This window comes from Streptomyces sp. NPDC038213, from assembly GCF_055600495.1.
In genome coordinates, this window is sequence record NZ_JBVJYM010000009.1 from 55,741 (window position 1) to 166,667 (window position 110,927).

Here is a 110,927-nt window from a genome sequence, read left to right on the forward strand (position 1 = left end):
AGACGGAGCTGTCCGACGTCCTCGAGCCCGTCGAAGCAAACGCCGCCCGCACCCCGGCCGGCCACGCCGACCTGAAAGCCCACGACATCGCCCTGCTCCTGGCGATCGGCCAGGGCGCCAAGCTCCGCGAGCACCTGCTCACCCAGCGGCTCTCCGTTGTGACCGCCTCCGGCACCAGGATCGGCCAGCATGACTTCGCCCGGCTGGAGACGGCCGGGCTCGTCGACCGCGACACCAGCCACCCGCTGCACGCCGGACAGCCGGTCGCTCTCACCGACGCAGGCCGCGCCGCGCTGGCCGCTCGCCCGTCCAGCCGTGTCACGAGCCGTCCCGCGCCACGCCCCGGTGCCTGGCCCGACGCCGCCACCCGCACGCGCTGAACCGAAGTCCCAGGAGACCCTTGTCCGCTTCCGGCTACGAACCCGCCTTTCGTCTTCAGGGCTACCGACCGGCCTCAGCAGCGGTGGAGCGGGAGTTCGGCGACCGCATCGCCCTGAGCGAGACCGACCTGACCACGCTGGCTCAGCACCACACCCCCGACGGCCGGCAGAGCTTCTTCGTCTTCCATGACACCTCCGCCATGTACGGGCTGCCCGGCGAACCACAGCTCCTCGCACTGCATCTCACCCGCGACACCGAGGCACGGACCTTCACCTTCGCCGGCGCACGCCTCCCGCTGTACGCACTCGCGCAGTCCTGGCTCATCCAGCGCCACTGCCCGCCCTCCGCCATCAGCCGGTCCGATGACATCGGCACCAGCCCCGCCGACACGATGACCACCGGGCTGGAGCAGCGCTTCCGCGACCACGGCAACCAGTTCTCGATCGTGATGAGTTACACCGGCGAGGGATACCCGACCCAGGAGACCGTCGTCCTCCTGGAAGCCGAAGACCGCACAGGGCCGCAGCCCTACCGGCTCCTGCTGGAAACCACCGACCTGCGGGCCCACACCCACCAGCTGCGCGAGGGCGCCTTCGGCACCGCGGACGCGGCGCTCGCCTGGCTGGACGACCGCAGCACGCCGCTGTCCAGGCCCCGGGCCACCAACTCCCCACGGTCCCCGGCGAAGCCTGCCGGCCCGACGACCGCCCCGGGCCGGAAGCGATGACCACCCGGCGAGAGCGGCGAAAGGTACCAGCAAATCCCCGGTTAGGTGAACCGGGGATTCTCCGGATCCTAGAGATCACCCGCCCGGAGCGACAGCTTCCGGACCTTCCCCCCTGTCCGCGTCAAGGAGAGGAGTCTGCCCGTGACCGACGAACCCGACGATGTCCTGCGCGCCGTCGCCCGCGAGATCGAGGACCGCTTCGGCGTCCCCGTGGACGAACTGCGCGAGGCCGTGGCCGCCGCCCGCGGCACCATCTCGTTCCTGCCCAGCGCGGTCATCCGCTGGTACGACGACCTCGAAGAGGCCCAGCGCCTGCTCACCTCGGCCGAGGACGAGCTGCTCGGCGCTCTGCAGTCCGCCCCCGCCGGCGAGCTGGACGAACAGGTCATGACGCTCGCGCAGCGCGTCGACACCGCGCTGACCATCCGCGACGGCCGGGCGCTGACCGTGCGCCACCTCCTGGAGGACTACCCCCTGCCCGAGCAGCCGGCCACCAGCCGCGCCGCCCGGAGAACCGGACCCGTACTCACCACCACCCCGGTCCCGCAGCCCGCCCCCGTATCCGCAAGGACCCGCCGATGAGCACCACCATCAAGCCGAGCAGCCGGGACGAGCGCTTCGCCGAGGTCTTCGGGGCCCCGCTCGACCAGCTCCTCGCCGCCCCCGAGCACACCCGGCACCTGCGCGAAGCCCTGGAACTGCGAGCGTTCCTCGCGGTGGCCGAGCAGCACGTGGCCAGGGTCCGCGACCGCGTCCACGACCGCAGCGCTCCGGACCGCCCGATGGACGAACTGTCCGAGGACGACCTGCGGATGGACGCCCAGTGGATGGAGGCCGCACTCCAGGCCCGACGCGGCTACCTGACGGTCCTCGACAAGGTCCTGCGATCCGAACCACCGCCGGAGCATCAACGCGCAGTGACGTTCAACCAGCCGACGATCACTGCCCGAGCGGTACCTGCGGAACAGATAACGGTCCAACGGGCGAAGGGACGTTGATTGCACCACCCCGTAGCCGACCAACTCGCCGAGCGGATCGAATCCCTCTACGGCAGACCCCGGGCCGACCTTGAGGCACATTCCGCCACCACCGACCAGCCGACCATGCTGGCCGCCCTCCTTGGGTCGCTGTCCGCCGTTGAACTGGCCGAGAAGAACATCGAGTTCCAGCGCGAGCGGCTTCTTCAGCTCGCCGACCCGGGCCGCGGCATCGGTCCCGCGACTCCCGGCCACCTCCTCGACTGCAGCCGCCGGATCGCCGAGTCCGTCGCCATCCGCGACACTCAGGCCCGCCACGCCAACGCCGTGATGCGGAGCCTTCACCGCGCTCCGGCCCCCGCCGCCACGCCCGTCGCCCAGACGCCCGCCCCGGCCGCGACCACCGCGCGAACCCGCTGAACACCCCACCACCACGCTCAGGAGTATCTCCATGCCCGCATCCGGCCTGCCCGCCCCCGCACCCCGTGACATCGACCTGGTGGTCCAGGCCCTGGAGGCGATCTCGCCGAGGTGGAACGCCTGGGTGCTGATGAGCCTCACAGAGCCCGCCCGCTACTCCGACCTCAAGGCACGGATGCCGTGGATGGCAGACGGACAGCTCCACCCGAAGGTCCGCGATCTGCAGGCCGCCGGCCTGGTACGGCGCACCGAGCACACCCGCCGCCACGTCATCTACACGCTCACCGACCGGGGTGCCGCTCTGCTGCCCGTCCTCGACCACTTCGCCGCGTGGGGGAGCAAGCACCTGGAGCGGCCCACCGTGAAGGACCCCGTCACCAAGAAGAACACGACCCGTCCGGCGGCCAAGGCCGAGGAGGTTGAGGACGCCCTCCACCTGATCTCGCGACGGCACGCCACCACGATCCTGTGGGCGCTCCGCGACCGCGGCGCCACCACCGGCGCGGCCCTCGCCTCTTCCGTACTCGTCGACGCTCACCCCACGGCCGTCTACCACCCGCTCAAGCACCTGTCGGACAAGCGCCTCGTGACGCGGGACCACGAAGGGAAGTTCGTGCTCACCGCCGCCGGCCGGGGCCTGACCCCCGCCTACGAGGCGCTCACCGCCTGGGCAACCGGCCAGCCCCCCGCCCGCCGTGCCCCGGCCCGGCCGGCCGCGGTGCCGACCCAGCACACCTCGAAGACAGTGGTGGCCGGCGCCGTGCTGAGGACGGCCCCTGCGGTGGCCTCGTGGAAGTCCGGCGATCTCTTCTCCCACCCGCCGGTCGCCCGCCCGGTCAAGGCTATGGTGCCTCCGGCGGGAGGCATACGCCGGTGAGCGAGGCCGCCGAGCCGCGGCCAGTGGTGGCCCTGGGCACGAAGACCGTCCGCGACGCCCTTGCCGCCCGCGGCCTCGTCCTCCGCTCCCACCAGCCCGGCACCGCCCTCGCCACCGTCGCTGACCTGATCCGTGAGACCACGGACAACGTCGATGAGGTGCAGCAGACGCTGCTGCAGCGGGCGGACATGGCCATCAGCCAGCTCCAGTCCGTGACGCAGGGCCGCGACCGCTACCGACTCGGCTCCACCGACGGCCTCCTGCAGTCCCTCGGCAGCGAGATCGACGCGCTCGTCGCCCGCAGAGGCGAAGGCATCCAACTCCTGCGGCTGCTCACCAACAGCTACGCCGACTTGAACGGCGCTCCCAAGCCGCCCCCGGCACCTTCCCGCCTTCCGTCGCCCCGCCGCGGCGGACGGTAGCCGCTCCCTCTCCTCCTCCTACTTCGTCTTCGTCTTCCACCCGCTTGCGGCGGGCGCCGCTCCTGATCTCCGACGAAAGCACATGACCGACTTCGTGATCGCCGGACCCCGGCACGCTCTGCCGCCCCAGCTCTCCCTGCTGCGGCGGATCTACCTCCCCCGTACCGCCGACGCCGGCGCCTTCGCGATGTCCACGTACGGCATCCCGCTGATCGTGCTGGCCACCACCCAGTCCGCCACCCTCACCGGCATCGCCTTCGCCCTGGAGTGGCTGCCCAGGCTCGCCGCCTTCTCGCTCGCTGGACAGGTCGTGGACCGGCACGGCACCAAGCGCGTGTTCCGCATCGCCTCGGTCCTGCGCGCCATGGTCGTCGTGGCCGCCGCCTTCATCCTGCCCACCCAGGCAGGTGGCACGGGAGCCACCATCACCGTGATGGCGCTCGCCGCGATCACCGGAGTCGTCACGGAGTTCTCCTACATCGCCGCCGAGACCGCCGGCGCGACCGCGAGCAAAGACGCCGGCGACCGCGCCCACCGGGTGCAGTCCGTCCTCCTCGGCATCGACCAGACCGCCACCCTCGCCGGACCTGCGCTCGCAGGGTTCCTCCTGCACGCCGTCGGCGTCACCGGCACCCTGCTGACAATGGCCGCCTGCTCACTGCTCGGGGCCCTGCTCGCCCCCTGGCACCGCGAATCGCGCCTCGTCCCGCCACCGGCGCCCGCACTCGCCGGACTGCGCACCGGCTGGAAGACCCTCGTCTCCATCCCGGCACTGGCCTGGCTCATCACCGGCCTGACCGTCTCCAACATGGCGACCGGCGTCCTGCAGGCCGCTGCCCCGGTCATCGTCGTCCAGCACCTCGGCCAGTCCAGCGCCGCCGTCGGCCTGATCTGGTCCGCTGCCGCAGCCGCCTCCCTGCTCGCCGTCGCCCTGTGCCGGTTCGCGATCGACCGCCTCGGCCTGTGGCCCGCGGGCGCGGCAAGCGCCGCCGTCGCCGCCCTGGCCGGGCTCGCCGTCTCCCAGGCCGGCGACTACACCTCCTTCCTCGCCCTGACCGCCGTCCTCATGGCCGGCGAAGGCGGCATGACCGTCGTCCTGCGCACCCTGCGCTCCCACCTCATCCCCGAGCCCGTCTTCGGCGCCACCCTCGCCGTCACGATCCTCGTGATGCTCACGCCCTTCCCGCTCGCAGGAATCGTCGTCGCCCTCACCCCCGCCGCCGCACTCGGCCACGTGCTGACCGCATGCGCCGGCCTCCAGGCCGCCGGTCTCGCGTGCGCGTTCTGGCGCCTGCGCCGCGAGCCCGCCATGCGCAGCCCCCGTACCACCCAGCCCGGAGCACCCACCACCCCATGACCACCCCGCACCTGTCGCGATTCAGCGCCGACCAAGCCCTCGCCGCCGCCTCCCTCGTCCGCGGACTCACCGACCGCCTCGCCGCCCTCACCTCCGCCGAGGCGACCACGCTCGCCGGCCACCTCCTGGCCCCCGGCGGCCTCGCCACCGACCTACGCCGCCTCCTCGACGCCGCCACCCGCCACCACCCGACCACCAGCGAAGACAAGGACCTCCCCGTGACCGTCCCCCCGACCTCCCTGACGCAGACCACCAGCCGCCCCACGGTCCTCGTCGTCGCCCCCGGCGACGAGGTGTACCGCGGCTACTGCCTGGGGCAGGTCGCCGCCGCCTACGACGTCGCTGTCATCACCCCGCAGCCCCTCACCTGGGAAGCCGAGCACATCGTCGACCACGAAGTCGCCGACCCGTACCAGCGCGACCAACTCCTCGCCGCCGGACAGGCGATCAGTGCCCGCCGAACCATCGCGGGCGTCCTGACCTGGAACGAGAACCTGCTCGTCCACACCGCGCAGCTCGCCGAGGACCTCGGCCTGCGCACCAATCCGCCGGCCGTGATGGAGAACTGCCGCGACAAGCACGCCACCCGCCGGCTCCTCGCCGCCCACCAGGTTCCCTCGGCACGCTCCGGCCGCGTCCGCGACCTGCTGGAGGCCACCATCCTGGCCGAGGACATCGGATACCCGATCGTCCTCAAGCCCGCCGGCCAGGCCGGAAGCGTCGGCGTCATCCGCGTCGACACCAGCGAAGACCTCGCCGCCGCCTTCGACTTCGCCGCGGCCGGCGCTGCCCTGGCCGGAGGCCAGAACACCGACGTCCTGGTCGAGGAGTACCTCGACGGCCCCGAGATCAGCGTCGAGTGCGTCACGCGGAACGGCCACACCCACGCGGTCGCCGTCACCCGCAAGAAGCTCGGCTTCGAGCCGTACTTCGAAGAGGTCGGCCACACCGTCGACGCCACCGACACGTTGCTCGACGAGGTCGCCCCGATCGCCGCCGCAGCGGTCCGCGCGCTCGGCATCGACCACGGCATTCAGCACGTCGAGATGCGCCTCACAGCCACCGGCCCGCGGATCATCGAGGTCAACGCGAGGATCGGCGGCGACCTCATCGGCCACCTCGTCCGCCTCGCCACCGGCCTCGACCTGCCCCGCATAGCCGCCGACCTCGCCTGCGGCGCCACCCCGAACCTGGAGCACTCCCGCCTGCGCGCCGCCGGGGTCACCCTGCTCTACCCGGAGACCTCCGGCATCCTCACCCACCGCTCCATCGACCGCGCCTTCGCCGACCGCAGTCGCTGGCTCGACGTCGTCCAGTGGATCGGCGCCGTCGGCGATCGGATCGTCCTGCCCCCGGAAGGCGACGTCGACGTCGCCCGCGCCGGCCTCTACGTCGTCACCGGCTATGACGCCGCCAAGGTCGAGGAACGCCTGGCCGAGACCGCGCAGCACATCACCCTCACCGTCCAGCCCGGCGGCCCTGGGACGGAAGGCGCCGCATGACGTACACGCCGGAAGGCGACGTCTACGTCTCCCCGCGCTACCTCGCAGGGGCCGACTGGTGCGGCGACGCGGGCTTCGTCCCCGTGAAGCACTGGCCCACCGTCCACCTGGAGGACGGCCCCTGCCAGATGCTGATCACTTCGCCCGACCAGCGCATCCGCATCGGCTGGTACGGCGACGACTTCGACGTCTACAAGATCTCCGCCAGCGAGGACGCCTCGTCCCCGACCCGCTGGTCGGCGACCTTCAACAACGAGTTCCCCGCCGAGATCGTCGCCGCCTTCACCACCGCCCTCGAACGCGACTGGGACGCGCGCAAGGACCAGGACCCCTTCATCGAAACCCCCTCCCCGTACTGGGCAGCACGAGTGCAGCCGCTGCTCGACGCGGGCTGGCAGACCCAGCGGCTTCCGGGCTCGACATCCCTCGGGGCTGGGGGCCGACCCAGCAGTGTCCGCGGCCCGTACGTCGAGATCACGGCCCCGGACGGCACCGCGGGGGTGTCCATCGACGTCGGCAGCGATGACCTCGACGAGGAGACGGTCCTGCTGTGGGCCGGACCCTCCGGATGGCACCGAGCCGAAGCCCGCTTCACCTCCCGCACACCCGCCCACCTGATCGCGGCCACCGCGCAGGCCCTGCTCGACCCGACACCGGTCCTGCGCTACCGCGAACAGCTCGCCCCCGAACTTGCCGCCCTGGCGAACCTCACCCCGCTCACCCCGCCGAAGACCCCCGTACCGACCCCGCTCGACGTCCAGCGTGTCCAGCGCCAGCCCCCGGCGATCACCACGCGCAGCGTCCCGCGCTGGAGCACCGGCACCCGGCCGCTGGCGACCGCCTCACCGCCCGCCGGCCGCTCGGCCAGCCGCTGACCCAAGGAGTCCCTTGCCCCTGTACGCGCAGGAATTCTTCGACCGGCTCGACCTTCCTCTCCCGTTCGGCACCGTCGTCGGCGACGTCTACTACGCGAACCCGACGGACTCGTCGATCCGCCTGCGTATCGAGTTCGCCCGCACGATCATGGACCGTCAGTACGACGGCCTGCGCCTGGCCGTCATCGACGCCGAGCGCGGCACCCTGGACACCGCACACCTCCGATTCAGCGAGCACGGCACGTTCACCCGCCGCGACGCCGAACGAAGGTCCGGTGACGGACGTGGCGTCATACGCGACTGGCACCAGGACGGCCTACCTCCCTGGGCCGGAGCCGACCTCACCGGCCTGCGGACCGCGATCGTCACCTTCGTTCAGGTCGCCTGCCCCGTCATCACCGCACCCCGGAGCTTCGCCGAACCCGGCCCGTGGACCGATCGCTGGCACGCGACGCTCTGGGCGACCGACACGGTCGTGCTCACCCGCCTCCACGAAGCGACCCAGGCCGTCCTCGACCTCGCCGAGAGCGGCACCCACGACGACCTGCCCATCACCCGGACCCTGCGCAACGCCCGCTACTACGTCATGGACATGCTCGGACTCCCGCTGGACCAGGGCATGCTCGCCGAAGCCGCGGCTGTCACCCAGCTCACCGGCCGCCGCCTCGGCCCCGACACCGCCGAAGCCCTCGAACGCATCGCCAGCCTGCCGATGGACCGGCAGCGCTCCCTCGTCCAGGCCGCCGCCCGACGGCACGCGGCCACCTCCACACCACTGCGGACGAGCCCACCAGCCGTACGAGCAGTCCGAGCCCCCGGCCCGACGCCGGCTGCCCGCTCCCACTGACCTCCACGTCCGACGCGACCCCCACCACACACCTGACCGAGGAGACCCCCTTCTTCATGCGTGCCACCCGCCGTACCGCGGCCACCCTCGCCGCGACCACCCTGGCGACCAGCTCCCTGATCTGGGCCCCGACCGCCTTCGCCAACGCACCCGAGATCCCCCCGGGCGCCGTCGAGATCACCAAGAAGGACCCGGACGGCACCCTCCTCGCCGGTGCCGTGTTCTCCCTCCTCGACACCCTCAACGGCACCAAGGCCCTGACCGGCAAGACGAACGCCGACGGCATCCTGCGCTTCGAGAACGTCCACCCCGGCACCTACCGTCTCAAGGAGACCGACTCCGGCAGCCCCCTCCACGACCTGGCCCCCGACCAGGACGTCATCGTCACCCCCGAGCACACCGCGAAGCTCACGATCATCGACGCCTTCAAGCCCGCCGAGTTGCTGGTGAAGAAGACCGACAAGAAGACCGGCACCCCCCTGGCCGGCGCCGTCATCAACATCACCCCCTCCACCGGCACCGGCAAGGCGATCGCCCTGACCACCGGCAAGGACGGCACAGCCACGGCGAAGCTCCCCGTCTCCTCCCGCAACGGCACCGCCTACACCGGCACCGAAATCACGGCCCCCACCGGCTACGAGCTCGACACCACCCCGGTCAAGATCACAGCCAAGCCCGGTGAGAAGACCACCGCCACCTTCGCCAACAGCAAGAAGGACAAGCCGACCCAGCCGCCCACCACCCCGCCGACCACGCCCCCGACGACCCCGCCGACCACGCCGCCGGTCACCCCTCCCACCACTCCGGCGACCACCCCGCCGGCCACCCCGACCCCGAGCCAGTCCACCTCCACCGCACCGGTGCCCCCGACCGACACCCCGAGCACCCCGCCCGCAAAGGGCTCCCTCGCACACACCGGCGCTGACTCCAACGCGTGGCTCCTCGTCGGCGGCGGCCTCCTGATCGCTGCCGGCGGCGGTGCCCTGATCGCCGCACGGCGCAAGAAGACGGAAGACGAGGAGGAGACCCCGGCCACCAACTGACCAGGGACACAGTCCCCCGGCCGGCACTCCAGTAGGAGACGCCCAGCCCGAAGGGCCCCGGGAACCATCATGGTTCCCGGGGCCCTCGACGTATTGGCGACGGCCGCGCCGAAGCGCGCCAGCGGGAGTCAGACCCGCATGACCGCCACCGAAGCGAGGAAGCCGGCCGCCCAGGCGAGCAGGAGGCCCTGTTCCCTGCTCAGGCCATTCGCGTTGGCCCACCGCTTCGCGAGTACACGAACCGCCATTCCGGTCACGGCCGCTACCTGAATCCTGGACATAGAACAGTCCTTTCGAGAGGGAGGAAAGACGCCTGAGTCGGCGCCGCCCACTCACAGAAGCAGCGCGAACCCGCTGGTGACAACGGCCGAAGACCCGTTTGCAAGTTAGAGGGGCCCGGCGCGGGAGTACATGGCTCGCCCGGCGGCCGATCGCCCCCCTACGCTGCCCCGCATGGCAGTTGAACCCCGTGTCCTGCAGCGCGATGACCTTCTTCGTGCCGCCACATCCGCCGGCTTCAGCACGATGAACGAGAGACGGTTGGAGGACTTCCGGCGCGACGGCCTGATGCCCCGTCCCGTCCGCGTCGGCAACGACGGTCGCCGCCCGGTCTGGGTCTACCCGCCGGGCAGCGACCGCCAGCTCGTCCGCCTCCTACAGTGGCGGGAGTGCACCTCGAACGTGGACGTGCTGCGCGTCGTGCTGTGGGTCGAGGACTTCCCCTTGGCCCTCGCCGCGGTCCGCGCCTCCGCAGCCGTCGTGATCGACGGGCTGTCGCACGAGCTGCAGCAGCTCCTGCGGACCGAGACGCGCCGCCGGAACCTCGGCCCCGGTGACAGCCTGGACACCGTCGTGGGCGCCGTCGCCGCGACCATGGCCGCGAAGCGAGGCGGGAACGCTCTGCCCCGCCCGATCCGCGTCCCGGCAGGCGAACGGGCCGCCGCAGTCTCGCACCTGCTGCAGATCTTCGCCCTCGGCACGCAGCCGGACGTGACGGAAGACGAGGCGGAGACGATCGAGAAGGTCCTCGGCGTCTCCCCGGGAAGACGCCAACGCATGGAGAACGCCGCCCCCTGGCTCACCGGTCCGGCCAGCGTCCTCGTCGGCGCTGCCGACTTCGTCTCCCTGCCGCGCATGGCCGAGGCACTCAGCCAAGCAACCGATACCGAATGGGAGGAAGCCCGACCGGCCGCGGCGGCGCTCTTCCTCCAGCTCCCCGTCTTCACTCGGGCTGTTGTGGCCATGACCGGCAAGGAGAACCCGGCCGGTCTGGGCGGACACTCCGCCCTCGACAGCGAGCCCCTCATGGCCGTTCTCCTGGTCGCCTTCGTCCTGGGAGCACGCCGGGCAGACTGGTCCGCCAACGTGGACGAACTGACTGACTCGCTGGCAGGCTGGCCCGCCCTGATCGGCGAGATGAAACAGGTACTCGACATGCCGCAGAGCGAACTCGCCCAGAACCTCGACGGCCACGGACCCGAGATGACGGCACGAACGGAGAGGATCGTCCGAGCACTCCTGGACGGCGAGCTGGACCCTGGCCCCAGTGCTGCGCACTGACGGCCGAAAACACCAGGGAAACCGGACCGTAGTCTTCTCCTATGAGTAGGGTCCGCGCCCGAGTGTGGCGCTTCACCGTTGAGAAGGGGAAGACCGGCGCGGAGGCCGTCGAAGCCCACGAGATCGGGCAGGGCCCGCTCCCGGTCTCCCTGGCCGCCATGGTCAACGTGAACGCCCTCGCCTGCGACCTGCGCAAGAAGGTCGACAAGAGCGTGCGCACCCACGAGATCAGCTTGCTGCTCAGCTACATCACCGGCGACCAGACCAAGGACCCGCTCGGGGTCAAGTGCTCTGCTTTGGACTCCAGCGCAGGACACATCCAGCGCTTCGTCAGCGAATGTACCGGGCTCGGCGTGATGAGTGCCGCAAGCGAGGTTCTGTTCGACTGGACTCACACCACCGACCGGCTCAGTAGTTTCGACGTGCTCCCCGGCAAGCTCCAGGGCGTATACGGCAAGTCGGGCGTACGGCCCGATCTCCTGTACGACCTGGCCGATGGGCCGATTGCGGGGGAAGCGCGCGGGCGGCGGAGGCGTGCCAAGCAGATGTTCCCGGCCGGCAAGGGCACTAAGGAACAGAAGGAGCGCCTGGAGACGCTGGCCCGCTGGTCTGCCAAGTTCCAAGATCACGCCTACTTCATGAGCTGGGTGTGGCTCGGTGAAGGCGGCGTCTACGTCGACATCTTCCTTCCGGATGGCTCCGCCGCCTTGTCGGACCTCAAGACCGGGTGGATCGAGGTGCCCGGATCCACCAAGCCTTGGCACTTCCGAGTTCCGCCGCCCGACCGCCGCCGGGTGATGGAACCGCCCCTTGCCGAGGACCTTGTCGTGACGCTTCCTGGGGTCGGCGGGCAGGCCGCGACCAAGGAGGCCATCCGAAGGGTGGGGCCGGCCGCCGAGGCCGCGATGAACCGGGCTTTCGAGCGTGAGGAGACCCAGCTCGGCACGCTCGCCGGCGTTCCCGTCCGAGGGCAGTGGATCCGCGGAGACGTCCTTGGACCGGCGCGTTACGAGGTACTACTGGGAGTCCTTGGCGAGCGGGTCGAGGTGGACCGCCGCGCACAGCGCGACCGACTGGCCTCCTTGACGGGAGACCGACTCGATGCCTTCCTCGACGGCCGCCTGCTCACAGTCGTACGCCCGGTCGACGGCCCTAAGCCGAGTTGGGACCGGATCAGCGCAGAGCTGCTGGAGCAACCCTGACGCCGAGACCTCGCGCGGCGAGAATCCAGTCGGTAAGCGGAACCCCGCCTCGACTGCCGCGCCGTCTGCCCGAGCGTCTCGCTAGGCTGCAGCGGTGAAAGCACCGTCCCTGCTCCCCGGCGATCCCTCCGAGCTGAGTCTGCGTCTCTGCTACACCGACGAACTCACCGACAGCCCGCAGGCCGACACCATGGAGCGGTGGGACGTGGCCGTCCTGCACGAGGAGACGACGGCGGGGTCGATCACCTTCTACCGGGTGAACCTCGATCGGGGCCTGAACGCGTTCCGGGTCATGGAGCAGGAATCCGACGAACTCGACGAGATCGCCCAGGCCCTGCTGGATCCGGACACGGGGAACTTCACCGAGGACGCCAGCGGTCAGCTCCCGTACGTGGGCTCCTCGTTGCTCGTCATGGACAAGGTGACCCTGGACGAGCCGTGGCGCGGGTACGGACTCGGCGCCATCCTCGCCATCGAAGCGATCCACCGGCTCATGGCCGGCTGCCGTGGCATCGCGTGCTCGCCGGGTGTCACCGACCTCAGCAGCGACTGTCTGAGAGATCAAACGGAGTGGGACCGGGTGAACGACAAGATCGCCCGGGGCTGGGAGCGCATCGGCTTCCGTCTCCACCAAGGCAACGTCTACCTGCTCTCGCCGGTCTCCACGCAACTGGAGGAGCAGCGGGGAGCAATGCGACGGCGGCTCGCAGAACTTGGCACCTCTTGGAGAACCGCCCAGGACGAGAGTCCGGCGCCCTGACCCACGGCCCGTCCTGTCGCGTCGGGACGCGTCCAAGGGCCCAATCCGAGAGTTCGCCCCAGGCAGACAGGAAGAAGCGGGGAAGGACTGGTGGACAGGGGCGAAGGGATGTCAACGTGGACCCCTTCCCGAAAATGTCCAGGTCAGAGAGGTGTATGCCCATGACCGTCGATGCCGCGAGGCCAGGTTTCTCCACCACTGTCGCCGACCTGAGGCTGCGGACGTGGCTGCTCGGCCCAGGGCAGCCGGTGGACGTCATCGACCTGTTCACCGACGCCGACTTCAAGGTCGTCGTCGACGACCGCGCCGATGTCCACATCAACTCCCGGGACGGGCGGCTCTACCTCGGCTGGTTTCCCGACGGCCGGCCCGGCACCGACGGAGAGGGCTGGAAGCTCGCCGTCACCGGCACCGCAGATGTGCCCGGCTACTGCGTCTCCTTCCGCAAGGAGACCCCCGCCGCCGTTGTCGCCGCCGCAGTCCGCAGCGTGCTGGCCACGTCCGCCCCCGCTGCCCCTTGCTGACCTAGGGACCCTGTTCCGCTCGATTCTCCAGGAGCTGCTGTTGTCCTCCACCCTCACCGCTCAGGACCTCATCGACCGGCTGTCCGCGGTCGACCCCGACACCCCGGTGTGCCTCGCCATCAACCCCCTCTTCCCGTTCCGCCACGGCATCGCCGACGTGATCGCCGTACAGGACGCGCTCGGCCGTACGACGGTCTACGTGACGGAGAACGGGGATCAGCAGGGCCCCGTCCCGCCGGAGGTCACCGTCGCCGCTGGCTGGCACGAGCCGACCGAAGCACCCCGCCGCTCGCGCACCGGCATCGCCGCGCAGTAGCCCCACCCCCATCACCTGGAGGCGCCCCTGAACCCGAACCACCCCTTCCGCTCCTCCCGCCCGGCCTACTGGGTGCGCCCGCGCCACCTGGCCGGAGACGACGACGAACTCGCCGACCGGGTGGCCGTGCCTCTCGTGGACGCCGGCTGGTCGACCTGGACGACGGCCCGCTCCACCCTGCTGCACCTCAGTCCTCGCGGACTCGCCGGGGCCGAGTGGGTGCGCGGCTCTCATGACTTCCTCCTCGGCGACCTTCAGGTCGCCTGGCACGTCTCGGCCCGTCAGCACCCGGCCAGTGCCGTGATGGAGTGGACCGCCTGTTTCACCACCGGTACACCTCCCGAAGCCATCGCCGACTTCCTCCTCGCCGTCGAGGCGCGCACCGACCCGGCCGTCAACTACGACGGCCGTGAGCGCGTCCTCGACGCGCTGTGTGCGCAAGGCTGGGCCCGGGACATCGACACCCCCGACACCCGGGCCTGGGATCCCGGCATGTCCGCGGGCTTCGCCTGGGCCGAACTGCCGGAACTGGTTCGCGATGGCGACCCGCGCCCTGGTCTGCCCGGCTGGCAGGCGTGGGCCGAGCCGGTGATCGGCGATCCGTACCAGTGGACTGCGGTCTTCAGCGCCAGCGCCCCGCACGACCTCGTCGCGGCCTTCGCGACATCGCTCGCCTCGCCCGCCCCAGTGTGGCGCCGCAACCCACCGGAGAGCGCCGCCGGCCGACTCTTCACCACCCCGGCAACCTGACCGGGCCCCGCGACGCCGATCGCGCATCCCCAAGGAGGCTCTCGTGCCACGTCGTCTTCCTCGTCTCACCGCCCACCACCCGGACGGCACCCTCTGCCCGACCACCGGGCCGACGCGACACCTGGTGTCCACGAGCGGCGTGCCCCGCACACCGCAGTGCACTGGTCGTGCTCGATGGCGCGCTGTCTGCGCGTGCGGGTGGACTCACACCGCCACGGCGAAGGTGATCACTGACGGCGAGCGCCGTCGCCGCACCTGCGGCTGAGATCCCCGACGGAAACGATGACGGCCCCTGGGCTCCGAATGCGGAGCCCAGGGGCCGTCATCGTTTCGGCTCGGTCAGCCTCGAGCCTTGTCGACCGCCCGGGTCAGATGCGTATCGACCAGGGCGGGGGACCCGGACAGGACCACGAGGACGGAACCGGAGCGCACGGCGGTCTGCTTCATCACGGTGTCGCGCCCGCCCGCGGTGAAGGTGAGCAGCTGGCTCCAGGCTTCGTCGCCGAGAGCGGGAGCGGGCAGCTTCTGGGTCGCGACGGCGATCGGGGCGTCGCCCACGACGACCTGGTACAGCGGGCATCCCGTCATGGCCTCGAACACGGTCCTGGTGTTCGGGCCCAGCTTGTCGACGGTGTCGCTGTAGAGCTCCTCGGCCACCTCGGAGCCCGAGCCACGTGCGTAGGAGAACGTGACCTCCGCGCTGTTGGGGAAGTCCAGCTCTCCGCCGGCGGCGCCGGTGCCGCCGAGCTTCTCCAGCGCCGGGCAGCCGATCACGGTGACATCGTCACGTTCGCTGTTGTCGGACTTCGCCTGGCGCGTGTAGCCCTGGCCGAGGTCGGATTCGTCGAGCAGCCGCGCAGTGAGAGCCGCCGAGGTGAGCGGGCCTGCGGCAGGTTCCGTGGTGGGAGTCGGCTTCGCTGTGGCGGCCGGTGCTGCATCGGAGGGAGCGGATGTGGAGCTGTCGTTCCCGCAGCCCGTGACGGCGAGGGTGACGAGGGCGGTGAGGGACAGAGCAGCGGAGGCACGACGGTGCACGGTGGGTCCTTCCGTGGTCGGGGGTCTGACGGCGCCGGGCCCGAAGCGGGCTCTCCTCCGGCGGGATCGTACGGGGGTGGGTTAGTGGCCGAGGTCCCGCAGGCCGTCGTTGTAGGTGTCGTGCCGCTGGGTGACGGGCCCGCTGTGCCGGTCGTACCAGGCGGTGTCGAGGCCGGGTTCGTGCTGCTCGTGGCCGGCGGGGCAGCGCAGCCACACCTCGTCGCGGATGCTGATCACGACCCAGCCGCGGTAGGACCCGCACGTCCCGCAGGCCCGCACGTCACCGTCGACGACCAAGGGGTGGGGGTGCGTCATCAGGAGCCCTTCCACCTCCCGGCGCACTACAGCAGGTGCGTTGAGTGGGGGGTCGACGTGCGTCGTGCTCACGTCCTCCGCCCACTTCCACGCTCCTCGCTGCTGACGAGTCACACGTCTGCGTCCGAACATGTCTCCCCCTCCTACGGCGTTCGTCGGACGGCGATAGTGCCGCGCAGCGCCAGGCTGCTTCAACTCTTGGATATGCCAATGTCATGTCCGCGCGGTGTTCCTTGCTTGCTGCTCGCCGTGGTGGAGGGCTGACCATCTACCGGCGCCGACGGTCGCGCCGTTCCCTGTCCGGAGCCGTTCCTTTGAACGGCGTCTTGCCCAGCCGGCCAGTGCCTGGCATGCCGGTCGCGTCGGCGGGGAGCCCTGCAGTGCGGCGCAGGCGCCAGACGAGGACATCGCTGACCGACTCGGCTGTGCCCAGCTCGCGGCGGCCGGCAGCGTCGGCGAGCAGGGCACCGGGGTCATGGCCCGCGGCCTCGGCCTCGGCGAGCGTGGCCGCCAGGGCGTACCAGCCCTCCTCGGTGAGGACGTGCTCGGCGAGGTGGGGGACCGCCTCGCGCAGGACGGCGGTCTGCCGCAGGAGCAGGGGACGGGAGAGGCGTCGGCCTCGCTGATGGAGCACGGCGAGCGGGTGGCCAGCGGCGGCGCGGTAGGCGGCGCGAAGGTGCTCGGCGGCCTGCTGGGCGGCGTCGGCCTGCTGCGCGTGGCCCTTCCTTGAGTGCCAGTGTGCAGCAGCGGTGACCAGGAAGAACAGCATGTCGATCGCCATGGCCGTACTCGCGCCGTCTTCGCCGCGTCCGAGGGCCGGCCCGCCGCGAACGAGATCGCGGGCGGCCTGACGCAGGGCGCGGTCGTGGCCTCGTACGGCGCGGATGTGTGAGCGGGAAGCACGCTCGAACACTGAGGCCGCTTCGTGCAGTTCGCGGCGCGTGTGGGCGGCGGACGTCTTCGCGAGGGCGTCGAGGACTTCGCCGGCCGCGGCGATGTGTGCGGCGGCGAGGCCGTCGTCGCCGTGCTCGACGACCAGGACGGCCTGCCAGGCGACGGTCGCCGTGTCCCGCCGGGCCGTGGCCGGGGCAGCAGGAGTCGGACGCAGCGGCTGGACCGAGCCTCCGTCCTGGGCGGCGGTGTCCGCGGACCAGCGCTCACGGATGCGGGGCAGGGAGAGGTCGGGAGCGAGGCGGGCGCCGGGGTAGTACACGGGCTCACCGTCCTTGTTGCGGTCGTCGGGCAGCGCGACCTTGTAGCCCAGGAGGTCACCGGAAGGGGCCACGCGTGTCTTCACCAGGAGGCCGGCGGCGGCCAGGCGGCCGAAGAACTCGTCCTCGCTGACCGCACCGGCCACGGCTCGGCGTACGGTCTCGCGCAGCTCCTCGCGGGCAGTACGCTCGCGGCCCTGGCGCACGGCCTTGTGCCGCTCGGCGCTGGTGGGACGCTGGGCGGCCGTGCCGTCACCTGGCTTGAGTCGGCGCAGCCCGAGTTCCTGTTCCAGGAGGCGGGCCTCGGCCTGGACTCGGACGGCGTCGCGGTCGAGGTCGGGCCGGTAGCCGTCCTCGCGGGCGAGGGTGGCGAGGATGTGGATGTGGTCGTCGGCGTGCCGGACGGCGATCCAGCGGCAGCCCGCGCCCTGGTCGGGGTCGTCGATGCCGGCGGCGGCGACCATGCGCCGGGCGATGTCGCCCCACTCCTCGTCGGAAAGGATCCGGTCGGTGGGGCCGTTGCGGACGGACAGGTGCCACACGTGCGGTCGTGCCCGCTGGGCCTCGGTGAGGAGGGCGAGGGGCTGGTCGAGGAGCTGCTGGAGTTCCTTGTACGTGGACTCGCCGTCGCGGCCGGGGTCAGGAGCGGCGTGGTCCCAGGAGGCCACGACGTGCGGGTCGACGTGTTCCTCGGCCTTGCCCGGTCCGTACAGGTAGTAGAGCAGGCCGATGGTGCGCTTCCCGCGCTTGTGGATCTTCGGGACCATGTTCCTAGCGGCTTTCGAGGAGCTTGTCGGTGGCGGCCTGGACGCGCTCGGTCGCCCGGCGGACGGCGTTGAGCACCGCGTCGAGCTGAGCGTCCGCCGGGCGGTCGCCCAGGTTGATGGCCCTCGCTATCTGGTTGACGTTGTTGCCGACCTGCCCAAGGTGCCGGCGGGCCGCGAAGACTTCCGCGATCAACTCGCGCTCGCCTGCGATCGACGCGGCGGCGGACTCCGGATTGCGGGCGGCGGCGAGGCCGGCACGGGCGAGGAAAGCGGGAAGGCTCGTACGAGCGGCAGCGGCGGCGTCGGCAAGCTGCTGCTTCTCGACGTCGTTGAGACGGACGCTGCATACGTAGGCGCGCTTGTCAGGGGTGGTCTTGGGTGAGCGCTTGCGCGAAGTGGTCTTCGTGGCACGGCGCTTGCGGCGAGGCTCGAGCTTCTCCGGCTGCGATCCGCCCTCGGTCGCCGCCCCGTGGTCCAGCACCCCCCGGTGCTGGACCACCCCCGCCCCCTCCGGGGCGGGCATGGCCAAGACGCGCTTCCCCGACGGGGAAGAGTGTCTTGGCCGATAACTTGCTTCGTCTGATGACGAGTTGGTCCTCGGCTGGCTGACCGAGGGGAGGGGCGGTTCCTGCGAGTCCGGCATGATCTCTGCGTTCTTGAGTCAGGGAGGAAGCGGGACCGCTCCGGACAGAATCCGGAGCGGTGGGGGTCACTGGCAGTCCTGCCGGCGCGGGACTACCCGCATTCGAGGCACCGGGCGACGTGCCCGGACAGGTCCCGTGCCATTCGGTGCTTGCTGCTCTTGGCCAGCCCCGCGCTGCCCCTGGTGGTCGAGCGAGCAGCGTGGTTGAGCAGGTAGGTGGTCTCCTGCTCGTACTTGGCCCGGATGCGGGCGAACTTCGGGCATGTATTCATCGGGTGCTCCTAGCAGCGGCGGGCTGTGGTGTCCTCAGGCGGGCCAGAATCGGGGTCAGCCGCTCGTTTCGGATCGGGATCGCGTGTTCCCGCATGATTCCCCGGAGCTGTACGCGGGTGACCGCTTCATTGCCGTCCCGCGCCAGGGCGTCCGGGACGTGGGGCCGGATCAGGTCGACGATCTCGTCGTCGGTCAGCTTGGGGCGTCGACCTCCCGGTCCCGGTGACGCCCCCTGGCCGCCCCCCGTCCCGGCGTCGGTCCCGTCCCCGTCCCCGCTCTCGGCGTCGGTCCCGGTCCCGTCCCCGGTGTCGGAGTCGGTCCCCGTGCCCGTGTCGGCGTCGGTCCCCGTCCCGGTCTTGGCCTCGGCTCCCGTCCCGTCCCCGTCCCCGGTCCCGGTCCCGTCCCCGTCCCCGGTCCCGTCCCCGGTCCCGTCCCCGTCCCCGGTCCCGGTCCCGGTCCCCGTCCCGGAGTCGGTGTCGGTCGCGGTCCCGTCCCCGGTGTCGGAGTCGGTCCCCGTCCCGGTCCCGTCCTCGTCCCCGCTCTCGGCGTCGGTCCCGGTCCCGTCCCCGGTGTCGGAGTCGGTCCCTGTCCCGGTCCCGGTCCCGGTGTCGGAGTCGGTCCCGGTCCCCGTCCCGGTCGCGGAGTGGGTCCCGGTCCCCGTCCCGGAGTCGGTCCCGGTGTCGGTCCCGGTCTCCGAGGCCGCCCCGCCATTACCGCTGTCCGGCGGCGCGACGAGTTGGTGGATCTGCCGCATGAGGACTCCGAAGGCCAGTAGGGCAGCGGTCGGCGGGACAGCGGCGACGATGTAGTCGAGCACCGGGATCGCCCCCTCGCTGCCACCGCGGACGCCGGCCACATTAAGGGCGATGGAGCCCACAGACCCGGTGACCGTGAGGCCGATGGCCCACCAGTCCGTGACCCGTCTCAGCCCTGCCCGCAGCATGAGCAGCTCGCCGGTCACGATGAAGGCATCCACCGTCCCCGGCCACGCCCACTGCCGAGCACGGGCGTTGCCCAGTCCGTGCTGGCCGGCGACTTCGGCCAGGTGAGCGTAGGACAGCCAGAAGGATGCGATCGTCAGGGCCAGGATGACGGCGCCTGCGGCGATCAGGACGTACCGCTCAGCCGCCCTCTGCGCGGGGCGGCCGACCGGGTCGTGAGGGTGAGTCATGCTGCCTTTCGGAAGGTGTCGAGGATGACGGGGGCGTGGACGTGCCGGTCCACCGGGACCACTTCGTCGCTGGGGCGACCGGTGTCGGGGCTGTCGGCGTCCTGGACGCTGGTCAGGGGCGGTTCCGCCGCGCTCGACTCGTCTCCCTGGGCGTCGGCGACCGGGGCAGGGTCAGCGTGCACGTTGTGCCGGTCGCGGTCCTCGATGGCGCGGGCTTCCTCGCTCATCACGTCGCGGGCCCACTCGACCGTGACGCCCAGGACGTGGGCCAGGCGGGTCGTGCTCCAGCCCCGGGCGCAGGCATACCGAACGACCGCCTTGCGCTCCACGCTGCTGAGATGGACATCCCGCCCGTTGATCGCGGCGCGCACCCGGGCGTAGTCGAGGCGGTTGTCCAGCTTCTTACGCCACGCGGCGCGTTCCTTGAGGGTCAGGCCGCCCCACATGCCGTGCTCGACCTTGTTCTCCAGCGAAAAGTTGAGGCAGTCCCGCTGCACGGGGCAGGCCGCGCAGACCTGCTTGGCCTGCTGGCGGTCGCGGAAGTTGCGGGGGCCGTGGAAGAACAGCCGGTCGGCTTCCTTGGGGTTGATCCCGTAGCAGGCGGCGCGGGAGTGCCAGCTGTGGTCGGCGATCGAGCGGATGGTCGGCTGCGGACCGGTGTTGGTGGTGATGTAGCGCATCAGGGTGTCTTTCGGGTGCGCCTCGGCCTCCCTCGACGCCGCGTGGCGGCGGAGGGGCAGGGGTGAGGCGGAGGGATGGGCCCGGCTGCGGCGGCGGGCCGAGGAGAGGAGGCGCGTGTCAGCGCCGGAAGCGGCGGTCGGGGCCGGTGAAGCGGACCGGGGTGCACATGCCGGACATACGGCTCAGCACGCGGTCGCCGACCAGGTCACGCAGGACCGGCTGGCTGGGCGAGTCGGCCAGGTCGCGGACCGGCGGCAGGTTCGTGGTGAAGATCGTCGGCAGCTGGTTCTGGCAGCGCCAGTTCACCAGCCGGAAGAGGACCTCCTCGGTCCACGCCGAGGTCTTCGCCGCGCCGACGTCGTCCAGGAGTAGCAGCGGCACCCGGACGATCCGGCGGAGCTGGTGCTCCAGGTCCACGCCAGCCTGCGGGCGGGTATCGCCGTACAGGTCGGCGGCGGTCGTCGCGTGCCAGGAAACCCCGCACCCAGAGGCGGTCAGGGCCCGGATCGCGGCGTACGCCTGGTGCGTCTTGCCGGTTCCGACGTTCCCCCAGAGCAGCAGCGACGGCCCGTGCATGATCCGTCGGCGTCCGGCAGTGCCGAACTGCGGGTTCAGTCCGCCGGCGGAAGGGGCGATCGCGCTCTCGGAGACCTTCCTCGCCCAGGCTGCGACATCGGGGTGCTCCACCAGGGCTTCGCGGTAGGCGATCGGGATGCGCAGCTGGGCGGCCTCCAGGGCCGGGATCGACTCCGGGGTGTCCGGCAGCTCCGCGGCGGGGTTGATCCCGCGCTCGGCGAGCTTGGCCTCCAGGCGGGCTCGCAGGCGCTCAGGCACCGGCGGCTGCGGGTCGTCGAGGCGGTAGCGGGTCACAGTCGGCCTCCGAATCCGGTCGGCTCGGACGTGGGGTCGAGGTAGGGCAGGTGGCTGGCGGTGGCCCAGGGCCCCGCGCCGGAGGCGCCGACTGCGGCCGGAGACCGCGCGGCGTTCAGTGCCTCGTTGACCAGGCTCGGCAGCACGCTCCCGTGCAGGCCCTTCAGGCGCAGCCGCTTCAGGGCGCTCCGGATGACCTCCGGGTCGAAGCCCTCGTCCAGCAGGAGCTTCACCTGGCGACCGACCAGCCCCACGACGTCCCTCGGAGGCTTGTGTGCGGACTCCCGCACATACTCGGCCACCAGGACCTTGGCCGAGGTGCCCGCCGGGCTGGTCCGCGGTGCGGGGGCCTCGCCCCCCTTGGGGAAGGATCCAGGATCCAGGATCCTAGATCCAGCCGCTTCACCCTCGCGAGGCTTCGCCGAATCGTTCACGAATCCCTCCTGACCTGCGGGTTCGTCGGACGGTGCCGAGTCGGCCCGGGCAGGCTGCCCGCTGCTGCTCACCCGCACCTGCCCGCCGCTCACGGCCTCCTCCGAGATGGCCGTGAGCGGCGTGGGCGTGGCGGAATCCTGCGTATCGAGCATTCGACGAGGTTGCGGAGAAGTGCGCGGGAGGGTGGTGAGCGTGCTGTGGGTGGGCCCGGCCGTCGGGCAGGCGTCCTTCGTGCAGGCGCCGCACTTCTGATGGCCCTGGTGAGCCGGGCACCGCGGGCGTCGCGAGGCGGAGGGTCGGTCGATCTTCTGGTGCTTCTCCCACGTCACCACATGGAGGTAGGAGTGCCCGTCACAGCCGGTGTAGCGGCAGATCAGGCCGGCCTCGGCGAGCTGCTCAAGGTCGATGGCCACGTTCGCCGGTGTGTGGTCGGCGCGCAGGGCCCAGAGCCGTCCCGCGATGATCGCGGGGTGGTCGCGGAAGCGGCCGGAGTCGTCCGCCTGGGTGAGCAGGCCGAAGAAGGTGACCATCGCGGTGACACCGACCGCGGCGAGGTCCTCGGACTCGAACGCCTCGGGCTTGATGGTGCGGATGCGGGCCATCAGGCAGCACCCCCGCGGGCGGGGTTGCGAGTGGGGGCCGTTGCCTCGCGGGCCGAGGGACTTGGTCTTTTGCGCTGGGCAGCAGACATGCGACAATCTCCTGTGCAGTGAAGCCGCACCGGCGGTCCCGTGAGAAGGATCGGTGCGGATGAAGGTGATCTCCGCCCTTGCCTGGGCGGGAGCATCGTGAGCGTCCGGCGTCTGAGAGTTGCCTCTCTCAGGCGCCGTCGCTGTTTCTGCCGTCTATCCGGTGCTGTGGCTGCCGCTGTTCATCAGGTCCCCCTCCATTCCCCCTGGGCCGGGCGGGCTGCCCGGCGAGCGACGACGAACATACGAGGACGTTGCCGAAAGGTCTAGACATAGCTCTACAACCTCGTACAAGTTCCCGTGAGGCCCCGCCAACCAGCTGGCGTCCATGGAGCGCCGGATCGGCGACCCCACCTTCAGCAACGACTTCATATCGGTGCCGATGGCGCGTTGCGCACGCGGCGACGCAGAAGCAACATGCATGGAGGGTCCTCCCCGGGGCTGGCACCATGAAAGGGCGAGGCCCGGCCACCAGGTGCGATACGGAAACTTACGTTAGTTTCCCAGATGCATCAAGCCTGGCTTACAGTAGCCCCAGAGGCCGCACCCACCGGCCGTATCGCGACCCTGCAGGAGACCACGTGCCCCCTCGTCAGTTCGACGGCAGACGCTTCCGTGCTGCCCGGCGGGCCAAAGAGCTCAGCCAGGCGGAAGTGGGCGCGGTGGTAGGCGTCCAGGCGCCGGCTGTCTCGCGGTGGGAGGACAACCGGGAATTCCCCAAGGGCGAGAAGCTCCCTGCGCTTGCCAAAGCTCTCGGCGGGCAGCTTGACGATCTCTTCCCTCTCGACGGTCCCGCGGACCTTGCGCTCCTTCGCTGCGACGCCGGCCTCACCATCGCGCAGGCTTCTGAGATCGCCGGCGCGAGCAGGGGTCCGGTGGGCAACGCCGAGAGAGGCCAGCGCCGGCTGAAAGATGTCTACGTGCAGCCGCTCGCGCAGGCGTACGGCGTGACCGAGGAGGAGCTGCTCGCGGCCCAGGACGTGACTTTCGGGCTGCGCCCGGGCACGGCCGCGCCTCGGACGGTTGGGGAAAAGATCAACTATCTCGTGCAGCGCGGCTACATTGGGCAGGAAGCGCCCTCCGACGAGGAGATCGCGCGACGGGTCAACGAGTACGCCGGGACAGCTGTCACGACGACCGAAGACATCATCGGTCTTCGCGCAGGTGCGACGACAGAGGCTTCCGACACGGTGCGCGCCGGCCTTGCCCACGCCCTCCAGGTCCCTCTGCGCCTCTTCCGCGACGATGCCGAGATCGGCCCCGACGAGCGCCAGACCCTGGAGTCGCTGGTGTTTCTCGGCTCGATCAGCCGAGGTCAGATCCTGGGCCTGGCCGCACGCGGCAACGGCGAGGGCCTGTCCTACGAGATGATCGCCAAGATCAACGAAGTGGTCGGAGAACTGCGGCACAAGCTGCCAGAGGCCCCGGAAGGGGAGTAAGGCCGCCCTAGAGCTGGGTCTCCCTCTTGGAGCTGGGTCTCCCGCGCTCTGGGCCGAGGCGCCCTGAAACGCGAAGGACTCTGGCGCCCCTACAGGGGCGCCAGAGTCCTTCGCGTTTCAGGCTATGTCAGGCAGGCCGGTGGATCAGGCCGTGGCGAGGTCCACGCCGAACAGCGTGGAAAGGGCGGCCACCGTCTGCTTGGGGTCCTGGTTGTGCACGCCCGTAATGCCCAGCTTCTCGGCTGCCTCGGTGTAGGCGACCGTGTCGTCAACGAAGACACACTCGTCGGCCGGCAGGTCCATCAGCTTGAGGGTGATCTCGAACAGCTCGGGATCGGGCTTGCGCAGAAGGTGGTGCTCGGAGATCACCACGACGTCGTACAGCCGCTCAAGCTCGTAGCCGCTGTACAGGTCCCACGGCGTCAAGCCCACCGAGTTGGACAGGATGCCGACCCTGATCCCGGCTCGCCGTGCCGCGGCAGCCGCGTTGATGATCAGGGGCTCGGGGCGGAGGTCTCCGAAAATCCGGCCCATGAGCCCCTCGGGGGAGACGCCGAGCATCTTGCCAGCGAACTCGTTCCACTCGGCCTGGGAGACCGCTCCGCGCTCCAGGTCACTGGTGATCCGGACGCCTTCGTCGTCCTTGTAGAGCGCTGTGAGGCAGGCGCCCTGCGGCAGGCCCTCGCGCCGCTCGAAAGCGAGCACTGCGGGCAGCAGCGGGGTGGTGAGAACGCCTCCGAAGTCGAGGATGAGGCCCTTGGGGCGGTTGGCGGACATGCGAGAACTCCAGGGTTGCTGAGATTTCGGACGCCCATCCGGACCGGATAGGGTCGCGGCCCGGCCACGGGTGGCGACGGGAACAGGAGAGCGTCGCAGGCCGGAGTGCATTTGCAGGGTGGAGGAAGGACCTTCCAGTCCACATCGACCACGGTACCAGTCGTGTTCACAAGGCATGGGTGCGAAATATCACCCGCCAGGGCGGGAATTCGGATGCCCCCATGATCGCCATTGTCTACGCAGAGTAGTCCTGCGGTCGCCTGCGGGCGGGATTTATGGGTGAGGATCCGCTTCAGTCGTGATCGACCGCTGGAGAAGATCTTGTGCTTGTTCCAGGGTGACGTGTGAATAGGCCGTGCTGACTCGTGCCAGCCACGCCGCTTCGCCGTCGGTATCCACGAACGGTTTTTCTCTCAGGGGAGCAGCCGCGTGAGTATTTGCCGGCGTCGACTCGGCAGCCTGCAAGGCGGCCTTGATCCAGTAAGCCTCCGCTGCCAGCTCGGGGTCTGGATGCGCGGCGGTGGAATCCTCTGCGGCGAACATCAGATCGGGCGGTGCGTAGTAGCGCAGTTTCTCGCAGGCGTCGGCAATATCCTGCGTCCACCGGTCCAAGCGGACTTCGATGGGAACTCGAACGTGCCTGAGTTCTGAGAGGCGGCGACCTGGCGGGTAGAGGCTGGTCCCCGGAAATGCCTCCACAAGGTCAAACCACAACGGATAGATCCTGTACAGGGTTCGCCAGGTTTCCCAACGTGCCACCGCTGCCCGCGTTGTTGGAATGCTCGCCCCGACGGCGACGATCAGGAAGAGAAGGTTCATCCACATCGACGTCGCGTCAACGAGCAGCCGCATTGTGGAAGGGCTCAGCGGAAACGCCACATCTGCCCACAGCATCGTTATCCGGGCCATTGTGTGGGCCAGCCCCATCCACATGGCCACACCCATCAAGCACAGCCCGACTCGCATGCTGGTGCTCTCGGCCTGCCGTGCTGCCCTCGTCCACTGGTAGCCACAAACAGCCGTTGTGACGAGAGGGAAGAAATAGAACACGGTCATGTAGACGGCCGTGCCCCATTGTCCAGAGTGATCGATCAGGAAGTTGTCGCTCGGCTTGTCGCGCTCCACGACGGTGAAGAAGAGCACCGTCAGCAGTGTGACTCCCACCGCCCCCGCCCTGTAGGAGGCCCGTGCGATCCAACGGGAGACGGCTACGTGCCGCGGCACCACCGCCTCCGCGCTCTTACCGTAGCTGGTAGCGACGTACGTGAGGGCGGCGATGATCGCCGCCGTGCTGGCGAAGTGCCTGAGCAACGCGCTCAGATCCACCACCGGGATGCGATCCACCGCATCCATCGCCGCCGGCGTGTACAGCCACAGGGCCACAGCGAATCCCGCGTAACCGCCCCAGAGGGCTCGTCGGTGCGCGTCTCCGTATCGCACCGCGGGGAATCGCCACACGGCGATGATGGTCATCACGGCCGCAGTCAGGTATTTGAAGTAGTCGAACACGGAACCAGGGGGGTCTGCAGGTCGAGCCTTGAGCCGATCAAGCCGGCCCATCTCGGCCTTGTTTCCGACAGGTGGAGTGGGTGGTCTTGTGGAGTTCCTGGAGCTGGCGGAGCTGGGAACTCGAAAGAGACTAGTGTCGACGCCGCGGTGGAGCGACTGGGTGGGCGAGTGAATGCTCAAGAAGGCTCACCATGTCGTCTCCCGTGACCGACAGCCTCCGCCCCAGGCGCTTGATCAAAGAGGCCGAAAGCTCGGCCTGCTTTTCCTCGATGCTGTCGAAATCTACGCGCCCCTGGACCAGTGCCCCGGGGAAACGGCGGAGTACTTCCTCGCGGATCCGCTTAGGGACGTACTTCTTGATCTGCTCATCAGTCAAGGATGTGCCATGGTCCATCCATTCATGTGAGAGCTCGTGAAGGATGATGTGCACAGTCTGATTTCGGCTTGAGCGGCGGCGGTAAATGATCAGGGTGAAACCAGGTGCCTTGACCCGAAGGCCGCAAGCCGTACCCAGGCCGCCATCCCGATCGTCCATCGGGATGAGCCGAATCTGACGCCCAAGCGCCTCCTCCATGTTTCGTACCAGCGCCTCAACGCTGAACGGAGAGGGGATGGGGAGATCGGCGAGTAGTCGCTCGCATTCCTTTACGAGGGCGCGCCGCGAGGGGTCTCTGCGCCAAGCGAGCAGCCCCTTGCGTTCCCCCACGAGGGCGCGTCGCCAAAAGTCCCTACGCCAACGCATGGTTGCTCCATCGATGCCACTGAGGTGATTTCTGCCAGCCTCGTCCCGCTTACTTCCACACGAGGCGCTAGTAGCCAGGAGCCTATGAGGGTGGGCGGTGGTCGGCCGCCGCACCTTGGCTGCCCTGATCGTACAAGCAGGTAAGCGTGATCTATACGGGGGCAGCGTGTTGTGAAGGTCACCTAAGGGTTAGAGTCTCACAATCCGGAATTTCCAAGATCGAATTCCAGTGCGGAGTGCGCCAATTGATCTTTGGGTTGTTTTGATTTCAAGGGTTTGCCCGCAGTGGCGGTGAAGAGAGGGCTACGGTGAAGACGCCCCCCACCCTGGCGGAGGGCGAGGTGGGGGGCGATAGCGAGGAGTGCTGGCGTGATCGGTGGCGGCTGAGAACGAACGCGACCGTTCAGTGAAGGGCTCGAGGCCCGTACAGGGCCGCTGGCTGGTTGGTCACCAGGGCCCAGTAGCGGTCGCCGTAGCTCCAGTGCCACCACTCGGTTGGGTAGTTGATCAGTCCGGCGGTGGACAGGGCGTCGGACAGCAGCGTGCGGTTTGTGCGGGCCTGGGGGCTGATCGAGGCGGCGTCCGTGTAGCAGGAGCCGTGGCTCTCCTCGGGGCTGGCGTTGACCCGCGTGCCCATGTCGAGTTCGTTGCCGTCGGCGTCCACGAGGGTGAAGTCGACGGCGGCGCCGGCGCTGTGCGGGGCGATCTCCGGCGGGGACACGTACCGGCTGGCGGCCTGGTGGACCTGGTCGTGGGGCCAGGCCGGGTTGGCCGCGCGGAGCTCTTCCGTGTACTCCTCGAAGTAGCGCCGTTGCAGGTCGGGCGGGCGGTAGCCCTCGACGTAGAGCAGCCGGATCCCGTCGGGCAGGAGCGACTGGGCGTGGATGAGCCGCTCCAGGACGCCGCGGCGCAGATGCGCGTAGGAGCCAGTGGTGTCGGCTCGGCGATCGTCGACCAGCAGGCTTCCGTGCACCTCGACGAGCGGCTCGCCGCAGTCGGCGACGGGGATGGCCGCGACGCGAGGGTCGGACATCAGGACGATCGGACCGGGCGCGAGGGTGATACGCATCCAGGGCGCGGCGTTCTCGCGGTAGGAGTGACCGAGGGGCGCGATGTCGCTCTGGTCGGTAAGGCTGAAGCCGGTCACCATGACCGCGGTGGAGCCGTCAGCGACGGACACCAGGTGCGTCCCGCAGTTTATCTCGGCATGATGAGGTGTCTCAGAGATCGCGGAGTTATGCGGTCTCTCTACGTGTCTCATCAGAGGTCAGGAGAGCGGCTTGTCCCACGCCGTGGAGGAAGCAGTCGCCGAGGCGGTGGTTGACAGGCATCGCACCGTCGTGGGTCTGGCAGCCGTGGACCGCGCCGACGCCGCCGGGGTCCTGCGCCGGGCCGGTGTGGAGGAGGGGCAGCGGTTCATCCTCGGGCCGGACGGCTCCTACGACTTGGATCTGAATCGGATGATCCGAGACCTGCCGAGTTGGGGTGTGCGTTCGGCCAACGGCCAACAGGCGTACTGCTCGGACCTGACGCTCGTCTGCCGATTCCTCCATGAAGGCAGGGGCGGCAAGACGATCTGGGAGATGACCGGAGCGGATCTGCGTGCTCTCAAGCAGGCGCGACTCTTCGCGGCGGACCCCGACGAACGGATCGAGGTCGTCACCTGGAACCGGATGCTGGCCTCGCTCGACAAGTGGGTGGCGTGGTCCCTGGACGCGGAGCTCTTGGCCGAGGAGCCGTTCCGGTACGTCGACAAGGTGGTGATGACGCCGCAGGGTCCCATCCAGGTTCGGGTGAACGCCGAGGCGGAGCCGGGCCAGAGCGACCGGCCGATCACCTTCCTGCCGTACGAGGACTACCTGCTGTGGCGAGACGTTGGGCTGCGCGGCTTCCTCCCGGACGGCGGGCGTGATCCGAAATGGCGAGGGCGTAACGGCGAGCGCAACGCGCTGTTCGCGGACCTGCTGGTGTGTACGGGGATGCGGCTGACAGAGGCGTCGTGCCTGTTGGTGCCCGAGGTTCCGTCGCTGGCCCACGGCCAGGGTGCCTTCCATCTGTCCAAATCGGCGACCAAGCGGGAGAAGGCCCGCAAGGTGTACGCGCGCCGCCGTGTGGTGCGCGATCTGCATCACTACCTCGCCATCGAGCGTGACGAGCTGGTCCAGCGCACGCGCCAGGCCGGCGGCTACACCTGGGCAGGCAGGCACAGGGTTGTGGGTTCGACCCGGCAGGCGATGCTAGTTGAGGGCCGCAAGCGAGCCTGGACCTACGAGGGCATCGGATACGAGGACCGCTTGCGGCTGGTGTCGGTGGACGCGCGCGGTCGCGAGCTGGGCCCGCTGTGGCTGTGGCTGGGGGAGGGCGGGCAGCCGCTGAGGAGCTCGACGTGGCAGTCCGCGTTCCGGCGGGCGAATGAACGGTGCGCGAGCTTCGGCCTCGACTTCGACGTGCACCCGCACACCCTGCGGCACACGTTCGCCGTGCACATGTTGGGGCTGCTGCTGCGTCAGACGATCCGGGCGATGGGGATGGCCGAGGACCGCCGCTTCACGTTGGCGCAGATCAAGCGGATGCTGATCGGCAATCCGATGCGCAAGCTGCAGCTGCTGCTCGGGCACAGTCGCGAGAAGACGGTCTACCTCTACCTGGACGTCCTGGACGAGGCCCAGGAGATCGTCCTGGCGGCGCTGGCCGAATGGGACGAGCAGGCAGCCGTCCTGGACAGCCTGGAGATCCCGGAGGCTGACCTGTGAGCCCGAAGCGCGTACGGTTCGCGGCGACCGCCACCCCGCCGCCTGCGGAGCCGGTGCCAAGCGTCGGGCCGCTGGTGTTCTCCGTGCCGGTGCTGGTGCTGGGCACGGAAGAGGTGGTGGACCTGTCCGATCTTGGCCACCCTCGACTGGTCCGCCCCCTGGCGAGTGCCCTGATCGAGGAACTCGGTACCCGGGGCGGGGTGAGACAGCGAACCCGGCTACAGCAAGCCGTGCAGACGGTCCGCGACTTCGTCCGCTTCACCGCGGCCGCCCTGGAGGGGCATGGAGAGCTGGCGCTGGACGACCTGGAACCGGGCCTGATCGACGCCTTCGAGGAGGCCCTGACGCGGCGGTACGCCGCCGGCAGCAAGGGGCCCAGAGCGGAGGTGCTGCTGCTGCTCCGGATGCTTCGCAGGGTCGATGAGTCCCATCCGGGCCAGTTCGAGCTGGAGTTCGCCCATCGGATCAACGCCAAGCACACGTCGGAGGAGAGCGTCGCGGCCAGGCCGCTGAACGCCTACCCGTTCCCGGTGTTCGAAGCGTTGGAGGCTGCGGCTCTGTCGGATCTCGGCACGATCCGGGACCGGATTCTGGAAGGCGAGCGGCTCGCTGAGAGGGGCCACGACCCCGAGGGGCACGGGTGGGACCGGCTGGAGAACATCTGCTGGTACCTGGCGAACCGCGGCCCGCTCACGCCAGCCCACCTCGCCATCCGCGGTGTCAGGGACCACGGCGGCATGAAGGCGCTGAACTCCCGCCTGTTTCTCACCCCTGGGGACTTGGTCCGCTTCCAGGTCCTCCTGGCCTGCCAGACCGGCCTGGAGCCTGAGGCCATCAGGGAACTGCGGGCCGACTGCCTGGTCAGTCCAGCTCGCGGCTACGTCACCGTGAGCTACCTCAAGCGCCGTTCCCGAGGCGCTCAGAACAAGTCGCTGCGGGCGCGCGACGGCGGCACGCTCCGCAGCCCGGGCGGTGTCATCCGTCTCGCTCTGCGGCTGACCCAGCGAGCGCGGGACATGATCGGAGCCGAGGAACTGTGGGTGGCTCCCTCTGGAACCACGGGGGAACTGGCCCCCAGATTCACCCGAACCGTCGCGGTGGACACGTTTCCGCGGCGGGCGTTCTTGGCAGCGCACAAGATCGATGCGATGAAGGATCACGACGGCGGAAGCGTCTCGCTGGACCTTCGTCGGGTGCGTAAGACGTTCAAATCCCGGCAGTACCTTCGCGCGGGAGGGATCCTGCCCGACTTCGTCAGCGGGCACACGCCCAAAGTCGCGGCCAGGCACTACGCGGACATCGCCGCCCACGACGAGATCCACGACCAGGCCGTGGAGGCGGGGCTCGCTGAGGCCCTGGCCGTCGCGCTGCCGCCGCCGGTGGTGCTGGACGAGGACGGCAGCCGGCTGGACGACGGCGAGGAAGAACTGCCGCCCCAAGTCGTGCAGGAGACGTTGTCCGGCGCAACGGACGTGTGGCTGTCGTCTTGCAGAGACTTCTTCGCCTCGCCGTACGCGGCGAAGAAGGGGGCTGCCTGCCCCGTCCCGCCGTGGGTGTGCCTGGAGTGCCCGAATGCGGTGTTCACCAGCCGCCACCTGCCGGCCGTGCTGTCGGTGCTTGACACTCTCGAGCGCCAGCGCGAGGAGTTCTCGGTCCCCGAGTGGCAGGCCCGGTTCGGCCTGGCCCACGAGCGCATCACCACCGGGGTCCTGAACCGCTTCAGCACCCGCCAGATCACCACCGCTCGCGCGATCGCCGAGGCCGGCGGTCCACGGCTTGCCCTGCCCACCTCCTTCTTGGAGACGATCCGGTGACCCTCACGTTCGAGACCTCGCTCCCGGTTCAGCCCGGCCCGGCCCCGGATGACTTCGTCCTGCCGAAGAAGTACACGAAGGGCAAGGCGAGCCGAGGGCCCCGGCTCGGTGACGACGTGTGGGATCTGCGGCCCTTTCTGCCACGGACCACGCGGCGCGGACGGGTGAACTTCCTCGTCTTCGACGAGGGACTGCAGCGGCGCACCGCCCAGCAGTACGGATTCGCGGTTCTGCGGGAAACACCCGGCAACCAGCGTTGGCCCGTCAAGCCCACCTATCTTCCCCAGGAGATCCACACTCTCAGACGCGTCTGGGCCAACCTGCGCACGGTGGGGATTGAGCGGCTGCAGGACGTGCGCCGCGAACACCTGGAGGCCCTGCTCCCGCTCATGCGACGCTCGGGCCCGAACATGGTCGAGGACCAGGTCACCACGCTCAAGCGGCTGGCCGAGTTCGGCCCCTTCCTGTCCTACGACCGCCTTACCCTCAGGCCCTGGCCCTACCGCACCGCCAGGCAGATCTCGGGCCTCGCGAACCACCGCGAGAACAGCACGCCCCGCATCCCCGAAGAGATCATGCGGCCCTTCCTGGCCGCGGCTGTGTTCTACGTGCGGTACGCCAGCGGTGACATCCTGGCTGCCCGCGACGACCTTGCCCGCATGGCGGAGGCGACGAAGGCCGAGCCGGTGCCGGCGCCGTTCGGCCGAGATGGCAGCCCCACCCGCGCGAAGATCGAGCGATTCATCGCCCAGCGGAGGGCCGAGGGACGCGGCCTGCCCGCCCTCCCTCTGGAGCATGTTCACACCGTGCCCGGCGCGACAGTGATCGACGGAGTAGTCCAAGCCCCGAACCTGGCTGTGATCAGGCACTTGACCGGCACCCGACACATCCACCACCTGCGGCACCTCCTCAAGGGGGCCGGGAACGAGTTGGGCTGGGAACAAGGCGGCCTTCCCACTCCGCGGACGCCGTGGCCGGCCACGGGCCAGCCCTGGCGAGCCGAGTTCAGCCCCACCTCAGTGAACGCGGAGACCGTGCACCTGCGTGTCGCCTGCTGGATCGTCATCGCCTACCTCTCCGGCATGCGCGACATGGAGGTGCGTGAGCTGGGACGAGACTGCGCGATCACGGAGATCGGTGCCGACGGGCGAACCCGATACAAGATCCGCGGGCGCGTCTACAAGAACCGCAAGATGTCCGGCGATGAAGCCGACTGGGTGGTCTTGGACATCGTCCACGAGGCCGTCGAGGTCCTGAAGCTCATCAACGACGACCCCACCCACCTCTTCGGATACCGACTGCCCTCGGACTACGTCCTGTTGTCCAACATGCCGCGACGACTCAAGAACTTCCGCGATCACCTGAACGCTCTGTTCAGCACCCCAGAGGAGTCCTACATCCCGGCCCTGGCCGCGGAGGATCTGGGTCTGGACACCGAATCAGAGCCCGCCAACAGTGATGAGAGCGACGAAGAACAGAACGAGGACCCACTGGCCTGGGCCTTCGATACACGCCAGTTCCGCCGCACGCTCGCCTGGCACATCGCCAACCAGCCGTTCGGCCTCGTCGCGGGAACCCGGCAGTACAAGCACGCCAGCCACGCGATCTTCGAGGGATACGCCGGAACATCAGCCTCCGGCTTCGCCGACGAGGTCGCAGCGGACAAGGCCGTCGCCCTCTTGGACTACGTCGAGGATCTCTACCACGACTGGAACGAGGGCGGCCGGTCAGCCGGCGGCGCCGTCAAACGGGTCGAGGCCGAGTTCGACCGGATCCGGGCCGAGCTCGGCGACCTGCCAGGGGCCGTCGCAAGCTCAGAGCGCTTGCGGACGATGCTGCGGCACCTGACCCGCACCCTCCACCCAGGCGCGCTCAACGACTGCTTCCACCACGCGGAGACCGCCGTGTGTGGCAAGCGGGCCAAGAACGTCCGGCAGCCGCTGCCGATGCTGAACATGTGCTTGAGTTGCCCGAACTCGCGCCGGTCGGCAGTCCATATTCCGCGGATGCGGCTCACCCGCGATCTGGCTCACGAGGAGTTCAAGGACATCCGAGGCGTCCCGGTGCTGCAGGAAGCCGCCATCCGAGAGTTCGAAACCACCCTCGATGCCATGATCGCCGAGTTGCACGCCGAGGAAGGCAGCCCTCTGTGACCGGTCCCCGCACCACCCAGACCGTCTTCGCCCGGCTCTCTCGCGAGCATGAGCTGTCCGACAAGGACCGCGCCATCATGCGGGCCTTCGAGCAGCTGCTGGATGGCCGCCCAGAGATCACCGACGGCTCCGTCAACGTGGTCAACATCGCCACCGAGGCGGGCGTCTCCCGAGCGTCCTACTACCGGTCCCCGGTCGCCGGCGCCATCAAGGAAGTCCTCGCCGCCCCCAGTACCAAGCGGCCAGAGGTTGACGAGCTCAAGGCCGAGGTCATTCGGCTGCGGAAGGAGCTCCGCGATTTCCGTCGGGAGAAGGCCGAGGAGGTCCGTGAGCTGAAGGCCACCGTCGCCACCTATGCGAATCAGATCCAGGTCCTGGCCCTACGCAATGCCGAGCTGGAGGGGGACGCGGCCACCCTCCGCGGCCAGATCGCCGATGCGACCAGCGGCACAGTCCGGCCGATTCGGAAGCCGTGAGCTTCATCGGGTTGCAGATCCGTGGCGATGGTGTCGCTTGCCGTCTGGCGCGGTCGCTGCGTCGTGCCGGACCGGAGAGGCGAGTCTGTGGCGGTCCGTGGCCGGGAGTGACAGGTTTCGCACAGGGCGATTAGCCAGGTGTGGTGCTGGTCCCCGTGGAAGCGCGGTCGTCCGGGCTGGCCGCACAGCTCGCAGGTCTGTACGGCGGCGAACTCGGCGGCGTGGGTGAGGGCTGTGGCTCGGTCGGCAAACTCCCCGTCGAATTCGCCGCCGTCGAAACGATCGGCGACGGTGATGCGCAGGCCGCCGAACCTCGGGCTGAAATCCTCGATCCGGTAGGCAGGGTCGAGGGTGGACAGCTCGTCGCGGAGGTGGTTGAGCAGGTCGGCCCAGCCGGGTCCAACGGTGGCGGTCCAGACGGGAATCTGCCGTTCGCTGTTTGGGGCGGGATCCATCGTCATGGCCGCCATGGTCGCGCAGGGCGCTGACAGTCGGCCCTTGGATTCCGCGAGCCTCGTCGGGCGGAAACCGGTGTTCGACGCGCTGTACGTCACTGCTGTGGTGCGCTACGGGGTGGGCGCCCTCGGTTCGAGGGGGATGGTTGGCTTCCTTGCTCTGAGCTGGCCCCACAAGGACCCCGCCCTGTTGGGCCGGGGTCCTTCCGCTGGCGCGTGTGGCGGGGGTCAGTGGCTGCCGGCGAGTTCGCCGGTGAGCTTGCCGTGGAGGTCGGCGCTGGGGTCGTTCAGCCCGGTGATCTCGACGGTCTTGCCGCGCTGCTTGTACTTGGTCTCGATGGCGTCCAGGGCGGCGACGGAGGACGCGTCCCAGACGTGGGCGGCCGACAGGTCGATGACGACCTTCTTCGGGTCGCCGGCGTAGTCGAACTGGCCGACGAGGTCGTTGGAGGAGGCGAAGAACAGTTCGCCGGTCACGCGGTAGACGACTGTGGTGCCGTCGGGGTCGGTGACGGCGGTAACCTCCGCGAGGTGGGCGACTCGCTTGGCGAAGATGACCATGGCGGTGATGGAGCCGACGACGACGCCGATGGCGAGGTTGTGGGTGGCCACCACGGCGACCACGGTGATGACCATGACGCTGATCTCGCCCGCGGGCATCCGCTTGAGCGTCTTGGGCGCGATGGAGTGCCAGTCGAAGGTCGCGAACGACACCATGATCATGACGGCGACGAGTGCGGCCATGGGGATGTCGGAGACGACGGGGCCGAAGGCGATGCACAGCACCATCAGGAAGGCGCCGGCGAGGAAGGTGGAGAGGCGGGTGCGGGCGCCGGAGACCTTCACGTTGATCATCGTCTGGCCGATCATGGCGCAGCCGCCCATGCCGCCGAAGAAGCCGGTGACGATGTTGGCGATGCCCTGGCCGATGGACTCGCGGGTCTTGTTGGAGTGGGTGTCGGTGATGTCGTCGACCAGCTTGGCGGTCATCAGCGACTCCATCAGGCCGACGAGCGCCATGGCGAACGCGTAGGGGGCGATCGTCGTCAGCGTGTCGAGCGTGAACGGTACGTCGGGCAGGCCCGGCACGGGGAGGGACGAGGGCAGCGCACCCTTGTCGCCCACGGTCGGCACCGCGATGGCCGCGCCGACGGTGATGACGGTCAGGATGACGATGGAGATGAGCGGGGCGGGGATCACGGTGGTGATCTTCGGGAAGAACACCATCAGTGCCAGCCCGCCGATGATCAGCGGGTACACCGCCCAGGGGGCGTCGGTCATCTCCGGGACCTGGGCCATGAAGATCAGGATCGCGAGCGCGTTGACGAAGCCGACCATCACCGAGCGCGGGATGAACCGCATCAGCTTCGCCACCCCGACCGCGCCCAAGATCACCTGGAAGACGCCGGCCAGGATGACGGCGGCGACCAGGTAGCCCAGGCCGTGCTCACGGTTGAGCGGGGCGATGACGAGGGCGATGGCGCCGGTCGCGGCGGAGATCATCGCCCGACGTCCGCCGACGATCGAGATGACCACGGCCATGGTGAACGAGGCGAACAGGCCGACCGCCGGGTCCACGCCCGCGATGATCGAGAACGAGATCGCCTCGGGGATCAGCGCGAGCGCGACGACCAGGCCAGCCAGGACCTCGGTGCGCCAGACCTTCGGGTCGGAAATCCAGTGGGGCTTCAGGCCGCGCAGGCGCGCGGCCGGGGACACAGCAGTAGCAGCAGAAGACAAGGGAGACGGAACCTGTCGTGCTCGGGCACACCCCTACGGCAGGCCGAGGCGTGCGGGAGGACGCGGAGGGGCCGGGCCGGCACCCCGCGGACGGCCCCGTGGATACGGAGCCGGAAGTCGAGGACGGACGGGTCGGGCCTGCTCAAGGGCGCGGCCGTGCCTTACGTCCGGGGGCGAAGCCTCACGGCGGGCAGGCGGCGGCGACGGGCATCATGGGCTCGCGCACGCGTCTCTCCTGCAACAATCGGATCTTCGCCGGGGGCACCATCGGCCCCGACACGGCAACGGCGGGGCGGCGACGCCGCCCTCACCACCAGCAACTCTACCTTAACGTTAGAGTAGAGATCGGCGGGGTAGCACGGGACGCGGCCAGCCACGAGGAGAAGGGCCAGGGACACGGGCGTGGATGACAAGCACATGCAGATCGGCGAGGTCGCCGCGCGCACGGAGCTGTCCCTGCGCACCATCCGGCACTACGAGGAGACCGGCCTGGTCACCCCCTCCGCCCGCTCCCAGGGCGGCTTCCGCCTCTACACCGAGACCGATGTCGCCCGGCTCATGGTCATCCGCCGCATGAAGCCCCTCGGCTTCACCCTGGAGCAGATGCGCGACCTCCTGGACGCCACCGACCGCCTCGACGCCGGCACCGGCCTCGACGCCGGCGAGCGCGAAGCCCTCCTGGAACGCGTACGGACCTACCAGCAAGCCGCCGCCGAACAGGTGGAGAAGCTGCGCGTGCAGCTGGCTCGCGCTGAGGACTTCGCTGACACCCTGGGCGCCCGCCTGGAGCAGAACGCCCCGGTCGCCTCCGTCCAGAGCTGAGACAAGGGACGTGGCCTGATCCGGCGGCCCGCGTTCACCGGGGTTGACGGTCCGCTGATGTGGCTGGCTGCTCACGGCTCCGCCTCTTCGGTCAGGCCGCTTCGGTGAAGCCGGTGCTGGTCAGATCCTGCTCCTGCAGGGGAGCGAAGTCGACGTCGAGTTTCGGGTCGTATGCCTCCGGCTCGATGCCGAGTTCGTGCGTGGAGTACTCGCCGAACCGGTCATCCGTGAGACACAACGTGCCTGGACACGTGTTCCGCTTGCATAACGCAGTTCGGGCAGAAGCCGCGCTTCGCCTCCCCTGGGAAGGTCTCGTACCAGGTCGGTTCGCCACCCTCACCGGTCCAGGTGATCGTCTTGAAGCCCACCCACCACATCACGGGGGTGCCGCCGAGTTTCTGGCAATGATCGCATTCACAGGTGTGGGGGAAGACTGCCGGGCCCTGGGCGGTGAAGCGGATGCGGCCGCACAGGCAGCCGCCGGTGCGTACCTCGGCTTCTTTGGCTCTCTGGGTGTCGGCGGCGGGGGTTGCGTTCATCAGGTGATCTCCCAGGTGGAGTGGGCAAGTTGAACCCATCAGTGCGCCATCGCTTCCATGATCGCCAGGACGCTGTTGGTGGCTCTGGCGTGGCCCCGGCCATGTGCGCCGATCGCGGAGGCGTGACGTGTTCGGGCGACGAACCCGCGCTCAGGGGTGTCCCAAGGCGCACACGGCCCATCGGGCATCGCGCCAGGGCACAGTGCCTGTCTGAACCGCCGGGTGGTGTGCCGAACCCGACGAAGCGCCACTCGCCACTGCGGTGACCGACCTCGCCCCTCCCGATCTTGGCTGCAACACGTACGGAAGCGCGCGGGTTCGTGGATGCCTCGAGGGGCAACCGCTGAACCCTCCCGTCGTTGCCGGGTTAAGCACGGGGACGAGGGCGGGTTCGGCTCTGCCGGGGATGACGCGCAAGTCAGAACGGCGGGAGGCGGCGGCGTACGGCGGCGGTGTCTGTCCATGGTGCGATGAGCGCGGCGGCCACGGAGACTACGGCCAGGAGGAAGAACAGTGGCGCGTAACCGCCGAGCGGCGCGGCCAGGGCCGCGCCAGCGAACGGCGCGAGGGCTGCCGCCGTGGTGGTCGGTGCCGCGAGGAGTCCGGAGAGTCGGCCGTAGTGCGTGGCGCCCCAGCGGTCGGTGATGGCGGTGGCCTGGAGCAGGGTGAGCTTGCCGCGGACCATGCCAGCCACGACCGACACGGCTATGAGAAGGGCGTATGGGCCGGGTGCGGCGGCGAAGGCGGCGGTGGTCAGCCCGCCGAGCGCGATCAGGATCGTTGTGCGGGCCGTTGCTGTGGTGCGGCGTGCAAGGGCTGCATACATGGTGCGACCGAGGGTCTGTCCGGCGCCGCCGATGCCGAGGGCCCAGGCGGCCTGGCTCGTGGTGTACCCGCGTTCCAACAGGAGCGGGACGAGGGCGACGACGACGGCGTACATCGCGAAGCCGGACAGGGTGAAGGCGACGGCGAGCAGCAGGAACGGCAGGGCCAGGGCGTGGGCGGGGATGGTGACGACGGCGAGGATGGCGGCGAGCACGAGGTAGGTGTGGCGCCAGGACAGGTGGTCGGCGAGGGCTGCGGTCAGGGGTGCGAAGACGGTGGAGGCGAGGCCGCCGGCGAGGGTGACGATCGTCAGGGCGCGCACGTGGTCGGGGACCCACCAGCGGGTGAGAGCGGCGAAGGCGGGCTGGTAGAAGGTGGATGCCATCGCCAGTCCGGCCAGCGCCCAACCGGCGAAGAACACGGGGAGGCTGGGGGCCGTAGCCACGATCAGCAGGCTGACCACGCCGAGCGCACTGCCGACGGACATGACGGCGCGGGGACCGCGCCGGTCAAGGATGCGGCCGACGCGGATTCCGGCGAGGGCGGAGACGACCAGGCCGAGCGAGAACGCCGCAGTGGTCGCCCCGGTCGGCCATCCCGTTGCGGCGGTGATCTGGGGGTTGAGGACGGGGAACGCGTAGTAGACGATGCCCCAGCTCACGATCTGCGTGGCGCAGAGGGCGGGCAGGGCGGCGTGGGGCCGCGGCCGGTCTCCTGTTCCGGTCGCGGCCCCACGCGCGGGGGTGCCCAGGTCGGTCACGAGCCGCAGCAGCCGCCCGCCGGGGCCTGCTCGGCAGCCGCCGCACCGACCGTGGCGGGGGCGCCGAGCTGGACGAGCTGCGGCGCGGGCGCGCAGCAGCCACCACTGTCGGCCTCAGCGGCGTCGGGGGTGTCGAACAGGCCGGCTCCGCCACAGACTCCGGTCTCCGGCAGGGTCAGTTCCACGCGGTCGGCCGCGTCGAGGTTGCCGGCGATCGCGGCGGCGACGGAGCGGACCTGCTCGTAGCCGGTCATCGCCAGGAACGTCGGAGCGCGGCCGTAGGACTTCATACCGACCAGGTATACGCCCTGTTCGGGGTGGGAGAGTTCGCGGTGGCCGTGGGGGTAGACGGTGCCGCAGGAGTGCTGGTTGGGGTCGATCAGCGGTGCGAGCTCGACCGGGGCCTGGAGGCGTTCGTCGAGGCCGAGGCGGAGTTCGTCGAGGAAGGACAGGTCGGGGCGGAAGCCGGTCAGCACGATGACCTCGTCGACCGGGTCCAGGCGGCGGCCGTCCTCGCCGACCAGCACCAGGCGGCCGTCGGTGTCGCGTTCGATCGCCTCGGTGCGGAAGCCGGTGACTGCGTCCGCGTGGCCCTCGTCGACGGCGGCCTTGGCGGCCAGGCCCAGGGCGCCGCGTGCGGGGAGCTGGTCGGCTTCTCCGCCGCCGAAGGTGGAGCCGGAGATGCCGCGGCGCAGGATCCACACGCCCTTCGTGCCCGAGCCGTCGTCGGACTTGGCGAGGTCGGCGAGGTAGGCGAGAGCGGTGAAGGCGGAGGCGCCGGAGCCGATGACGGCGGTGCGCTTGCCCGCGTACCGGGCCCGGACGTCCGGGTTCTTCAGATCCGGGACGCGGTAGGTGATCCGGTCCGCGGCGGCCTTCTCGCCGAGCGCGGGCAGGCCGCTGCCGCCGGCCGGGGACGGCGTGGCCCAGGTGCCGGAGGCGTCGATGACGGCGCGGGCGAAGACGCGCTCCTCACGGCCGTCGGTGTGGGCGACGTGCACGACGAACGGCTGGGCCTCGCGGTCGGCGTCCACGATCCGGTCCCGGCCGGTCCGGGAGACGCCGGTGACGGTGGCGCCTGTGCAGACGCGGTCGCCGAGGACATCGGCGAGCGGCTGCAGGTAGGACTCGGCCCAGTCGCCGCCGGAGGGGTAGGCGGCCGGGTCCGGCCTTGTCCAGCCGGTGGGAGCCAGCAGCTTCTCGGCGGCCGGGTCGATGACCTCGCCCCAGGCGGAGAACAGCCGCACGTGCGACCACTCGCGCACCGCAGCGCCGGCAGTAGGCCCGGCCTCCAGGACCAGCGGCTCGATGCCCTGGTCGATGAGGTGGGCGGCGGCGGCCAGGCCGGCGGGTCCGGCTCCGATCACGACGACGGACAGCTCGGTGGTGGCGGGCGCGTTCACGGCGACTCCTTGCGTGTTTCGACATCTGTCGATGGCTTGCGCGGCCCAGCATGACACCTGTATTGATGGACGTCAACATAGACACTTATCGAACCCAGGGGGATTCGCCGATGGAGCACATCGACGTCGCCGTGATCGGCGGCGGCCAGTCCGGCCTCGCCACCGCCCACGCACTGCTGCGCCGCGGGCTGCGGCCGGTAGTGCTGGAGGCGTCCGACCGTGCGGCCGGGTCGTGGCCGCACTGCTACGACAGCCTCACGCTGTTCTCGCCCGCCCGGTACAGCTCCCTGCCCGGGATGCCGTTCCCCGGCGCCGACCGCGACCGCTACCCGCACCGCGACGAGGTCGTCGCCTTCCTCACCGCCTACGCCGGCCGCCTGGACGCCGAGATCCGCACCGGCTGCCGCGTCACCGCGGTCCGCCGCACCGGCAACGGCTTCACCGTGGAGCTGGAGGGCGGCGGCCGGCTGTCCGCGCGGGCCGTCGTGGCGGCATCCGGGACGTTCGGACACCCGCACCGGCCCGCGCTGCCGGGCCTTCACGAGTTCACGGGACAGGTGCTGCACGCCGCCGACTACCGCAGCCCGGCCCCCTTGGCCGGCCGCCGGGTGGTAGTGGTCGGGGCCGGGAACTCCGCGGTGCAGATCGCCGCCGAGCTCGCCAAGACCGCACGCGTCACGCTCACCACCCGCGCTTCGGTGAAGTTCGCAGCCCAGCGCATCCTCGGCCGCGACCTGCACTTCTGGACGGCCCACAGCGGCCTGGACACCGCGCCCCTCGGCCGGTTCCTCGCTCGCCCGTCGGCACAGCCGGTCCTCGACGACGGCCGCTACCGGGCCGCCCTGGCCGCAGGTCGGCCCGACCGGCGAGAGATGTTCACCGGCGTCGACGGGGCCAAGCTCGTCTGGCCGGACGGGCAGCGGGAGGAGGTCGACGCGATCGTGCTCGCCACCGGCTACCGCCCCGACCTGCCCTACCTCGCCGGCCTCGACGGCGCTCTCGACAACGAGGGGAACCCCCGGCGCCGCGAAGGGATCGCCACCGGTGTGCCGGGGCCGGCGTTTGTCGGACTGGAATGGCAGCGCAGCCTGTCGTCGAACTCGCTGCGCGGCGTCGGACGGGACGCCGAACGGATCGCCCGGCGCCTGGCCGCCCACCTCGCGCGCCGGTGACGGACCTCCCCCACTGGTTTGACATGTGTCAACATAGACGCATGTCGAATGCCAAGGTGCTGCCGCTGCTCGAACCCGACGGTCAGGGCGTGGTGCCGTGCTGCCCGCCACTGACAGAGCGCCCGATGACCGCGGAGGAGGCCGAGACTGCTGCGCGGATGTTCAAGGCCCTCGGCGACCCGGTCCGCCTCCGCCTATTCTCCGCGGTCGCCTCGCATGAGGGTGGCGAGGCGTGTGTATGCGACATCTCCGACGTCGGCGTCTCCCAGCCCACCGTGTCCCACCACCTGAAGAAGCTGAAGGAGGCCGGGCTGCTCACCTCCGAGCGGCGCGGCACCTGGGTCTACTACCGGGTCGAGCCGTCCGTACTGGCGGCGATGGGCAAGCTGCTGACCCTGCCGGCCGCGGCCTGACCGGACCTGGACCAGGGTGATGGGGCTCGTTGAAAGCGACCATCCCCTGCACTCTTGGCCCCAGACATGGTCGGTGGATCTCGCCACCCGACCTCCGCCAAGGCTTGCATCCGGTACCCAGGTACAGGTTTACCGTCGGAGGTGTCCCCACCCTCTGGGATGCGACGACGGGAGTGAGTGCGATGAGCGATCTTGCATGGGTTCCGCAGTCCTGCACCTTGCCGAGCGAGGAACGGCCCCTGCGGGTTGCGAAGTGGGACGGGCTGTTCGCCGAGCGGCTGACCAGCCAGTTGCGGCCTGAGCCGCTTCGACTGCGCCTGGCCCTGGCCGCCGGGCCGGGCGTCGAGGACCGGGTCCGGGATCTGGCGGAGCGCGAGAGCGGGTGCTGCTCGTTCTTCACCTTCACCACCACGGTCGGCGAGGACATGATCGCTCTGGACATCGTCGTGGACCACGCGCACGAAGCCGTGCTGAACGCGCTGGCCACGCGTACCTCCGCGGCTGGGGAGCAGCGGTGAGCACGGGTCTGCGCAGCGGTCAGGTCGCGCAGGCGGCCGGGGTGAACATCCAGACGCTGCGCTATTACGAGCGGCGCGGCCTGCTGGCCGCGCCGGAACGCAGCAACGGTGGCCACCGCCTCTACGGCGAGGACGCGGTGACCGTACTGCGGGTGATCAAGGCCGCCCAGCGGCTCGGGTTCACACTGGAGGAGGTCGCCGAGCTGCTGGAGGCCGGGCGCCACCGGCATGGCCGTCCCGCAGCCGGGCTCCAGGAGCGGGCCGCGGCCAAGCTCGCCGAAGTCGACGCAAGGATCGCCGACCTCACCACCATCCGCACCGCCTTGGCCGCAGCCGTGCAGGCAGGCTGTGACGACCTGACCGTCTGCGCCTCCAGCGCCTGCTGCCCCATCCCCTTCACCGACCTTGCCGAGGAGAACCGCCATGCCGGCCCCTGCTGCTGACTCCCGTCCCGGACGTGCCCCGAAGGCGCTCGGCGGCCTGGCCGCGCTGGCCTGTGTGGCGTGCTGTGCGCTGCCCGTCCTGATCACCGCCGGGGTCGTCGGGGCTGGGGCCGGGGTGGCGGTGGGCTGGTTGCCCGCCCTCGCCGTCGGCCTGGCCGTACTCGCCGCCGGGACCTGGTGGTTCGGGCAGCGCCGCCGCTCGTGCACCTGCGCGCCGAAGGCCGCAGGTGATGGCGGGTGCGGCTGCAAGACGTCCACCGACCCGCTGGTGATCGGCGGCACGAGCCGCCGATAGGGTCCGGGGATATGACCGTCGCTCGTTCCGTTGCCCTGTTCGTCGTCGCCGCCCTGTTCGAGATCGGCGGTGCCTGGCTGGTGTGGCAGGGCCTTCGCGAACACAAGGGCTGGACCTGGATCGGCGCCGGCGTCATTGCCCTCGGCCTCTACGGGGTGGTGGCCACCTTCCAGTCCGACGACAACTTCGGCCGCATCCTCGCCGCGTACGGCGGCGTCTTCGTGGCCGGGTCGATCGCCTGGGGCATGGTCGCCGACGGCTACCGCCCCGACCGCTACGACGTCATCGGAGCCCTGGTCTGCCTCGCGGGCATGGCCGTGATCATGTATGCGCCCCGTAGCTCGTAACCCGCGCCTCGCTTTGAGCCGCGACCACCTGGCCGCGCTGGTCGCTGACTCTCCACCCGGTGGAACACCATATCTACTGGGGTGGCGAGCAGCCCCGGCAGTCTTCAGGAACCAGCATTTAGGGGGAACGTCGTGGTGAGCGGATCTGTGAGTGCGGTGATCGTGCCGCTGGTGCCGGAGCACGCCGGGCAGGTACTGGCCATCTACCAGGCGGGGATCGACGAGGGGAACGCCACCTTCGAGACCGGCGCGCCGGCCTGGGAGGCGTTCGATGCGGCCAGGCTGCCCGAGCACCGCTTCGCCGCGCTTGATGCGGACGGGACCGTGCTGGGCTGGGTGGCCGCGAGCAGGGTCTCCGACCGTTGCGCCTACGCGGGCGTGGTCGAGCACTCCGTCTACGTCCACCCGGGCGCCCGCGGCCGCGGTGTCGCCTCCGCCCTGCTGAAGGCTCTGGTGGATTCCACCGAGCGGGCCGGGATCTGGACGATCCAGTCGGGGGTCTTCCCTGAGAACACCGCCAGCCTCGCTGTTCACCAGCGGGCCGGCTTCCGTGTCATCGGCACGCGGGAGCGGATCGGGCGCCATCATGGCGTCTGGCGCAACGTCGTCCTCGTCGAGCGCCGCAGCCCCGCCATCACCTGACCCGTCACGAAAGCTGGGCGACCGCCCGGGCGGCATCGCGGGCGGTGCGGCCGACGCCGATGAGGGTCGCGGAGGCCGGGCCGGTCCAGTCGCCATAGCCGAGCAGGTGCAGCCGCGGCTCGCCCAGGGCACGCGTGCCGTCGGTGGGGATGTGCCCGCGGGGGCCGCGCAGGTTCAGCGGGGCGAGGTGGGCCAGTGCGGGGCGGAAGCCGGTGCACCAGATCACCGCATCCGCGTCGCTCCAGCTGCCGTCAGCCCACCGGACACCGGTTGCCGTCAGCTGGGCGAACATCGGCTTCGCGGTGAGCAGTCCGGCGTCGCGGGCGGCGCGGACCGGTGGTACGGCCACGATGTCGCCGAGCGAGGCGACCCCGCCGGTGTCACTGCGGCCGGCGTCCAGGGCGCGGCGCCGGGCGGTGGCGACGTCGAACAGGGCCCGGCCGTCGATGTCGTCGGCCAGGAACCGCGGCTCGCGCTGGGTTACCCACGTCACCTCGACACGGCCGTCCAGGGCGAGGTCGACGGCGATCTGTGCGCCGGAGTTCCCACCGCCAACCACTACGACCCGCTGCCCGGCGAAGTCGGCCGGCGAACGGTAGTTCACCGTGTGCAGCTGCCGACCGGTGAAGACCGATCGGCCGGGGACAGCGGGGAGGAAGGGCCGCGACCAGCTGCCGGTGGCGCTGATGACCGCACGGGCCAGCCAGGTGCCGGATTCCGATTCGACCAGGAGCCGGTCCGCGTCGCGGCGTACGGCGTCCACGCGGGTGCCGTGCTGCAGGGGCAGGTCGTAGCGCTTCTCGTAGTCGGTGAGGTAGTCCACCACGTGCCCGGCGTCCGGGTAGGTTTCGCCTGCCTGGGCGGGCATGAGGCGGCCGGGCAGCGAGGAGTGCTCCGCCGGGGAGAACAGGTGCAGCGATTCCCACATGTGCTGCCATGCCCCGCCCGGCGCCGCCTCCGCGTCCAGGATCACGAAGTCGAGACCCTGGCGGCGCAGGTGGTAGCCGGCGGCGAGTCCTGCCTGGCCGCCGCCGACCACCACCACATCCGTCTGCTGCGTCACGGGGCGGTCGTCACCGCGCCCGGGGCGAACTTCCGTCGCCAGGCGAGCGCGACGTAGACCAGGCCGATCAGGACCGGGACTTCGATGAGCGGGCCGACGACGCCGGACAGGGCCTGGCCGGAGGTGACGCCGAAGGTGGCGATGGCGACCGCGATGGCCAGCTCGAAGTTGTTGCCCGCCGCGGTGAACGCCAGGGTCGTGGTGCGGTCGTAGGCCAGGCCCAGGCCCTTGCCGAGGAGGAACGTGCCGAAGAACATCACCGCGAAGTACACCAGCAGCGGCAGCGCGATCCGCACGACGTCCAGCGGCTGCGAGGTGATGGTCTTCCCCTGGAGGGCGAAGAGGATGACGATCGTGAACAGCAGCCCGTAAAGGGCCCACGGGCCGATCTTCGGCAGGAACTTCGCCTCGTAATCGGCGCGGCCCATCCTCTGCTCGCCGATGCGCCGGGTCAGGAAGCCGGCCAGCAGCGGGATGCCGAGGAAGATGACGACGTTCAAGGCGATGTGCCACACGGGCACGTCCAGGCCCTGGCCGTCGCCCAGGTTCATCCACCGGGGCAGCAGGTCTAGGTAGAACCAGCCCAACAGGCCGAACGCGATCACCTGGAAGACGCTGTTGAGGGCGACCAGGACGGCCGCGGCCTCACGGTCGCCGCACGCGAGGTCGTTCCAGATGATCACCATGGCGATGCAGCGGGCCAGGCCGACGATGATCAGACCGGTGCGGTACTCGGGCAGGTCCGGCAGGAAGATCCACGCCGACGCGAACATCACCGCCGGTCCCACGATCCAGTTGATGACCAGCGAAGAGATCAGCAGCTTACGGTCGCTGGTCACCCGGTCGAGCCGGTCGTAGCGAACCTTCGCCAGGACCGGGTACATCATCACGAGCAGGCCGAGGGCGATCGGCAGGGAGATCCCGCCGATCTCGATCTTCGCGAGCGCGTCGTTCATCCCCGGGACGAGACGGCCCAGACCCAGGCCGACGGCCATGGCGAGCAGGATCCACACCGCGAGGTAGCGGTCGAGGGTGGAGAGCTTCTTGACGATCGAGTCGTCCGCACCGCCAGTCGGAGCAGCGGCGGTGGTGGGCTCGGTGGAGGTCACGGGCAAGCCCTCTTGTTCTCGGCGGCGGTGCGGGCGGAGGCGGCGAGTTCGGCGAACTGTTCGGACAGGCTGGCCAGAACCTCGGGCTTGAGCTTGTAGTAGGTGAAACGGCCGCACGGCTCGGTCTCCACGATCCCGGCCTCGCGCAGCACTTTCATATGGTTGGACAGGTTGGTCTGCTTGGCTCCGGTCTCCTCGACCAGGTGCGTCGTGCAGAGCGTCTCGCGCGCGAGCAGGGTCACGACCTGAAGGCGGAGCGGATCGCCCAGCACCCGGATCACATCAGGATCGGCTGAAGTCAGCATGCACTGATACTCTCACATCATCGCTCGCTGATACCAGCGAGGGCTGAAGTCATTGGCGGCCGGGTTCCGCCATGCGACGAGAGAGAACGATCACCATGGCCGACAAGCCGTCCGTCCTGTTCGTCTGCGTCCACAACGCCGGCCGCTCCCAGATGGCCGCCGCGTGGCTGACCCACCTGGCCGGCGACCGCGTCGAGGTCCGCTCCGCCGGCTCCAACCCCGGCGACCAGGTCAACCCGGCCGCCGTCGAGGCCATGGCCGAGGTCGGCATCGACATCTCCGCCGAGACGCCGAAGATCCTCACCATCGACGCGGTCCGCGAGTCGGACGTGTGCATCACCATGGGCTGCGGCGACACCTGCCCCGTCTTCCCCGGCAAGCGCTACCTGGACTGGAAGCTGGAGGACCCGGCCGGACAGGGCGTCGAGGCCGTGCGCCCGATCCGCGACGAGATCAAGACCCTGGTGGAGGGCCTGATCGCCGAGATCGCCCCGGCGAATCCGGAGGCGACGGCGTGAGCGAGATACGCGAGGTCGTCATCATCGGCTCCGGCCCCGCCGGATACACCGCCGCCCTCTATACCGCCCGCGCCCAGCTGAGGCCCCTGCTGTTCGGCAGCTCCATCTTCGTCGGCGGATCGCTGACGACCACGACCGAGGTGGAGAACTTCCCCGGCTTCCCCGAGGGCGTCGACGGGCCGGTGCTGATGGAGAACATGCGGGCGCAGGCCGAGAAGTTCGGCGCCGAGATAATCGACGACGACATCGTCGAGGTCGACCTCACCGGCGACATCAAGCTGCTCACCGACTCCGCCGGCACCGTCCACCGCGCGAAGACGGTGATCATCGCCACCGGTTCCGGCTACCGCAAGCTCGGGCTGCCCCAGGAGGACGCGCTGTCCGGCCGCGGCGTGTCCTGGTGCGCGACCTGCGACGGGTTCTTCTTCCGCGACCGCGACATCGTCGTGGTCGGCGGCGGCGACACCGCGATGGAGGAGGCCACCTTCCTCACCCGCTTCGCCCGCTCGGTCACCCTCGTCCACCGACGCTCCACCCTGCGCGCCTCCAAGGTCATGCAGGACCGGGCGTTCGCCGACGACAAGATCTCCTTCGCGTTCGACAGCGAGATCGCCGAGATCAAGGAGACGAACGGCATGCTCGGCGGCGTCGTCCTGCGCGACGTCTTCACCGGCGCCACCCGCGAACTGGACGTGACGGGCCTGTTCATCGCCATCGGCCACAACCCGCGCACCGAGCTGTTCACCGGCCAGCTCGAGCTGGACAGCGAGGGCTACATCCAGGTGGACTCCCCGTCGACGCGTACGAGCCTGCCCGGGGTGTTCGCCGCCGGCGACGTCGTCGACCACACCTACCGCCAGGCCATCACCGCAGCCGGCACCGGCGCGGCCGCGGCCCTCGACGCCGAGCGCTACCTCGCCGCCCGCAGCACCACCCAAGTCGAGCAGGAGCCGGCCCCGGCCCCGGCCTGACCACCCGAACCGCAACGCAGACCGCCAGATCCTCGTCGTCCATGCCAGCGCTCCCCGTCGTCCGTCCATGGCCAGCAGCAGCGTAGATGTCGTTGCCGGCAGCCCTGAACCTCGTGGGACGGGGGCCTTTACCTCGCTCGCAGAAACTCAGATATCGTCTTCCGATATCGGGCACCGTTAGGTGCGGCTGTGGTTGAGGGAGTGGTCCATGAGTAATCCGGTAACCGTCACCGGCACCTCCGGTGAGCTGCGGCGGCACCTTGGGGTGACGGACGCGGTCGTGATCGGTCTGGGGTCGATGATCGGGGCCGGGATCTTCGCCGCGCTCGCCCCCGCTGCCGGTGCGGCCGGCTCCGGGCTGCTGATCGGTCTGGCCCTGGCGGCCGTGGTGGCCTACTGCAACGCGACCTCCTCGGCCCGTCTCGCGGCCCGCTATCCGGCCTCCGGCGGCACCTACGTCTACGGGCGTGAGCGTCTGGGCGAGTTCTGGGGCTATCTGGCAGGGTGGGGCTTCATCGTCGGCAAGACCGCCTCGTGTGCGGCGATGGCGCTCACGGTCGGCACCTACGTGTGGCCGGGCCAGGCCCATGCGGTCGCGGTCGCCGCGGTCGTGGCGCTGACGGCGGTGAATTACACCGGGGTGCAGAAGTCCGCGCTGCTGACCCGGGTGATCGTGGCCGTGGTGCTGGCGGTGCTTGCCGCCGTCGTGGTCGCCGCCCTCACCTCGTCCGTAGCGGACGCGGCCCGGCTGAGTGTCGGCTCCGATGCCACCGCCGGCGGGATACTCCAAGCGGCGGGTCTGCTGTTCTTCGCCTTCGCCGGGTACGCGCGCATCGCCACCCTCGGCGAGGAGGTCCGCGACCCCGCGCGCACGATCCCGCAGGCGATCCCGCTCGCGCTGGGCATCACCCTCGTCGTCTACGCGGCCGTCGCCGTCTGCGTCCTGATGGTGCTGGGCTCGGACGGGCTCGCTGCGGCGGCGGCTCCTGTGTCGGACGCCGCCCGGGCCGCGGGTGCCGGCTGGCTCGTCCCCGTGGTTCGCGTCGGTGCCGCCGTCGCCGCGCTGGGCTCGCTGCTCGCGCTGATCCTCGGTGTCTCGCGCACCACTTTGGCCATGGCCCGCGACCGGCACCTGCCGCACGCCCTGGCGGCGGTCCACCCGAAGTTCAAGGTGCCCCACCGCGCCGAACTGGTGGTCGGCGCCGTGGTGGCGGTGGTCGCCGCGACCGTAGACGTGCGCGGAGCGATCGGCTTCTCTTCGTTCGGGGTACTGGCGTACTACGCCGTCGCGAACGCCTCTGCATGGACGCTCTCACCTAATGAGGGGCGTCTGGCGCGGGTCATCCCGGCCGTCGGGCTGGCCGGCTGCATCGTGCTGGCCTTCGCCCTGCCCGTGTCATCCGTGATCTGGGGTGCTGCGGTCCTGGTGCTCGGCGCCGCCGCCTACGGAGTGCGCCGCATGATGCCCACGCGCAGTTCCTAGGCGACGCGCCCTCGTCGACTGGCCGGAATACCGCTGCTGCCCCTCTGCCTCGCGGGACGATACCGAGACCCGATACGCCTTGCGATGGGAGAGGGGCACCGCATGACGCAGCTCAGCACCTGGCAGGCGAAGCTGACCGCCACCAGCGCGCCGGCGGCCACGGTCCTCATCCGCCTCTACGTCGGCGCCGTCTTCCTCTCCGAGGGCATCCTGAAGTTCCTCCGCCCCGACGCGCAGGGCACCGGCCGGTTCGACAAGGCCGGCATCCCCGCCCCCGGCTTCTTCGCGCCCCTCGACGGCGTCTTCGAGATCATCTGCGGCCTGCTGATTCTGGCGGGGCTGCTCACCCGGCTCGCCGCCGCCCCGATGATCGTGGACATGGTCGGCGCGCTACTGATCACCAAGCTGCCCATCCTGTGGGGCGACGCCCCGCTGTTCGCGGGCAAGGCCGGCTGGTGGGACTTAGCCCACGAATCCCGTACCGACCTCGCTCAGCTGTGCGGCAGCCTCTTCCTGCTGCTCGTCGGCGCCGGCGCCCTCTCGCTCGACGCCCGCCGCCAGCACACCGGCGCGAGCAAGAGGTCGCCGCAGCCGGCCTTGCACTGACCCGCACCCCACAAGCGCTACGTTGCCGGTCCCCAGATCGTTTGACAGGTCATGACAACAGAAGAAGCACGCAACCTTCTGATGCGGCTGCTGGTGGGCGATCCACGATGCGTCAGTGTGGGTCCGCATCCCGACCTCGTGGGCCGCCCGGGGGGCAATCCGCGTAACCCTCGCAGCCCCCTGGAGCAGGACTTTCTGATCGAGATCACGTCCTGCGACACCTCGCTGGCACGGCAGTCAGCCCTCGACGCGCGTGAAGAGCCGCGGGCGCGGGCAGCGTACTGACGGGTCGTGGGTGTCACCCGAAGACATCCGCGGCCCCGCCGGGCCAGCGAGACGGAATTAAACCGGTCCGTTGTGCAAGCCTCGTGTCCGCCGCCGACCGGACAACGGGGTATGCACATCCCATCGAACCACTCCGGCTTCAGCGCCCAACCGTGAATCAGGCCGGTTCCTCACCAAGGACTTCCCGCGCCAGTTCCTTGAGTGCCTGACGGTCCTCCGCGAGGGCCTTCTTCCCGGCCTCGGTTGCCTTGTAGACGCGCCGGGTACGGCCGTCGACCACCCGCTGCTCTGAGGTCAGCAGTCCGTCCGCCTCCAGCCGGTGCAGCGTCGGATACAGAGTGCCGGGACTGATCTGATAGCCGTGGGAGGCCAGCTCCTCGGTCATCCACGCACCGTGGATCTCCTCCTCGGCCGCGTGATGCAAAATGTGCAGCCGCACCGCAGCCCGCTGGAACTCCCGCACCCCGCACCCGCCTCCGACAGTGACGAAACCGATATCGGCTTCCGATTCTAAAGTGACGACCAGACCGCCCCGCACCGTCCGGACCGGCCCCGCTCCCGCGCACGGCGGGCCGAGGGTACGGGGCGGGGCCGGACGCGCTGGCGGGCGCGCCGCGGCCCGGCTGCTGGAGACGGCCGTCGCCGCACCGGCCTTGCACGCCGAACAGGTCTGCGGTCATCACGCCGACACTCCGGTTACCCCTCCTCCCCCCGGGGTCAGGGTGTCGCAGGCTCCTGCCGGCACCGTCGGCCGGAGAGGGTTCCGTGTGTGTGGCGGTCGCGCCTCGTGGTCGGATGCCCGCGCCGATGGTGTGGGTCCTGGCGGCTCTGGTCTTCATGGTGGGGCTGTCGCGGGACGGGCCGGCAGGCGCGGTCCGCCGGGGGGGGGCGGGCGGGGAGTGCTGCTGCGCCGCCGCCGTCATCGCCGGGTACATCCTGGAGTTCACCTTCGGCGCCCTGGGGCTCATCCCCGACCAGGCCGCCGCCACGATCCCGACGGAGGGGATCTCCTGGAACTACACGACGTTCCTCAACATCGCCTTCCTCCTGCTGGCCGCCGCGTTCCTCATCCGGTTCCTCCGCACCGGCGGCCGGCAGATGCTCGCCATGATGGGCGGCGCCCCCGGCAGCGAGGAACATGGCGGAGAAGGCCGCCACGACGGCTGAGGAGCTCAGCCAGCTGGCCGGTGGACTCTGCCCGGACCGGCCTGCCGGTGAAGCCCCGGTGGTGCCCACTCATGACCGCGTTCAGTGCGTGTGGGCGAGCTCGAGGAACTGATGGAGGTCGTGGGCGGCCTCGATGGCGCACAGGCTGGTAACCGCCAGGAGCGCCGCAGCGGCGGCGAGGAGCAGAGGCGGGCTCTGCGGCGGGGGTGCGAGGAGGGCTGCGACCCGGCGGGGTACGACGCCGGGCCGGGGCCTGCGGCGGCCGAGGATGCCGAGAGCGGCGGCGGGAACGAGACGCCGGGTGCGGCTGCGTTTGGTGGCGACGGCGGCACGGGCGACGGTCTCGGCGACGGCGCGGCGGTCGCCGGTATGGCGGGCGGCATGCTCGTCGGCCCAGCGTTCGACCGTGTAGGCGACCGCGGTGGCCAGGGGACGCAGCAGCGGGTTGGCCGCGGCCGCGATCTGAGTGAGGGCCACGAACGCGTAGTGGTGGTTTCGCAGATGGGCGCGTTCGTGGGCGAGGAGGATCTCGTGCCCGGCGGCGTCGAGGGCGTCGAGCATGCCGTGGGAGATGACGATGCGGCCCGGCAGCCCCGGCATCGTGTAGGCGTCGGCGCCGGGATCGTCGGTGACGACGACCGGATCGGAGCCGGGCAGGCAGGCGGCGTCCAGCGCGGCCGACCACAGTGCCCCGGCCCGCCGGACGGTCAGCCGGACGGCGGCGAGGACGGCGAGGGCGAGCAGGACGGCGCCCGCGAGGGCAGCCGGCCAGGAGGCGGGGTCCTGGCGGGCGATCACCTCGGGCGAGTAGCCCTTGAGGGCGGCCACGAGCGGGATGCGGACGAGTCCGGCCAGGGCGAGCAGGCCCAGGACCAGGGTGCTGGAGGCGGCCAGCAGCAGGCCGGCGCCGGTCAGCAGCCAGGTCGCCAGGCGCGGCTCCAGGCGGCGGGCCAGGGACCCGGCGCTCAGGGCGGCGAGGGCGGGAAAGAGGAGCGGCAGGTAGACGGCCAGGTGCATCGCTGACAGGCGCCCTCTACTCGTCGGTGCCCAGCAGGCGGCGCAGCAGGTCCTCGTCGTCGTCGGACAGCTCGTCGACGAAGCGGGTCAGGACCGAGGCGCGGTCGCTGCCGCTCTCCATGACCTGGTGCATGTGCCGGGCAGTCAGCCCGGACTCGTCGGTGACCGGGGTGTACGCGTAACTGCGCCCGGCCGGGGTGCGTTCCAGTACGCCGCGGGTGTGCAGGCGCCCGAGCGTCGTGGCCACCGTGGTGTGGGCAAGACCGCTCGCCAGCTGCTCGGCGACCTCGCCCGGGGTCAGCGCCCGGCCGGCGGTGTGCAGCAGGGCGAGGATCTCGTTCTCCAGGCCCCCGTTCGCCCTGCGTCCGCCGCCTGTGCCCGGCGCCTGTTCCTGCGCGCCCACGGTCGTCCCCCTTCGCTTCGTCGTCTACAGTCCACAGTAACTTCTATTCGCGAATAGAAGTTACTGTGTTCGTCCGAGCCCGAGCCGTGCCCTGCCCGTGCCGTTGTTCCGGCCTGCCCAGACAGGATGCCCGATGCCCCGTTCCCCGGCCGCTCCGCCCCGCGCCGTCAGCGTGCGGTGGTGGCCGGCCGCCGTGCCGGCAGTCGTGTGCTCGGTGCTGCTGGCGGCGCTCGTCGCGGCGAGCGCCTCGGCCCACGGGGCGCCGTTCGGGGTGGACCGTGCGCTGCACGGCTGGGTGGTGGAGCACCGGACCTCCTGGGCGGTCGGGATGGCGGTGGCGGTCACGGTGACGGGCAGTGGAGTGCCCGCCTACCTGCTGGCGGCGTTCGCCGGGACGATGGCCTGGCCCGCGGTCCGGTGGTGTGGGGCGCTCGCGGGTGCTCTGGCGCTGGTGTCGGTGCAGCTACCGCGCATCGCCCTGGCGTCGTGGCTCGCCCGGCCGCGTCCGCCGGTCGCCGACTGGGCGTGGTCGGCGAGCGGGTACGCGATGCCCTCGGGGCACACCACCACCTCCGCGGCCGTAGCGGTCCTCTTCACCGCCGGCGTGTACCGCTCGGTGCGGGGAGGGGCACGGCACCTGCTGCTGGTGCTGCCCGCCCTGTGGGCTGCCGCTGTTGGAGTCAGCCGTATCTACCTCGGCGTGCACTGGCCCACCGACGTCCTGGCGGGCTGGCTGCTGGCCGCCGTCTGGACCGGACTGCTCGGGACGTTCCTGGTTCTCCTGCGGCGCCGGAAGGCCGGCGCCGCCCCGTCAAGCGAAGGTGAAGGCTCGTGAGCGCGATCAGTGTGGGACAGGCAGTGGTCCTGGGTGTAGTGGAGGGGGTGACGGAGTTCCTGCCGGTCTCCTCCACCGGCCACCTCAAGATCACCGAAGGGCTGATGGGCATCCCCGTCGACGACAAGTCCGTCGTCGCGTTCACCGCCGTCATCCAGGTCGGGGCCATCGCGGCGGTCCTCGTCTACTTCTTCAAGGACATCGTGCGGATCGTCTCCGCCTGGGGCCGGGGACTGGCGGACAAGGAGGAGCGCTACCACCACGACTACGAGTTCGCCTGGTGGGTCATCTACGCCACCATCCCGATCGTCGTCGTGGGTCTCGCGGCCAAACCGCTGATCGAGGGCCCGCTGGCCTCCCTGTGGGTCGTGGCCGGCTCGCTCATCGTCGGCAGCGGCCTGATGTGGGCGGCCGACCAGATGGGACGCCACAAGCGCGGCGAGGACGACACCTCCCTCAAGGACGCCATGCTGGTCGGCTCCTCGCAGATCCTCGCCCTGCTCTTCCCCGGCTTCTCCCGCTCCGGCGCCACCATGTCCACCGGCCTCATCCTCGATCTCGAGCGCGTCGCTGCCACCCGCCTGTCCTTCTTCCTCGGCATCCCCGCCCTGACCGGCGCGGGCCTGTACGAGCTGAAGGACGCCCTGGGCGCCGGCGTCGACACGCTGCCGCTGGTCGTCGGCACGGCGGTCTCCTTCGCCGTCGCCTACGCCTCGATCGCCTGGCTGCTGAAGTTCGTCGCCAAGCACTCCTTCAACGCCTTCGTCGCCTACCGCGTCGCCGTCGGCGCCCTCCTGTTCGGCCTGCTCGGCACCGGCATCCTGCACGCCTGATCCCCCGACCGCACCGCCGCCTCCACCCGCCCGGACAGGAGCCCTCTCCCATGACCGCCCTCGCGCTCGGCCCGCAGTGGCTCGACCCCGACCACCTGATCTCCGCCTTCGGCCTGATCGGCATCCTCGCCGTCGTCTTCGCCGAATCGGGCCTGCTCATCGGCTTCTTCCTGCCCGGTGATTCCCTGCTGTTCACTGCCGGGCTGCTCGTCGCCTCGCACCGCTACCTCACGCAGCCGCTGTGGCTGGTGTGCCTGCTCGTCGTCATCGCGGCCGCCGCAGGCGACCAGGCCGGATACCTCTTCGGCCGCAAGGCCGGCCCCGCCCTCTTCCGCCGCCCCGACTCCCGCCTGTTCAAACAGGAGAACGCCGCCAGGGCCGCCGCGTTCTTCGCCGAGCACGGGCCGCGTTCCCTCGTCCTGGCCCGCTTCGTGCCCGTCGTACGCACCTTCACCCCGATCGTGGCCGGCATCAGCGCCATGCACTACCGCACCTTCATCCGGTTCAACCTCATCGGAGCCGCCCTGTGGGGAACCGGCGTGATCCTCCTGGGCTACTTCCTCGGGCAGATCACCTTCGTCACCGCCCACATCGAGCTCATCCTGATCGCCCTGGTCGCCGTCTCCGTCCTGCCACTGGCCCTGGAATACCTGCGGGCCCGACGCCGCCCGGCTTCCTGACCAGCCGCCCGCCAGAGCCGCCGGACACGCCGGCCACCGGGCGGCAGGCCGCAGCACGCCGCCCGGTAGTCTGGGAGGCGCAGCAGCCTGCGGGCTGCCGCGCGGCGGTGGGGCCCGCCGTACCCGAACCGCGGCACACGCCGCCAACGGTCCCTACTCGTGACCCGTCCTGCCCGCACCCGCGGACAGGAGACCACGTGTAGGGAGAGGTATGCGTTCCGAAGAGTCCCGGTCCCGGCAGGCCACAGCAGCCCAGCCTGTCGACCCAGACGTCGACCTGAACGACCCTGGGCAGCGACGAGAGCTGAGGCGTTCCCACTACGGCGTCCTCGCAGTCATCGCGGCCGGCGGCGCACTCGGGGCACTCGCCCGCTTCGAAGCCTCCCGGCTATGGCCCACACCCGCGGGCGCCTTCCCCTGGACGACTCTGCTAATCAACGCCGCGGGTTGTCTGGCAATCGGGATCTTCCTCGTCGCCGTCACCGAGTTCTTCACCGCCCACCACCTGCTGCGCCCGTTCCTCGCGACCGGCGTCCTCGGCGGGTTCACCACCTTCTCCACCTACTGCGTGGACATCGAACGTCTCGTCAACGCCGGCCATGCCGCCACCGCACTCGCCTACCTCACCGCGACCGCGGCCGCCGCGATGACCGCGGTCGGCATCGGCGCCTTCAGCACCCGCCGTCTCCTTGCCGATCGGAGCCAGCCATGACCTTCCGTACACACCCGGCGGTGCGCCTGACCATCGTGGTCGACGACACCGACACCTGGCACCACAAGCCGGTCTGCAGCGAGATCGTCCACCGCGCCCACCGCGCCGGACTGCGAGGCGCCTCGATCTTCCACGGCGTAGAGGGCTTCGGCGGCCGGCAGATCGTCCACACCACCCGACTGCTGTCCCTGGCCGACGACCTCCCCGTTGCCGTGGTCATCGTCGACGCCGACGAACGCATCCACTCCTTCCTGCCCCAGCTGGAGGAACTCGGCATCGAAGGACTGATCACCCTGGAAGACGTCCGCACCATCCACTTCGGCGACGACACCCCGGTGGGCCGGCCGTGAACGACTTCCTCCTCGTCGCCCTCGGCGGCGCAGTCGGCGCACCGTTGCGCTACCTCACCGACCGGGCCGTCCAGGCCCGCCACGACACCGTCTTCCCCTGGGGCACCTTCAGCGCCAACGTCACCGGCTCCCTGATCCTCGGCATGATCACCGGAGCCGCCCTGTCCGGCGCCGCCGGCCACACCGTGCAACTGCTGCTGGGAACCGGGCTGTGCGGCGCACTGACGACGTACTCGACGTTCTCCTACGAGACGCTGCGCCTGGCCGAATCCGGTGCGAAGTTCTTCGCCGCCGCCAACATCATCGCCTCGCTCGCCGCCGGACTCGGCGCCGTCTTCCTCGGCCTCACCCTCGCCCAGGCACTCTTCCCGTGATCCACCACCGGGCTGACACGACCGAGGGTGCCCGGAACGAGCCGGGGCCGGCGCAGAACGGCATGCTCGGCGGCGTCGTCCCGAGGGACGTCTTCACCGGCGCCACTCGCGATCTGGTCGTGACGGGCCCGTTTTTCGACATCTGCCGCGACCCGCGCACCGAACTCTTCAAGAGCCAGCTCAACCTCGACGGCGAGGGCTCCATCACCGTCGCCTCCCCGACGACACGTACGAGCCTGTCCGGGGTGTTCGACGCTGGCGACGTCGTCGACCGCACCTACCGCCAGGCCATCACCGCAGCCGGCACTGGTCCGGCTGCGGCCCCCTGGACGCCGAGCGCTACCTCGCAGCCCGCAGCACGGCCGAAGCCGAGTCGGCAACCGCTGCCATCCCGGCCTGAGCGACACTCCCAAGCGGGGCCGTCCGGAAGCTCCGGGCGGCCCCTCAAGCTCGGCAACTGGTCCGGCGACATCCTCGCCCGCGTCCAGTCGAGCCAGGCCAAGGACCACGTCCGCGAGTTCAATGACACCCAAGCCCACGGGCGGCGCGAGCCAGCCGTCCGCGAGTCCATCCCCCGCGAAGGGCTAGGCGTTTCGCAGCTTGACGGCCCGCTCTCTGCAATCGCTGGAGGAGCGGAGTGGGATGACGTTGTCGGGGGCAGGCCGGTCCTGGCTGTCGGGACCCCGGAGGATGAGGACGGCTACTGCGAGGGCCATCCGCTCCGCTCGATGCCGGGAGGCGGCCTCAGCAGCCCGGGAGTCCTTGAGGGCTTCCTTCAGGCGGACGACCTCTATGCGAAGCCGCATTTCGACTTCCGGCGTTTGATGATCGTTGTCGACATCGACAACAGCGCTATGAACTGCAGTGAAATAAGGCATGGAGGGGTGAGGCAGGACGGCGAGGACGACCTTTAAGCGCCGCTGCGGCTCGTCTGCCCGCCGGGCGGGACCGGGCCGGCCTTCTCCGCGGCCCGGTCCCGCGGGTTCGTCTTCAGGCGGTGGCTGGCTGGAGGGCCGGTTGGATGAGGCGGCCGCTGCGGGCCAGCGTGGCTACCGCGGCCGCGCATCCGGCTCCGGTGGCTGCCAGGGCGGTCCACACCACCCAGGTCGCTCCCCGGGCGTGGGCGAAGTCCCACAGTGCGCCGCACGCCAGGTTGCCCAGGGTGATGCCCAGTCCGGAGACGGTGTTGTAGAAGCCGTAGTGGGTGGCGACCAGCTTTTCCCCGGACAGGGCGACGACGGTGTCCATCTCGAAGGGGTAGACGATCGCGCCGGCGGCGGCCAGCACCGCCACAGCCACCACCAGCGCTGCCAGAACAGCGGGGGCCGATGAGGACGGCGTCAGGGCCAGGGGGACGAAGGCGGCGCCCATGGCGGCGAGACCGGTGATGAGGGCCTGGTGCCCGGTGAAGCGGCGCTTGGCCCAGCCGGTCAGCCGCAGTTGCCCGGCCACCGCCACCGCCGCGGAGACGACGAACAGGGCGCTGGTGGCCTTCGTGCCGTCGGCTCCCAGCGCGGCGTCGGCGGCCAGCGGCAGCGCGAGGTAGACCTGGAAGGTCAGCACGTAGGAGCCGATCATCGCGGCGGAGAACAGCAGAAACGGCCGGTTGCCGGCCACCTGCCGCCACTGCGCCCACACTCCCGCCGCCGCACCGGCCGCGGCCTCGCCGGTGCCGCGCCGTTGAGGCAGAGCCCGGGCCTGCAGCACGCTCAGGGCGGCGAAAATACCGGCCGCGACCGTGCACACCAGCCGGAAGTCGGCGGCCAGCAGGGCCAGGCCGACCAGGGGGCCGAGGAGCATTCCGGCCTGGTAGTAGACGTTGAACGTTGCGAACGCGTCCACTCGGCGCTCGCCGGCCCCGGCCGCGAGGTAGGCGCGTACGGCGGGGTTGAACAAGGCGCCGGCGAACCCGGTCACCGCGGAGGCGGCGATCAGGGCGGGCAGGGAGTCCGCCCAGCCCAGCAGCGCGAAGCCGCCCGTCCTGAGTACGCACCCGGCCAGGATCGGCGCCTTGTAGCCGAAGCGGTCGGCGAGGGTGCCGCCGATGAGGAACATGCCCTGCTGGGACAGGTTGCGCACGCCGAGCACGAGGCCGACCGTCCACGCCGCCAGGCCCAGGTCGTCGGAGAGGTGAGCCGCGAGGTAGGGCATCAGCATGTAGAAGGCGAGGTTGATGGCGAACTGGTTCACCATCAACAGCCGGACCGCCGGGGTGAAGGACAGCGTCTGGCGCAGCAGGTTCGTCACCGGTCTGCTCCCGTCAGGCTGTGGCCGTCCGCACCGGTGCCGGAGGCGGGCCGCGGGTTCTCCACCGTGCGGCAGCGGGTCCAGCGCTCCACCACCATCTCGGCCGAGCGTGTGATCTCCTCCGGGTCGTCGGCCGGGACGTGTCCGAGGAGTTCGTGGGCGCGGCACCAGTCGTCGTCGAAGACCGTGCCGACGTAGCGGTGGGGGCCGTCGGGGAAGACGGCCGCGATCCGCTGCTCGGCGGGTGAGACGCGTGCGATCCAGCGCGCGACCAGGGCGACGGCGCCCACGCTCCACCCGCCGGTGGCGTACCGGGTCCGTGCCAAGGCTCGGGCGGCCCATACGGCTTCCGGGGCGGCGACCCAGTGGATCTCGTCGAACAGCTCGTAGGCGACATTGCCGGGGAAGATGGACGAGCCCAGCCCGCGCATGAGCCGGGTTCCGGCGGGCTGTCCGAAGATGGTCGAAGCGCAGGTGTCCACGCCCACCACCCGCAGGTGGGGGAAGAAGGAGCGCAGGACCCGGGCGATGCCGGCGGAGTGCCCGCCGGTGCCGACGCTGACGACCAGGGTGTCGATGCGGCCGAGTTGGCCGATGAGCTCGTGCGCCAGTGGACGGTAGGCGGCGACGTTGTCGGGGTTGTGGTATTGATCCGGGCACCACGCGTCCGGGTGCACCGCCAAGAGCTCGGCCACCCGTTCGCGGCGGGCCTGCTGCCAGCCGCCGACCGGATGCGGCTCGGTGACGGTGTGCACCTCGGCGCCGTAGGCGCGCAGCAGGCCGGAGACCTGCGCCTCCATGCCGGTGTCGGTGACCACCGACACCGGATGGCCGTAGGTCACGCCGGCTAGGGCCAGGCCGAGTCCCAGCGTGCCGGAGGTGGACTCCACGATCCGCCCGCCCGGTACCAGTTCACCGCGCTCGCGCGCGGCCCGGACCATGTACAGCGCGGTGCGGTCTTTGATCCCCCCGGGGTTGTGGCCCTCCAGTTTGGCCCAGAATCCCCGGCCCGGGTCGGTGAACGGCTCGCCGATCCACAGCACCGGGGTATCGCCCACCAAGGCGGCCGGGCTGGGCGCCGAGCGGGCACCGGCGGCCAGCAGCTGCGCGGGCGAGGAAGGACTGACGTCGAGGACAGCAGAAGGATGGTTCATCAAGCACGGCTCTCCCACCATCCGGACACGGCAGCGGGCCGCACCGGGCGGTGTTCAGGTCGATGACGGACTGGACGGCTGCAGCCGCGCTGGCCCGGCTGCCCGCGGCTCATGGCCGTTCGGCACCCGACCAGGACGGCCAAGGCCCGTCAGTTCCGCCACACCTGCAACACCGCTCGCGCCCGGCCCGCGTCATCGTCCGGGGCTTTTACCGGCGGCCCCCGCACCGACACTGCCTGTGGAGTTCCGCAGGCAGCCAGGAGGGCGGGCTGCGGCGCAGCCCCGCTCCCCGAGCCGGGTTGCGCCACAGCAGGCTCGTCCACCCCAGTGCACTGCTGCGGCCCGTCGTGATGCCCCTCGCACGGATCCGAATGGACCGTTGCCGCACCTGGCCCCGCAAGGACCGGATCAGGCGCGGCAGCCGTGAATCCCACCGTGTCAACCCGCAAGGCGCCGACCGGCTGCGGGCCATGGGCGCAGCACGCGACATGGACCAGGACGAGCAGCACGAGCAGCGCGAGCACCGCCCAGGGCGTCCGCCCGGGAGCCCGCAGTCCGCTCGGTACCGCCCCAATAGCCACGGACACAAAGTAACCGAATGGGCACGTAAAGTTCTCATCAGTCCGCGGCGGTGCGGCCGATTCGGGCCCGCGCCCGCACGCCCTCTCGGCGGCGACCCGTGCGACTGTCCCACTGTCGGACCGCAAGCAGACCGGCGAGGACGGCGGGGACCGCCCGATCGCGCCCGCTTACCCCCAGGGGGTAAGATCCGATGGCCGGCCCTCGGCGCACACGGCAACGGGTGGAGTTCATGGAGCGACGGGCAACTCGCAGCAGCGGTGGCATGGCCCTCCGCTGGGCGTACGGGGTGCTGGGCACCCTGTGCGTTGTGCTGGCCGTGCTCGTCCATCACGAAACCTACGCCACCGCCATGCCCCCCATGCCGGCTGCGGGCATGATGTCCATGCCGTCCACGGGCCATGACGCTCATGTCATGGCGGGCCAGCCGGCGGCGTCCGTGCACGGAGTCGCCTCCGAGGGTTGCGGCATGTCCGGCGGGCAGCATTGCACCGCCGCGGGCGTCGGTTCCGTCCAGCTCGCCGTGCCGGGGCAAAGCCCCTTGGTCACTCCGGCGGACCTTCGAGCGACGGTGCCGGGGATCGCCCCCGCCGGTGCGGTCGGCCGAGCTCCACCCGACCTGTCCGTCCTGTCTCAGCTGCGCATTTAGGCCGCGCCGGACGGCGCGCGATGTGCCGTCCTCTGCGACCGCATCGGCAGTTTCGAGACTCAAGGATCCAACACGATGAAGAGCATCAACCGGCGTTCCGTCCTGCTCGCGGGCCTGGGAGCCGCCGGGACCGGCGCGCTCGCCGCCTGCGGCGGCTCCGGCGGCAGTGGTTCCGGTGACAAGGTACTGGTCAGCCCCTCGGGCGCGGCGGTGGCCGCCGCCGAGAAGAAGCGCACCAGTACCGGACGTACGCACAAGCTCACCCTGACCGCGGCGCCCGCCCGGATCGACCTGGGCGGTGGCGTCATGCCCCGCACGTGGGCTTTTGACGGACGTACTCCCGGCAAGGAGGTCCGGTTGTCCGTCGGGGACACCCTGGCCGCCGAGCTGTCGAACCAGCTTCCTGGCAGGACCGCCACGTCGATCCACTGGCACGGCCTCGCGCTGCGCAACGACATGGACGGCGTGCCGCCCCTGACCCAGGCCGCTGTGCGGGCCGGCTCGACCTTCACCTACCGGTTCACCGCCGACGCGCCAGGAACGTACTTCTTCCACCCGCATGTCGGTGTCCAGCTCGACCGGGGGCTGTACGCCCCGCTGATCGTCGAGGACCTCAGGGAGCCCCTCGCCTACGACGACGAGTGGGTGGTGCTCCTGGACGACTGGGTCGACGGTGTCACCGGCACCCCGGACGAGGTCTTCGCCGAGCTCCGGCATGGCATGGGCGGCATGAGCGGCCACATGGACACGGCCGGCACCCCCAGCGCTTCCAGCGGCATGGACGGCCACGACATGGGAGACATGGGCGGGATGGACATGGGCGAGGCGTCGTCCCCGCCCGCTTCAGCCGTCGCCCCGTCGGGCGGTATGGCGATGAAGTTCATGCTCATGGGCGCCACCAGCAAGCTGCTGGGAGGCGACGCCGGCGACGTGAAGTACCCGCACCATCTGGTCAACGGCAAGGTGGCCACGGACCCGGACGTCTATCGGGGTAAGCCCGGCCGGAAGGTGCGGCTGCGGATCATCAACGCCGGTTCCGACACCGCCTACCGGGTCGCCCTCGGGGACCACAAGCTGACCGTCACCCACACCGACGGTTACCCCGTCCAGCACCAGGAGGTGGACGCCCTGCTGGTCGGCATGGGCGAGCGCTATGACGTTCTGGTCACCCTCGGCGACGGCGTCTTCCCGCTCGTCGCGCTGGCCGAGGGTAAGAACGCGAGCGGCTTGGCCCTGGTGCGGACAGGCTCGGGCAGTGCGCCGTCGGCGAGCGTCCGGCCCAGGGAACTCGACGGGATGATCATGACCGCGTCCCAGCTGCGGGCGGCCGACGACGTCCGGCTCGCCTCGGCCAAGACCGACGTCACCCATCAGGTCAAGCTGACCGGTGGCATGGAGAAGTACAACTGGGCCATCAACGGGCGGCCGTTCGACATGGCCGATCCGCAGGCGAACCCGATCCTCGTCCAGGAGGGTCAGCGCGTGCGGCTCGACTTCGTCAACGGCACCGACATGTGGCACCCGATGCACCTGCACGGCCACACGTACCAGCTCGGCAGCAGCGGCCCGCGCAAGGACACCACCATCGTCCTGCCCCGGACGAAGACATCCGTCTTCCTCGATGCCGACAATCCGGGCCAGTGGATGCTGCACTGCCACAACGCCTACCACGGCGAAGCCGGGATGATGGCGAACGTCGCCTACCGAGCCTGATCCCCCAAAGGGCTGTGTCGGCAGGCCCCGGCCTGCCGGCACAGCCCCGGGCGCAGGGTGCACTGGGCGAAACATCCGCACGCCCACAGGCGGAAACCTTCCCCGGCGCGGCGCGCCACGCCCCATTTCGCAGCCCGCAGCCGGAATCCTCACGAGGGAGCGTCCGGCTGGCGCTTGATTACGCATGCCCCCGGGGGGTACGCGACCGACTCCGGTCGACTTCCGAGAGGAGCACAGAGATGGCCGCCCAGGCCGCCACCATCGACGATGCGGTCCACCCCGTCCTTGTGACTGGGCAAGGCCACGGGCACCTTCCGGCTACCCGCCGAGGCGGTGAGGCGGGATGAGCGGCATCACAGCGACGCTGTCGCTGCTGGGCGTGGCCGCGTTGGCTGTTGCCGGCGTCTACGGGGCGGCCTGGGCGGCGCGGTTGTCCGCTGATCCGGTGGCCGCCGCGCCGTTCGGGTCGGGCCTGGAGCCTGCCGAACATGCGGTGAGCCGGTTTCACGTGCGCTGGTACACCGTGACGATGCTGTTCCTGGCCTTCGACATGGAGATGGTGTTCATGTACCCGTGGACGCTGGTCATCTCCGCGATGGGGCCCAGTGCGGTGATCGAGATGTTCGTCTTCTTGGGAGTTCTGCTGCCCGGGGTCGTCTATGCCTGGAGGGAGGGTGCACTGCGATGGACCTGACCGGCCTTGCCCTGCGCGCCGCCGCCGGCCGGCCTCATGTGCTGCTGGCCACCCTCCCGGGCGGAACGGCTGCCCGGCTGGAAGCCGAGCGTGCGCTGCGACTGCGGGACTGGCCGCTGGCCGCCACCCCGGCGCAGGCGGACGTGCTGCTCGTCGTCGGGCCGGACCGTCCGGACCTGCACGCGGCTGTGGCCCGGCTGTGGCAGGACCTGCCCGCGCCCCGCGCCCGCGTCCACGCGCGTGGCGCCGAGGACGTCGAGGCGGCGCTGGGGACCGGACAGGCCCGGCTCAGCTCCTTGGCCGGTCAGCAGGCCGAAGCGCCCGGTGGGGCCACCCAAGGCGGCGATACCGGCAGTCCGCACCACCAGGATTCGCGCTGTGGTGAGGAACAAGGCGAGACAAACGGCGACGCCGACGGTTCGCACGATGAACACGACGGCGGGGGCGGCGGCCATCACCATGATGCGGATGCGCAGCACGGGGACGAACAGGCTGGTTCCCATGAGCGCCACGAAGGGCACGAAGGGCACGACGGCGAGGACGATCACAGCAAGGGCCACGGCGGCCACGGCGGTCATGGCGGCGGGGATATGGAAATGCCGGGCGGGCTTCCGATGGCCGAGCAGGGCGAGGACCGCGACGGCCTGATGCTCGACCAGCTGCACGTGCCGTTGGGGCCGTTGCTTGCCGACTGGCCGGCAGGACTGACTATCCATGTGACGTTGCAGGGCGATCTCGTACAGGAAGCCGAGGTCGAGGAACCGTTGCGACACGACACTGCGGCGGCGGAAGCATTCTGGGTGCAGCCGTGGCTGCGTGCTGCGGGGGGCGAGCCGGTGGTTGTGGGCGAGGCGGCCCGGCGGCGAGCGGCGGCACACCTGGACAGTCTGGCCCGACTGCTGTCGGTGGCCGGCTGGCCTGCCGAGGCGATCGTGGCGAGACGGCTGCGCGACGACCTGCTCGACGGTGCGCCCGGCGTGGCGGTCGCGCCTCGGCTGGCGCGCCTCGACCGCCGGGTCAGCCGGTCGCGGACGCTGGCCTGGCTGACGCGCGGAATCGGCCAGGTGAGCGCGGAAGTAGCGCGGGAGACCGGGGTGAGCGGGCCGGCGGCACGGGCCGACGGCGACGTGACCGACCGCTACCGGCAGTGGCTTGCAGACATCCGCCGCGACGTGGGGCAGATGGAGCAACCGTCTCCGATGCGGCTGGCGGTGGACGAGAGCCCCCGCGGCTGGTGGAGGAACGATCGCCCGCCGTCGTCGGCACTGATCGCGCTGCTGCCGGGTCTGCTGAACGGTGTGGAACTGGCTGCCGCCCGCCTCATCGTGGCCAGCCTCGACCCGGACCTGGACGAACTCCCTGTGGTGCGAAGCGAGGTGGGGGCCTGTGGTTGAGGCAGGCGCGTGGTGGACCCTCCTGGCGGCGCCCGCGATGCTGGTCGCGCTGGCCTCGCTGGCGGTGGCCGGCCACGCCGTACTCGAGGCCCGGGACGCGGGCCGGTCTGTCAGCCCGGCCGCGCTGGTGCGGCCGTTTCTCGGCGTGCCGCGGGCGCTGCTTGCGCAGCCGCGGCGTTTGCCGGCCCCGGATGTGCTGCTGTGGCGTGCCGGTGTGGTCATCGTGCCGGTGGCGGCGGTGCTGTCCACGCTGGTGATCCCGTTCGGCGGCGTGGCGGTGGCCGACCTGTCGGTCGGGGTCGTGTGGTTCAACGCCATGGAGGTGCTGACCTGGGCCGGGCTGTGGCTGGCCGGGTGGGGTCCCAACGCGGCCTTCTCCCTGGCCGGCGGTTACCGGTTCCTGGCCCAGGGCTTGGCCTATGAACTGCCGCTGATGTTCGCGCTGATCTCGGCCGCGACGGGTGCGCAGTCCCTGCGGGTGGGCGACATCGCCGCCGCCCAGCACGGCCTGTGGTACGCCGTGTGGATGCCGGTGGCCTTCATCGTCTACCTGGCCGGCGTGCTCGCCTTCAGCTTTCTGGGTCCGTTCGCCTACCCGGCCGGCCGGGACCTCGCCGACGGGGTGTTGAGCGAGACCTCCGGGGCGGACCGGCTGCTGCTCGAGGCCGGGCGGTGGCTGTGGCTGGCCGCGGGATCGGCGATGGCGGTGCCGCTGTTCCTGGGCGGTGGCGCCGGCCCGGGGCTGCCGCCGTGGGGGTGGTCGCTGCTCAAGACGCTGCTGGTGCTCGGTGCGCTGGTGTGGGTGCTGCGGCGGCTGCCGGTGATCCGGGCCGACCGTTATGTGGAGTTCGCCTGGGTGGTGCTCATTCCGCTGACGATCGTGCAGGTACTCGTCCCGGCCCTGGTGGACCTGAACCGATGACGAGCGAGGGGATCACACCATGAATGCGACGGACTTGGTGCTGCTGGGCGTGCTGGGCGTGCTCGCCCTGGCCGGCGGCGTGCTGGTATTCACCCTCAACTCGATGGCCCGCGTCACCTTCTCGCTGCTGGCATCGCTGTGCTGCGTGGGTGGCGTGGTGACAGTTCTAGGGCTGCCGTATCTGGGGGTGGTGATCGTGCTGATGATGGTCATGGAGATGGTCATCATGGCGGTGTTCATGATCGCTTACATGATGAATCCGGCCGGTCTGATGCCGATGTCGATGCTGCACAACCGGCGCGGCTCACTGACCATCAGCGCCGTGGTGTTCGCCGCTCTGGTCGCCGGGATCTTCGCGGTGCCCTGGCCGAAGCGGATGGGCGTCCGGCCGAAGGACACCACTTTCCAGGTCGGCATGTCGCTGATGGGCGGTCAGATGCTGACGATGGTGACGCTGGGGTTCGTGCTGCTGGCCACCATGGTCGGCGCCACGGTTCTGGCCACCCACCGGGGCCGCTACGACCGCTTCGGCGACGACCTCGACCAGCGGCCGGCGAATGACCCGGCCGGCGGAGGGGTGGGCCGGTGACCTTCGAGCTGATCCTGGTGCTGGCCGCCGGCCTGTTCTGCATCGGCCTGTTCGGCGCGCTGTCCCAGCAGTCCATCGTCATGATCATGATGGGGATCGAGCTGATGATCGGCGGGGTCATCGTGGCCGCCGCCGGCTTCTGGCACTTCCTCGCCCCGGCCGCGGCGAGCGGGCAGGTGGTGGTCGTGGCGGCGGTGGTGGCGATGGCGGTGGAGATGGCCATGGGCTTCGCCGTCACCACAGCGATCTACCGGGCCCGGCAGGTCGACATGACCGACATGGCCGAGGACCTGAAGGGATGAGCGTGCTGCTCTGGCTGCTGATCTGCGTGCCCCTGGGCATGGGGGCCGTCCTGGGCCTGGCGGGCCGCAGCGTCAACCGGCTCGCACCCCTCCTCGCAGTGGCGGCCGCCCTGGCGACACTCGGTCTGGCCGTGGCCACCGCGGTCACACGGCCGGAGGCGAGCGCGCCGCTGTTCACCGGGATGCGGGCTGGGCTCGCTGTGGACGGCCTGTCCGCCGTCATGGTGATCACCGTCGCCGCGGTCCTCCTGGCGGTGCTGGCGTTCTCCGCCGGGGAGTTCGGCCCCAAGGAGAACCGTGGCCGGTTCTTCGGTCTGATGCTGCTGTTCGCCGGGGCCATGCTCGTCACCGTCACGGCGACCACGCTGCCGCTGCTGCTGATGGCCTGGGAGGTCATGGGCGCCACCAGCTGGGCGTTGATCGGCTACTGGTGGCAGCAACCGGAACGGGTCCGGGCCGCGGACACCGCGTTCCTCACCACCCGCTCCGCCGACCTCGGCCTGTATCTGGCGGCCGGGGCCGCGCTCGCGGGCGGCGTCGGGTCGCTGCGCCTGGATGCGTTGCCGCACGCTGCCTCGCCGTGGTTGCACGTGGTCACGGCGGGAGTCGTGGCCGCGGCACTGGGCAAGTCCGCACAGTTGCCGTTCTCCTTCTGGCTGTCCAAGGCGATGCGGGGCCCGAGTCCGGTTTCGGCGTTGCTGCACTCGGCGACGATGGTCGCCGCCGGCGCCTACCTGCTGCTGCGGTTGCACCCGCTGCTGGCCGCCACCACGTGGGCCGGCCCGCTGGTGGCCTGGACCGGCGCACTCACCGCTCTCGCCCTGGGGATCGTGGCCGTCGCCCAGAGCGACCTGAAGCAGCTGCTCGCGGCCTCCACTTCGGCGCAGATCGGGTTCATGGTCCTGGCGGCCGGAAGCGGCGGCGTGGCCGGCGGCCTCACCCAGCTCGTCGCGCACGCCGCCACCAAGTCGGCGCTGTTCCTGGCCGCCGGGGCGTGGCTGACCGCGCTGGGCACCAAGCAGCTGCCCGCCCTGTACGGGGCCGCGCGCCGCTACCGGCTGGTCGGCGCTTCTTTCGCCGTCGGCAGCCTGACGCTGGCGGGGCTGCCGCCGCTGTCGCTGTGGGCGGCCAAGGACGAAGTCCTTGCCGCCGCCCGCGCTGAGAACATCGGTCTGTACGTTGTCGGGCTGGCCGCTGCCGCGGTGTCGGCCGTCTACAGCGTCAAGGCCCTGTGGTACGTCACCCGGCCCCAGCCCACGGATGCGGAAGCGGGGTACGACACCGAGCAGCACGGTACCCGCCGCATCTCGGGCGCCGCGCCCTTCCCGCTGTGGGCGCTGACCGCTCTCGCGGCGGTGCTGGGCATCCTGTCTCTTCCCGGCCCCGCGGCCTGGCTCAGGCAGCTGGTCGGCGCCCCGGCCGAGCCCTCGCCGACAGCGTGGGAGCTGGGTCTGTCGGCCGGTGTGGCGCTCGCCGCTGCCGCGTGGGCCTGGTGGTACTCCTCCCGCCCCGCCCCCGTCCCCCTGGCCGTTGCGGGCTGGATGGAGGGATGGCTCGGCCTGGAGCGGGCCGCACAGCTGCTCGTCGCCGGGCCGGTGATGGCCCTGGCCCGTGCCCTGGCGGTCTTCGACGACCGGGTCGTGGACGGCGCGGTCCGGCAGACGGCCCGAGCGGGACTGGCCACCGCCCGCCTTGCCCGCCGGATGGACGACGGCGGCATCGACGCGGCCGTCGGCGCGGTCGCCTCCGGTGCGCGCCGTCTCGGGCGGTGGGCGCGCCGTCCGCAGACCGGGCTGCTGCACCAGTACTACGCGCAAGCCGCCGTCGGCTTCTGCGTGCTCATCCTGATCGTGCTGTTGGTGAGGTAACCCCCTGTGCTGAGTGTCATCACCTTCCTCCCGCTGGCCGTGTGTGCGGTCCTGCTGCTCCTGCCGTCACGCGCGCTGTCGGACCGCGCCTGCGGCTGGGTGTGGATCACTACCGCTGCGGCCGACCTGGCCCTGGTGATCGCCCTGTGGGCGGACTTCGATCCCCGCGGCGGCCTGCAGTACGAGCAGCGGGTGCGCTGGATTCCCAGCGCCGGGGTGGGCTACCACGTCGGCGTGGACGGCCTGTCCCTGCCCCTGGTCGCGCTGACCTGTCTGCTGTTCCTCGCCGTCGCCGTGTACTCGCTGCACGAGACCAAGCGCGTGCGCTCGTACGTCTGCCTGTTCCTGTTCCTGCAGACCGTCAGCCTGGGCCTGTTCGTCGCCCTGGACCTGATCCTCTTCTTCGTCTTCTTCGACCTGTCCATCGTCGGCATGTTCTTCGTCATCGCCGGCTGGGGCCACGGCGAACGCGCCCGCGCGGCAGCGCTGAAGTTCTTCCTCTACACCTTCATCGGATCCCTCGCCCTGCTGCTCGGCTTCATCGGCCTCTACCTGGCCGCCACCCCGCACACCTTCGACATCGTCGACCTCACCCGCGCCAACCCGCTCGCCGGGCGCGGCCTGTACGCCGGTATGGTGCTGCTCGCGATCGGCGTGGGGCTCGCGGTCAAGACGCCGACCGTGCCCTTCCACACCTGGTTGCCCCCGGCTCACACCGACGCCCCCGCCGCCGGCTCGGCGATCCTGGCCGGCGTCCTGCTGAAGATGGGCACCTACGGCTTCGTCCGCATCGCCATGCCCCTGCTGCCCGGCTCCTGGCGCCACTACGCCCTGGCCATCGTGATCGTCGGCGCCGTCTCCGTCGTCTACGGGGCACTGGTCGCCCTCGCCCAGACCGACTTCAAACGCATGATCGCCTACACCTCGGTCAACCACATGGGCTACATCATCCTCGCCGTCGGCGCCGCCGGAACCCTCGCCGGCAGCGACGCCCAAGCACGCTCCCTCGCGGTGACCGGCGCCGTCACCCAGATGGTCAGCCACGGCCTGATCACCGGTGCCCTCTTCCTGCTCACCGGCGTCCTGTACGACCGGGGCCGCACCTACGCCATCGACGCCTACTCCGGCCTGGCCGCCCACACCCCGCGCTTCGCCGCCGCCACAGCGGTGGCCGCGTTCGCCTCCCTCGGCATCCCCGGCTTCTCCGGATTCATCGCCGAATTCCAGATCTTCACCGGCTCCCTCGCCTCCCAGACCGTGGCCACCGCCATCGCGGTAGCCGGCATCCTGATCACCGCCGCCCTGTTCCTGCGCGCGTTGCGCGGCATGTTCCTCGGCGTGCCCCGGCTGCCACAGACCATCACCACCAGCGGCATCGCTGACCTGAAGAGCAGCGAAGCGCTGTCGACCGTGGCGCTGCTGGCCGTCGCACTGGTCATCGGCGTCGCACCGCGCTGGCTGCTGGACGTCATCGAACCCGCCAGCCACACCGTCACCACGCTGGTGGCCCGGTGAACGAGAACCTCGCCGCCCTCATCCCCGAACTGTCCCTTGTCGGTGCCGCCGTGATCGGCTTGCTCGCCGGTTCCTGGCTGCCGCGCCGCCGTCAGTGGCTGATCGCTGTTCTGGCCGCCGCGGCCTGCACCACGGGTCTGGTCGCCACAGCGGTCACCATGGCCACCGGAGGCGAACAGACCATTTTCGCCCACACCTTCGCAGTCGACAGTGCCACGAATGCGGGACGCCTCATCGTTCTCGGCGCGCTGCTGCTGGTCATCGGCATGTCGGTGGAGACCGTGCGCGGCCACAAACGCGAAACCGAGTACTGGGTCCTGCTCCTGCTGACCGGCGCAGGCACCCTGGCCCTTCTCGGCGCGAACGATCTGCTGATGCTGTTCGCCGCCTACCTGCTCGCCTCCATCCCCGCCTACGCCCTGGCCGCTTTCGACAAGGACACCCGCGGCACCGAAGCAGCTCTGAAGTACTACCTGATGGGCGCCCTGCTCGGCACCACCATGCTCGCCGGCACCGCACTGCTCTACGGCGCCGGCCACGCCACCCTCTACCGCGACCTGCGCACCACCCTGCCCACGGCACCGTACGGCCTGGTCGCCGTCGGCCTGGTCGCCGTACTGGCCGGGCTGCTGTTCAAAGCCGGCGCCGTCCCCGCACACTTCTGGGTCCCCGACGTCACCGAAGGCGCACACACCGCCGTCGCCGCCTACGTCACCACCCTGCCCAAGATCGGCGCGCTCATCGCCGGATACCGACTCCTCCACCAGGCACTACCTCACAGCGACGTCAACTGGCCGCTGCTCCTGGCCATCCTGGCCGCCGCCACCATGACCCTGGGCAACCTCGCCGCGTTCTTCCAGACCTCCGTCACACGCCTGCTCGCCTACTCCACCATCAGCCAGGTCGGCTACCTCCTCATGGCCCTGGCCGTCGCCACCCGAACCGACCTGTCCCAGAAGAGCCTGCTGTTCTACCTAGCCGCCTACGCCGCCACCAACCTCGGCGCCTTCGCCGTCATCACCGAACTCCCGCACGCCCGCACCATCGACGACTACCGCGGCCTCGCCCGCCGCCGCCCCGCTCTCACCGCCGTCCTACTCATCTGCCTCCTCGGCCTCGTCGGCACCCCACCCACCGGCATCTTCCTCGGCAAACTGGAAATCTTCAGCGCCGCCATCGACGGCGGCTACACCTGGCTCGCCGCCCTCGCCGTCGCCAACACCGTCGCCTCCCTCTTCTACTACCTCCGCTGGCTCACCCCCCTCTTCACCACGACCGCCCCCGCACCCGCCGACACCCAGACCGTCCTCGGCCGCTGGGCCGCCGCCACCGCCTACACCGCAGCCACGTTCTCGCTCGCCCTGGGCATCGCCGGCGGAGCCGTCCTCCCCCTCGCCACCGGCAGCCTTCCGCCATGACAGTGCGCTCCGCCTGTGCAAGAGATGGCACCGGGCCGGATCGGCCCTGCGCCACCGTCAGCCAGCATGCCCCACTGCGTTTCCCTTACGAAGTGCTGCTCCACCTCGGCTGTCCTGACGGGTACACACCGTGGTGCACAACCTGATTCACAAAGAATTCTCCGACGCCGCCACCCGCCGGGCCTGGCTCGCCCGCGACCAGCCATCAGGGCCGACGCCGACCCCCTCCTACGCAACTGCATCAAGACGACCGCGCCCGACTACCCGCACGACCACTCCCACCCAGCGCTCGACCTGGCCGACACCGCCCACCAGAGCGACGGCGCGACCATGCACGGGACTCCTCGACCAGCCCGAAGGGCTTCGGCACCGTCAGCTCTCAACGCATGGCCGATCGGTTCGAATCCCTGTCGTCGCCGCTGCGAGATCGCGGTGGGAGGGAGATCGGGTGGGCCAACCTCGACGAACTGCGGCGCGAGCCGGTCACCCGTTCGTCCACTGGGCCCGCCAGGTGCTCAGCGTCGCCGCGTGATCGCCGGCCCTCTTCAATCGGTGGATGGGCGCAGCGGGATGACGTTGTCGGGGGCAGGTTGGTCCTGGCTGTCGGGTTGCCGGAGGATGAGGACGGCCGCCGCGAGGGCCATCTGCTCCGCTCGATGCCGGGACTCGGCTTCGGCAGCGCGGGAGTCCTTGAGAGCTTCCTTCAGGCGGACGACCTCTTTGCGAAGTCGCTTCTCGACTTCAGGCGTCTGGTGCGTCTCCGTGCGCACCCGCGCGTAGAACTCCTCCTTCAGGTCGGCATGGCGCTTCTGCAGTGCCATGCGGTGGACGCCGGCCTCCGCGGCGAGCGCGGCGGCCGTGAGGCTGCCATTGGAGCTGGTGGGCTGGCCAGTCAGAAGGCGGTCCATGGCCGCGCGGATGCGGGAACGTTCGTCCTCGTGCTGGTGGTTCATGCGATGGCCTCCTCGGCGGGCTGGGCGGCGGCCTTGTGGGCGTCGGCGAGAGCGCGGAAGCGGTCGGCCGTCCTGCGAAACCGGTCGCCCAGGGGTTGGGGCACCAGGGCCGCCTTCGCATCGAGCCGATCAGCGTGCTCCCGTGCTGCCCGCGCGTGGCTGTCGGTGCGGACCGCGTTGCCGCAGCCGAGCTGGCAGGCGAACTGGTTGGGTGCCGTCGCCCCGGGGTCCGGGTCGCACAGGGCTGTGTCCCGCTTGAAGGCGCAGATGAGGAACGCGTCCGGATTGTCGAAGAGGACGAGGCCGTCGCGCGCGAGGAACTTGGCGGCGGCCTTCGGGGTGGTCAGAGCGCCTTCGAAGCCGGGGATCGAAGCGGCTCCGATGAGAGCCCGTCGAGCGGCGGGACCGGAGATCTTCTCGCCGGCCGCCGTGGCGTCGCGCAGCCGTGCTGCGGTCTGCGCGGCGGCGAGCGCGGTCTCGACGTCGAGCTCCCCGTGGAACCCCCGGCGCTCGCGGCTGCCGTAGCCGGTGGAGGTGCGGGCGTCCAGGGCGGTGCGCATATGTCCGTATTGGATGGCAAGCGCGACCAGGCCGCCGGGGCGGCGGGCGATGTGCCAGGCCAGGGTTCTGCGCAGACGACTCAGTCCCAGATTGCCGTGTGGGTCCTCCGGCACCGCCTGGGCAGGCAGGCCCTGGGCGGTGGCCTCCTGGTTGATCCATGCCACGAGATTCTCGACGCGGCGGCCCAGGCTGGCGCGCTTCAGCGCGCCGTGGTGCTTGCGCTGGCCGATGATGTCGTGGTGGGTGGAGCTGAGCAACAGCTCGCCCTTGGGGACGATGCGTTCCAGGACCCGGATGGCGTTCACGACCGGGGTGATCGCAACCCAGGGGACGGCACGCTCCTCACCAGCTGAGACGTGGTGGCCGTCGGAGTCGCGGACGTTCTTGTAGTGGTGGGCTCGGATCAGGTGCCGCGGCGTGGAGCCGTCCTCGTTGGGTTCCGGATCGGGGCAGCAGCCGGACCGCAGCGATTGGGCTTCTTGGGGGCGCATCCCGGTCAAGTACAGGATCACGATGGCGGCGGCCGTGGCCAGGTGCCGTACCAGGATCGGTGTCTCCTCGTAGTCCATGAACTCGCGCCAGGGCCGCCCCTCGATCCGGCCCGTCACCGGCACCTGCATCGGGCTGGGGCCGGGCCGCCGGGCCACGAGAGCACGCAGCCCGCGTCGAAAGGCGAAGTCGTGGACCTGGTTCCAGCTGGCTCCCGTGACCGCGGCGACGTAGTGGTGGGCCAAGGTGATGCCGTGCTTTCGGCTCACGGTGGCGGGTAGGAGGGCCCCGGAGTCGAGCAGTGGTTGCAGATAGTCCTTGACGGCTGCCAGGCCCCCTCGGGTGCTCGGGGTGGCCTTCACGCGGGCGTGCATGCGGCGGCGCTCGTCCCAGGCGGCCAGGATGTCGTCGGAGAAGTCCTCGACCAGGCGGATCGACCAGGTCAGCAAAGGGCCGATCACGGTCGGGTCCAGCGGCTCGGTCTTGTTCTCCCCGCCCGCCTCCCCGGTGGCGGCTGGCAGGTAGTCGTCGATGCCCTCGCTCTCCCAGGGCGGCTGCGTGATGCCGCAGGGGCTGAGGGACAGCCGGTCGAAGGCCCACAGGTCCGAGAGCCAGCGCAGAATCGTCTGGGCGTGATCGCGCGTGCAGCCGCTGGTGCACTTTGCGGCGTACGCCTTCCACTGCTCCACGGTGCAGTCGCTGAGCCGGGACACCTCTTGCCGATCGAGCCAGCGCGCGAACTTCAACCACTGCAGGATGTTGTCGCGCATGTTGGTCACGCCGTCGCGTCCCCGGTTCTGAAAGCCCCGTTCCTGTACGTAGGTGGGGCGCAGCTCGCCGTTGATCAGGATCCAGATGAGGAGCCTGAGCTCGCTGCGTAGGGAGGCGGGGCACCTCCTCAGATTGATCTTGTGGATGCTGTCCCCGGGGTTGTCGATCAGCGGTCCCATCGACCAGACGTCGTCGCTGTAGCGGGAGTTGGGGTGGGTGTTGCCGGCGCTGATCCAGCGGTCCAGGACCACCGGGCTTTCCGGCCCCGGCAGGGGAAGGATGTAGGGATCGGCCTCGCGGGTCAGAGCTGTTGTCACGGGGCGAGGTCTCCCTTGAGCAGGTGGTCGACGATCATTTGGTCGCGGTCGGTGATCCGGGCCAGAGCGGCGTCCCAGGTGCTCTCGTTGACCTTCGTCCGCAGGTCATCGAGCCGCTGGAGGTGCTCGTCCCATCGCTTTCGCCAGAGCTTCTCCGGCCAGCTGGAGCGGAGCGATATCAGCTGCCGGCGCAGGAGCGCGAGGCGCGGGTGGTGGCCGGTGTGGACCCGGGAGTTCTCGCAGGACAGGCAGAGCAGGAAGTCGGCGCCGCAGCCCCCGCTCGGGTCCGGCCAAGGGCTGGTCTCCTCGTCCACGCAGTCCGCGGTCGCGGTCTCCTGGTGGGTCGCATCGGCCGCGTCCGTGAACCGCCCCCTGAAGGTGTAATCGCGGGCCTGTTCGAGGGCTTCCTCGGCGCCGGCAGCGATCACGTCGACCGCGGCCTCCTGGACGTTCTCGTCGGGCAGGACGTAGATGCTCTCGTGGGTGCCGCGTTTGTGCTGCAGTGGCTTGCCCGTGGTGGTGATGGTGGTCCTGCGGGCGCGCTGGAAGGGCGAGCCGATCTTGTGACTTCTCGCCCATACTCGCGCGTCGGCCTTGGACACCCCGAAGCACAGCGGGCCGACGTTCCGGGGCCGGTCCAGGTTGGAGTCCACGTCGGTGCGGCGCCGGTTGCGCGCGACCATCAGCAGGTCGTGGCGAGGTGACAGGGCAGCGGCCAGGGCTCGCCCGTGCTGCGTGGCTTCCAGGGCCTGGGTGATGAGCCGACCGGGCGAGTCCGCGCCGGAGTCGGTGTAGTTCTCCGTGTCGAACCAGCGGCCCTCGCCCGAGCGGCGCTTCTCCACCAGCACCTCGTAGGTGACCGTGGCCCTCTCTCCTGCGGACGGGGTCATGACGGGCACGTGCAGACGGTCGTAGACCGACAGATTCCAGCCATAGCGGTCCGTCATCATCACGGCCAAGGCCGTCAGCTCCGCCCGGCTCAGGAACAGCCGGCCGGTCGTCTTCCCGCCGTTCTTTCCGCGCAGCAGCCCTTCGGCCCGGGTGTAGACCTTCCCCTCTTTGTTCGGATACCCGGGCAGTTCGCCCGTGGTGGCGACGCACTCGAGGATCGCCCCGATCCTCCAGTCACGGCTGTTCGGATCCAGTGCGCCCGACCGGTAGCGGTCCAGCAGCGCGGTGTTCTCCCGTATCCGCAGCAGCGCGGCACGGAACTGCCGTTCGGCGGCCAGCAGCACCTGGCCGCGCTCCGACGGCCGGTAGGACTGCTTGGACGGCTTGCCCTTCTTCGGAACCGGGCGGGCCAGCTCTTCAGCGGCCAGACCCTGCGCCAGCCGTGGCTCGCGCTTCAGCAGCGTACGGATCTTGGCCAGGGCCTCGCGCCCGCCGGGGGTGTCCTTGTGGTTGTTGCGCCAGAGCCGGAGCGTGGCCGAGGTGAGGTCGCCGAGATCGTCGGCCGGGTGGCCCTGCGCCTTGAGGAACCGGGCGAAGATCTCGATGGACCGCCAGTACGACTCACCGCTCGCGTGGCTGTTCCACCCCATCGACTGCGCAGCGAACGCTCGCGCGAGGGAGGAGCGCATCGGCTGGGGCACGGTGATCGCGGCGAAGTCGAAGACGCGCTTGAAGCCTTCCTTGTTCAGCATGGTGACCTGCAGCCCGTCGGCGGCTATCCGCTCGGTTGCCTGGAAGCCCGGCGGCGGCAGGACCGCCCGGCGGCCCCGCCCGCTCACGATGCCGCCGCGGCGGGCCGGGCCTCGACCAGCCGCTCGATGTCCTGGATGCCGGAGGTCTCCCGGGCCAGCCGGGCGAACAGACCGTTCAGGTCTTTCCTCTCGTCCATCTCACCGTGCTCGTCCTCGGTGTCGAAAGCGAGGATCGACTCCAGCTGCAGATGCAGGACCGGGCGAAGGTAGTGCTCCTTCGTCGTCTCAACGTCCCTGTGCCCCAGCAGAGTCTTGACCAGCCACCACGGGTCGCCATAGAGCTGGGCGAAGTCGCGCCGGTCCACGGCGGTCAGCCCGTACTTCTTATCCATCAACTCGTTGAGCAGGATCAACATGTAGAGCGCCATCGAGTGCCGCATGGAGTGGGGTGTCGCGTACGGGACCTTCCCGCGGATCTCCGCGACCCGGAGCAGCCGGGGCGTCTCTCGTTCTTCCGGGGGCAGCAGAGCCTGTTCGCAGCGTTGGTTGGCCTGCCGGAACACGGTGTTCCAGCGGTCCGGCAGCATGGGCATGCCCTGCTCGGTCAGCCACAGCCACGCCGGCTCCGGGCCCTGCGGTCCCTCGACGAACAGCCACTGCCGCTCGCGCCAGTCGAGCAGGCTCAGGTCATGTCGCCCTGGAACGCCATCGCGGTCGACCCAGTGGACCGTCGGGGTACGGCCCGTCGTGACCTTCGTGATCAGCCGCATCAGCGGCAACTTCTCGTAACGCCCCTGGGCTTGCGCCCGTGCGACCGCCCAGGCCCTCTCCGACTCCGCATAGGCGCTGACCTGGCGCAGTGAGTCGACTGACGCGTAGAAGGTCCGGTCTCGCTTCGACCGTGACAGCGCTCGGGCCATCTGCCCGTGGCAGTAGCGGCCGGAGCGCAGTGGGCGGGACGGCACCTCGAATGTCAAGATGGCGCCGGATTCCTGCCGCCGCAGTCCCGAGCTGAGTGTGAACCCGACGAACGAGGTGTTCCGCAGCTCGGTCCGCCCGTCCCAGCCCGGCACCGGTGTCCCGTCGGGACCGAGGCCGCGAAGACCCACGTCCTGCCAGAGGCCCCAGGTGCGCGGTGTCAGCCACGACACTCGCGAGCTTCGGGCGTCCGCTGCGCGGTCCGCCCGGCGCTTGCTGTCCACCGGCAGCGGCGTGACCTTCGCCCACCGGTAGAGCCGTGTGAAAGCCGACGCTTCCCGATCCCACTTCGTGCCGCTGATTCGGCTCGGGTTGAGTGGCGAGTCGCACCGAAATTCCCGGTACGCGCGCAAGTCGCTCTCGGTCGCCTGCCGCCACGGGATCCCGCGCCGCCACAACCAAGTCAGCAACAGCCGGATATCCAGCGCGTAATTCCGCCGAGTCTCCCGCTCCAGCGGATGAAATTCTACAGAGAGCACGAAATCCAGCAGCTCGCGATCGACCACGAAATCAGGCCGTACAAAAACCGGATCGCCCGGCTGAAGCCCCACCGCGGCCACAGCTGCCGGCAAGTCACGGACCCCCAGCACCCCCTCCTCCGACAGCGGCCCCCACCGCTCCGGATCCGGCACGAACACCAGCCACCACTCGTCCATCTGCCACCCCTGTGAGTCCCTTGAACTCACTCAATCATCAGGGAAACACAAATGCGGATCATCCGGCACGCCAGTGACCTGGTATGAGATTCGACCGCACTGGCAGTGCCCCGTTCGGACCGGCGCTGGAGCATCCGATCCGGCTCTGGTGGCCGGCAGCGGCCGAGTGGGCACAGGCGGCGTGCCGAGGGCGGGTGGCGTGTTGCTCATGCGAGTCCTCGCTTCGAAGTCAGAGGAGGGCTAGACGATGGTGAGGTCGGTGGCGTCTGGCTGTTCGGTGACGGGCTGCCGTGGCGGCCCGGGGATCCCGAACTCCGTTCGGGTCCGGTGGACGGCGGTGGGCTGGCCGGCTGCCGGAACACGCGAGGGAGGAACGGGGGCAGGGAAGCGAGTCCTTCCCTTGTGGGACAGGGGGAAGAAATGATCGCGGGACTAGGCGTGATCAGGGACGTCGTAGGGCTGGAAGTGCGCGGGTGGGTGGTCGAGCGGTAGGGCCGGGTCCCATACGGTCAGGCACTGCGCGGACGGAACGAACAGAGGCTGGGGCAGGGCATCCTGGGGCCAGAAGCGCCAGGAGCCGATGGTGTTCTCCCGCTGTTGCGGGGCGCCCGACCAGCGGGTGACCAGGACAGGCACCGTCACCCGGATGACGTCGCCGACGCGGTCGAGGAGCGTGCCCAGCACCCGTGTGCCGGTGGGGTCGGCGATGAGGCCGGCTTCCTCGGCGAGTTCCCGTGCGGCGGCCTCGGCGAAGGTCTCGCCCGGCTCCACGGAGCCGCCGGGGAGTTCCCAGGTGCCGCGGCGGTGCTTCCCCAGGAGGAGTCCGTCTGGGCCGTGCACGATCACTCCCACTCCTACGGCGGCGTGGGGTGAGGGCGGGTTGTTCGAGCGGGGCCGGCTCGGCACCCGGTCCGGGCGGCGAGCCGTGTAGAGCCGGTACGACAGCGGCTGGCCGGCCTGTGGGGAGTCGATCGTCGTGACTGTCTCCACGACGAGGCCGTGGTCGACGAGAAGGTCCTCCCACAACTGGGGTTCGAGGACCCACATGTGCATCTGGTGCTCGATGTCCGTGCCGGGCAGCCGAAGGACCTCGGGACGGGCGGTGACGGAGTCGGACGGCCCGGCGCCGGCCGAGTTGGTGTGCAGGGCGGTGAACAGCAGTCTGCCGCTCGGCTTGAGGCCGGTGGCCAGGGCGGGCAGAAGGCGGTGCGGATCCAGGAAGGGGACGCCGCTGACGGAGTAGATGAGGTCGTACGGGGCGGCTTGCCGCAGGTGCTCGACCGCGTCGGCGCAGACCAGGCGCAGGCCGGGGACGTCGGGGTAGCGGTCGAGGGCGCGCTGGTGCTGCGTGGGGGAGGCGTCGACGGCGGTGACTTCGGCGCCGAGGGCAGCGAGACGGGCGGCGTGCCTGCCGACCCCGGCTCCCAGGTCCAGGACGCGCAGACCGGCAACGTCTCCGAGGGTGTCGATGCCGGGCCCGGCCTGAGGGATGTCCCAGGCCCAACCGTCGAGCTCGGGCAGGTCGAAGGTGCGGCCGAGCTGGTGGCGGCCGTAGAGAGTCCAGATCTCGCCGGCGTGCGACTCCGAGGAATTGCATCCGATGCGCGAATCTGGGGCGTCTGAGCTGGGGACCTGTGGCATCAACGTACCTCCTGGTGGTGAGCAAGGCAGGCTGTTGACCTGCACTCTTGCTGGGGGTCGTTCACCTGATGCATGATTCGCGCACTCTGTGGAAGAGGGTGCGTGACGACTACGGACTTGAGTGAGGGCTCCGCCCGGCTGGTGCTGCTGAACGGCGTGACGCTGCTGCATCCCGAGGACGCCGTGTTCGAGGCGATGCTGGAAGGCTGGACGCGACAGCAGCGCGGAGGCCGGCGCCTGCGGCCGAAGACGATCAGCGATCGGCTGCGCGTCGTGCGGCAGTTCAACGACTTCGCCCAGGCGTACCCGTGGAAGTGGTCGGCCGCCGCCATGGACGAGTGGACAACGCATCTGATCGCCGAGCTCCACCGCGCGGAGTCGACGATCCGCGGCTACCAGACTGCCGTGCGCCTGTTCTGCGACTACATCACCTCGCCGCACTACCAGTGGCCCCTGGAGTGCGAACGGCGCTTCGGTACGCACCCGGTGCAGATCTGCCACGAGTGGAACACCGCCGCACACCTCGTCGACTACGAGGGCGAACCGGGCCGACGGCCCATGACCCGGGAGGAGATCCAGCTCTTCCTCGACTACGCCGACGACCAAGTCGACCGGGCCATCAGAATCGGCCGGAAGGGCGCGTTGGCCGCCTACCGGGACGCCACCGTGTTCAAGGTCATCTACGGCTGGGGGCTGCGGTGCACGGAAACGTCGAAGCTCGATCTCACCGACTGGTACCGCAACCCCAAGGCCCCGGAGCTGGGCCGGTACGGATCCCTGCACGTCCGGTACGGAAAGCGGTCCAAGGGCTCGCCGCCCCGGCGCCGCAACGTCCTGAGCGTGATGCCCTGGGCCGTGGACGCGGTCGACGACTACGTCACGAACATCCGGCCCCGCTACCGGACCTCGGCCGGGCCGGCGTTGTGGCTCACCGAGCGCGGCGGCCGGCTGCAGGGCCGCGAGATCGAGGACCGTTTCGCCGAGTACCGCGATGCGCTGGGTCTGGACTCCGACCTGGTGCCGCACTGCCTGCGGCACAGCTACGTCACCCATCAGATCGAGGACGGCGCCGATCCGGCGTTCGTCCAGCGGCAGGTGGGCCACCGTTATGCCTCGACGACCGCGCTCTACACCGGTGTGAGCGGTGACTTCATGAACACGATGATGCGCAAGGTCCTGGACAAGGCCCTGGACCGCGGCGAGTAGGGAGACGACGTGACAGCGAAACTGGACTACCGGTGGCATCTGCGGGAGGTCATGGCCACCCGCGGGATGTTCTCCACCACCGACCTGCGTCCGCTGCTGGCTGAGCGGGGCATCGACCTGTCGGCCAGCCAGGTCTACCGACTGGTCGTCGAGCGGCCCGAACGGCTGAGCCTGACCACGCTGATGGCGCTGCTCGACATCCTCCAGTGCCACATGGACGACCTGATCGAGCCGGTGGCCGCTCGCGCCGCGCGGAAGAAGACGGCGGCGGCCGGCGAGGACGGGACGGCTGCCGGCCCGGTGGCCGGAGTCGGCGAGTTCCGTCCGAAGCGAGCTCGCATCGTGCCCTCGGGGGAGTAGAGCGTGGACGCCTTCGCACTGCCGCGCCATGCCCTCGAACCCGAGGTTGTGATCGCGGAAGCCGTCGGCGCCGTCGAACCGGCGCTGGATCCCGCGCTCGTCCGGGAGGTGGTGACCGCCACCTTCCCGGTCGGCACCCAGCGCCGGCGGCTCGCCGAGCTCCTCCAGCAGGACCCTTCGTGGCTCACGCAAGGACGAGCTGAGTCGCCCTCCATCGTCGAACGGTTCATCGGTGCGCTGGTCAAGCATGGCGCCACCCAGGTCCAGCCGCTTCGCTGCGGCATCTGCGGGCAGGCCCGTCGTCTGGTCGGCATGCTTCCGGACAGCGAGGTCCGCTTCTGCGCCAAGTGCGAGAGGGTGCGCCGCAACAAGGCGAATCCGTGCGCCGTCTGCGGCCGTGCCCGGTTCGTCACCCGGGACCGCGAAGGACGGCCGCGCTGCCCGGCTCACCCGCCGGACGACGGCGCCGACCCGCTGGAGGGGCTGTGCCGGCTGGTCCAGCGGCTCTGCCCGGCCCTCACCGAGGAAGCGATCGTCGAGGCGGTCCGCGCCGTCGAACCGGTCACGGCCCGCCAGCGCAAGCTGCTGTGGGCCCTGGAGGACCGCCCCGACCTGCTGACCGGCCAGGGGGCTCACGGCCCGCCCAAGACCCTCGCCCTGATCACCGCCCTCCAGGAACGTGGAGCCGTGGGCCTGGTGGTCCCGCCGTGCCCGCTCTGCGGCCGGGACACACCGCTTTCGCGTACGCGGGACGGGGTGCGCTGCTGTGCCGAGTGCCGGTCCGCCTCGCGTACGGAGCCGTGCACCCGGTGCGGACGCGAGAAGCCGGTGATGGGCCGCACTCACGACGGCCAGCCCCTGTGCCAGGCATGCCGGTACCACAACCCCGTCGCCCACCAGGTCTGCGCGCAGTGCGGACAGCGCCGCTACATCCAGGCCCGCGAAGGCGACCGCCCCCTGTGCCAGCGGTGCAGAGCCGCTCCGACCGCTACCTGCAGCGAATGCGGCCAGGAACGCCCGTGCTTCTACATCTCCACCAGCACCCCGGTCTGTATCCCGTGCACCCGGAAAAGGCGCCCGCGCGAGATCTGCGTGGGCTGCCGCCGCGAGAACATGGTCAGCTACCGCACAGCCGACGGCGAACCGCTCTGCTCCTACTGCGGAGCCACCCACCGTCCCTGCACCGACTGCGGACGGACCCTGCGGATCCACGCCGTCACCGCGGACGGGGACGAGCTGTGCCCGACCTGCTGGCTCAAGCACCCGGCGCACCAGCAGCCCTGCCGCGCCTGCGGCACGACCACCCACCTCCACCACCGCGGCCTGTGCCCCGACTGTGCCGCCCACGAACATCTGAGCGAGATCCTCAGCATGGACGGTTCCATGCGCCCGGACATCGAGCCGGTCTTCCGCGCGCTCATGCGCCGGCCGGGCACGAGCGTGCTGGACTGGCTCAAGCGGCGCCCGGCCCGCCGCGACATCCTTCGGGCGCTGGCCCAGGGGCACGGGCCGGTCACCCACCGGACCCTGGACGCGCTCAGCCCCGTCAAGATCGTCGACAACCTCCGCCAGCACCTGGTCGACGGCGGTGTTCTGCCCGCGCGTGACGAGCGGCTCGCCTCCCTGGAACGCTGGCTGCCCGGAAAATCCGACGAGGTCCAGGCGCCCGAGAGCCGCAAGGTTCTCCGCGCCTACATCACCTGGCACCTGCTGCGCCGGCTGCGTGCCGCCTCCCGCCGCCGGCCCGTCACCCAAGCCCAGGTGCACGGCGTCCGCGCGTACATCATCCAAGTGGTCCGGCTGCTCAACTGGCTCCACGCCCAGGGCTTTGAGCTCGGCTCGTGCACCCAGGACCTTCTGGACGTCTGGCTGGACGACCATCCGGCCCGCGGCCCACGTGTCCACGGCTTCCTCGCCTGGACCGGCCGCAAGGGCCACAGCCCGACGCTGACCGTCGACATCTCCGCCTCGGCGTTCACCGGGCAGCTCATCGCCCAGGACGCCCGATGGCGCCTCGTCGACCGGCTCATCCACGACGAGGACGTCACCATCGCCGACAAGACGGCCGGACTCCTCGCCCTGCTGTTCGCCCAGGGACCCTTCCGGATCACCGTCCTCACCGCCGCCGACACGGAGTTCCGCGGCGATGAGGTCACCCTGCGACTCGGGAAGATCCCGGTCCAGATGCCCCCGCCCCTGGACGGCTACCTCCGAACGCTCCACGCCGAGGCGATGGCCAGGGACACCGCCGCGGAGCGCTGGCTGTTCCCCGGCCGATTCCCCGCCCAGCACCTCAGCTCCGGCCGGCTGACCCGCCGCCTCCGGCTGCTCGGCATCCGCCCGCGGATGGCCCGCAACACCGCCCTGATCGAACTGGCCTCCGAGCTGCCCGCAGTCGTCGTCAGCCGTCTCCTCGGCATCCACCAGAACACCGCCGACACCTGGCAGCGCCTCGCCCGCCACGATCACACCTACGCCGCCGACGTCACCCGACGCCAATAATCCACGCTTCTCTGAATTCAGGATTCGCTGTACTGTCGTGGCGTGCTCACACTCGCCGCCGACATCGAGGTGCTGGCGCGGTTCGGCCGCGCCCTCGCCGACCCCATCCGCTGCCGCATCCTGCTCACCCTGCGCGAGGCACCGGCCTACCCGGCCGACCTCGCCGACACCCTGGAGATCTCCCGGACCCGGCTGTCGAACCACCTGGCCTGCCTGCGCGACTGTGGCCTGGTCGTGGCCGTTCCCGACGGCCGGCGCACCCGCTACGAACTCGCCGACGAACGCCTCGGCCACGCTCTCGACGATCTGCGGGCGGCCGTGGTCGCCGTCGAGGCCGACAAGACCTGCCCGGACGCCGCCGAGAAGGGCTGCTGCTGAATGACCGCGATATCCCTCGGCCCCAGCCCCGCCCGCCGCGATGCCCTCACCCGGCGCATACGCCTGCTCGTCGCCGCGACCATCACCTACAACGTCATCGAAGCAATCGTCGCGATCACCGCCGGCACCCTGGCCTCCTCCACCGCACTGATCGGCTTCGGCCTCGACTCGGTCATCGAAGTCTCCTCCGCCGCAGCCGTCGCCTGGCAGTTCTCCGCCCGCGACCACGCCGTCCGCGAAGCCCGCGAACAGCGCACCCTGCGGATCATCGCCATCTCGTTCTTCGCGCTCGCCGCCTACGTCAGCGTCGACTCCGTCCGAGCTCTGACCGGCACCGGCGAAGCCGACCACTCGATCCCCGGCATCGTCCTCGCCGCGCTCTCCCTGGCGATCATGCCGTTCCTCTCCGCGGCCCAGCGCAAGGCCGGCCGCGAACTCGGCTCCGCCTCCGCCGTCGCCGACTCCAAGCAGACCCTGCTGTGCACCTACCTCTCCGCCGTGCTCCTGGTCGGCCTCCTGGCCAACCTGCTCCTCGGATGGTCCTGGGCCGACCCGATCGCCGCCCTCGTCATCGCCGCCATCGCCGTCAAGGAAGGCCGCGACGCCTGGCAGGGCAAGGGCTGCTGCGCACCCACCAAGACCCCCGCGGCGCCGACCGCCGTCGCGGAGACCGACTCCTGCGGCTGCCGCCCCGGCTGCGACTGCTGCAGCTGAGCCACCCCAGGACTCAACATGCCCAAGGACGCCATGAAGATCGAACTGCTGATCGTCCCCGGCTGCCCGAACGCCGAGCCCGCAGCCGACCGGCTCCGCCAGGTGCTCGACGAACTCGGACTGCATGAGATGCCGATCCAGACCCGCGCCATCACCGACCACGCCGCCGCCGAGGCCGCACGCTTCACCGGCTCGCCGACGATCCTGATCGACGGCCATGACCCCTTCGCAGAACCCGGCCGGGCACCGGGCCTGACCTGCCGCCTCTACCGGACCCCCGGCGGACTGGCCGGCGTACCCACGGCCGACCAAGTCCGACAGGCCCTGACCAGCGCCCTCTAGGCTGTCCGACAGATCCGGCAAGGGAAACGAGCAGACATGAGCGACGACGCCAAGGACCTGGCCGAGGCACAGCGGCAGCACTGGCAGAACACCTACACCGCCCACCCCGGCATGTACGGCGAGGAGCCCTCCGCCCCCGCCGTGCACGCTGCCCAGGTCTTCCGCACGGCCGGCGCTGCCGACGTGCTGGAACTGGGTGCCGGCCACGGCCGCGACGCTCTGCACTTCGCCCGCGAGGGCTTCACCGTCCAGGCCACCGACTTCAGCCCCACCGGCCTGGCACAGCTCCAGCAGGCAGCCCAGGACCAGGGCGTGGCCGAGCGGGTGACCACCGCGGTCCACGACGTACGCGAACCGCTGCCCCTGCCGGACGCCTCCGTCGACGCCGTCTTCGCGCACATGCTCCTGTGCATGGCCCTGTCCACCGAGGAAATCCGCGCTCTGGTCGGCGAGATCCGCCGCGTACTGCGCCCCGGCGGGACCTTCGTCTACACCGTCCGCCACACCGGCGACGCCCACTACGGCGCCGGAACCGCCCACGGCGACGACATCTACGAACACGGCGGCTTCGCCGTGCACTTCTTCCCCCGTCACCTCGTCGACTCCCTCGCCGACGAATGGACCCTCGACGAGGTCCACGCCTTCGAGGAAGGCGACCTGCCCCGCCGCCTCTGGCGCGTCACCCAGACCCTGCCTCGATGAACACCGACCCGATACCCGCCGCCGACATCACCGTCGACGGCACCGGACTCCTGTGCGTCACGCTCCTGCTGCGCCTGCGCAAGCAGATCGAAGACGCGCCACCAGGCACCGTCGTCCACGTCATCGCGACGGACCCCGCGGCTCCGCTCGACCTGCCGGCCTGGTGCCACATGGTCGGCCACGACTACCTCGGCCCCCTGCCCGGCAGCCGGCTGGTGTACGGGATCCGGCTGGCCGCAGAGGCCCGCTCCGTGCGCGCTGACGCCCCCTGGCACCCTGCGCCAACTACGTGCCCCCGGGACTGACTCGCACCATCCGGCGATCAGTCCGCGGCGCGGGAAGGCGAAGATATTCCGCAGCTTCTGATAGCCGGAACTACCAGCACTTTCGATGTCGAGCACGAGGTGGTTCCTTTCGTTCGCGAGGGCGGATGGTCAGGGGCGTAGGGCGCAGGGGCGCAGGGGCGCAGGACGTCGGTGTCGGCGGTGCGTACGACGGACCAGCCGGTCGTGAGCAGCTCGGCGTCGGCAGGCGAGATGCCGAGTCCGAGGAGTGCCGGGCCGGTGGAGCGCCAGGACGCCGCCTGGTGTCGGACGGGCAGGATCCGCCCGTCCCCGGGATGCTGGAGCAGCACCATGGCGTTCCCCATGCTCCGGTGTGCGGCGCTCACGGCCGGACCTCCCTCATGAGCCGGTCCAGGGTCCGCCGGCCCCGGGCCGTGACCTCGTCGTCATCGTTGTCCGGCCCCCAGGCCAGGCAGTTGACCGCGTCCAGAGCGGTCAGGAAGCGCAGTGCCTGCTGCTCGGCGTCGGACAGCTTCCGCCCGTAGGAGAGGAGGAACGCCTTCTCTCGGTCCGGATGGTCGGCCCACTGGGTGGTGGCGAGGATGACGAAGTCCTGGACGCGGGCAGCCGGACGGGTGCGCTCGAAGTCGACGAGGGCGAGACCTTGCTCTGACCACAGCCAGTTCCGAGGCTGGTTGTCGCCGTGGATGAAGCCGACGGGCACGGGCCCGACGCGGCGGAGCCGCGCGGCGTGGTCTCGGATCAGCCGCTGCTCGTCCTCGGTGAGCCGGTCCCCGGTACGAGCCAGGTACTTCTCCGCTCCGTCGGCGGCGGTATTCAAGGAGGCTTCGGCCTCCGCCCGGTCGCCGCGTTCGAGTTCGCCCGCCTCGTGGAGGCGGGCGCACAGCACTCCAGCCTGCTGGTGTACGGCCCGCCACTCGGCGCCGCCCAAGCCGAGCTGCTTCGCCGGGGTGCCGGGGACCGCGGTGAGGAGCATGGCCAGGTCCTGGGCGCGGCTGTCGATGAGGTGGGGGGCCCGCGTGTGGCCGAGGGCGGGGACGACGTGGCGGTATGCCCGGCTCTCACGGGTGAAGAACTTCTGACTGGGGGAGACCTTCAGATAGTGGTGCACCCCGCGTTCGCCTTCCAGGTTCCAGACCCGGGAGCGGTCCCAGTCGTGCGAGGCGTCGCGGACGGACACGACGGGGCCGATCTGTTGTTCCGCCCAGCGCAGCAGAGCCGCAGGCAGTGGCTTTGGCCGGCTCATCCTGCAGACCTCGTGCCCGGGCGGGGGAGGGCGGTTCGGCAAGGTACGCCGCCCTCGGGTTCGGTGCGGTTGGAGAACCGGGCCATCATCAGCGACCGCCGCACCAATACAGGCAGGCGCCAGGCCATCGTCGCCGCCCCCAGCCGAGACTCGTCCCGGTACTGGAACTCCTCCTCCTGGCCCCCGCCAGCTTTGTCCGGACGAGTTCCCTCAGCTTCGTCTGCGCGCGCCTGTTTGGATGTGTCTTCCACCGTCAAGCTGTCCCCCTCGTGGTCGAAGCAGGTTCGCGGGACTCAACGAGCCAGCCGCGATATCGAACGTGTGTATTTCGGTCGGACGTGAAACCCCGGGATGGTGCGGATATGAGAGCGTGGGCGGTGCATCGATCCTTGCCGCGCAACAGGTCGGCAGAGAAAGGTGATTGGCCGAAACGCCGACGGTGCCGCGTGGAAGTGGTGATAGGCGAGTTGGTGCGAAGCGAACTCGGTTCGGCTTGTAGGCTGCGGACTTCCCTGTACGCCGCGCACCTTCGCTGGAGCTGACTGTGCACGTGCTTGTTGCCCGCATTCGGGCAGTTGCCCATCGGGAGCGTCGCTCCCAGGTTGTTGCGGAGGTGCCCAATGGCCATCACTGACGCCGATATCTCGGGCGCCCTTCACGCCTACCTGGAGCGCTTCCCGGACGAGGCCGCGCAGCTGGCGGAGCCCCTGGACCTCTTGGCGCGGGGGAAGGGTCTTGCCTCCAGGCACAGCTTCCCGATGCATGTGACCGTCGGGGCCCTGCTCGTGCGCGACGATGCCGAGATCCTGCTCATCGAGCACCTCGCCTACGGGATCACCCTCCAGCCCGGCGGCCATCTCGAGCCGACCGATACCACGTTGGTCGAGGCGGCGGTGCGTGAGCTGACGGAGGAGACCGGCATCGACGCCAGCCAGGTCTCCGTCGTCTCGCCCACGCCCGTCTACGTCGAGTACGGCAAGGTGCCTGCCCGACCCCAGAAGAACGAGCCGGAGCACTACCACCTGGACCTCGGGTACGCCTGCAGCACGGTCTGCGGTGACGTCGGGCGAATCCAGGAGTCCGAGGTGACCGGCGCCGGCTGGTATCCGTTGGACGTGGCCGAGCGCCTGGTCGGGCGCCGCATCAGGCGAGCAGTCACCACCCCGGCCTAGCCCGGCGGCCTTGAAACGTCCGCGGCCCGGAGCATTGGTGCCCCGGACACACCAGTTGGGAGGTTGGCGTTCAGGCAGATCCTGCTGCCGCGCCATGATGTCTGCCTCTGTGGTCAGGAGCGGTCGGGTGATTACTCAGAGCGGGAGGCGGATTCGCTCATCCGAAGGACGGTTTGGCGTCCCGGCTTCGCTTGATTTCGTAGAACCCGTCCGTCGTGGCGAGATGGAGCAGGCCGTCCCAGAGCTGCCCGGCAGCGTCGCCACGGGGGGCCTGTCGCAGCACCGGCCCGAACAAGACGGTCCCGGCCACGCGCAGCAGGGGCGTGCCGACATCGAGCCCGACTTCCTTGAAGGCTTCGTTATGCGAGTCCTTGACTACCTGGTCGAACTGCGTGCTCGCAGCGGCGGACGCGAGGGACGCGGGCAGGCCAGTCTCGGCGAGAGCCTCCGTAATCACGGTCGGGTCCTCGCGGCGTCGCTGGTTGTGTAGCCGGGTACCGATGGCGGTGTACAGCGGGCCGAGGATGCCCTGGCCGGCGTGCTCGGCCGCGGCTGCGCAGACTCGTACGGAGCCCCAGGCCGTCTCCATCAGCGCTCGGTACTCATCGCTGAGTCCCTTGCCGCCGCGCTGTTCGAGGTTGAGGTAGGCCAGCGACATGATTCGCCAGTCCGCGCGCACGGCCCGGACCTTCTCGACTTCCAGGAGCCAGCGCGATGTGACCCAGGCCCACGGGCACAGGGGGTCGAACCAGAAGGGAACGGGTGTGAGGTTCATGGTCATCGAGCAGTCACCTTGGTTTCTCGGGTCGGGAGTGGCTGGGCGCTGGAGGGCTAGACATCGAACAGCTCCACCTGGAATGGCTTGTTGGCCTTCGCTGTGCGACCTGCGATCTTGACCAGCGCGGCGAGGCCGTCGATGCGAGAGTCTTCGTCGGCCGCACTGATGAGCCGGAGGAAGACCTTCGCGGTGACGTCGACGTCGTCGGGAGCCCGGTGGCGCTGGGCGGGCTGTGGGATGTTGAAGTGGTGCAGGAGGGTGTCGAGCTTGTAGTTCGGCAGGTTCGGGATGAGGCGCTTGGCCAGCGGGATGGTGTCGAGCAGGTTGGTACCGGCGAGGGTGGGGCAGTGCTTGGCCTGGTGGTGGATAACTCCGGCTTCGGTGGCCGCATGCTGCGCCACCAACAGGTACGGAGTGCCCGGCGTGAGCCGCTGGTCCAGCGCCCCCAGTGCTTCGGCCGGCGTGGGGGCTTGTCGGAGCTGCTCCGCGGTCAGGCCCGTCTGTGCAGTGTCCGCCGGGGTTACCGGAGCGAAGGCGGGAGGCCGGATCAGCGACGTGCTTCGGCCGCTCTCCCGCCACCCGCCGCCTTGGAAGCGCAGGGCGAGCGCGGCGACCTCAATGGGCTGGGCCGGGTAGCCGGTGGGAGTCGTCGTCTCGAAGTCGATGACCACGAACGTCGTCGCGGCGAAGGCCGGGTCACGGGTCAAGGTACCCATGAAGTCTCCGTTCTCGTGCAGTCGTTGCGCTCGGTCCGGACCCGCCTCTCCGGTGCGGCGAGACGGGTCGGGAATCAGGGGCTGTGCGGCATGGTCAACGGCCGACGAGGTCGGCTATGGCACGGGTCGCAGCCTGCAGATCCGGTGCCCCCCAGCGATGCTCACCCGTCCAGGTCTCGCTCAGGGACCGGTACAGGTCAGCCATCACGGCCACGTACGCGGGTGGCAGCGGGGCCGGCCGGGGCCAGCGGTCCCGGGGGACGCCTTCGACGAGGAGCTTGCCGACCGGGATCTCGTTGCCCGTCCTGACGTACCAGTCCCGCAGTACCTGCTTGCCGCAGTGGACGCCGTCGAACATCAGACGGCTCTCGTCCGGCGTGCCGGGACTGTCGGCGAGCATCAGCTGCCCGTCGCTCGTCATCAGGTACTCGGCCTTGCCGTCGCAGTGACTCAGCCCGATCTGGTCGGCGTGGCCGGTCAGGACGGTGTTGACCTTGCAGGTGATCTCACGCAGGGTCGCGAGCTGTTCCTCGTCCAGGCCCGCCAGGTGCTGGGCGTCGCCGGGAGTGATGAACCGGTTGACGTCGTCCCGCGTCGTTGCGTACTCGATGACCGGCTGCCTCAGCTTCGCACCGAGTGCGGGGACGGCGTCGAGGCCGACATCGGCAGGGGTGATGTCCCCGGCGGCGAGGCGCCGGTGGACGGAGCTGCCGGGCGGGAGCTCGTTGCGGAAGAGGACCTGAAGGGGCAGGAGGTAGTTGCCGGCCCTCGCCGTGAGGGGCTGGCTGAGCTGCTCCGGCAGGCGTGCGAGGGTGAACTCGATCCGGTTTGGGGCGATCAGACGCCGGAAGTGCGTACGTACGCCGGCCTCCTCCAGCAGACCGAAGTTGAAGGCGGCCATCTGGCAGGTCGCTTCCCCCTTGCCGGGGATCGGATCCGGCATCCGGCCGTAGTGGAAGACGCTGAAGTGGTTGGTGTACTCGAAGACTCCGACGCCTTCGCGTTCCGTGGTCGGCGGTTCCACGATGTGCAGGTTCTTGGTCGAGTGCAGGACGGGCATCATGCTCCTGGGGTCGGACAGCGTCGTGCCGTCATCGGATGGACTCGGAGGGCCCGAGTGGCACAGCGTCTTGGTCGGCTTGGGCCAGGTGGCCGCCGACCACCGTGATCACGTGCATGCCGGCAGCACGGGCGGAGGCGATGCCGTCCGGCGCATCGTCAACGGCGAGACAGTGCTCGGGCGGGATGCCCAAGCGGCGGGCGGCGGTGAGGAACAGCTCAGGGTCCGGCTTGCCGCGGCCGACATCCTCACGCCGGACCACAGCCGTGAACATGTCGGTCAGGCCCAGGGCGTCGAGCCCCGGGTCGACGAGCAGCCGGCTGGCCCCTGACGCCACGGCGCAGGGCAGGCCCGCGCGTCGGGCCTGCCGCAGCAGCTCGACGACGCACGGGATCGGACCGAGCGTGTGGACCGAGGCGAGCAGGTGGCTTCGGCTGCGCTGGACGATCTCGTCGTGCGGCAGCGACAGGCCGCCGGGCAGCGCGGCTAGGAGGTCGTGGATGGACAGGCCGACGTGCTGGCGGTACCAGCCGGTGTCCAGGGTGGCACCATACGGTCGAAGAGCGGCGCGCAGCGCGTCCTCATGCTGGCCGACCGTGTCGGCGAGGACACCGTCGAAGTCGAGGACCAACGCCCGAACTGTCCTGGGGACCGACGGTGCACAAATCCTTCCCGCGCCGCGACCGGCTGAGCAGAGCGGGAGGTCGGCGGCCGTGCTCATGCCGCCGCGAGGGTGGGCCGTCCGCAGCACATGCAGGCCGCTCCGGGGCCCTGCCACGGTTCCACCAGACAGTCCAGGTCACTGCCGGCGCCCTGGATCCACTGCCTGATCAGGTTGGCGGCCTCGAACTCGTCGACGTCGCGCCGGTCCACGACCCGGTAGCGGACTGGGTCGGTGGCGGCGAGAGACTCGAAGAGCTCGCACGCCTCCCGCATGAACTGCGCCTGCTCGTCGGTGAAGACACACCGGTCTCGCCGCTGCGCCCGTTCCAGGGCCTTGGGGGCGTCGTCGGTGACGAGGATCGTCAGGTCGGGCAGCGGCCGGTAGGAAGCGGCGAGAGCGAGCAGGTCGACTGCCCCCTGCAGGGCGGCGTCCCGGTCGCCCGGATGAAGGAGTAGCGCCTGGCACACGGCGGTGGTGTCCACGCTGCGGCCCTCGACGACGGCCTCCCCGCGGGCCAGGTCCGGCACAACGGTGTCGAGGTCGTGACGCTTGATCGCCATCAGGAGCAGGGCTTCGGCCATCGGGGTGCCGCCCCGCAGGAACGGGTCTCCGGTGCTGGCCGCGCGTAGCGCATCCAGGAGCGCCTCGCCCAGGCCAGGGCGTCCGTTGACGCGCTCGGAGAACTCGTCCAGCATCACGGGCTTGGTGGTCAGGGCATCGACGGCGCGGTTGGTCAGGTAGGTCTTGCCGACTCCGTTGAGGCCCTCGGCGGAAATGAGGGGGCCACGGCTGCATGGAGGACGGGCCGGTGCGGTGGTCATGGAGATTCCGTTCGCAGATGAGGGTGGTGTGCCGCCGACGGGAGTGCGGGAGGCTCGGTTCGGGCCGCCGGTCATGCGCTCCATGCGGCGGCCTCTCGGGTGATTGTGGCGGCGTAGCGGTCGAGGACCGCTTCGTCGTCGCCTTCGGTGAGAACCAGGGCGAAGGTGCGGTCGAGGATCTCGGCGGCTCCTCGGCACGGAGCGGCATGGGCGGTCGTGGCGAAGGGCGGTCGGGTGTCGCATGGGATGAGCCGGAAGCTTCCGGTGGAGCTGGGCACGCCCTGGTGGGCGAGGTGCTCGGCGAATGCCCGGGGGCGAGGCAGGCTGATGTGCAGGAGCGGGGCGTAGTGGTTCCACTTCTCGTCCGGTGCCGGACTGAGCGGCGTCAGCCCGCGGGTACCGGCCAGGGCCCGCAGTACTCGCCCCGTTTGCGCGTGCCGGCGTTCCAGCAGGGCGGGGAGTCTGCGGAGGTTGGCCTGGGCGAGCGCGGCGAGGGGTGCGGCAAGGCGCCCGTTCACGGCCAGACGTTCCTGGGGGTGGCTGCCGGGCGGGGGTGTCAGCCAGTGACTGCGGAAGGCCCGGGCATGGGCGGCGAGAGCAGGGGCCCTGGTAAGGAGGAAGCCGCCCTCACCGCTCCAGAGGATCTTGCCGTCCTTCATGCTGAAGCACCCGACCGCGCCGGCCGTACCGGCGAGGACACCGGCGCGCGAGGATCCCACGGCCTGGGCCGCGTCCTCGACGACGGCAAGCCCTCTGCCATCGGCGAAGGCGCGCAGAGTGTGCGGGTCGCCCATTCGGCCCCACAGGTGCACCGGGACGATTGCTTTGGTCCGCGCCGTGACCTTGGCGGCGGCGTCGCTGTAGTCCACGTCGAGGGTGTCGGGGTCGCTGTCGATGAACACTGGGGTGGCGCCGAGCTGCACGATCGGTGCAGCGGTCATGACCACGGTCAGCGCGGGTACTAGGACCTCGTCGCCGGCCCCGACACCGGCAGCGGACAGTGCCGCTTGGAGCGCCGTTGTGCCGGAGGACACGGCGACTGCGGCCAGCCCGTCGAAGTGCGCGGCGAGGTCCTGCTCGAACCGGTCGGTGAATGCGGTGCCAGCAGGGTCGGGCATGCTGGCCAGCACTGCCAGCATGCCCTCGCCGAGGGCCCGATCGGCGGGCCGTGGTGACAGGCCGGTCATGTCGTCTCCCTGGCGAGGAGGCGCGGCATACCGAGTACGAGCGGGCCCATGTTCACGCAGTCCCGGGAGAAGTGGGAGCAGTCCGTGCACGTCGGACGTCCCTCGAAGAGGGTCCGCGCGTCGGCGCCGACGATACTGCGCTGCGCGGAGGCAGGCGTCGTGGCGATCCTCCGGTCGGAGGGGCAGTCCCATAGCGAGCCGTCGGGCTGGACGAAGAACAACTGGGCCCCGCCGAAACAGTCCGGGACCCTGCCGCTGTCCTGGGTCGTGATCGAGGCGACGAACTGCCTCATGTAGGCGGGGTCGGGGAGAGTGAGCCCGTGGGGGTCCGCCTGGAGTTGGCGCAACTGCTCCTCGACTGCGGGGGCGTCCTCGGGGGTGTGGCAGCGTTCGGCGAAGAGTTTGTGGTCGGGCGGGAGAGAGATGGGCTGTGGAACGTAGTAGTCGACGCCGAGGTCGCTGGCGAGTCGAGCGACATCGGAGATCTCCTGCGGCCGGTTGCGCATGACCACGGTGTAGATGCCGACCCGGGGGCCCGGCCCGGAGCCGCGCGCGGCGAGCAGGGTGCGGATGCCGGTGAGTACTTCGTTGTACCCGACCCGGCCGGATCGGGAGGGACGAAGCTGATCGTTGATGATCGCGTCGGCGCTGTCGAGGGACACCGAGACTCCGTCGACGCCATAGTCGACGAGCCGCTCGGCGATACCGGCCCGGGTGAGCGGGACGCCGTTGGTCGCGATGACGACCTGGCACCCGGCCTGTTTGATCTTCCTGATCAGCGGCAGGGTGGGCATCCAGTCCAGCGGTTCCCCGCCGGCGATGATCACCCGCTCGACCGGTGAGTCGGCCAAGGTGCCTGCGAACGCGGACATAACCTCGTAGTCAAGGTCGTGGACAGGGATGTGGGACAGGACGCCCAAGCCCAAGCCTTCGGGAAGCGCCTTCTTGTGCTCCTCCAACTCTCCGAAGTAGCAGTGCGGGCACTTGAACGAGCAGGGAGACCGCAGGGCCCACAGCAGGGTGATGTCACGACGCACGTTCGACCTCCTTGTGGTCGACGATCGCGCGGATAGCGTTCTCGACGGCACTGCTGGTCTCCTGCGGGCCGTAGCCGGTCACGTCGATCACCGTGTACCGCTCGGGCTCCGCGGCGGCAAGATCTTGGTAGAGCTGCTCGGTGCACTTGATGATCTCCACGGCGTCCGCCGGGAGGGCACGGCCGATCCGGGCGGCGAACCGGCTCAGGCACACCTCGCGGTCCCCGGTCAGCAGCAGGGTCGCGTCCGGCATCGGCCGCCACCGGCGTGCGGTGACCAGGATCTGGCCAGCCACCACCTGCGCGGAAGTAGCCGGGTGCTCGGCGTGCAGGATCGCTCCCTGGCACACGGCCACGCTGTCGACGCCCCGGTCCTCGAGGATCACGTCGACACCGTCCAACAGCGTCGGAGCAGGGTGAAGGCGTTCGACCTCGCGAAACTTCAGCGCGAGCAATGCAAGTGTCTCCACCACCGGGTGTCCGGTGCGCAGGCAGACGTCGTCCTTGGCGGAGAGAGCGGCGATCACCCGCCCGGGCAGTGTGTCCGTGGCCTGATCGGTCAGCTCGGCCAGCGGGAGGCACCGTGAACCGAGTGCGGCGGCCGTGGCGCGGACGGCAGTGGTCTTCCCGACACCGTTGATCCCCTCCACGCTCACCCACAGCGGCCTGTCCCGTTCCCCGCCGGGTGCGTGGCGGGGCCGGGGAACCCTCGGGGCGGTCATGCCGGCCTCCTGCACACGAAGAGCAGCTCCGTCGCCCGGTCGGGCACCATGACCGACGACACCGTGTCCAGCAGCGCCTGCGGCACCCGGGCGGCCAGGTCGTGGTACCAGTCCACCGCCCCCGCCCCGTACCGTTCGGCCAGCTCGGTGGCCACATCCTCCGGCTCGGGCGGCAACAACCCCATGACATCCTCCACGACCAGGCCGGCCGCCTCGACCGCACTCACGACCTCGTCGCGGGACCACTCGTAGACGTGGACCCGGTACTGGAGCGGGCGCGGCGGCGGGCCGAACGCCTGCGGCGTCGACAGGAACAACACACCGCCCGGCGCGAGCGCGGCGCCGGTGGACGCCAGGCTCTTCACACCGAGTTCGTAGGGCAGGTGCTCCAGGGCGGAGGTGTAGATGGCGACGTCGAACAGCGGCAGCTCGGGCCACGGGCCGGATACGTCGCACTCGACAAAGTCGACGGGGAACTGGCTGCCGTACTCCATGCGCAGTCCGGTCAGGCGCGCGCGGGCTTCGGCGAGGTTGTCCGGGCTCACGTCGAGGCCGACGTAGCGGCCGGTCTTCGGCGCGTAGCGGTGCAGGAGGGGGAGGGCCAGGCCGCGTCCGCAGCACACGTCGAGCACGTTCGCGCCTTCCGCGGATCGCTCGGCGGCGATCAGGTGCTGCATCAGGTTCATCAGGCCGGACGGCTTCGCCTCACCGCGGGCGAGCGCGGCGTAGAAGTCGTCCATTTGGTTGGTGCTGTAGGGGCCGATCATCGGCGTGCCCGGCCTCGTGAGGTACTGCTCGTCGAGTTCAGCGCTGGTCATGCTGTTCCTCCCAGGGGAAGACGACCCAGGTGGCCGTCTGGCGAGCGATGTGGTCGATCCGGCGGTGAGGCTCGGAGCCTGCGGGCCAGTTGGCCCGGTTCACGGCGATCACCGCGGTGCGCACCCGGGATGGCCCGAGTCCGCGAACCATCTGAGCCGTGTGGGCGAGGGTCGTTCCGCTGCCGGCGATGTCGTCGACGAGCAGCACGTCCAAGCCGGTGAGGTCGCCGAGTGACGCCGGGTTACGGACGGTCGGCAGCGGGCTCTTCGCGGCGTTGATGTCGTCGCTGGTGGTGCGGGTGACCTCGATCGTCCGTACGTCGTGGACGCCGAGGCGGTGGGCGATCCACACCGCGGGGATCAGGCCGCCGCGCACAATGCCCACCACCGCCTGTGGTACACCGGCGGCTGCGGCCTGCTGTGCGAGCGTGCCCGTAGCGAGGCGGACCTCTTCCCAGGACAGGTAGAGGGGCTCGGCCGGGCCGGCGTCGACCGGCGGCGAAGGGGGAGCGGTCATCGCTTCGGTCTCCTTCGAGATCTGTTCGTTGGACTCACGCCGCCGGGGCGAACTGGCCGGAGGCGAGGAGGAGGAACTGCTGGGCGAGGGCCGGATCCGTGGCGAACCGGCCGCCGGTGCGGAGGGTGGTGGTGACGGCGTCCTCCATCCGAACGCCGCGCATGCTCATGCACAGGTGCGTACCTCGCACGACGACGGCGACGTCCTCGCGACCGATCACACCGGCGAGGTGCGCGGCGACTTCCTGGGTGTAGCGCTCCTGGACCTGAAGGCGCCCGGCGTAGTGCTGCGCGACGCGGCCGAACTTCGAAAGCCCGACCACCTGGTGCTCCGCCAGGTATCCGGCCGTGACCTGCAGGTTCATGGGGAGCATGTGGTGCTCGCAGAGCGACCAGACGCTCATCTGGCCCACCACGACCAGCTGGCCGTCCATGTGGGGCTCGGTGAAGCACGTGGCCGCCGGCGGGCTGTCCGGCGCGAGGAACTCCCGCCACCAGGACGCGACCCGCTTGGGGGTCTCGGCCAGGCCCTCGCGCTGAGGGTCCTCACCGAGGGCGGCCAGCAACTGGCCGATGATGTCGGCGATCCGTTCGGTGTCAATGCCGGTGTCGGGCGGTCGGGGTACGGCCGCGGCGACGGTGGTGGTCGTCATGAGGGACCTTTCGTCTTCGCTATCTGGGGAAGGTGGCTGGTCAGCGGCCCTTGAGGTTGGCGAAGGCCAGCACATGGAGCCGGGTGGTCAGGTGCCAGCGCTTGGCCGCGACCGCATCCGCGAGTTCACGGGTCGTCGATGTAATGGCCTCTGCGGTCGTGCCTTCCGGCATTACCCACACAGGGGCGAGACCGTGTTGGTCCGCCAGCTCGGCGATTCGGTTGAGGTCGGCGGTGGAAGTGGCGACGAACTTGAACACCGCTCGCCCGGAGTCGGCGAACACTCGGAGCACCGAGGGCGCGATGCTCTTCGCCTCGTCCATACCGAAGCTCATCAGCTTGGGCGATACGTTGAAACGGACGCCGTCGATAAGCAGGTCGGAAGCGGGCATGACCGTGCCATTGGTCTCGAACTCGATGCGCCGGCCTTCCGCCAACAGCCGTCGCACCAGGGGGATCAGGTCTCGCTGCTGGAGCAGCGGCTCGCCGCCCGTGATGACGACCAGCTCGACCGAGGACGATAGGACCCACGTCACGAGGTCCGCCACGGACTGTCTCGTCGACACCTCTCGTGGGTTGAACTGCGTCCAATCCCACGTTTCCTTCGTGTCGCATCCCCTGCAGCTGAGGTTGCAGCGAGACAGGCGGATGAAGACGGCCGGGTGCCCGCAGCTCGGCCCTTCGCCCTGGAAGGTGGGTACCTCGACGCCGAAGCGCTCGGCGACGATCAGTCGCTGCGCCAGCGCCTCACCTGCCTTTTCTGTCGAGCGGATCATGTGGCGTCTACGTCGAACCGAGCCCAGCTCCGCTGGGTCTCGCGGACGCGGACGGCGGCCAGCTGTCCGGCGATCTTCGGCGGCATGTTCCCGATGAACCAGCCCGCCAAGTACCGCGCCAACAGCTCGGCCGTCGGCTCGAAGTCCAGGACCTCGTGCAGGTTGTGGTGGTCGAGCTCGCTGTCGAGGTAGTGCTTGAACGGGCTGAGGTCACCGAAGTCCGACACGAACCCAGGCCCCTGGAGCGAGGCCGAGGAGAGCACGACCTCAACCTCGTACGTGTGGCCGTGCTGTCGCGAGCACTTGTGCTCGGTGGGGAGGCCGGCAAGCCGGTGGCCGGCCTCGAAGCCGAACGACTTGCCGATGGTGAACCTGCCGGAGGGCAGGCGAACGGGGGCGGTCTCCACGGGAGTCCCTTTCTCGTGACGGAATTTGAGGGGCTGAGGGCGCGCAGCCCTCTCTCTGACGTCTTGCTCGCGAAGCGCCGGCTCCGAGGCGGGGGAGTGGGCGTCGGCGGGCCTCGCGCGGCTGGCGAGTGTTTCCCGGGATGGTTGGAGCGCTGGCTCCTAAGATGGACCCAGGTCTGACGGCACGTCATTGCCGTTGTGCTGTAGAAACATTGACCGCTTCGGTCAATGCCTGTCCGACCCCGACGGGTGGACGGCGGGGCAGAGCGACGGAGGGGCGGACGGTGGCGAAAGTTACGCGAGCACGTCGTGCGGAGATCCAGCGAGAAGCGACACGGCTGCGGGCTCAGTGCCAGCGGGCTGGTAACAGCCTGGAGCGGACCGTCACCGTGTTCCGGGCAGCGCTTCCCGAGCTCACGGCGCTGGAGGCTTGGCGCCTGGCTCTGGGATGGTCCCGAGCGCAGGCGATCCGCGAAGTTGCCCAGGTCTACGTGGCTGACGGACTGCTGCCGCCGGCCCTCTCGCAGGCTTTGCTGTGCCGGTACGAGCACGGGCAGGCACAGCCTGGCGACGAGTACAGGATCATGATCTGCCGGGCGTACGGGGCAGACCCCGAGCAACTCGGGCTCACCACGACGCACCTCTGGTGCAGTACGTGCGCGGCCCCGCTGCCCGTCGACTACGGTCGGCGGCAGCGCGAGGAACAGGGCAACGACCGAAAGGCATCCATGACGACCGCGAGCGGGCTGCCCGCCATCCGTGAATCCGTGCAGTGGGCCGTCCAAGACGCGCCCGAGGGCTCCCCGTCGCTCGTCGCCCTCGCCGAGGCGGCAGTGGAGCACTACGCCCTCAACTACAGCAAGCACCCCCCGGCCAACTTGCACGACGAGGTGCGCGCGACCCGCAACCTGCTCTCCACCGTGGTGCCTGCCGCTGACCGCGTCACCGCACGCGACCTGCGCCGACAGGTCGGCTGGCTCTCCGCGCTCCTTGGAAACCTCGCCTTCCACCTGGACGACCGCGCCGGAGCCCGCGCCCACCTGACCCTGGCCGGAGCCATCGGAGACTCCACCGGAGAGGCTGCCCTCACCGCCTGGTCCAGCGGCGCTTTGGCCATGGTCGCCACGGCACGCCAGGACTGGGACCACGCCCGCGGACACGCCGAACACGGGCTCCAACACGCCCCCGCCGGCCTGCGCCGCGCCCAGCTCCTGGGCTGGGCCCTGCTGCCGACCCTCGCCGCCCTCGGACACGCCTCCCGGGCGGACGAAGTCGTCAGAGAGAGCGACGAGATCATGCAGTCCGCTACCGAACTGCCCGGACGCTTCGGATACGACCGCGCCGAACACCGCCTCCACGTCGCTGAGGCCCACTTGACCCTGGAGCGCTACGACCGCGCTGCCGAAGTCGCCCGCACCTCCATCGCCGCAGCACCCGAACACACACCGGGATGGGTGGCCGCCACGCTCGTTCTCGCTCTTGCCGAGGCAAACGACGCCCCCGAACAGGCAGCCGATCGTGCGCTGGGTGTCCTGGACCTCATCCCTCCCGCGCGACTCCGCTCCACGGCACGCACCCGTCTCGCCCGTCTCGCCCGTCGGCTCGACCAGGCGGCGAACGGAGCGGGTGCCGAGCTGGTCGAGCGTCTGCGCGTTCTGCCCGCGCCGATCCGCACGGACGGCACCGCCGCATAGGCATCCAGTCGGTGAAGCCCCACATCGTTGAGAGACGCTGTCCTTCACTGGACTCCCTCGTTCATGGCGGCCAGGCGCCGGACGGGGGAGCACCACAGCACCCACACGGGCAGCAGGAGGAAGATCACGCCGATCGCCATGACGATGGGGATGCTGAGGACGGTCGCGAGTGCGCCAGCGGCGAGCGCGGTCAACGGCAGAAAGCCGGTGGTCAGCCACAGGCTGGTCTGTTGGACGCGAGAACGCAGATGCCCGGGGCTGACCTGCTGCTGAACCGACCTCTGGGTGGTACCGATGCAGGTCGCCGCAGCCCACTGCAGGAATCCGCTGACGGCGAGGAGTACGAGCCAGGCGGGGCCGGTCTGGGCGAGAAGTTGGGGGATTGGCATCAGCCCGTACACGGACCAAGCACAAACAAGGACCCGGCCTGTGCCGTACCGGCGGACGAGGCGAAGAGCTGCTTGTGCCCCCATGAGCCCGCCGAGGCTGTTGGAAACCATGATCACACCGAGGCCCGTGCTCCCCACATCCACAGCGGTCAGAAGGTGGTAGGGCAGGAGCGTCATCGTCAACCCGTCACCTACTCCAGTGATGGCCAGGGCCAGGAACAGGGGGCGCAGTATCGGATGGCCCGCGCTGTAGGCCAGTCCGACGTGGATCTCCCGGAGGGCCGATTTCCGTTCACCTCCAGTGCTAGCGGGGGTGGGCAAGGCCCGCACCCGCGTGGCGCACCACGCGGAGGCGAGGTAGGAGAGGGCGTCGGCCGCGAAGGTGCGAGCGGTACCGATCGTCGCGATGAGCAGGGTGCCGAGAGCAGTTCCGCTGGTGCCGGCGATGGTGAGCACGCTGGTGAAACGGGCGTTCGCGTGGTGGAGAGGCCCGGACCCCCTCAGCAGAGGAATGGCTGCCATTGAAGCGGCGGTGTGCAGGGTCGATACCGCACCCAGCGCCAGGGCAATGCAGTAGAGCAGGGGCATCGACAGCTGGTCGAGGGTGGCGATGAGGGGGATCACGCTTACCAGGGCGGCGGCGGTCAGGTCCGTGGAGATAAGGACGGTTCGCAGCGGGTAGCGGTCCAGGACCACGCCCGCGGGAAGCGAGACCACCAATGCGGGGAGCTTTGCAGCGCAGGCGAGGAGGGCGACCTGTCCAGGGTCGGCGTGGAGGTAGAGGACGGCGAGGGCTGGCAGGGCCACGGCGTGGACGGAGGTCCCCGCGTGGCGAATGCCTTCGCCCATCAGCAGCAGGGCGAGCGACCGCTTCACGTCCTGGACGCGGCCAGGAACAAGCGGTCTCGGGTGGATCTCGGGTGCCGCTGTCACAGAAGGAGCTCCGGGAGACAGATGGGGGTGATCAAGGGCACGGGCAGGCCAGCTCTGGTGTGACCCGGGCACCGGCGAGTGGTGGGGTGTCCGGTCAGCAGGTGGGGCTGTTTCCCGTGTCCATGCCGGCCGCTCTCGGCAGGAGCGTCCTGGCGATGGCCAGGACGAGGTCCGCCTGGTAGCCAGCCGTACGGGTCAGAGGAAGGGGCTGGGGGCGGAGGGCCTTCTCGGCGCGGTGGCACCAGGCGAGCAGGACGGCTTCGGTCTTCGCTCGCACCTCCTGGAGCCGGTCGTTGTACGGGTCGGCCGCGAGGAGCTGGTCGTAGTGCCGCAGGAGCATTCCCGCGGCGCGTACCGGGAGGAGGAGGACGAGGTCCTGTCCGCTTCCGGATACGGGCTGGTCCTGGATCTTCCTGATCATGACGGGGGTGATCGAGCGGATCTCCTCCGCGGCCGTCAGAAATCCGGCTTCTCCATTCGGGTCCTGCTTGTACTCGGTGATGAGCTCGCCGAGCACGTGCCGCGCGTCCTCGAGGACCCCGATGGCTTCCTGGGGCGAGAACCTGAGGGGGGTGGACGCCCATATAGGGACCTCGGGGAAGAGGCCGAGGCCGTGCCGGGCGGTGTAGTGGGCGCTGCTGGCTCCGGCCGGCTTCCACTCGTACTGGCGCGCCGCACCGCTGTCTCCGTCCGCTTTGCCGTCGAGAGGAGGCGCCAGGAGGTAGGCGCCGGTCCCGATGGAGGGGAGACCGATGCAGTCTGAGGGCGTCTCCTCGATGGGCAGGCCGTACCTGGCCGCGATGTCCGCCATGACTGGGGCGAGGGCGGGCTCGTCGTGGGAGGCCATCGCCCACACCCCGCCGGTGTCGCTCCCGTGGAGCGAGAAGGTCAGTGCCGGCCGCACATCGTCGATCACGCCCATGAGGGCGCGGGTCTCTGGCAGGGTCGCAGTGAACGACTTCGTGGGGAACGTCCACTCGGGCTGCTGGGCGGCCGGGGGCCGGTACATGCCGCGGTGGTACGACTCCATAGTCGGTGGCCATGTCGATGACCACCAGTCCTCGTTGGCTGCGACGCCGTCGGGGTCCGCGCATCCTACGAGGTGCCAGGAGAGTGTCGCGCGGTCCTCGGGGTGTTCGGCGAGGTACCGGGCGAGCGCGGGGATCACCGCGAGGCCGATCGGTTCGTTCGGGTGTGGGGCGCCGATGACGAGGACGTGCTTGTGGCCGCCGGGGATGGTCAACATGGTCATGGGGCGGCCGGCGCGGGAGCGGCCGATCTCGCGCAGCGTGGAGACCTGTGGGTGCTCGGCGGCGATCTTGCGCAGCTCCCGCTCCAACTCGTCCAAGGTGGGCGGCCGGTCGCCGATGAACGGGGCGAACGTCTCCGGGGTCACGACCAACCCTCCTTGCCGTGGCCGGGACCGGTCAGCGGGTCGGTCTGGGACGGGTCCGGCGTGTGGGGCGCGTAACGGTAGGTGTGGGTGCTTGCCGTGGCGATGGCTGCGTCGTGCAACTGCTCTTCGGCCTGCTTGTCCAAGTCCGGAACGGAGACGGCGGCGAGTCCGCGGGTGCTGTCGAACTCGTCGGTGACCAGGGTTCCGGTCAGGACGAGGCCGGTCGCGTTCATGCCGAGGAGCACGAGGCCCGGGATGGACTCGGCGTCGAAGCGCCCAAGTCTGAAGGGGGCGGGTAAGCGTGCCTTGCGGATCACGTCTGCTCCTTTGCGATGGCGAGGCTGGTGAGGGTGGGCAGGAGGCCCCAGGCGGCTGCCAGGGCGATGAGATGCGCGTCGGTCCGGGCGGCGCACCGCTCCCGGAGTTCGTCCACGCGGTCGAGGAATGTGCCGGTCGGCCGCAGTTCGACGGGGAGTTCGGCGTCCCGGCTGACGCCGGCGAGAACGCGCAGCACGGCGAGGTCGACCGGGGCGAGGTCGGGGGCGGTCATCTGGACCGCTGGCGGCGGCAGATGACCGCCGGCGAGCAGAGCGGCGGCCTTCAGAGCCTGGTTGGGGGCGTTGAAGAGGTTGCCGATCTGCCGCAGATTTGTCCGAACCGTGGTGACGGTCCGGGACAGCTCCTTGGCGATCTGTGCGTCTGAGTGACCGGTGAGGAAGAGTTCGCCGACATTCAGCAGGGCCGGGGACAGCGGACGCGGGCGTCGAGGCGGGGCCGAGGCAGGGCTGGTGGCGGAGGATTGTCCGCCGGACCCGTGCGCCGGAGCGGTTGGCGGAAGAGGGCCGGTCAGGATCCGTTTCAGGTCGTCGGCGTAGGTGGTGCCCTGGCCCGGGGGTACGGCCCAGTGGATGTCCCGGCCGCCGGTCGCTCCGATCGGGGGGATGCCTATGGCCGCGCCGCGAGGCATGACCCGCACTCCCAAGGCCCACCGCCCGGGCGGTGCGGAGCCCGGCGGTACCAGGAAGACCCAGGTACGCGTCGTGTGGTTGGCGAGGACCGGTCCCGTGTACGGCCCGAGGGCGGCCAGCGCCGGCGCGGCCAGGTCGGCAGCGACGCGGACGGCGTCGAAGTCCTCACCACAAGCGCGGCGGACGGTCTCGCCGTTGGTCGGCATCCAGTGCGGCGTGTCCCAGTCGCCCGGGACGGATCGGGTGCGTGTCCTGGCAGTCACGATCCCGCTCCCGCCAGGCGGAGCGTGCTGAAGGCGTTGGGGCCCGCGATTGCGGCGGTCGCGCCCAGGTGACCGACGTGACTGAACCCCTGCGGGAAGTTTCCGAGGTGGCGGCCGGTTCGCGGGTCGTACTCCTCGGCGAGCAGGCCGAGGCCGGTACGGATGGCGAGAAGGCTGTCGAGGACGGCGCGAGCATCACCGGGACGTCCAATGAAGACGAGGCCCTCGACCAGCCACCCGCTGCAGAGCAGGAACCGTCCTTCGTTGCCCGGGAAGCCGTCGAGCCCGATGTCGTGACCGGCGGTACGGTATCTGAGGACGAGCCCGTCGTCGGTGGTGAGTTCTCGCTGGATGGCCTCCACCGTGCCGATGACCCGCTTGTCATCGGCTGGCAGGAATCCGGAGAGCAGGGCGTGAAGGAGGGAGGCGTCGAGCTGCTGCGACCCGTAGGACTGGGTGAAGGAGTTGAGGTCGTGGTCGAAGCCGTTCTCGCACACCTCGGCGTGGATGGTGGCGCGCAGAGTCCGCCACCGCTCCAGCGGCCCGTCGGTTTGGCCGGCCTCGATGGTGCGGATGGCCCGGTCGATGGTGGCCCATCCCATGATCTTGGAATGGACGAAGTGGCGGGCGGGACCGCGGATCTCCCAGATGCCCGAGTCTGGCTGATCCCAGACCTGCTCCAGCTCCTCGGCGAGCGCGACGATGACCGGGCCGAGCCGCCGGGCGGAGCTGCTGTCCGCCTGGATGAGGTCGTAGAACTCGATGGCGAGTTCGCCGTAGATGTCGACCTGGAGCTGGTCTGCGGCGGCGTTGCCGATGCGGACCGGAGCCGACCGCTCGTATCCGGGCAGCCAGCCCAGTTCCATCTCCGGGAGCTCGGTTTCGCCGCCGACTCCGTACATGATCTGCCGCCGGCCTGTCCCGCTGTGGCTGGCCTGCACCGCCCAGCACGCCCAGGCGATCGCCTCACGAAGGTAGCCGTACTTGCGCAGGACGCCGGCGGTGAGGGCGCCGTCCCTAAGCCAGGCGTAGCGGTAGTCGTAGTTGCGGACGCCGCCGATCTCCTCGGGCAGTGAGGTGGTCGGCGCGGCCACGATGGCGCCCGTGGGTACGTAGATGAGGGCGCCCAGGGTGAGCAGGGAGCGGACGACCGCCTCGCGGTCCGGACCGGTGTAGGTGCAGCGGGCCGCCCATGCCTCCCAGAAGTCCAGGGTGAACTTCAGCAGACCGTCGTCGATCGGCCTGGGCGGTGGGCTGTCCACGCCCTCCCGCCAGGAGAGGGCGAAGGCGACAGTCTGTCCGGCGGCTACGGTGAAGTCCGATACGAGGTCAGCCCACTCGAGGTGCACGGGGGCGTCGGCGTCGAGCCACAGCCTGCCGCCGTTGCCCTCCGGGAGGTCGATCGCGTGGAGCCGGTCGACCTTGGTGATCCGGGGCACGGTGCTTCCGTAGTCGGGTCGGGCCCGCAGCAGCGACCGCATGGTCATCGTGCCCGAGAGCCCGGTCACGACCCGCACCAGGCGCGGAGCGCCACCGCCGGGCACCATGAAGTCCCTGACGACCGCGCTGTCGCTGCCCCAACTCCAAGCGGTCTGAAGGATGAGCGAGTCGCCCGCGTACTGGCGGCCGGAGGCGGGGACGGCGATGCCGTCCATGAGCATCGTGGGAGCGATCTGCCAGAACCCGTGCTGCTCGGTACCCAGGAGACTGGTGAAGACGGCGGCGGAGTCGAACCGCGGCAGGCACAACCAGGGAATCGAGCCGTCGCGGCGGACCAGGGCACCACCCCTTTGGTCGCCCACGTACCCGTGATCCTCGATCCACGGGCCGGCGGCGGGTGCGCGGTCGGCCGTGTGCTGCTGAAGGGGGGTGGGGAAGAGGGTCACGCTGCCACCGCCGCGGGGGTGGGGCGGTGCGGGGCGATGATCTGGCCGTCGGGCAGCAGCTCACCCGTGTCCTCGAAGAGCAGGATCCCGTTGCACAGGAGGGACCACCCTTGCTCGTAGTGGGAGGCGGTCGGCTTGGCCGCCTCCCTGTCAGGGGAGTCTGCGCCCGGGCAGGCGATCGGGTGCTCGCACATGGTGGAGTCCTCGCTGGAGATGGTTGGGGGAAGGGATGCGGCCGGGCGTCGGTCAGGCGCGTTGGGCGAGATAGAACTCGGCATCCCGCGACGGTGGGATGGGCCCGGCGCTGGGCCGCGAGCGGAGTGCCGAGTGTGGTCGGCCCCAGCTGACGCGGACCGGGTCGCCGGGTTTCGCGGGCTGGGTGATCCACAGCGGTGCGAAGCCCGGACGGCCGGAGATGAACCTGCCAGCAGCGTCGGCCGCCTCCTGGTCGGGGACGTCGAGGTGCCTGGTGGGTTGGGGGCCGCCGGCCGGGGCTGCGAGGCGGTAGCCGCTCAAGAGCGGCACGATGACCCAGCGCCCCGCTTCCGGCGGCTGGGGGCCTTCGACGTGCAGGCCGGCCAGGTCCATGGCGAACTGCGTCGGGCCCAGGATCTGCCGCTGCCACGCCCGCCGGATCATGGAGGCCCGCGACGTGGCATTCAGCCTGGCGCGGGTCTTCTTCAGTAGGTACTGGGCCTGGTAAGGCTTCAGACCGAGGAGCCGGGCATAGGCGTTGACCGGCCTGCCAGCGGCGAGCGTGCGGACCAGGCTGTACGCGTTCGCCTCCAGAAGTAGTGGATGGAGAACGGCGGGAGCAGCCAAAGCGCCGTGGGTGTACGCGTGGTCCACGAGCTGAGGCCGGACGACGGCATCGAGCCGGAAGCGGCGCGCGATCCGGGCCAGCCGGTACTGCACGTGCCTGTCGGTGCCCAGGCCGAGCCGGGATGCGATCTCCGGATCCTCGTAGCCCTCAGCAACGAGCTCCAGGACCTGTCGCTCCAGATGGGGCAGCGGCACCTCGGAGAGCGAGGGTACGCGGGCGCTCATGCGGCACGCGTCTCGGTCGTGCATACGGTGATCGCCTGTTGCTGGCCGTGCCGACTCACGTGTGCACTGACGGCCACGACGGCGAAGCATCCGTTGGCGCTGACCTCTACCAGCCCGGTCGTGGCGAGGTCCGCGAGCGCCAGGCGGACGGACGAGGCCGGTACCCGCAGAGACCTCGCCAGCCTCCGCTCGCGGAGCCGGGAAGACGGGGCCAGGGCGCCGCTCGCGATGCGCTGCTGGATCTCCTGGGAGACAGAGCCGACCGAGCGGCCGGGCACGAGGGCCTCAATCAAGGCCCACAACATGTCGCGGCCCTGGCCGGCGAGGAGACACGCCTGGGCCCAGGTGCCCCGGATCCCGTGGGGAGACGGGGTGAGGGCCGCGATCCACACTTCCCAACGGAGCTGATCGGCCGGGGAGTCGCTCGCGGTGCGTTGTGTTCGGGCAAGGCCGAGCCACGGCTGGGTGGAGGAGTACACGAGGTGGTATGCGTCCTCGACGGACTTGGCCGGCACCACGGTGCGTCGGACCTTGAGCGACTGGAGCCTGTTGATGTCCCGCTTCAGCATGCTTGCGGTCCGTGAGGCGGAGGCTGCCGGAGGACGGCGGTGGATCCGGAGGAGAGCGGTCCTATCCACGGCTCAAAGCCCCCTCACGCCGACAAGCACTCGGCCGAGGAGAGTGGGGTCGACCTCACTCGTACGGGGCAGCGCACTGCGTACGGTCTCCGAAGGCTGAGCAGGACGCGACTGAGCCCGTTCGTGCCTCCGGGGTTCGGCCGCAGGCGCGAGGCTGACCTGGGCCCACACAACCTTTCCGGTCTTGTTGCCGTTGCGGACGGGGTAGTGCCCCCACCTGCTGCTCACGGCAGCGACGAGGAGAATCCCCCGGCCGCTCGTTGCGTCGGCCCCGGGCTGCTTTAGGACGGGCGCCTGCTCGTCGTTGTCGAATACCGACACACGGACCACCCCGTTGCCGACCTGAAGCACCAGATCGAAGGTCCTCAAGGTCGAAAGAGAGGAGTACGGCGAGACCTGCTCGCCCTCCTCGGAGTGCTGCACCGCGTTCGTGGTCAATTCGGAGACGATGAGTTCCGCCGTCTCGATGACCTTGGCCGGCACCCGCCATCGAGAGAGGACGTCGGTGGTGTGCAGCCTTGCCCAGCGCACGGCGTTCGGCGTGGTCGCCAGCGTGAGGCTGTCGCTCAGGGGTGGTGCCTGGGACACGATGTGCCTCCCGAGTTGGGAGAAGGGACCGTCGAATGGCCGGGCCGACGAGCAGCGTGTGAGCTCGGGACCGCGGGGAGGGCAACGTTCGCTCTCCGAGCCCAGGAGCAGCAACCACGACGGTGCACGTAAACGTGACGGGCGTACGTGACCCTTCACGTATTTCCAGGTCCTTGGCCGATGGAGTCACGTTTTTCTCCCACCGGCGCGTCAGCAGATCAGTACGCTGGCGACCGAGTCGGAAGGGGATCGTCTTCATGAGAAGTGGCCTTGAACCTCACGGCCCGTCCTGCGCACGCCGGTTACGCGAGAGAGGCGTCGAGCGAGGACGCTCAATTGGCGAAATCGCGCACTCGATTCATACACATTGCTCGGTCTCTCAACTGCGTTCGCAGCGTCTGGCCAGGGGCCTCACCCTTGTCGACGCTGCGGAGCAGCTGCGCCGTCTTGTCACCGAGCGGGACGGAGCCCCGCGGGTCACCGTGGAGCAGCTACGCCTGTGGGAGACAGGGAAGCACCGGCCACTTCGCTCGACAGTTCTCGTGCTGGCCGCCTTCTACACCTGCTCACCGGACGATTTGGACTTGGACGACACCCGGGCGGTCGAGGGAATCGTTCTTCAGGTACGGCCCCCGCACGCGCCTCGCACCGAGCAGTACAGCGTGCCCGACCTCTCCGAGCGTGTTCCGACTACTGCAGGATCACTCGTTGACAGGGTCGATGTCGTACGCCAAGCCGTGGACCGCACCCTTGCCTCGGCCACGGTCACCCCCACCCAGCTGGACCACATTGAGGAGATGGTCCTTTGGGCCAGTCAGGAGTACGTCTCGACGCCGCCGACCTTGATGCTCAGCCGACTTCTGGACCTGCTCTCGGAGGTCCAGGGACTGGCCGCGTCCCGGCAACCGGCAGCGGTTCAGGTACGCCTCTCTGAACTAGCCGCCATGATCTCCACGTTGACAGCGGACGCGCTCATGAAGCTCGGCGACCTGGCACGGTCACGGTCCTGGTACGCCACGGCACGCACCGCCGCGGATGACAGCGGGAACGTCGAGCTTCGCGCCCGTGTCAGGGCTCAGGCCGCGATGCTGCCCTTCTACTACGGTCCGATCACCAGCGCGGTGAGCCTCTGCCGAGAGGCCAGGGTGATCAGCAGCAGAGCTCGGGCCTCTGCCACGCATGCCTTCGCGGCAGCAGCGGAAGCGCGGGCTCTCGCCAAGCTCGGTGCCCAGACCGAGGCCGAGGAGGCGCTGCGGTACGCGGCCAAGGCGTTCGAGCACTTCGGAGGGGATGCGTCCAATGACGCCTTCGCCTTCCCGGAGCGCCGCTATCTGCTCTACAAAAGCGGCACGTTGACAGCACTCGGGCGCACCCGCGAGGCACGCCTGGTCCAGGAGGAGGCTCTTGCCCTGTACCGGGACAAGAGCGGAATCGACCCGGCTCTCCTCCGGCTTGAGGCCGCGATCTGCTTCGCGCGGGATCGCAGTCCTGACGAAGCCTGCCAGCTCGCCGGGACCACCTTCCTGCGGATGGACCCCGCCCACCGCACGCCCATCGTGGAGGAAAGGGCCCGTGAGGTCGTAGAGGTCCTTCCGCCGGCGATACGTACAGGCC

The 110,927-nt window shown here is 70.1% G+C and carries 119 protein-coding genes and 2 pseudogenes (2 of these 121 only partly in view); 65 read left to right on the forward strand and 56 right to left on the reverse strand.

What is annotated here, in order from left to right:
* The 12 genes from ACZ7JZ_RS15840 to ACZ7JZ_RS15895 all read left to right on the forward strand — a co-directional run.
* Positions 1–380 carry the 3' portion of a hypothetical protein gene (locus ACZ7JZ_RS15840; protein WP_470938849.1) on the forward strand. Its footprint begins 346 nt before the window's first position, so 380 of the gene's 726 nt are visible here — the last part of the coding sequence; its start codon lies off the left edge, out of view; it ends in the stop codon at positions 378–380.
* 20 nt (positions 381–400) lie between these two features.
* Complete coding sequence (locus ACZ7JZ_RS15845) at positions 401–1,108, forward strand: hypothetical protein (RefSeq protein ID WP_470938852.1); 708 nt, start codon at positions 401–403, stop codon at positions 1,106–1,108.
* Between the two features lie 141 nt (positions 1,109–1,249).
* A complete protein-coding gene (locus tag ACZ7JZ_RS15850; RefSeq protein ID WP_383858352.1) occupies positions 1,250–1,690 on the forward strand; it encodes a hypothetical protein in 441 nt (146 codons plus the stop codon).
* Complete coding sequence (locus ACZ7JZ_RS15855; protein ID WP_375881032.1) at positions 1,687–2,106, forward strand: hypothetical protein; 420 nt, start codon at positions 1,687–1,689, stop codon at positions 2,104–2,106. Before ACZ7JZ_RS15850 ends, ACZ7JZ_RS15855 begins: the two co-directional genes overlap by 4 nt.
* A complete protein-coding gene (locus tag ACZ7JZ_RS15860) occupies positions 2,107–2,505 on the forward strand; it encodes a hypothetical protein (RefSeq protein WP_470938856.1) in 399 nt (132 codons plus the stop codon).
* A 31-nt stretch (positions 2,506–2,536) separates the two neighbouring features.
* On the forward strand, positions 2,537–3,382 hold the full coding sequence (locus tag ACZ7JZ_RS15865; protein WP_470938858.1) for a winged helix-turn-helix transcriptional regulator: 846 nt from the start codon (positions 2,537–2,539) through the stop codon (positions 3,380–3,382).
* The gene (locus ACZ7JZ_RS15870) at positions 3,379–3,804 is read left to right on the forward strand and encodes a hypothetical protein (protein ID WP_376394091.1); all 426 of its coding nucleotides are present in this window, start codon (positions 3,379–3,381) and stop codon (positions 3,802–3,804) included. Before ACZ7JZ_RS15865 ends, ACZ7JZ_RS15870 begins: the two co-directional genes overlap by 4 nt.
* Positions 3,805–3,886: 82 nt before the next feature.
* The gene (locus ACZ7JZ_RS15875; RefSeq protein WP_121827754.1) at positions 3,887–5,161 is read left to right on the forward strand and encodes an MFS transporter; all 1,275 of its coding nucleotides are present in this window, start codon (positions 3,887–3,889) and stop codon (positions 5,159–5,161) included.
* Positions 5,158–6,663, forward strand: coding sequence for an ATP-grasp domain-containing protein (locus ACZ7JZ_RS15880; protein ID WP_470938862.1), 1,506 nt, complete (start codon positions 5,158–5,160; stop codon positions 6,661–6,663). The genes ACZ7JZ_RS15875 and ACZ7JZ_RS15880 overlap by 4 nt, the downstream gene beginning before the upstream one ends.
* The gene (locus ACZ7JZ_RS15885; protein WP_470938864.1) at positions 6,660–7,538 is read left to right on the forward strand and encodes an SPDY domain-containing protein; all 879 of its coding nucleotides are present in this window, start codon (positions 6,660–6,662) and stop codon (positions 7,536–7,538) included. Before ACZ7JZ_RS15880 ends, ACZ7JZ_RS15885 begins: the two co-directional genes overlap by 4 nt.
* 13 nt (positions 7,539–7,551) lie before the next feature.
* Positions 7,552–8,385, forward strand: coding sequence for a hypothetical protein (locus ACZ7JZ_RS15890; RefSeq protein ID WP_470938867.1), 834 nt, complete (start codon positions 7,552–7,554; stop codon positions 8,383–8,385).
* Positions 8,386–8,441: 56 nt separating this feature from the next.
* Positions 8,442–9,428: an MSCRAMM family protein gene (locus ACZ7JZ_RS15895; protein WP_470938871.1), complete on the forward strand. Its 987-nt coding sequence runs from the start codon at positions 8,442–8,444 to the stop codon at positions 9,426–9,428.
* A 128-nt stretch (positions 9,429–9,556) separates the two neighbouring features.
* Here ACZ7JZ_RS15895 and ACZ7JZ_RS15900 read toward each other — a convergent pair whose 3' ends face one another.
* Positions 9,557–9,709 carry a hypothetical protein gene (locus ACZ7JZ_RS15900; RefSeq protein ID WP_470938874.1) on the reverse strand — a complete coding sequence of 51 codons (153 nt, stop codon included), beginning with the start codon at positions 9,707–9,709 and terminating at the stop codon, positions 9,557–9,559.
* A gap of 244 nt (positions 9,710–9,953) precedes the next feature.
* Here ACZ7JZ_RS15900 and ACZ7JZ_RS15905 point away from each other — a divergent pair, with 244 nt between their 5' ends.
* The 6 genes from ACZ7JZ_RS15905 (at position 9,954) to ACZ7JZ_RS15930 (ending at position 14,540) form a co-directional block, all read left to right on the forward strand.
* Positions 9,954–10,988 carry a hypothetical protein gene (locus tag ACZ7JZ_RS15905; RefSeq protein WP_470938877.1) on the forward strand — a complete coding sequence of 345 codons (1,035 nt, stop codon included), beginning with the start codon at positions 9,954–9,956 and terminating at the stop codon, positions 10,986–10,988.
* A 62-nt stretch (positions 10,989–11,050) separates the two neighbouring features.
* Positions 11,051–12,190: a hypothetical protein gene (locus tag ACZ7JZ_RS15910; RefSeq protein WP_470938880.1), complete on the forward strand. Its 1,140-nt coding sequence runs from the start codon at positions 11,051–11,053 to the stop codon at positions 12,188–12,190.
* Between the two features lie 94 nt (positions 12,191–12,284).
* Positions 12,285–12,950: a hypothetical protein gene (locus tag ACZ7JZ_RS15915; protein WP_470938883.1), complete on the forward strand. Its 666-nt coding sequence runs from the start codon at positions 12,285–12,287 to the stop codon at positions 12,948–12,950.
* 161 nt (positions 12,951–13,111) lie between these two features.
* On the forward strand, positions 13,112–13,474 hold the full coding sequence (locus ACZ7JZ_RS15920; RefSeq protein ID WP_329283935.1) for an SPDY domain-containing protein: 363 nt from the start codon (positions 13,112–13,114) through the stop codon (positions 13,472–13,474).
* A 40-nt stretch (positions 13,475–13,514) separates the two neighbouring features.
* Positions 13,515–13,790 (forward strand): hypothetical protein, encoded by a 276-nt coding sequence (locus ACZ7JZ_RS15925; RefSeq protein ID WP_470938885.1) that lies wholly within the window; start codon positions 13,515–13,517, stop codon positions 13,788–13,790.
* A 72-nt stretch (positions 13,791–13,862) separates the two neighbouring features.
* The gene (locus tag ACZ7JZ_RS15930) at positions 13,863–14,540 is read left to right on the forward strand and encodes an SPDY domain-containing protein (protein ID WP_329283937.1); all 678 of its coding nucleotides are present in this window, start codon (positions 13,863–13,865) and stop codon (positions 14,538–14,540) included.
* Between the two features lie 339 nt (positions 14,541–14,879).
* Here ACZ7JZ_RS15930 and ACZ7JZ_RS15935 read toward each other — a convergent pair whose 3' ends face one another.
* The 9 genes from ACZ7JZ_RS15935 to ACZ7JZ_RS15975 form a co-directional block, all read right to left on the reverse strand.
* On the reverse strand, positions 14,880–15,575 hold the full coding sequence (locus ACZ7JZ_RS15935; protein ID WP_470938887.1) for a hypothetical protein: 696 nt from the start codon (positions 15,573–15,575) through the stop codon (positions 14,880–14,882).
* Between the two features lie 81 nt (positions 15,576–15,656).
* Positions 15,657–15,890, reverse strand: a complete 234-nt coding sequence (locus ACZ7JZ_RS15940; protein WP_470938889.1) for a hypothetical protein — start codon at positions 15,888–15,890, stop codon at positions 15,657–15,659.
* Between the two features lie 268 nt (positions 15,891–16,158).
* Positions 16,159–17,868, reverse strand: coding sequence for a mobilization protein (locus ACZ7JZ_RS15945; protein ID WP_470938892.1), 1,710 nt, complete (start codon positions 17,866–17,868; stop codon positions 16,159–16,161).
* A gap of 4 nt (positions 17,869–17,872) precedes the next feature.
* Positions 17,873–18,391 (reverse strand): plasmid mobilization protein, encoded by a 519-nt coding sequence (locus ACZ7JZ_RS15950; protein ID WP_470939174.1) that lies wholly within the window; start codon positions 18,389–18,391, stop codon positions 17,873–17,875.
* A 212-nt stretch (positions 18,392–18,603) separates the two neighbouring features.
* On the reverse strand, positions 18,604–18,783 hold the full coding sequence (locus ACZ7JZ_RS15955) for a hypothetical protein (RefSeq protein ID WP_041662999.1): 180 nt from the start codon (positions 18,781–18,783) through the stop codon (positions 18,604–18,606).
* Positions 18,780–19,955, reverse strand: coding sequence for a DUF2637 domain-containing protein (locus tag ACZ7JZ_RS15960; RefSeq protein ID WP_470938895.1), 1,176 nt, complete (start codon positions 19,953–19,955; stop codon positions 18,780–18,782). The genes ACZ7JZ_RS15955 and ACZ7JZ_RS15960 overlap by 4 nt, the downstream gene beginning before the upstream one ends.
* Complete coding sequence (locus ACZ7JZ_RS15965; RefSeq protein ID WP_470938898.1) at positions 19,952–20,635, reverse strand: WhiB family transcriptional regulator; 684 nt, start codon at positions 20,633–20,635, stop codon at positions 19,952–19,954. Before ACZ7JZ_RS15965 ends, ACZ7JZ_RS15960 begins: the two co-directional genes overlap by 4 nt.
* 118 nt (positions 20,636–20,753) lie before the next feature.
* Positions 20,754–21,506, reverse strand: coding sequence for an ATP-binding protein (locus tag ACZ7JZ_RS15970; RefSeq protein WP_470938901.1), 753 nt, complete (start codon positions 21,504–21,506; stop codon positions 20,754–20,756).
* Positions 21,503–22,543, reverse strand: coding sequence for a hypothetical protein (locus ACZ7JZ_RS15975; RefSeq protein ID WP_470938904.1), 1,041 nt, complete (start codon positions 22,541–22,543; stop codon positions 21,503–21,505). Before ACZ7JZ_RS15975 ends, ACZ7JZ_RS15970 begins: the two co-directional genes overlap by 4 nt.
* Positions 22,544–23,211: 668 nt before the next feature.
* On the opposite strand from ACZ7JZ_RS15975, the gene ACZ7JZ_RS15980 reads away from it, so the two are divergent.
* The gene (locus ACZ7JZ_RS15980; protein WP_470938907.1) at positions 23,212–24,069 is read left to right on the forward strand and encodes a helix-turn-helix domain-containing protein; all 858 of its coding nucleotides are present in this window, start codon (positions 23,212–23,214) and stop codon (positions 24,067–24,069) included.
* Between the two features lie 144 nt (positions 24,070–24,213).
* Here the strand turns inward: ACZ7JZ_RS15980 and ACZ7JZ_RS15985 are convergent, their stop codons facing one another.
* The 4 genes from ACZ7JZ_RS15985 to ACZ7JZ_RS16000 form a co-directional block, all read right to left on the reverse strand.
* The gene (locus ACZ7JZ_RS15985) at positions 24,214–24,846 is read right to left on the reverse strand and encodes an HAD-IA family hydrolase (protein WP_470938910.1); all 633 of its coding nucleotides are present in this window, start codon (positions 24,844–24,846) and stop codon (positions 24,214–24,216) included.
* Between the two features lie 273 nt (positions 24,847–25,119).
* Positions 25,120–26,355, reverse strand: a complete 1,236-nt coding sequence (locus ACZ7JZ_RS15990) for an MAB_1171c family putative transporter (RefSeq protein WP_470938912.1) — start codon at positions 26,353–26,355, stop codon at positions 25,120–25,122.
* Positions 26,356–26,485: 130 nt separating this feature from the next.
* Positions 26,486–26,929 carry a hypothetical protein gene (locus ACZ7JZ_RS15995; RefSeq protein WP_470938915.1) on the reverse strand — a complete coding sequence of 148 codons (444 nt, stop codon included), beginning with the start codon at positions 26,927–26,929 and terminating at the stop codon, positions 26,486–26,488.
* Between the two features lie 571 nt (positions 26,930–27,500).
* On the reverse strand, positions 27,501–28,166 hold the full coding sequence (locus ACZ7JZ_RS16000; RefSeq protein WP_470939177.1) for a M15 family metallopeptidase: 666 nt from the start codon (positions 28,164–28,166) through the stop codon (positions 27,501–27,503).
* Between the two features lie 211 nt (positions 28,167–28,377).
* Here ACZ7JZ_RS16000 and ACZ7JZ_RS16005 point away from each other — a divergent pair, with 211 nt between their 5' ends.
* The 5 genes from ACZ7JZ_RS16005 (at position 28,378) to ACZ7JZ_RS16025 (ending at position 34,781) form a co-directional block, all read left to right on the forward strand.
* Positions 28,378–29,850 (forward strand): tyrosine-type recombinase/integrase, encoded by a 1,473-nt coding sequence (locus ACZ7JZ_RS16005; protein WP_470938917.1) that lies wholly within the window; start codon positions 28,378–28,380, stop codon positions 29,848–29,850.
* Positions 29,847–31,664: a hypothetical protein gene (locus ACZ7JZ_RS16010; RefSeq protein WP_470938920.1), complete on the forward strand. Its 1,818-nt coding sequence runs from the start codon at positions 29,847–29,849 to the stop codon at positions 31,662–31,664. Before ACZ7JZ_RS16005 ends, ACZ7JZ_RS16010 begins: the two co-directional genes overlap by 4 nt.
* Positions 31,661–33,817, forward strand: coding sequence for a hypothetical protein (locus tag ACZ7JZ_RS16015; protein WP_470938923.1), 2,157 nt, complete (start codon positions 31,661–31,663; stop codon positions 33,815–33,817). The genes ACZ7JZ_RS16010 and ACZ7JZ_RS16015 overlap by 4 nt, the downstream gene beginning before the upstream one ends.
* The gene (locus tag ACZ7JZ_RS16020; RefSeq protein WP_470938926.1) at positions 33,814–34,293 is read left to right on the forward strand and encodes a hypothetical protein; all 480 of its coding nucleotides are present in this window, start codon (positions 33,814–33,816) and stop codon (positions 34,291–34,293) included. Before ACZ7JZ_RS16015 ends, ACZ7JZ_RS16020 begins: the two co-directional genes overlap by 4 nt.
* A 143-nt stretch (positions 34,294–34,436) precedes the next feature.
* Positions 34,437–34,781, forward strand: a complete 345-nt coding sequence (locus ACZ7JZ_RS16025; protein ID WP_470938929.1) for a hypothetical protein — start codon at positions 34,437–34,439, stop codon at positions 34,779–34,781.
* A gap of 195 nt (positions 34,782–34,976) precedes the next feature.
* On the opposite strand, the gene ACZ7JZ_RS16030 is transcribed toward ACZ7JZ_RS16025, so the two are convergent.
* The gene (locus ACZ7JZ_RS16030; protein WP_470938932.1) at positions 34,977–36,467 is read right to left on the reverse strand and encodes a SulP family inorganic anion transporter; all 1,491 of its coding nucleotides are present in this window, start codon (positions 36,465–36,467) and stop codon (positions 34,977–34,979) included.
* Between the two features lie 423 nt (positions 36,468–36,890).
* Between ACZ7JZ_RS16030 and ACZ7JZ_RS16035 the strand changes: the two genes are divergently transcribed.
* A complete protein-coding gene (locus tag ACZ7JZ_RS16035; RefSeq protein WP_470938935.1) occupies positions 36,891–37,310 on the forward strand; it encodes a MerR family transcriptional regulator in 420 nt (139 codons plus the stop codon).
* Between the two features lie 91 nt (positions 37,311–37,401).
* On the opposite strand, the gene ACZ7JZ_RS16040 is transcribed toward ACZ7JZ_RS16035, so the two are convergent.
* The 5 genes and pseudogenes from ACZ7JZ_RS16040 to ACZ7JZ_RS16060 form a co-directional block, all read right to left on the reverse strand.
* Positions 37,402–37,548, reverse strand: coding sequence for a hypothetical protein (locus ACZ7JZ_RS16040; RefSeq protein ID WP_470938938.1), 147 nt, complete (start codon positions 37,546–37,548; stop codon positions 37,402–37,404).
* Positions 37,532–37,849, reverse strand: coding sequence for a GFA family protein (locus ACZ7JZ_RS16045; protein ID WP_470938940.1), 318 nt, complete (start codon positions 37,847–37,849; stop codon positions 37,532–37,534). The genes ACZ7JZ_RS16040 and ACZ7JZ_RS16045 overlap by 17 nt, the downstream gene beginning before the upstream one ends.
* Before the next feature lie 418 nt (positions 37,850–38,267).
* Positions 38,268–38,789: an MFS transporter gene (locus tag ACZ7JZ_RS16050; protein WP_387920377.1), complete on the reverse strand. Its 522-nt coding sequence runs from the start codon at positions 38,787–38,789 to the stop codon at positions 38,268–38,270.
* Between the two features lie 120 nt (positions 38,790–38,909).
* Positions 38,910–39,290, reverse strand: a pseudogene (locus ACZ7JZ_RS16055) (MFS transporter); the annotation flags it as partial.
* Positions 39,291–39,430: 140 nt separating this feature from the next.
* Positions 39,431–40,837 (reverse strand): NAD(P)-binding domain-containing protein, encoded by a 1,407-nt coding sequence (locus ACZ7JZ_RS16060; protein ID WP_254586650.1) that lies wholly within the window; start codon positions 40,835–40,837, stop codon positions 39,431–39,433.
* Positions 40,838–40,947: 110 nt separating this feature from the next.
* On the opposite strand from ACZ7JZ_RS16060, the gene ACZ7JZ_RS16065 reads away from it, so the two are divergent.
* The 7 genes from ACZ7JZ_RS16065 (at position 40,948) to ACZ7JZ_RS16095 (ending at position 44,667) form a co-directional block, all read left to right on the forward strand.
* Complete coding sequence (locus ACZ7JZ_RS16065) at positions 40,948–42,009, forward strand: flavin-containing monooxygenase (protein ID WP_254586651.1); 1,062 nt, start codon at positions 40,948–40,950, stop codon at positions 42,007–42,009.
* A 41-nt stretch (positions 42,010–42,050) separates the two neighbouring features.
* Complete coding sequence (locus ACZ7JZ_RS16070; RefSeq protein WP_040247003.1) at positions 42,051–42,422, forward strand: ArsR/SmtB family transcription factor; 372 nt, start codon at positions 42,051–42,053, stop codon at positions 42,420–42,422.
* A 182-nt stretch (positions 42,423–42,604) separates the two neighbouring features.
* Positions 42,605–42,940 carry a hypothetical protein gene (locus ACZ7JZ_RS16075; RefSeq protein WP_040247005.1) on the forward strand — a complete coding sequence of 112 codons (336 nt, stop codon included), beginning with the start codon at positions 42,605–42,607 and terminating at the stop codon, positions 42,938–42,940.
* On the forward strand, positions 42,937–43,383 hold the full coding sequence (locus tag ACZ7JZ_RS16080) for a MerR family transcriptional regulator (protein ID WP_356529405.1): 447 nt from the start codon (positions 42,937–42,939) through the stop codon (positions 43,381–43,383). Before ACZ7JZ_RS16075 ends, ACZ7JZ_RS16080 begins: the two co-directional genes overlap by 4 nt.
* The gene (locus tag ACZ7JZ_RS16085) at positions 43,364–43,678 is read left to right on the forward strand and encodes a hypothetical protein (RefSeq protein WP_052482134.1); all 315 of its coding nucleotides are present in this window, start codon (positions 43,364–43,366) and stop codon (positions 43,676–43,678) included. Before ACZ7JZ_RS16080 ends, ACZ7JZ_RS16085 begins: the two co-directional genes overlap by 20 nt.
* 11 nt (positions 43,679–43,689) lie before the next feature.
* Positions 43,690–44,025 (forward strand): YnfA family protein, encoded by a 336-nt coding sequence (locus tag ACZ7JZ_RS16090; protein WP_254586653.1) that lies wholly within the window; start codon positions 43,690–43,692, stop codon positions 44,023–44,025.
* A gap of 135 nt (positions 44,026–44,160) precedes the next feature.
* Positions 44,161–44,667 carry a GNAT family N-acetyltransferase gene (locus ACZ7JZ_RS16095; RefSeq protein WP_254586654.1) on the forward strand — a complete coding sequence of 169 codons (507 nt, stop codon included), beginning with the start codon at positions 44,161–44,163 and terminating at the stop codon, positions 44,665–44,667.
* A 4-nt stretch (positions 44,668–44,671) separates the two neighbouring features.
* Here the strand turns inward: ACZ7JZ_RS16095 and ACZ7JZ_RS16100 are convergent, their stop codons facing one another.
* The 3 genes from ACZ7JZ_RS16100 to ACZ7JZ_RS16110 are packed head-to-tail and all read right to left on the reverse strand — an operon-like array spanning position 44,672 to position 47,144.
* Positions 44,672–45,730 carry an ArsO family NAD(P)H-dependent flavin-containing monooxygenase gene (locus tag ACZ7JZ_RS16100; protein WP_356529406.1) on the reverse strand — a complete coding sequence of 353 codons (1,059 nt, stop codon included), beginning with the start codon at positions 45,728–45,730 and terminating at the stop codon, positions 44,672–44,674.
* Positions 45,727–46,839, reverse strand: a complete 1,113-nt coding sequence (gene arsB, locus ACZ7JZ_RS16105) for an ACR3 family arsenite efflux transporter (protein WP_254587408.1) — start codon at positions 46,837–46,839, stop codon at positions 45,727–45,729. Before arsB ends, ACZ7JZ_RS16100 begins: the two co-directional genes overlap by 4 nt.
* The gene (locus tag ACZ7JZ_RS16110; RefSeq protein WP_254587407.1) at positions 46,836–47,144 is read right to left on the reverse strand and encodes an ArsR/SmtB family transcription factor; all 309 of its coding nucleotides are present in this window, start codon (positions 47,142–47,144) and stop codon (positions 46,836–46,838) included. Before ACZ7JZ_RS16110 ends, arsB begins: the two co-directional genes overlap by 4 nt.
* Before the next feature lie 95 nt (positions 47,145–47,239).
* On the opposite strand from ACZ7JZ_RS16110, the gene ACZ7JZ_RS16115 reads away from it, so the two are divergent.
* From ACZ7JZ_RS16115 to ACZ7JZ_RS16130, 4 genes are all read left to right on the forward strand, one after another.
* Positions 47,240–47,662, forward strand: coding sequence for an arsenate reductase ArsC (locus tag ACZ7JZ_RS16115; RefSeq protein WP_254587411.1), 423 nt, complete (start codon positions 47,240–47,242; stop codon positions 47,660–47,662).
* A complete protein-coding gene (gene trxB / locus ACZ7JZ_RS16120) occupies positions 47,659–48,633 on the forward strand; it encodes a thioredoxin-disulfide reductase (RefSeq protein ID WP_254587406.1) in 975 nt (324 codons plus the stop codon). Before ACZ7JZ_RS16115 ends, trxB begins: the two co-directional genes overlap by 4 nt.
* A gap of 208 nt (positions 48,634–48,841) precedes the next feature.
* On the forward strand, positions 48,842–50,116 hold the full coding sequence (locus tag ACZ7JZ_RS16125; protein WP_254587405.1) for an APC family permease: 1,275 nt from the start codon (positions 48,842–48,844) through the stop codon (positions 50,114–50,116).
* 102 nt (positions 50,117–50,218) lie between these two features.
* Entirely contained in the window at positions 50,219–50,722 is a 504-nt protein-coding gene (locus tag ACZ7JZ_RS16130; RefSeq protein ID WP_254587404.1) for a DoxX family protein, read from the forward strand.
* 442 nt (positions 50,723–51,164) lie between these two features.
* Here ACZ7JZ_RS16130 and ACZ7JZ_RS16135 read toward each other — a convergent pair whose 3' ends face one another.
* Positions 51,165–51,470, reverse strand: a complete 306-nt coding sequence (locus ACZ7JZ_RS16135; protein WP_040247025.1) for an Rv3488 family transcriptional regulator — start codon at positions 51,468–51,470, stop codon at positions 51,165–51,167.
* 332 nt (positions 51,471–51,802) lie between these two features.
* Here ACZ7JZ_RS16135 and ACZ7JZ_RS16140 point away from each other — a divergent pair, with 332 nt between their 5' ends.
* Positions 51,803–52,174, forward strand: a complete 372-nt coding sequence (locus tag ACZ7JZ_RS16140; protein ID WP_470938954.1) for a hypothetical protein — start codon at positions 51,803–51,805, stop codon at positions 52,172–52,174.
* Positions 52,175–52,255: 81 nt separating this feature from the next.
* On the opposite strand, the gene ACZ7JZ_RS16145 is transcribed toward ACZ7JZ_RS16140, so the two are convergent.
* Both ACZ7JZ_RS16145 and ACZ7JZ_RS16150 read right to left on the reverse strand, forming a co-directional pair.
* On the reverse strand, positions 52,256–53,191 hold the full coding sequence (locus tag ACZ7JZ_RS16145) for a M56 family metallopeptidase (protein WP_254587402.1): 936 nt from the start codon (positions 53,189–53,191) through the stop codon (positions 52,256–52,258).
* A 16-nt stretch (positions 53,192–53,207) separates the two neighbouring features.
* A complete protein-coding gene (locus ACZ7JZ_RS16150; RefSeq protein ID WP_470938957.1) occupies positions 53,208–53,594 on the reverse strand; it encodes a BlaI/MecI/CopY family transcriptional regulator in 387 nt (128 codons plus the stop codon).
* A 133-nt stretch (positions 53,595–53,727) separates the two neighbouring features.
* On the opposite strand from ACZ7JZ_RS16150, the gene ACZ7JZ_RS16155 reads away from it, so the two are divergent.
* From ACZ7JZ_RS16155 to ACZ7JZ_RS16185, 7 genes and pseudogenes are all read left to right on the forward strand, one after another.
* Complete coding sequence (locus ACZ7JZ_RS16155) at positions 53,728–54,429, forward strand: phosphatase PAP2 family protein (protein WP_078844751.1); 702 nt, start codon at positions 53,728–53,730, stop codon at positions 54,427–54,429.
* On the forward strand, positions 54,426–55,262 hold the full coding sequence (locus ACZ7JZ_RS16160) for an undecaprenyl-diphosphate phosphatase (RefSeq protein WP_040247035.1): 837 nt from the start codon (positions 54,426–54,428) through the stop codon (positions 55,260–55,262). Before ACZ7JZ_RS16155 ends, ACZ7JZ_RS16160 begins: the two co-directional genes overlap by 4 nt.
* Before the next feature lie 50 nt (positions 55,263–55,312).
* Complete coding sequence (locus ACZ7JZ_RS16165; protein ID WP_040256342.1) at positions 55,313–55,942, forward strand: DedA family protein; 630 nt, start codon at positions 55,313–55,315, stop codon at positions 55,940–55,942.
* 211 nt (positions 55,943–56,153) lie between these two features.
* Complete coding sequence (locus ACZ7JZ_RS16170) at positions 56,154–56,654, forward strand: FluC/FEX family fluoride channel (protein WP_052482135.1); 501 nt, start codon at positions 56,154–56,156, stop codon at positions 56,652–56,654.
* On the forward strand, positions 56,651–57,004 hold the full coding sequence (locus ACZ7JZ_RS16175; protein ID WP_040247038.1) for a DUF190 domain-containing protein: 354 nt from the start codon (positions 56,651–56,653) through the stop codon (positions 57,002–57,004). Before ACZ7JZ_RS16170 ends, ACZ7JZ_RS16175 begins: the two co-directional genes overlap by 4 nt.
* Complete coding sequence (gene crcB / locus ACZ7JZ_RS16180; RefSeq protein WP_040247040.1) at positions 57,001–57,378, forward strand: fluoride efflux transporter CrcB; 378 nt, start codon at positions 57,001–57,003, stop codon at positions 57,376–57,378. Before ACZ7JZ_RS16175 ends, crcB begins: the two co-directional genes overlap by 4 nt.
* A 65-nt stretch (positions 57,379–57,443) precedes the next feature.
* Positions 57,444–57,778: pseudogene (locus ACZ7JZ_RS16185) on the forward strand (thioredoxin-disulfide reductase); the annotation flags it as partial.
* A 590-nt stretch (positions 57,779–58,368) separates the two neighbouring features.
* Here ACZ7JZ_RS16185 and ACZ7JZ_RS16190 read toward each other — a convergent pair.
* Together ACZ7JZ_RS16190 and ACZ7JZ_RS16195 are read right to left on the reverse strand one after the other, a co-directional pair.
* Entirely contained in the window at positions 58,369–59,625 is a 1,257-nt protein-coding gene (locus ACZ7JZ_RS16190) for an MFS transporter (RefSeq protein ID WP_040247074.1), read from the reverse strand.
* Entirely contained in the window at positions 59,622–60,779 is a 1,158-nt protein-coding gene (locus ACZ7JZ_RS16195; RefSeq protein ID WP_040247076.1) for a PLP-dependent cysteine synthase family protein, read from the reverse strand. The genes ACZ7JZ_RS16190 and ACZ7JZ_RS16195 overlap by 4 nt, the downstream gene beginning before the upstream one ends.
* A gap of 811 nt (positions 60,780–61,590) precedes the next feature.
* On the opposite strand from ACZ7JZ_RS16195, the gene ACZ7JZ_RS16200 reads away from it, so the two are divergent.
* From ACZ7JZ_RS16200 to ACZ7JZ_RS16245, 10 genes are all read left to right on the forward strand, one after another.
* Positions 61,591–62,007 (forward strand): DUF6153 family protein, encoded by a 417-nt coding sequence (locus tag ACZ7JZ_RS16200; RefSeq protein ID WP_040256346.1) that lies wholly within the window; start codon positions 61,591–61,593, stop codon positions 62,005–62,007.
* A 75-nt stretch (positions 62,008–62,082) separates the two neighbouring features.
* Positions 62,083–63,720, forward strand: coding sequence for a multicopper oxidase family protein (locus tag ACZ7JZ_RS16205; protein ID WP_040247078.1), 1,638 nt, complete (start codon positions 62,083–62,085; stop codon positions 63,718–63,720).
* 343 nt (positions 63,721–64,063) lie between these two features.
* Entirely contained in the window at positions 64,064–64,414 is a 351-nt protein-coding gene (locus ACZ7JZ_RS16210; protein WP_470938965.1) for an NADH-quinone oxidoreductase subunit A, read from the forward strand.
* Positions 64,405–65,808 carry a hypothetical protein gene (locus ACZ7JZ_RS16215; protein ID WP_040247082.1) on the forward strand — a complete coding sequence of 468 codons (1,404 nt, stop codon included), beginning with the start codon at positions 64,405–64,407 and terminating at the stop codon, positions 65,806–65,808. The genes ACZ7JZ_RS16210 and ACZ7JZ_RS16215 overlap by 10 nt, the downstream gene beginning before the upstream one ends.
* Positions 65,801–66,730, forward strand: a complete 930-nt coding sequence (locus ACZ7JZ_RS16220; protein ID WP_040247085.1) for an NADH-quinone oxidoreductase subunit H — start codon at positions 65,801–65,803, stop codon at positions 66,728–66,730. Before ACZ7JZ_RS16215 ends, ACZ7JZ_RS16220 begins: the two co-directional genes overlap by 8 nt.
* Positions 66,731–66,749: 19 nt before the next feature.
* Positions 66,750–67,319, forward strand: coding sequence for an NADH-quinone oxidoreductase subunit J (locus ACZ7JZ_RS16225; RefSeq protein WP_040247088.1), 570 nt, complete (start codon positions 66,750–66,752; stop codon positions 67,317–67,319).
* A complete protein-coding gene (locus ACZ7JZ_RS16230; RefSeq protein ID WP_040247090.1) occupies positions 67,316–67,621 on the forward strand; it encodes an NADH-quinone oxidoreductase subunit NuoK in 306 nt (101 codons plus the stop codon). The genes ACZ7JZ_RS16225 and ACZ7JZ_RS16230 overlap by 4 nt, the downstream gene beginning before the upstream one ends.
* The gene (locus ACZ7JZ_RS16235; RefSeq protein ID WP_254585404.1) at positions 67,618–69,489 is read left to right on the forward strand and encodes a proton-conducting transporter transmembrane domain-containing protein; all 1,872 of its coding nucleotides are present in this window, start codon (positions 67,618–67,620) and stop codon (positions 69,487–69,489) included. The genes ACZ7JZ_RS16230 and ACZ7JZ_RS16235 overlap by 4 nt, the downstream gene beginning before the upstream one ends.
* 6 nt (positions 69,490–69,495) lie before the next feature.
* Complete coding sequence (locus ACZ7JZ_RS16240; protein ID WP_040247101.1) at positions 69,496–71,004, forward strand: complex I subunit 4 family protein; 1,509 nt, start codon at positions 69,496–69,498, stop codon at positions 71,002–71,004.
* Positions 71,001–72,422, forward strand: coding sequence for an NADH-quinone oxidoreductase subunit N (locus ACZ7JZ_RS16245; protein WP_356529408.1), 1,422 nt, complete (start codon positions 71,001–71,003; stop codon positions 72,420–72,422). The genes ACZ7JZ_RS16240 and ACZ7JZ_RS16245 overlap by 4 nt, the downstream gene beginning before the upstream one ends.
* A gap of 545 nt (positions 72,423–72,967) precedes the next feature.
* Here the strand turns inward: ACZ7JZ_RS16245 and ACZ7JZ_RS16250 are convergent.
* From ACZ7JZ_RS16250 to ACZ7JZ_RS16270, 5 genes are all read right to left on the reverse strand, one after another.
* Complete coding sequence (locus tag ACZ7JZ_RS16250; protein ID WP_040247106.1) at positions 72,968–73,375, reverse strand: hypothetical protein; 408 nt, start codon at positions 73,373–73,375, stop codon at positions 72,968–72,970.
* Entirely contained in the window at positions 73,372–75,513 is a 2,142-nt protein-coding gene (locus tag ACZ7JZ_RS16255) for an integrase (protein WP_040247110.1), read from the reverse strand. The genes ACZ7JZ_RS16250 and ACZ7JZ_RS16255 overlap by 4 nt, the downstream gene beginning before the upstream one ends.
* Entirely contained in the window at positions 75,510–77,243 is a 1,734-nt protein-coding gene (locus ACZ7JZ_RS16260; protein ID WP_470938974.1) for a hypothetical protein, read from the reverse strand. The genes ACZ7JZ_RS16255 and ACZ7JZ_RS16260 overlap by 4 nt, the downstream gene beginning before the upstream one ends.
* The gene (locus tag ACZ7JZ_RS16265; RefSeq protein WP_040247115.1) at positions 77,240–78,790 is read right to left on the reverse strand and encodes a site-specific integrase; all 1,551 of its coding nucleotides are present in this window, start codon (positions 78,788–78,790) and stop codon (positions 77,240–77,242) included. Before ACZ7JZ_RS16265 ends, ACZ7JZ_RS16260 begins: the two co-directional genes overlap by 4 nt.
* Positions 78,791–79,222: 432 nt before the next feature.
* Positions 79,223–80,431, reverse strand: a complete 1,209-nt coding sequence (locus ACZ7JZ_RS16270; protein ID WP_470938977.1) for a bifunctional class I SAM-dependent methyltransferase/NUDIX hydrolase — start codon at positions 80,429–80,431, stop codon at positions 79,223–79,225.
* Positions 80,432–80,533: 102 nt separating this feature from the next.
* On the opposite strand from ACZ7JZ_RS16270, the gene ACZ7JZ_RS16275 reads away from it, so the two are divergent.
* The 8 genes from ACZ7JZ_RS16275 to ACZ7JZ_RS16310 are packed head-to-tail and all read left to right on the forward strand — an operon-like array spanning position 80,534 to position 86,940.
* Entirely contained in the window at positions 80,534–81,637 is a 1,104-nt protein-coding gene (locus tag ACZ7JZ_RS16275) for a tyrosine-type recombinase/integrase (protein WP_470938980.1), read from the forward strand.
* A 9-nt stretch (positions 81,638–81,646) separates the two neighbouring features.
* The gene (locus ACZ7JZ_RS16280; protein ID WP_376598564.1) at positions 81,647–81,997 is read left to right on the forward strand and encodes a helix-turn-helix domain-containing protein; all 351 of its coding nucleotides are present in this window, start codon (positions 81,647–81,649) and stop codon (positions 81,995–81,997) included.
* Between the two features lie 3 nt (positions 81,998–82,000).
* Complete coding sequence (locus ACZ7JZ_RS16285) at positions 82,001–84,499, forward strand: hypothetical protein (protein ID WP_470938983.1); 2,499 nt, start codon at positions 82,001–82,003, stop codon at positions 84,497–84,499.
* Positions 84,500–84,541: 42 nt separating this feature from the next.
* Entirely contained in the window at positions 84,542–84,877 is a 336-nt protein-coding gene (locus ACZ7JZ_RS16290) for an ArsR/SmtB family transcription factor (protein ID WP_376598566.1), read from the forward strand.
* Positions 84,878–85,591: a cation efflux transmembrane domain-containing protein gene (locus ACZ7JZ_RS16295; protein ID WP_376598568.1), complete on the forward strand. Its 714-nt coding sequence runs from the start codon at positions 84,878–84,880 to the stop codon at positions 85,589–85,591.
* Between the two features lie 18 nt (positions 85,592–85,609).
* Complete coding sequence (locus tag ACZ7JZ_RS16300; RefSeq protein ID WP_470938988.1) at positions 85,610–85,933, forward strand: DF family (seleno)protein; 324 nt, start codon at positions 85,610–85,612, stop codon at positions 85,931–85,933.
* A 36-nt stretch (positions 85,934–85,969) separates the two neighbouring features.
* Positions 85,970–86,635 (forward strand): class I SAM-dependent methyltransferase, encoded by a 666-nt coding sequence (locus tag ACZ7JZ_RS16305; protein ID WP_376598571.1) that lies wholly within the window; start codon positions 85,970–85,972, stop codon positions 86,633–86,635.
* Positions 86,632–86,940 carry a sulfurtransferase TusA family protein gene (locus ACZ7JZ_RS16310; RefSeq protein WP_376598573.1) on the forward strand — a complete coding sequence of 103 codons (309 nt, stop codon included), beginning with the start codon at positions 86,632–86,634 and terminating at the stop codon, positions 86,938–86,940. Before ACZ7JZ_RS16305 ends, ACZ7JZ_RS16310 begins: the two co-directional genes overlap by 4 nt.
* A gap of 361 nt (positions 86,941–87,301) precedes the next feature.
* On the opposite strand, the gene ACZ7JZ_RS16315 is transcribed toward ACZ7JZ_RS16310, so the two are convergent.
* The gene (locus ACZ7JZ_RS16315) at positions 87,302–88,186 is read right to left on the reverse strand and encodes a phosphotransferase (RefSeq protein ID WP_470938992.1); all 885 of its coding nucleotides are present in this window, start codon (positions 88,184–88,186) and stop codon (positions 87,302–87,304) included.
* A gap of 620 nt (positions 88,187–88,806) precedes the next feature.
* On the opposite strand from ACZ7JZ_RS16315, the gene ACZ7JZ_RS16320 reads away from it, so the two are divergent.
* The gene (locus ACZ7JZ_RS16320) at positions 88,807–89,358 is read left to right on the forward strand and encodes an NUDIX hydrolase (RefSeq protein ID WP_470938995.1); all 552 of its coding nucleotides are present in this window, start codon (positions 88,807–88,809) and stop codon (positions 89,356–89,358) included.
* A 157-nt stretch (positions 89,359–89,515) separates the two neighbouring features.
* Here the strand turns inward: ACZ7JZ_RS16320 and ACZ7JZ_RS16325 are convergent, their stop codons facing one another.
* The 13 genes from ACZ7JZ_RS16325 to ACZ7JZ_RS16385 form a co-directional block, all read right to left on the reverse strand.
* Positions 89,516–90,139 (reverse strand): mycothiol-dependent nitroreductase Rv2466c family protein, encoded by a 624-nt coding sequence (locus tag ACZ7JZ_RS16325; protein WP_470938998.1) that lies wholly within the window; start codon positions 90,137–90,139, stop codon positions 89,516–89,518.
* Between the two features lie 50 nt (positions 90,140–90,189).
* A complete protein-coding gene (locus ACZ7JZ_RS16330) occupies positions 90,190–90,852 on the reverse strand; it encodes a 3'-5' exonuclease (RefSeq protein WP_470939000.1) in 663 nt (220 codons plus the stop codon).
* Positions 90,853–90,946: 94 nt separating this feature from the next.
* Positions 90,947–91,915: a phosphoribosylaminoimidazolesuccinocarboxamide synthase gene (locus tag ACZ7JZ_RS16335; protein ID WP_470939003.1), complete on the reverse strand. Its 969-nt coding sequence runs from the start codon at positions 91,913–91,915 to the stop codon at positions 90,947–90,949.
* A 28-nt stretch (positions 91,916–91,943) separates the two neighbouring features.
* Positions 91,944–92,543 (reverse strand): HAD family hydrolase, encoded by a 600-nt coding sequence (locus tag ACZ7JZ_RS16340; RefSeq protein WP_470939006.1) that lies wholly within the window; start codon positions 92,541–92,543, stop codon positions 91,944–91,946.
* Positions 92,544–92,629: 86 nt separating this feature from the next.
* Positions 92,630–93,397 (reverse strand): dTMP kinase, encoded by a 768-nt coding sequence (locus ACZ7JZ_RS16345; protein WP_470939009.1) that lies wholly within the window; start codon positions 93,395–93,397, stop codon positions 92,630–92,632.
* 71 nt (positions 93,398–93,468) lie between these two features.
* Complete coding sequence (locus ACZ7JZ_RS16350) at positions 93,469–94,584, reverse strand: DegT/DnrJ/EryC1/StrS family aminotransferase (RefSeq protein WP_470939012.1); 1,116 nt, start codon at positions 94,582–94,584, stop codon at positions 93,469–93,471.
* A complete protein-coding gene (locus ACZ7JZ_RS16355; protein ID WP_470939015.1) occupies positions 94,581–95,672 on the reverse strand; it encodes a radical SAM protein in 1,092 nt (363 codons plus the stop codon). Before ACZ7JZ_RS16355 ends, ACZ7JZ_RS16350 begins: the two co-directional genes overlap by 4 nt.
* Positions 95,611–96,276, reverse strand: coding sequence for a nucleoside/nucleotide kinase family protein (locus ACZ7JZ_RS16360; RefSeq protein ID WP_470939018.1), 666 nt, complete (start codon positions 96,274–96,276; stop codon positions 95,611–95,613). Before ACZ7JZ_RS16360 ends, ACZ7JZ_RS16355 begins: the two co-directional genes overlap by 62 nt.
* Positions 96,277–96,338: 62 nt before the next feature.
* Entirely contained in the window at positions 96,339–97,160 is an 822-nt protein-coding gene (locus ACZ7JZ_RS16365) for a class I SAM-dependent methyltransferase (RefSeq protein ID WP_470939020.1), read from the reverse strand.
* Entirely contained in the window at positions 97,147–97,677 is a 531-nt protein-coding gene (locus ACZ7JZ_RS16370; protein ID WP_470939023.1) for a phosphoribosyltransferase, read from the reverse strand. Before ACZ7JZ_RS16370 ends, ACZ7JZ_RS16365 begins: the two co-directional genes overlap by 14 nt.
* 34 nt (positions 97,678–97,711) lie before the next feature.
* Positions 97,712–98,329 (reverse strand): GTP cyclohydrolase I, encoded by a 618-nt coding sequence (gene folE, locus ACZ7JZ_RS16375; RefSeq protein WP_470939026.1) that lies wholly within the window; start codon positions 98,327–98,329, stop codon positions 97,712–97,714.
* 40 nt (positions 98,330–98,369) lie between these two features.
* Positions 98,370–99,104 carry a 7-carboxy-7-deazaguanine synthase QueE gene (locus ACZ7JZ_RS16380; RefSeq protein ID WP_470939029.1) on the reverse strand — a complete coding sequence of 245 codons (735 nt, stop codon included), beginning with the start codon at positions 99,102–99,104 and terminating at the stop codon, positions 98,370–98,372.
* Positions 99,101–99,511, reverse strand: a complete 411-nt coding sequence (locus ACZ7JZ_RS16385; RefSeq protein WP_470939032.1) for a 6-pyruvoyl trahydropterin synthase family protein — start codon at positions 99,509–99,511, stop codon at positions 99,101–99,103. Before ACZ7JZ_RS16385 ends, ACZ7JZ_RS16380 begins: the two co-directional genes overlap by 4 nt.
* Positions 99,512–100,002: 491 nt before the next feature.
* On the opposite strand from ACZ7JZ_RS16385, the gene ACZ7JZ_RS16390 reads away from it, so the two are divergent.
* On the forward strand, positions 100,003–101,205 hold the full coding sequence (locus ACZ7JZ_RS16390; RefSeq protein WP_470939035.1) for a Twin-arginine translocation pathway signal: 1,203 nt from the start codon (positions 100,003–100,005) through the stop codon (positions 101,203–101,205).
* Between the two features lie 44 nt (positions 101,206–101,249).
* Here the strand turns inward: ACZ7JZ_RS16390 and ACZ7JZ_RS16395 are convergent, their stop codons facing one another.
* From ACZ7JZ_RS16395 to ACZ7JZ_RS16435, 9 genes are all read right to left on the reverse strand, one after another.
* The gene (locus ACZ7JZ_RS16395; RefSeq protein ID WP_470939038.1) at positions 101,250–102,470 is read right to left on the reverse strand and encodes an MFS transporter; all 1,221 of its coding nucleotides are present in this window, start codon (positions 102,468–102,470) and stop codon (positions 101,250–101,252) included.
* Between the two features lie 151 nt (positions 102,471–102,621).
* Positions 102,622–103,923, reverse strand: coding sequence for a M14 family zinc carboxypeptidase (locus tag ACZ7JZ_RS16400; RefSeq protein WP_470939041.1), 1,302 nt, complete (start codon positions 103,921–103,923; stop codon positions 102,622–102,624).
* A complete protein-coding gene (locus tag ACZ7JZ_RS16405; protein ID WP_383858211.1) occupies positions 103,920–104,240 on the reverse strand; it encodes a hypothetical protein in 321 nt (106 codons plus the stop codon). The genes ACZ7JZ_RS16400 and ACZ7JZ_RS16405 overlap by 4 nt, the downstream gene beginning before the upstream one ends.
* Positions 104,237–105,154 (reverse strand): hypothetical protein, encoded by a 918-nt coding sequence (locus ACZ7JZ_RS16410; protein WP_390755988.1) that lies wholly within the window; start codon positions 105,152–105,154, stop codon positions 104,237–104,239. Before ACZ7JZ_RS16410 ends, ACZ7JZ_RS16405 begins: the two co-directional genes overlap by 4 nt.
* Positions 105,151–106,974 (reverse strand): glycoside hydrolase family 15 protein, encoded by a 1,824-nt coding sequence (locus ACZ7JZ_RS16415; protein WP_470939182.1) that lies wholly within the window; start codon positions 106,972–106,974, stop codon positions 105,151–105,153. Before ACZ7JZ_RS16415 ends, ACZ7JZ_RS16410 begins: the two co-directional genes overlap by 4 nt.
* Positions 106,975–107,036: 62 nt before the next feature.
* On the reverse strand, positions 107,037–107,234 hold the full coding sequence (locus ACZ7JZ_RS16420; protein WP_121827709.1) for a DUF5999 family protein: 198 nt from the start codon (positions 107,232–107,234) through the stop codon (positions 107,037–107,039).
* 52 nt (positions 107,235–107,286) lie between these two features.
* Positions 107,287–108,087 carry a hypothetical protein gene (locus ACZ7JZ_RS16425; RefSeq protein WP_470939045.1) on the reverse strand — a complete coding sequence of 267 codons (801 nt, stop codon included), beginning with the start codon at positions 108,085–108,087 and terminating at the stop codon, positions 107,287–107,289.
* Positions 108,084–108,656 (reverse strand): GntR family transcriptional regulator, encoded by a 573-nt coding sequence (locus tag ACZ7JZ_RS16430; RefSeq protein ID WP_470939048.1) that lies wholly within the window; start codon positions 108,654–108,656, stop codon positions 108,084–108,086. The genes ACZ7JZ_RS16425 and ACZ7JZ_RS16430 overlap by 4 nt, the downstream gene beginning before the upstream one ends.
* A gap of 72 nt (positions 108,657–108,728) precedes the next feature.
* The gene (locus ACZ7JZ_RS16435; protein WP_470939051.1) at positions 108,729–109,313 is read right to left on the reverse strand and encodes an ATP-binding protein; all 585 of its coding nucleotides are present in this window, start codon (positions 109,311–109,313) and stop codon (positions 108,729–108,731) included.
* Between the two features lie 584 nt (positions 109,314–109,897).
* Here ACZ7JZ_RS16435 and ACZ7JZ_RS16440 point away from each other — a divergent pair.
* Positions 109,898–110,927, forward strand: partial view of an XRE family transcriptional regulator gene (locus tag ACZ7JZ_RS16440; protein ID WP_470939054.1) — the 5' portion only. It continues 53 nt past the right edge of the window; the window shows 1,030 of its 1,083 coding nt (coding positions 1–1,030); it begins with the start codon at positions 109,898–109,900; its stop codon lies off the right edge, out of view.

What these genes read in the sequence shown, in the direction of transcription:
- ACZ7JZ_RS16430 (WP_470939048.1), bottom strand. Translation starts at nt 108,656, where the DNA reads ATGCTGAAGCGGGACATCAACAGGCTCCAGTCGCTCAAGGTCCGACGC.
- ACZ7JZ_RS16205 (WP_040247078.1), top strand. Translation starts at nt 62,083, where the DNA reads ATGAAGAGCATCAACCGGCGTTCCGTCCTGCTCGCGGGCCTGGGAGCC.
- ACZ7JZ_RS15885 (WP_470938864.1), top strand. Translation starts at nt 6,660, where the DNA reads ATGACGTACACGCCGGAAGGCGACGTCTACGTCTCCCCGCGCTACCTC.
- ACZ7JZ_RS16200 (WP_040256346.1), top strand. Translation starts at nt 61,591, where the DNA reads ATGGAGCGACGGGCAACTCGCAGCAGCGGTGGCATGGCCCTCCGCTGG.
- ACZ7JZ_RS16115 (WP_254587411.1), top strand. Translation starts at nt 47,240, where the DNA reads ATGGCCGACAAGCCGTCCGTCCTGTTCGTCTGCGTCCACAACGCCGGC.
- ACZ7JZ_RS16365 (WP_470939020.1), bottom strand. Translation starts at nt 97,160, where the DNA reads ATGACCAGCGCTGAACTCGACGAGCAGTACCTCACGAGGCCGGGCACG.
- ACZ7JZ_RS16295 (WP_376598568.1), top strand. Translation starts at nt 84,878, where the DNA reads ATGACCGCGATATCCCTCGGCCCCAGCCCCGCCCGCCGCGATGCCCTC.
- ACZ7JZ_RS16380 (WP_470939029.1), bottom strand. Translation starts at nt 99,104, where the DNA reads ATGATCCGCTCGACAGAAAAGGCAGGTGAGGCGCTGGCGCAGCGACTG.
- ACZ7JZ_RS15900 (WP_470938874.1), bottom strand. Translation starts at nt 9,709, where the DNA reads ATGTCCAGGATTCAGGTAGCGGCCGTGACCGGAATGGCGGTTCGTGTA.
- ACZ7JZ_RS15905 (WP_470938877.1), top strand. Translation starts at nt 9,954, where the DNA reads ATGAACGAGAGACGGTTGGAGGACTTCCGGCGCGACGGCCTGATGCCC.
- ACZ7JZ_RS16170 (WP_052482135.1), top strand. Translation starts at nt 56,154, where the DNA reads ATGCGTTCCGAAGAGTCCCGGTCCCGGCAGGCCACAGCAGCCCAGCCT.
- ACZ7JZ_RS15920 (WP_329283935.1), top strand. Translation starts at nt 13,112, where the DNA reads ATGACCGTCGATGCCGCGAGGCCAGGTTTCTCCACCACTGTCGCCGAC.
- ACZ7JZ_RS16155 (WP_078844751.1), top strand. Translation starts at nt 53,728, where the DNA reads ATGCCCCGTTCCCCGGCCGCTCCGCCCCGCGCCGTCAGCGTGCGGTGG.
- ACZ7JZ_RS15960 (WP_470938895.1), bottom strand. Translation starts at nt 19,955, where the DNA reads ATGACTCACCCTCACGACCCGGTCGGCCGCCCCGCGCAGAGGGCGGCT.
- ACZ7JZ_RS15945 (WP_470938892.1), bottom strand. Translation starts at nt 17,868, where the DNA reads ATGGTCCCGAAGATCCACAAGCGCGGGAAGCGCACCATCGGCCTGCTC.
- ACZ7JZ_RS16065 (WP_254586651.1), top strand. Translation starts at nt 40,948, where the DNA reads ATGGAGCACATCGACGTCGCCGTGATCGGCGGCGGCCAGTCCGGCCTC.
- ACZ7JZ_RS15950 (WP_470939174.1), bottom strand. Translation starts at nt 18,391, where the DNA reads ATGCCCGCCCCGGAGGGGGCGGGGGTGGTCCAGCACCGGGGGGTGCTG.
- ACZ7JZ_RS16050 (WP_387920377.1), bottom strand. Translation starts at nt 38,789, where the DNA reads ATGTACGCCGTCGTCGTCGCCCTCGTCCCGCTCCTGTTGGAACGCGGG.
- ACZ7JZ_RS16315 (WP_470938992.1), bottom strand. Translation starts at nt 88,186, where the DNA reads ATGAGCCGGCCAAAGCCACTGCCTGCGGCTCTGCTGCGCTGGGCGGAA.
- ACZ7JZ_RS16195 (WP_040247076.1), bottom strand. Translation starts at nt 60,779, where the DNA reads ATGAACCATCCTTCTGCTGTCCTCGACGTCAGTCCTTCCTCGCCCGCG.
- ACZ7JZ_RS16350 (WP_470939012.1), bottom strand. Translation starts at nt 94,584, where the DNA reads ATGACCGGCCTGTCACCACGGCCCGCCGATCGGGCCCTCGGCGAGGGC.
- ACZ7JZ_RS16125 (WP_254587405.1), top strand. Translation starts at nt 48,842, where the DNA reads ATGAGTAATCCGGTAACCGTCACCGGCACCTCCGGTGAGCTGCGGCGG.
- ACZ7JZ_RS16145 (WP_254587402.1), bottom strand. Translation starts at nt 53,191, where the DNA reads ATGCACCTGGCCGTCTACCTGCCGCTCCTCTTTCCCGCCCTCGCCGCC.
- ACZ7JZ_RS15940 (WP_470938889.1), bottom strand. Translation starts at nt 15,890, where the DNA reads ATGACGCACCCCCACCCCTTGGTCGTCGACGGTGACGTGCGGGCCTGC.
- ACZ7JZ_RS16425 (WP_470939045.1), bottom strand. Translation starts at nt 108,087, where the DNA reads ATGAGCGCCCGCGTACCCTCGCTCTCCGAGGTGCCGCTGCCCCATCTG.
- ACZ7JZ_RS16310 (WP_376598573.1), top strand. Translation starts at nt 86,632, where the DNA reads ATGAACACCGACCCGATACCCGCCGCCGACATCACCGTCGACGGCACC.
- ACZ7JZ_RS15855 (WP_375881032.1), top strand. Translation starts at nt 1,687, where the DNA reads ATGAGCACCACCATCAAGCCGAGCAGCCGGGACGAGCGCTTCGCCGAG.
- ACZ7JZ_RS16075 (WP_040247005.1), top strand. Translation starts at nt 42,605, where the DNA reads ATGAGCGATCTTGCATGGGTTCCGCAGTCCTGCACCTTGCCGAGCGAG.
- ACZ7JZ_RS15895 (WP_470938871.1), top strand. Translation starts at nt 8,442, where the DNA reads ATGCGTGCCACCCGCCGTACCGCGGCCACCCTCGCCGCGACCACCCTG.
- ACZ7JZ_RS16110 (WP_254587407.1), bottom strand. Translation starts at nt 47,144, where the DNA reads ATGCTGACTTCAGCCGATCCTGATGTGATCCGGGTGCTGGGCGATCCG.
- ACZ7JZ_RS15965 (WP_470938898.1), bottom strand. Translation starts at nt 20,635, where the DNA reads ATGCGCTACATCACCACCAACACCGGTCCGCAGCCGACCATCCGCTCG.
- ACZ7JZ_RS15975 (WP_470938904.1), bottom strand. Translation starts at nt 22,543, where the DNA reads ATGGCCCGCATCCGCACCATCAAGCCCGAGGCGTTCGAGTCCGAGGAC.
- folE (WP_470939026.1), bottom strand. Translation starts at nt 98,329, where the DNA reads ATGACGACCACCACCGTCGCCGCGGCCGTACCCCGACCGCCCGACACC.
- ACZ7JZ_RS15995 (WP_470938915.1), bottom strand. Translation starts at nt 26,929, where the DNA reads ATGGAGGAGGCGCTTGGGCGTCAGATTCGGCTCATCCCGATGGACGAT.
- ACZ7JZ_RS16370 (WP_470939023.1), bottom strand. Translation starts at nt 97,677, where the DNA reads ATGACCGCTCCCCCTTCGCCGCCGGTCGACGCCGGCCCGGCCGAGCCC.
- ACZ7JZ_RS16165 (WP_040256342.1), top strand. Translation starts at nt 55,313, where the DNA reads ATGACCGCCCTCGCGCTCGGCCCGCAGTGGCTCGACCCCGACCACCTG.
- ACZ7JZ_RS16140 (WP_470938954.1), top strand. Translation starts at nt 51,803, where the DNA reads ATGCCCGCGCCGATGGTGTGGGTCCTGGCGGCTCTGGTCTTCATGGTG.
- ACZ7JZ_RS16265 (WP_040247115.1), bottom strand. Translation starts at nt 78,790, where the DNA reads ATGGACGAGTGGTGGCTGGTGTTCGTGCCGGATCCGGAGCGGTGGGGG.
- ACZ7JZ_RS16210 (WP_470938965.1), top strand. Translation starts at nt 64,064, where the DNA reads ATGAGCGGCATCACAGCGACGCTGTCGCTGCTGGGCGTGGCCGCGTTG.
- ACZ7JZ_RS16345 (WP_470939009.1), bottom strand. Translation starts at nt 93,397, where the DNA reads ATGACCACCGCACCGGCCCGTCCTCCATGCAGCCGTGGCCCCCTCATT.
- ACZ7JZ_RS16270 (WP_470938977.1), bottom strand. Translation starts at nt 80,431, where the DNA reads ATGCCACAGGTCCCCAGCTCAGACGCCCCAGATTCGCGCATCGGATGC.
- ACZ7JZ_RS16215 (WP_040247082.1), top strand. Translation starts at nt 64,405, where the DNA reads ATGGACCTGACCGGCCTTGCCCTGCGCGCCGCCGCCGGCCGGCCTCAT.
- ACZ7JZ_RS16305 (WP_376598571.1), top strand. Translation starts at nt 85,970, where the DNA reads ATGAGCGACGACGCCAAGGACCTGGCCGAGGCACAGCGGCAGCACTGG.
- ACZ7JZ_RS16335 (WP_470939003.1), bottom strand. Translation starts at nt 91,915, where the DNA reads ATGATGCCCGTCCTGCACTCGACCAAGAACCTGCACATCGTGGAACCG.
- ACZ7JZ_RS16085 (WP_052482134.1), top strand. Translation starts at nt 43,364, where the DNA reads ATGCCGGCCCCTGCTGCTGACTCCCGTCCCGGACGTGCCCCGAAGGCG.
- ACZ7JZ_RS15955 (WP_041662999.1), bottom strand. Translation starts at nt 18,783, where the DNA reads ATGAATACATGCCCGAAGTTCGCCCGCATCCGGGCCAAGTACGAGCAG.
- ACZ7JZ_RS16045 (WP_470938940.1), bottom strand. Translation starts at nt 37,849, where the DNA reads ATGAACGCAACCCCCGCCGCCGACACCCAGAGAGCCAAAGAAGCCGAG.
- ACZ7JZ_RS16070 (WP_040247003.1), top strand. Translation starts at nt 42,051, where the DNA reads ATGTCGAATGCCAAGGTGCTGCCGCTGCTCGAACCCGACGGTCAGGGC.
- ACZ7JZ_RS16250 (WP_040247106.1), bottom strand. Translation starts at nt 73,375, where the DNA reads ATGAACCACCAGCACGAGGACGAACGTTCCCGCATCCGCGCGGCCATG.
- ACZ7JZ_RS15880 (WP_470938862.1), top strand. Translation starts at nt 5,158, where the DNA reads ATGACCACCCCGCACCTGTCGCGATTCAGCGCCGACCAAGCCCTCGCC.
- ACZ7JZ_RS16090 (WP_254586653.1), top strand. Translation starts at nt 43,690, where the DNA reads ATGACCGTCGCTCGTTCCGTTGCCCTGTTCGTCGTCGCCGCCCTGTTC.
- ACZ7JZ_RS16225 (WP_040247088.1), top strand. Translation starts at nt 66,750, where the DNA reads ATGAATGCGACGGACTTGGTGCTGCTGGGCGTGCTGGGCGTGCTCGCC.
- ACZ7JZ_RS16000 (WP_470939177.1), bottom strand. Translation starts at nt 28,166, where the DNA reads ATGCGTATCACCCTCGCGCCCGGTCCGATCGTCCTGATGTCCGACCCT.
- ACZ7JZ_RS16330 (WP_470939000.1), bottom strand. Translation starts at nt 90,852, where the DNA reads ATGGGTACCTTGACCCGTGACCCGGCCTTCGCCGCGACGACGTTCGTG.
- ACZ7JZ_RS16235 (WP_254585404.1), top strand. Translation starts at nt 67,618, where the DNA reads ATGAGCGTGCTGCTCTGGCTGCTGATCTGCGTGCCCCTGGGCATGGGG.
- ACZ7JZ_RS16325 (WP_470938998.1), bottom strand. Translation starts at nt 90,139, where the DNA reads ATGACCATGAACCTCACACCCGTTCCCTTCTGGTTCGACCCCCTGTGC.
- ACZ7JZ_RS16420 (WP_121827709.1), bottom strand. Translation starts at nt 107,234, where the DNA reads ATGTGCGAGCACCCGATCGCCTGCCCGGGCGCAGACTCCCCTGACAGG.
- ACZ7JZ_RS15985 (WP_470938910.1), bottom strand. Translation starts at nt 24,846, where the DNA reads ATGTCCGCCAACCGCCCCAAGGGCCTCATCCTCGACTTCGGAGGCGTT.
- ACZ7JZ_RS16320 (WP_470938995.1), top strand. Translation starts at nt 88,807, where the DNA reads ATGGCCATCACTGACGCCGATATCTCGGGCGCCCTTCACGCCTACCTG.
- ACZ7JZ_RS15875 (WP_121827754.1), top strand. Translation starts at nt 3,887, where the DNA reads ATGACCGACTTCGTGATCGCCGGACCCCGGCACGCTCTGCCGCCCCAG.
- ACZ7JZ_RS16130 (WP_254587404.1), top strand. Translation starts at nt 50,219, where the DNA reads ATGACGCAGCTCAGCACCTGGCAGGCGAAGCTGACCGCCACCAGCGCG.
- ACZ7JZ_RS15865 (WP_470938858.1), top strand. Translation starts at nt 2,537, where the DNA reads ATGCCCGCATCCGGCCTGCCCGCCCCCGCACCCCGTGACATCGACCTG.
- ACZ7JZ_RS16300 (WP_470938988.1), top strand. Translation starts at nt 85,610, where the DNA reads ATGCCCAAGGACGCCATGAAGATCGAACTGCTGATCGTCCCCGGCTGC.
- ACZ7JZ_RS16175 (WP_040247038.1), top strand. Translation starts at nt 56,651, where the DNA reads ATGACCTTCCGTACACACCCGGCGGTGCGCCTGACCATCGTGGTCGAC.